Here is a 112,994-nt window from a genome sequence, read left to right on the forward strand (position 1 = left end):
CCTGAAGCCGTTCACCTTCGCCACGCTCCGGGACCGGCTCGCGCGCTACGCCGAGTTCCGCTCGGTCGCGGGCGAGGCCAGCGGGCAGGAGGAGGTGGACCGCGCGTTCGCCGCGCTGCGCGCCCCCCAGCCCGCCGCGCTGCCCAAGGGGCTGAGCCCCTCCACCCTCCGGTCGATCACCGACGCCCTGCGGTCCGCGGGGGACGATGGTCTGTCCTCGGGGACGGCGGCGGCGGCCGTGGGCATCTCCCGGATCACCGCACGCCGTTACCTCGAACACCTCGTGACGGCGGGCCGGGCGGCCCGTACGCCCCGCTACGGCCAGATCGGCCGCCCCGAACTGCGCTACCACTGGCAGAGCCGGCCCTGACCCGGCCGGGACGCCCCCCGCGGCGGCCGGAGCAGCCGGAGCAGCCGGAGTGACGCGAGCAGACGCCGCAGCGACGCGTGCAGGCAGCACGGAGCGGGAACGTACGACCTCAGGAAGGCGCAGCCCGCCGAGGCCCCGGCCCGGGCGCCGAGGCCCGCCCCCAGGAGGTCGCCCGTGCGCCCCACCGCTTCCGTGCTGCTCTGCGCCGCGGTCCTCGCCGCGGCTTCCCTCACCGCGTGCGGCGGGGGGTCCGGCGGCGATCCGGACACCGTGAAGATCGCCTACCAGCGCACCACCGACAACAACGTCCGGATCATGGACGACTACCTGGCCGGGATCAAGAGACAGTTCGAGCGCGCGCACGAGGGCAAGAAGCTCCGGCTGGTGCCCGTGCAGGCCTCGGCGACCGACTACTACGCCAAGCTGCAGCAGATGATGCGGTCGCCGAAGACCGCGCCGGACATCGTCCGCGAGGACACCTTCGTCATCAATTCCGACATCAAGGCGGGCTATCTGCGCCCGCTGGACGACAAGCTGGCCGGCTGGAAGGACTGGGGCCGGTTCGCCCCGGCGGCGAAGGCGGCGGCGAAGGGCGAGGACGGGAAGACGTACGGGGTGCCGGACGGCACGGACACCCGCGGCCTGTGGTTCAACAAGGAGGTCTTCGCGCGGGCCGGGCTGCCCGCCGACTGGCACCCGCGCACCTGGAAGGACGTGCTGGACGCGGCCCGCACCGTCAAGGAGAAGGTCCCCGGGGTCACTCCGCTCAACGTGTACACGGGCAAGGCGCCGGGCGAGGCCGCGACCATGCAGGGCTTCGAGATGCTCCTGTACGGGACGGGCAAGGACCCGCTGTACGACCCGGCGGTGCGCAAGTGGGTCTCCGGGAGCCGCGGGTTCCGCGACGCGCTGGAGTTCGTGCGGACCGTCTTCGCCGACAAGCTCGGCCCGGACCCGTCCGACGCTCTCGACCCCAACGTCGACAACCGCGTCGCCACCGACTGGCTGCCCTCCGGCAAGCTCGCGATCGCCCTCGACGGCTCCTGGCTCGGCAAGTACTGGCAGCCCGGCGGCTCCAGGCCGTGGCCCGAGTGGACCTCGGTGATGGGCCGGGCTCCCTTCCCCACGCAGAACGGGGCGGCGCCGGGGGCGGTCAGCCTGTCCGGCGGCTGGGCGTGGTCCGTGAGCGCCGAGTCCACCAAGGCGGACCTGGCCTGGCAGGTGATCGAGACCCTGCAGACGACGGACAACGCCACCGAGTGGGCGGTGCGCGACGCGCAGATCGCCGTACGGGACGACGTGGCGGCCTCCCGCACGTACGTGACGTCGATGCCCGGCGTGGACTTCTTCACCGCCCTGGTGAAGTTCACCCACTACAGGCCGGCACTGCCGGTCTACCCGCAGGTCTCCAGCGCCATCCGGGAGGCGATGGAGGCGGTGACGACGGGCGACGCCTCCGTACAGCAGGCCGCGGGGCGCTACGACGAAGAGCTGAAGTCGATCGCCGGCGGGGCGGGAGTGACGGCGCGGGAACGGGCGCGGTGAGCGGGACGGCCGGGGCGGGCGGCGCGGCCGAGGCACCCGCCGCGCGGGCCGGGGCGCGGGGCCGGCGGGCGCTGCGCTGGCTTCCGGTCGCGCCTGCCGGCGTCCTCCTGCTGCTCTTCCTCGCCGGGCCCGTCGCCTACTGCGTGGCCGTCGCCTTCACCGACACGCAGCTGACCGGTCAGGTCTCCGCCTCGTTCGTCGGCTTCGCCAACTTCCGCCGGGCCTTCGCCGACGAGGACTTCCGCCACGCGGTGGTGCTGACGCTCGTCTTCACCGTGCTGTCCTCGATCGTCGGCCAGAACAGCCTGGGCCTGGCCCTCGCGGGCCTCATGCGGCGCGCCTCCCGGCCCGTACGGACGCTCACGGGCGCGGTCGTGATCGCCGCGTGGGTGCTGCCGGAGATCGTGGCCGGCTTCCTGCTCTACACGTTCTTCAACCGGCGGGGCACGCTCAACGCGATGCTGGAGCAGCTCCATCTGCCCCCGCAGAACTGGCTGTTCACCCTGCCGGTCCTGGCGGTCTCCTTCGCCAACGTGTGGCGCGGCACGGCCTTCTCCATGCTGGTCTACTCCGCCGCGCTCGCGGAGATCCCCCAGGAGATCACCGAGGCGGCGGAGGTGGACGGCGCGAGCGGCGCGCGGCGCCTGTGGCACGTCACGCTGCCGATGATCCGCCGCTCGATCGCCACGAACCTCATGCTCAACACCCTCCAGACGCTGTCCGTCTTCGGCCTGATCTGGGCCATGACGCGCGGCGGCCCGGGGAACAGGAGCCAGACGCTCCCGGTCTTCATGTACGACCAGGCGTTCCAGAAGTCGCTGATCGGCTACGGGACGGCGGTGGCGCTGCTTCTGCTGCTGGTGGGGGCGTTGTTCTCGGTGGTGTACCTACGGCTGATGCGGGAGGAGATCTGAAGCTCCGGAGGGCTCCGTCGCCCTCCGGGGTCCGCCCCCTCCCGCATCTCCCTCATCGGGACCCGGCTCAGCCGAGCTTCTTGACCTGGCCCTCGACGACGGCCTTCGGCTGCTCGGCCTGGCCGGCGAGGCTCAGGGCGTAGAAGGTGGCGACCGTGCCGCCCTTGCGGACGGCGATCAGGTGGGTCGTGCCGGTCGTGCCCTCGGCGTCCAGGTTGAGCGTGAAGGAGACCGCCTCGTCGCCGCCGGCGGCGAAGTCGGCGGGCGCGACCTTCGTGAACTTCGTCTTGTCGGAGCCCGCGACGAGGTTGAAGCCGCCGGCGCAGTCCGCGCCGGACTTCTTCAGCGCCGCGATGACGTCGCCGGCCGCCTTGGCGTCGGCGTACGCACCCAGGGTGTCGGAGGTGATCGTGCCGCCCAGGGCGCTGAGGCCGGCCTTCATCTTGTCCTCGGGGGCGGCGTCCGGGGCGGGGGACTTCGGCATCGCCATGACCTTGCGGATGACGATCGCGGAGGGCGCACCGCCGGAGCGCAGGCTCATCGCGTCGACCAGCGGCTTGCACTCGGCCTTGTCGCTGGTGACGCTCTTGGCCGTGGCGAGGTCGGCCGCGGTGGCCTCGGTGACCTTGTGGCCCGGGACGTCACCCTCGGCCAGGATGAGCTTGGCCAGCTCCTCCGCCGAAGCGGCCTTGCCGGCGGCGGGGGCGCTGGCGGACGCCTTGCCCTTGGGCTCGTCCTTCTTCCCCTCGGACTTGTCCGAACCGCAGGCGCTCACGAGCAGGGCCAGCGACATCGCGGAGGCGGCGAGAGCAGTACGGCGGACGGTGGAGCGGCGCATGAATGGTTTTCCTCTGAACTGGTTTCGGGAGCGACCCCACATATAGTCATGCGCAGGTAAAAAGTTCAATATCTTTCCCGCCGCCGGACGCCCGGCGGGCATTACGATCAGATCTCGAACACTTGATCGACTACGGCTGGGGTCATGGACGGCACGTTCCTCGTACGCAACACCGGCAGCGGTCTGCTGCTGGAAGTCGAAGGCGGCCGCAAGGGCAGCGGCGCCAACGTCCGGCAGGGCCGGGACGACGGCAGCGCCGCGCAACTATGGCACGTGAGCCCCGTCCACGAGGGCAGCGGCCTGCACCACTTCGTGAACGCCGCCAGCGGCAAGCGGCTCGACGTCGCCAACGCGAGCGTGGAGAACGGCGCCAACGTCCAGCAGTGGAAGGCCAACAACTACGGCGCCCAGGAGTGGCTCATCGAACAGCACCTCGACGCCCCCGGCACCGTCACCCTCGTCGCCCACATCAGCGGCCTGCTCCTGGAGGTCGCCGACGCCTCCACGGAGCCCGGCGCCAACGTCCAGCAGGGCGAGGACACGGACAGCCCGGGCCAGTGGTGGCGACTGGAGCCGGCGCCGGGCGCCTAGGCGGCGGGGCCGCAGGGAATCCAGGACCTGAGAGGCCCGCACTCCCCGCCCCGCCCGGAGGTGCCATGCGCCCGCTCCCCACCACCCGCCGCACCCGTCAGCGCCTGGCCGCCGACGCGGCGCTGCTCGCCGTCGCCGCCGGGTTCTGCGTGCCCCTGGTCTGGCTGCTGCTCGCCTCCGTCGACGCCGGGGCCGGGCTCGCCGTCAAGGCGCCCGGGCGGCCGACGGCGCAGAACTTCTCCGCCGTGCTCACGGACGAGATCACCTTCACGCCCGTGCTCAACAGCCTGCTCCTGTGCGGCTCCGCCACCCTCGTCACGGTCGCCTGCGCGACCCTCGCCGCCTACCCGCTCTCGCGCTTCCGCTCCCGGCTGACCCGCCCCTACCTCCTGGGCGTGCTCTTCACGACCTGCCTGCCCATCACCGCGATCATGGTCCCGGTCTACGGGCTCTTCGTCCGCGTCGACCTGATCGACACGATCGCCGGCACCGCCCTCTTCATGGCCACCGCCCAGCTCCCCTTCGCCATCTGGCTGATGAAGAACTTCATGGACGGCGTACCGGCCGTCCTGGAGGAGGCGGCCTGGACGGACGGCGCGAGCCGGCTCCAGGCGCTGGTGCGGGTGGTCCTGCCGCTCATGGGGCCGGGGGTGGGCGTCGTGACGATCTACAGCTTCATCATGATGTGGGGCAACTTCTTCGTCCCGTTCATGCTGCTGCTCTCCCCCGAGCAGCTCCCGGCGTCCGTCAGCATCTTCACGTTCTTCGGGAACTTCGGGCAGGTCGCCTACGGGCAGCTCGCCGCGTTCTCGATCCTGTATTCGACGCCGGTGATCCTGCTGTACGCCCTGATCTCACGCCGCCTCGGCGGCGGCTTCGCCCTCGGCGGCGCGGTCAAGGGCTGACCCGCACCCGGCCTGCGTCAGGCACGGTTCCTGAGCAGCTCCACGACGCCCGTCAGGTCCTCCGCGCCGTGCCCCCCGGCCACGCGCTCCTGCATCAGGGAGTGCAGGGCCGTGAACAGATCGGGCCGGACGCCCTGCTCCTCGGACGCCCGCAGCAGATTGCCGAAGGCCGCGGCCTGCATGCCGATGTTCGACACGACGCCGTCGGCGTAGTCGCCCGTCTCGACCTGGTGCGCCATGTGCGGAACGGCCGTCGCCATGGCGCCGATCCACGAGCTCAGCAGCGGTACGAACTCCGCCGCCGGCACGTTCGCCGAGTCCGCCAGCGCCAGGGCGTGGAAGACGCCCGAGAACAACCCGTACATCCCGCTGAGCAGGGCGATGTCCAGCAGGGCGGCCAGGCCCGGCTCGGCGCCCGCGAAGTGCGCGGCGCCCAGGCGCTCCAGCACCTCGCGGTGGGCGTCGAAGACCTCCCGCTCGCCGCTGTAGAGGATGAACGCCTGCTCCGTGCCGATGCCCGGCGGCACGGCCATGATCCCGCCGTCGAGGTACGCGAACCCGTGCGAGGCGGCCCACTCCGCCGCCTCGCGGGCCTCGGCGGGGGTGCCGGTGGTGAGGTTGACCAGGGTGCGGCCCGCGAGCGCCCCGGTGGCCGGGGCCAGGGTCTCGTACACCGAGGCGTAGTCGAGGATGCAGGCGATCACCAGCGGGCTCGCGGCGACCGCGGCCGTGACGTCGCCGGCCCGGACGGCGCCCAGGGCCACGAGCGGGTCGGCCTTGTCCGGGGTGCGGTTCCACACGGTCGTGGGGTGGCCCGCCGTGAGGAAGGCGGTGGCCAGGGCCTGTCCCATGGCGCCCAGGCCGAGAACGGTGACGGGGGCGGCGGAGGCGGGTGCGGGGGCAGGGGCGGAGGTGTTGCTCATGTGCGGAGAGCTCCAGGTGTGCGGTGCGGAAACGGCTGTGGCGCGCCTCCATCAGAATTTCCGATGGGGCGCGCCACGCCAAGTACGCACTAATAAGTGGGCACTTACCCGGAGGTGAGGGCAGCGGCCGGGACCGCGGGGCCTACTGCGCCCCGATCGACTCCAGCATGTTCAGCTTCGCCGCCCTGCGGGCCGGCCAGACCGCGGCCAGCACGCCCACGGCGAGCGCGATGAGCAGGAACACCGCGATCCGCGCCCACGGCACGACCATCTCGTACTGCGGGAAGGAGGAGCGGACCAGGTGGCCGCCGGACCAGGCGAGGAAGATGCCGACCCCGACGCCCAGCACCGCGCCGAACATCGCGATCGTCACCGACTCCAGCCGCACCATCTGCTTGACGCCCGTGCGGGCCAGGCCGATCGCGCGCAGCATCCCGATCTCCCGGGTCCGCTCGAAGACCGACATGGCGAGGGTGTTGACGACGCCGACGACCGCGATCACGACGGCCATGCCCAGCAGCCCGTACATCAGGAAGAGGATGTCGTCGATGTCCCCGGCCTCCGAGCGGCGCAGGTCCTCCTGGCTCTGCACCTTGATGAGCGGGTTGCCGCCGAGGGTCTCCTTGATCTTGGCGCGGAGCTCGCCGGCCTTGCCGGGAGCCGCCTTCACCAGCACCTCGTCGTCGCGCACCTTCTCCAGGTGCGGGTCCACGAGGGAGGGGGTGGCGAGGACGGCGGAGACGACGTCGTTCTTGGCGTAGACCGCGGCGACCTTCGGGGCGGCCTTCTCTCCGTCGTAGAAGTCCATCGGCAGGGTGGAGCCGACCTTCAGGCCACGCTCCTTCGCGTACTGGTCGGACACCGCGACGGTGCCCTTCCGCACGTCGGCGGGCGAGCCGCTGACGAACCGGATATCCGCCACCTTGCCGAGCGAGGCGACGTCCGTGGCGTAGGCGAGGGCCGGCTGGTCCGACGACTGGAAGCCGGCCGAGCGCAGCGGGACCACGGCGGCGACGCCGGGTTCCTTGGCGAGGGTCTTGGCGATGTCCGTGGAAAGGCCGCCGAAGTTCGCCGACGTCACCTTGTAGTCGGCCGTCAGGTCCTGCTGGCCCATCTTCGCCACGCCCTGGTCGGCGGAGACGGCGACCACGGTCAGGCCGGTGATCAGGGAGAGGCCGATCATCAGCGCGGAGGCGGTCGCGGCGGTGCGGCGCGGGTTGCGCAGCGCGTTCTCCTTGGCGAGCTTGCCGCTGACGCCGGTCATCCGGCCCGTCGCCCTGGCGAAGAGGCGGACGAACGGGCGCGAGAGCAGCGGGGCCAGGACGATGACGCCGCCCATGGTCAGGGCCGCGCCCGCCATCGCGAGCTGCAGGCCGTCGCTGTCCTTGAGCGTGGTGATGTACAGCATGATCGCGACGCCCAGGCCGGTGAGCACGGCGCCGATGCCGTTGCGGACGACGAGGCTCTTGACGGCCGGCGGCTGCTCCGCGGCGGCCAGCGCCTCCACGGGGGCGATCTTCGCGGCCTTGCGGGAGGGCAGCCAGGCGGCGAGCACTGTCACCACGACGCCGACACCGAGGGCGAGCAGGACGGAGGCCGGCTCGATGACCAGCGGCCCGTCCGGCAGGCTCGCCCCGGCGGAGTTCAGCACCGCGCGCAGGCCGGTGGCGACGCCGAGGCCCAGGACGAAGCCGGCGGCGGAGGCGACCAGGCCGAGCAGCCCGGCCTCGATCAGCACCGAGCGCACCACCTGGCGGCGGGAGGCGCCCACGGCGCGGAGCAGGGCGATCTCCCGGCTGCGCTGGGCGATGAGCATGGTGAAGGTGTTGGCGATGATGAAGATGCCGACGAAGAGGGCGATGCCCGCGAACGCCAGGAAGGTGTTGCGGATCGAGCTGGTCTCCTTGTCGATCATCTTGGACTCCTCGGCCGCCAGCTCCTTCCCGCTCTGCGTCCGGAAGGCGTCCTTCGGGAGGGTCTCGCGGACCTTGGCGGTCAGCTTCTGCTGGTCGGCGCCGGGGGCCGCGGAGACGATGAGCTCGCTGAACCGCCCCGGGCTGCCGAGGAGTTTCTGCGCGGTCGCGGTGTCGAACAGGGCGAGGCTGCCGCCCGCGCTCACCTTGGGGTCGTCGGTCTCGGCGATGCCGACGAGCTTCTTGGTCATGACGGGCCCGTCGACGGCCAGCCGGACGGTGCCGCCCACCTCGGCGCCCGTCTTCGCGGCGGTCTTCGCGTCGAGGACGATCTCGCCCTCGGCGGCGGGGCCCCGGCCCTTGACGATCGGGTAGCGGCTGTCCTTGCCGTTCGTGCCGGGCACGAAGTTGGCGCCGAAGCTGCCCCACTCGCTGCCGGCGGGGTTGTTCTCCTTGTCGGCGACCATGACGGTGCCGCTCACGGACGGGCGTACGGAGGCCACGCCGGGCAGGGCGCGCACGGACTCGACCACGCGGGAGTCGAGGGCGTCCTTCTCCTTGAGGGAGGACCGGCCGGCGGTGACGGAGACGGCGACGTCGTCGAGGCTCTTGGCCATCTTGTTGCGGTAGGCGCTGTTGACGGAGTCGCTGAAGACGAGGGTGCCGGAGACGAAGGCCGTCCCGAGGAGGACCGCGAGTGCGGTCATCATCAGCCGGGTCTTGTGCGCGAGGAGGTTGCGCAAGGCGGTACGGAACATGGGTGGTCTTGTCCAGGGTTCGTGGGGGCGAGCCGGGCGGTGACGGGACGGTCGCGCGGGGCGTGTGCGGGGCGGGCGCGGGGCGGTGCGCACGAGGGCCCTGCGGCCGGCCGCCTCAGCTCGTACGGCCCTTGGCGTCGAAGGCGGGGGTCCGGGGGTTCCCCCCGGGAAGGAGGCGCATGCGGTCCAGGACCGCGTCGGCGGTGGGCGCGCGCATCTCGTCCACGATCCGGCCGTCGGCGAGGAAGACGACGCGGTCGGCGTACGAGGCGGCCACGGGGTCGTGGGTGACCATGACGATCGTCTGCTGCAGGGCCTGCACGGACTCGCGCAGGAAGCCCAGCAGTTCGGCGCCCGAGCGGGAGTCGAGGTTGCCGGTGGGCTCGTCCGCGAAGATGATCTCCGGCTTGGCGGTGAGCGCGCGGGCCACGGCCACGCGCTGCTGCTGGCCGCCCGAGAGCTGGCTGGGCCGGTGCGAGAGCCGCCCGGACAGGCCGACGGTGCCGACCACCATGTCCAGCCACGCCTGGTCGGGCTTGCGGCCCGCGATGTCCATGGGGAGGGTGATGTTCTCCAGGGCGGTCAGCGTCGGCAGCAGGTTGAACGCCTGGAAGATGAAGCCGATGCGGTCCCGGCGCAGCCGCGTCAGCTGCCGGTCGCCGAGCGAGCCGAGCTCCACGTCGCCGATCTGCGTCGAGCCGGACGAGATCGTGTCGAGGCCCGCCATGCAGTGCATCAGCGTGGACTTGCCGGAGCCGGAGGGGCCCATGATCGCGGTGAACTCGGCGCGGCGGAACTCCACGGAGACGGAGTCCAGCGCCGTCACGCGGGTGTCGCCCTGCCCGTAGACCTTGCTCAGACCGGTGGCTCGGGCGGCGACGGCGGTGCCGGCCGTGCCGACGGGGGTCGTGGGAAAGGCGGCCGCGTGGGACACGGGGTCTCCTCCGGGAGGTAGGGGAAGGGGGTCCGGCCACCGGTCCGCGCCGGGAATTCCCGGGGACACCATGGCCGGAATCAACTCCTCCAATTCTCGGGGCGCGGCCTGCGCGGGGCGTCAGCCGTACGGCCGGAAAGCCGTACGCCCAAAAGGCCGACGGGAGGGCCCGGGCGTAGTCCCCCAGACGGACGGCGTCATCCTCAGGACGCACGGGGGCCCCTGGCGGCTCGGTGCGCGCAGGGGCCCGGGGCGGTCTCCGCGGTGCGTCTACGCGCGCAGGGTGCGGGAGGGCGGGCGCCCGTAGCGCTGCTGGTAGTACGCGGCGAAGCGGCCCAGGTTGTTGAAACCCCAACGGTAAGCCACCTCGGCCACGGTGACGTCGCCGTCGCCCCGCGCCGCCACCAGCTCCTGGTGGGCCCGGCCCAGCCGGACCTCGCGCAGGTACCCCAGCGGCGTGGAGTCCACGTGCCGCCGGAAGGCCTCCTGCAGGGCGCGCGGGCTCACCCGCGCCGCCGCCGCGAGGTCGGCCAGCGTGAGCGGCTGGTCGGCGCGCTCCTCGGCCAGCGCCATCGCCCGCCGCACGGCGGGGTGCGCGACCTCGCCCGGGCGCTGCGCGTCCACGCCCTGGGTGATCAGCTCGTGCGTCTGCATGAGGATCGCGGCCGTCGACTGCGTCAGGTGGCCGGCCACGAGCGGGCTGCTGCGGGCCACGCCCTCCCCGAGCACCTCCCGGTGCACGGCCGCCGAGATCCCCGCCCAGCTCCTGGACGCCGCCGCCGAGGTGGTCCCGTTGAGCGAGAAGCGGGCCCGTACGGACCCGTCGATGCCGAGCGCGTCGGCCGCCGCCCGCTCCACCATCTCCCGGTCCAGCCGGACGGTCGTCATCCGCGCGCCGGGCGCCCAGTGCACCTGGAAGGAGCGGTACGGGTCGAGCACGTACGTCTGCCCGGGCCCGACGACGCGCTCCTCCCGCCCCGGCGACATCACGCGCACCCGGCCCCGGACCAGCTGGCAGACCAGCAGGTACGAGTCGAGCGGCTGCGGCGCGACCAGCGTCTCGGCGCCGTACTGCAGCCCCGACACCGTGATCCCCGGGAAGCCTCCCTCCGCGTACCACGCGGAGAACTCCTTCGGGTCGCCGAGCACGCTGAGTTGATAAGGACTGTAGGCAGAGCTGATGATCTCCCTGGTCTCGTCGAGATCATTACTGAGGACGAGCGTGCGCATGTTGCCGGGGGCCTCTGGCCCCACGCCTGGTTCAGTCATCAGGGGCTTCCCTCGGGTGTCCGCGTATCCGGGACAGGTGCCGCGTTTGGCGAGTAGCCGATGGATGGCCCCGTTAGTACCGTTCCCCTTGTCCGCAGTCAAGGCGCGGGCCGGTCCCCACGGCTGTTTCGGGACAGGGCCCCGCCGGGGGGAAGCGGGTCGCGGCCCTGGGTTCACGGGGGACATCCAGGGCCGGTCCCGCAAGCGGGGGCGCCCCGCCGTCAGCGGACAGACGGCGGGGTCTTCGCATGCGCGCTCCACGGCGGCCGCCGCCCCGGAGTGCCGCGGCTGGGGCATCCCCACGCGGGCACGGGCGCGCTGTCGGGCATCGGCATCCTCAGCGCGGCATATCCGGCGTGGCGCTCCGCACCGCACAGGAGACACCGCTCGAACCCGAGCGCGCGGGACCACCCCGCGGGGTGGGCGCAACGACGGAGCACGAGGCGCCCGACCGCCGTACGGGTCACGAGTGCACCAGCCGCTGATGCCGGACGAACTCCGCGTTCAGCGCTTCCGCCTCCGCGGTACGGCCGAGGCATGCGGCCCCATGGAAACGCACGCGGAGCTCGGCGCACCGCAGACACCACTTCGATAGGTCAAGGGGCCGCCGGCCCGCGGCCTCATCCGGCGCGAAACCGTGCTCTAGCTGCTGCTGTCCACCCACGCGACTTGCCTCCGTCACATTCACCCCTTGGTGGGGGGTGCTTGCTGTCTGTGGGTTCAGCGTCGCCCGCGCGTACGTACGCTCGCCAGAGATTCGGATCCCAACCTGAAGCTGGGAAAAAGGAGTTGTGGCCATGGCCCGCCGCGCACGCAAGCTGACCCCCGACCGCTCGGCCCGTCACCGCTTCGGCGCCGATCTCAGACGCCACCGAGAGGCGGCAGGCATGACGCTGGAGAAACTGGCAGAGGCCGTCTGCTACAGCCGCAGCCACCTGGCTCGCATCGAGACGGCCGAACATGTCCCACCGCCCGACCTCCCCACCAGGCTGGACAAAGCCTTCGGCACGGGTGAGCGCTTCGCCCGGCTGTACGTGATCGCGCGGCACGAGCGGGAGATCCACCCGGAGAAGTACCGCCGGCGCATGGATCTGGAGACACGGGCACGCGTGATCGACGAGTACGCCGGGCAGCTCGTGCCGGGGCTGGTGCAGACGGAGGCCTACGCGCGGGCGCTGTTCCGGGTGAGCAACCCGAGGGCCACGCCCGCCGAGATCGAACGGCTGGTGTCGGCCCGGATGAACCGCCAGGCGCTCCTGCAGGCGACGGCCCCTCCCTACATGTCCATGATCCTGGACGAGGCAGTGATCCGGCGACCTGTCGGCGGACCGGCAGTCATGCGAGCCCAGCTGAACCGCCTGATCGAACTCGTGGACACCGGCACGACCGTTGTCCAGGTCCTCCCTTTCACGCACGGGGAACACGCCCTCATGGGCGGAGTGACGACACTGATGAAGCTGGATGACGGCTCGTCCATCGCCTACGAAGAAAGCGCCGGGGCCGGCACGATCCTGGAAGACCCGCCAGCTGTTCAAGCCCGCGGGCGGGCCTATGCCCTCCTGACGGCGTACGCCCTGTCGCCGAAGCAAACGGCCGCGCTCATGAAGGAAGCCATGGAGGGGTTACCGGCGTGATGCCGCCTTGAGCCTCACGAGCGGAGCGGATGTAAGCGGTGCGAGGGCCATTTCCGGCCCTGCCGGACCACGCCGGGGGAATCTCCGAGCCTCAGGGGCGGGGTGCGGGGGTGGGCTGGGTTCCGTGGGTCGGGTGCGGGTCAGAACAGGCTGGCAGCGGGGGGAGAGGTGGGGGGCGCGGGTCCGGCTCGTTGGCTGTGCGGCCGGTGGGAGGTGGGCCGCCGTACTCGTGCCGTCGCGGATGCGGCTGCGTGAGGAGACCGGTCTGTCCGGTTGTGGCTGAGGGGGAGCTGGCAGCTGCCGCGATGTGGTTCCTGCCGTCGTGGGCGCTTCGCTCAGCTCGCCACCGTCGTGGCTGAGCGGGCGGGTGTCCCTGGGTGGGGGTTTCTGTGACGTAGGGCGTGTGGTGGGGCCGCAGGTGGCTTGCGGCCTGCGAGCGGGCCCGCTTATCCGCCGCGGCGGCGGCCAACTACCCCCGGATATGGACTCCTGTGACAGGAGAGGCCCGGCGGGACTGAAGGTGGGCTGCAGTCTGCAGCTCGGTCCATTTATCCGCCGCGGCGGGTGGCTGGCTGCCCCCGGATATGGGCCCCTGTGACGGGAGAGGGCCGGTGGGGCTGGAGGTGGCCTGCAGTCTGAGACTCGGCCCGGTTGTCCGCCGCTGCGGGCGGCTGGCCGTCCCCGAGGGGGCCCGTCTGTGACAGGAGCACCCTCGTGGGACCGCTGAGGTGCCCGGCCGCCGTCCCGGGCCCGCTTATCCGCCGCCCCGCACCCCACGCCGGGTGAACTCCGTACCCACATGCATCCCGCAGCCGGACGAGCAACCACAGCGGTGGCGAGCCGAGCGAAGCGCCCACGACGGGCCCAGCCACATCGCGGCAGCAGCCCGCTCCCCCTCAGCCCAGGCCGAAGGGACCGGTCTCCTCACGCTCGTGCATCCGTGACGGCACGAGTACGGCGGCCAACACCCCACCGGCCGCATAGCCAACACACCGAACCCGCGCCCCCCACCCCTCCCCCCGCTGCCAGCCTGTTCTAACCCGCACACGAACCACGGAACTCCACCCCCACCAACCCCCACCCCACCACCGACCGCCCGAGGAAAGGGGCGAGGCCTCCCCTCCCGGACCTCGCCCCGTTCCCCTCCCCGGCGGCGGCTCAGTAGCCGACGGTGAAGCGTCGGCGGCTGTGGCGCGGGGTCTCGATCTCGTCCAGGAGGGCGACCGCGTAGTCCTCGGCGGAGATGCGCGAGGTGCCGTCGGCCTCGGTCAGCAGGTCGTCGTCGCCGAGGCGGAAGGTGCCGGTGCGCTCGCCGGGCAGGAAGAGCGCGGAGGGGCTGAGGAAGGTCCAGTCGACGTCCTGCGGCAGGGCGCGCAGCGCGTCCAGGAGTTCGACGTGCGCGGACGCCTCGGGCTTCCACTCCTCGCGGAAGCCGGGCTGGTCGATGACGCGCTCGCCGGACGGCAGGCGCAGGCTGCCCGCGCCGCCGACGAAGAGCAGGCGGCGGCCCGCGGCGCGGGCGGTCAACTCGGGGAGCAGCGGCAGGGCGACGCGGGCGGGCAGCGCGCTGACGACGACGTCCGCGGCCTCAAGCGCCGGGACGGGACCGGTCACGTCGGCGGTGACGCGCTGCAGGCCGTCGCGGGCGGGGGCCTGCCCGTCGTGGCGGCGGGCGACGGCGGTGACGGCGTGGCCGCGGGTGAGCGCCTCGTCCACGATGCGGCTGCCGGCCATGCCGGTGGCGCCGAGGACGGTGATCTTGACGGGTGCGGCGGGGGTGTTCATGCGGGGTTCTCCCAGGGGGCGGGGTTGACGGGGCGAGTACGGCGGTCCCCGGCCGGGCGCGGGCGGCGAGCCCGCACCTCACGGCCGGGACGCGGTCACAGCTGGATGTCGAAGGTGACCTTCGCCCGCTCCACGGTCTCCTGCAGGACGCGCACCTGGCCGCGGGCGTTCTTGTACTTGCCGGTGCCGCCGGTGATGGCGAACTGCTCGTCGAAGACCGGGCCCTGGGCGTTGAGCCGGGCGGCGCCCGACGTGGTGATCTTGTTGCCGTCGCCGAGGTCGTAGACGAAGGTCAGCATCTCGGCGGTGCGCGGCTTGGCGTCGGTGGAGATGCCCTGGAAGCTGCTGGTGCCGATCTTGCGGCCGTCGGCGCCGACGAGGTCGCCGGTGCCGATCAGCTGGTCGCCGAGGGCCGAGTCGGACGGGGCGACGTCGACGAAGTTGACCGAGGTGCCCTTCTCGACGGCCTCGATGGTGACCGAGCGCGGGCCGGCCGGGGAGGCGGTGGCGGCGCCCGCCGTGGCGGGGCTCATGGCGAGGGCGGCGCCGATGACACCGGCCGCCGCGACGGTGAGGCCCAGGGCGGGAAGGGTGCGCTTGCGCATGGACGTACTCCAGCCTGTTGCGATCCGTGGTGGCAGAAATATCTGCCGCAGCAGACAATATGTCTGCCGATGCAGATACTGCAAGGGAAGGTTCTGCAGGTGGGGGCGGTCGTCTGGGACCCTGGTGAGGTGGAGGAGCACATGCTGCATGACGACGACGTGACGCTGTACGGACTGTTCGTGGAGGCGTTCAGCCGCCTGAAGCCACTGGTCCACGAGGACCTGGGGGTCCCGGACACCTGGTTCGAGGTGCTGCTGCGGCTGGGCCGCACGCCCGGGCACGCCCTGCGGATGAGCGACCTGGCGACCGCGGTCGCCTTCAGCTCCGGCGGCTTCACGCGGCTCGCGGACCGGATGGAGGAGGCGGGGCTGATCCGCCGGGACCCGGACCCGGACGACCGCCGGGCCGCGCTCGCGGTGCTCACGGAGGCCGGCGAGCAGGCCCTGGACCGCGCGCTGCAGCAGCACCTCGCGCACCTGCGCACGCACGTCAGCGGCCGCCTCTCGGCGGCGGACCGGCGCGCCCTGGAACGGATCCTGCGGAAGCTGCGGGACGCGGAATAGCGCCAGGGGCGGACCGGAAACCCGGCCCGCCCCCGCTCCCCCGCCCCCCGCTCCCCCATCCCCGGGCCGTCGCGCCCCCGGCCGTCGCCTACGCGCGCCGTCGCCTACGCGGCGTCGGTGTCGTACGCGTAGAACTTCCGGTGATCGATCATGTCGGCGGGCGTGACCCGCTGCCCCTTCTCGCTCCACGGCTTCATGGGCTCGTCGAGGGCCACGATGTCCTTGACCGGCTCGACCGGCAGGTAGGCGGGCGCCTTCGGGTGCCGGCGCTGCCAGTCGGACCACAGCTTGTCGATGAAGCAGTGCAGCAGCCAGAACACCGGGTCGTTGGGGGACATGCCGGTGTTCATGTGGCCGCCGACCCAGCGGTGCACGGTGTTGTGCGGGCCGGTGTTGCCGTTCGCCCAGCCCTCGACGAGGTTGCGGAACCCGGCCTTGGAGGTGGAGTTCCAGGGCGCCTCGTCGTAGTACGGGGCGGCCAGCGCGGCCTCGACCGTGGCGGCCGTGGGCAGCTGCGGCGTGGACGTGCTCCGGCCCATCTCCCGCATCAGGAAGGGGCGTTCGTCGGCCTTGAAGTAGATCGGCCAGCGGCCGCCGCTGTAGGCGAACGGGCCGTCCATGACCTGGGCGTCGCGCTCGCGCCCGTTGCCGCCGAGGAAGTCGGGGGCGAAGACCGGGTCGGACAGCGAGCGGTTGACCGTGAAGTCCCAGTACGGGAGCGTGACGGCCGGGTTGACGGACTGCAGGTCCCGCTCGAAGTCGAGCAGGAACTGCCGGTGCCAGGGCAGGAACGACGGCGAGACGTGGCCGGTGCGCTCCTGGTCGTCGAGGTCGCTCATCACGAAGCGATCGTGGATCTCGACGTACTTGTCGTAGCCGCCGCGGCGCTTGAGCTCCAGCAGCGCCTCGACGAAGTCGCGCCGCTCGGCCTTGGTGAGCTTTGCCTGGTTCTTGCGAACTGCCATGAGAATGTGGCCCTTTACGGAATCAGGGTCGGCCGGATCAACTCGATCGGCCGGATCGGCCGGATCAGACGAGGTTGACGCCGCGCAGTGCGCGCACGGCGGCGCGGGTCACCTCGTACGGCGACGCGAAGACCTCGTAGTGGTTCATGACGCTGATCCAGCCGTTGCCGCGCGGCATGATGTGCAGCGGGCGGCCGTCGACGAAGACGGCGATGCCGAAGTCGTGGTGGCCGCCGCTGCCGGAGGTGAGCCGGCCCTCGATGCGGCGGCCCTCGTAGATCTCGTCGAACGGCTGGTGGCCGGAGCCGTGGCCGTGGTGGTCGTGCCCGCCCTCGGCGGCGAGGGCCTGCGCGGCCGGTCCTGCGAGCACGATTCCGGCGGCAGCGGCGGCGGTACGGCCGAGCATGCGGCGGCGGGTGAGGTCGGACACCCGGGTCCCCCTTCAGAAGAAACGTTCCTTCCGACCAGGAGGTCCAGCTCGTCGAGCTCCCCCGACCCCCCGACCGGCGTAGATGATCATGAACGTAACAGATCTTCGGGAAGAGCCGGACATGTGGCGAGATACAGCCAATATGAGGCCGTATTAATAAAAGGGCCTTCCGGAAAGAGGCAGCGCGAACCCCGGCCGCCACGGGAGAACTTCGTGCACGCAGCACGTACCGCCGGAAGATTTCCGGCACAACAGCCAAAGCGTGGCATGCCTCACCAAAAGCCACGAGGCCCTCGCCGACCGGGTCGGCGAGGGCCTCGCAAGAAGAACCTCGTAAGGGACGAGGGAGGAGAGAGGGGCGGAAGGCCTAGAAGACCGACTCCGCCTCGTCCATCCGGTTCGCCGGCACGCGCTTGAGCTCGGTGACGGCGTCGGCGATCGGCACCATCTTGATGTCGGTGCCCTTCAGGGCCGTCATCTTGCCGAAGTCGCCGCGGTGGGCGGCCTCGACGGCGTGCCAGCCGAAGCGGGTGGCGAGGACGCGGTCGTACGCGGTGGGCGTGCCGCCGCGCTGGACGTGGCCGAGGATGACCGGGCGGGCCTCCTTGCCCAGGCGCTTCTCCAGCTCGGCGGCGAGCTTGGTGCCGATGCCGGCGAAGCGCTCGTGGCCGAACTGGTCTATGGCGCCCTTCGCGTAGTCCATCGAGCCCTCGGCGGGGTGCGCGCCCTCGGCGACGCAGATGACGGCGAACTTCTTGCCCCGGGCGAAGCGCTCCTCGACCATCTTCACGAGGTCGTCGACCTCGAAGGCCCGCTCGGGGAGGCAGATGCCGTGGGCGCCGCCGGCCATGCCGGACTCCAGGGCGATCCAGCCCGCGTGGCGGCCCATGACCTCGACGACCATCACCCGCTGGTGGGACTCGGCGGTGGTCTTGAGGCGGTCGATCGCCTCGGTGGCCACGCCGACGGCGGTGTCGAAGCCGAAGGTACGGTCCGTGGAGGAGATGTCGTTGTCGATGGTCTTGGGAACGCCGACGACCGGCAGGCCCGCGTCCGACAGCATCCGGGCCGCGGTCAGCGTGCCCTCGCCGCCGATCGGGATGAGCACGTCGATGCCGTACTCGCGGGCGAGCTCCTTGGAGCTCTCGCAGGCCTCGCGCAGCCGGGCCCGCTCCAGGCGGGAGGAGCCGAGGATGGTGCCGCCGCGGGCGAGGATGCCGCTGACCGCTTCCAGGTCGAGCTTGCGGTGGCGGCCGTCGAGCAGGCCCTTGAAGCCGTCCTCGAAGCCGATGACCTCGTCACCGTGGCCGACGACCGCGCGGTGCACCACCGAGCGGATAACAGCGTTCAGGCCGGGGCAGTCGCCGCCTGCGGTGAGAACTCCGATGCGCATCGCGTGCTGTGTCTCCTGCTCTGGGGTCCCCCCTACCGAAGGTAAGGGGATGGTACATGTGAGCCGGGCCGATTGTTTCACGGTCCGATGGGTACCGGCGCACCCCGGGGCCGCGCCGGTCCGGACCTCCGCCCCTGCGGGCCCTGACGCCTTGCTGACGCGCGCCTTAGCCAGGGGCGCAGGTATTGTCAAGAGGTCAAGCCCACCATAACGGGTAATTTTTAAGCCGAAGCACACGGCGAAGAAACACCGAAGAACCACCGAAGAACACGGCGATGGAGCAAGGAGAGCACGCGTGACGCGCAGCGTGTACGTGACCGGGACCGACCGGGGCGACGGGCGCCAGGTCATCGAGCTGGGAGTCATGGAGCTCCTCACCCGTCAGGTGGACCGGGTGGGCGTGTTCCGCCCGCTCGTCCACGGCGACGGGCCGGACCGCCTCTTCGACCTGCTGCGGTCCCGCTACCGCCTGGGGCAGTCCGCCGGGTCCGGGCACGGCATGAGCTACGAGGAGGCCTCCGCGCTGCAGGCCGAGCGCGGCACGGACGAGCTCGTCTCGCGGCTGGTCGAGCGCTTCCACGCGGTCGCCCGCGACTACGAGTACGTGCTGGTGCTCGGCACCGACTACGTCGGCTCCACGCTCCCCGACGAGCTCGCCCTCAACGCCCGCCTCGCCAACGAGTTCGGCGCCTCGGTGATCACGGTCGTCGGCGGCCAGGACCAGACGGCCGAGTCCGTGCGGGCCGAGGCGCGCAACGCCTACCGCGCCTACGAGGCCCTGGGCTGCGACGTCGTCGCCCTGGTCGTCAACCGGGTGGCCCCGGCCGACCGCGAGGCCGTCGCCGAGCGCCTGTCGGCAAGCCTGCCCGTCCCCTGCTACGCCCTCCCCGAGGAGGCCGGGCTCTCCGCGCCGACCGTGGCGCAGATCGTCCGCAAGCTCAACGCCGAGGTGCTGCTCGGCGACGACGCGGGCCTGGCCCGCGACGCCAAGGACTTCGTCTTCGGCGGCGCCATGCTGCCGGTCTTCCTGCCCGCCCTGACCGAGGGCTGCCTGGTCGTGACCCCCGGCGACCGGGTGGACCTGATCGTCGGCGCCCTCGCCGCGCACAGCGCCGGCGCCCCGCCGATAGCCGGCGTGCTGCTGACCCTGGACGAGAAGCCGGGCCCGGACATCCTGGCGCTGGCCGGCCGGCTGGCCCCGGGCACCCCGGTCGTCTCGGTGCCGGGCGGCTCCTTCCCGACCGCGGCCGAGCTGTTCGCGATCGAGGGCAAGCTGGACGCGTTCTCGCCGCGCAAGGCGGAGACGGCGCTCGGCCTGTTCGAGCGGCACGTGGACACCGCGGAGCTGACGAACCGCATCGCCGTGGCCCGCTCCAGCCGCGTCACCCCGATGATGTTCGAGCACGAGCTGATCGAGCGCTCCCGTTCGGCCCGCCGCCGCATCGTCCTGCCCGAGGGCACGGAGGAGCGCGTGCTGCGCGCCGCGGACGTGGTGCTGCGCCGCGACATCTGCGACCTCACGCTCCTGGGCGAGGAGGGCGCGATCCGCAAGCGCGCGGGCGAGCTGGGCATCGACCTGGCCGCGGCGCAGATCATCGACCCTCAGACCTCCCCGCTGCGCGAGCGCTTCGCGGAGATCTACGCCAAGGCCCGCGCCCACAAGGGCATGACCGTCGAGCTCGCGCACGACGTGGTCACGGACGTCTCCTACTTCGGCACCCTGATGGTCCAGGAGGGCCTGGCCGACGGCATGGTCTCCGGCGCGGTGCACTCCACCGCCGCCACCATCCGCCCGGCCTTCGAGATCATCAAGACCGCGCCGGGCGCGCAGATCGTCTCCTCGGTCTTCTTCATGTGCCTGGCCGACCGGGTGCTGGTCTACGGCGACTGCGCGGTCAACCCCGACCCGAACGCCGAGCAGCTCGCGGACATCGCGATCCAGTCCGCGGCGACCGCCGCCCAGTTCGGCGTAGAGCCGCGGATCGCGATGCTGTCGTACTCCACCGGCACCTCCGGCTCCGGCGCGGACGTCGACAAGGTGCGCAAGGCCACCGAGATCGTCCGCGAGCGCCGGCCGGACCTCAAGGTCGAGGGCCCGATCCAGTACGACGCCGCCGTGGACGCCGCGGTCGCCAAGACCAAGCTGCCCGGCTCGGAGGTCGCGGGCAAGGCCACCGTGCTGATCTTCCCCGACCTCAACACCGGCAACAACACCTACAAGGCCGTCCAGCGCTCGGCCGGCGCCGTGGCCGTCGGCCCGGTCCTGCAGGGCCTGCGCAAGCCCGTCAACGACCTCTCCCGCGGCGCGCTGGTGCAGGACATCGTGACCACGGTCGCGATCTCCGCGATCCAGGCCCAGGGCGAGGCCGGGAACGGAACCGCGCCGGACGCGCCCGCCGTCTGACGCCCGTAGGCCGTACGGGACCGCCGCCCGGTCCCGTACGGCCGGCCCACCGCCCCCCACCCCCGACGTCGAGACCCCCACAACCCGGAAAGCGTTCATGACTGCCAACCCCACCCGAGTCCTCGTCCTCAACTCCGGCTCCTCCTCGGTCAAGTACCAGCTGCTCGACATGGCTGACGGCGCCCGGCTGGCCGTGGGCCTGGTCGAGCGCATCGGCGAGGAGACCTCCCGCCTCGCGCACACCCCGCTCGCCACGGGCGGCGCCAAGCGCGAGCAGGAGGCGCCGATCGCCGACCACGAGGCCGCGCTGCAGGCGGTCGCCGCGGAGCTGGCCGCGGACGGGCTGGGCCTGGACTCGCCGGAGCTCGCCGCGATCGGCCACCGGGTGGTGCACGGCGGTCAGAAGTTCACCGCCCCCACCGTGATCACCGACGAGGTGCTGGCGGAGATCGAGCGGCTCGTGCCGGTCGCCCCGCTGCACAACCCGGCCAACGTCACGGGCATCCGCACGGCGCAGGCGCTGCGCCCCGACCTGCCGCAGGTCGCCGTCTTCGACACCGCCTTCCACACCACGATGCCGGAGGCCGCCGCCCGCTACGCCATCGACGTGGCCACGGCCGACGCCCACATGGTGCGCCGCTACGGCTTCCACGGCACCTCGCACGCCTACGTCTCGCGCGAGACCGCCAAGCTGCTGGGCAAGGACCCCTCCGAGGTCAACGTCATCGTCCTGCACCTGGGCAACGGCGCCTCGGCCTCGGCGGTCGAGCGCGGCAGGTGCGTCGACACCTCCATGGGCCTGACCCCGCTGGAGGGCCTGGTCATGGGCACCCGTTCGGGCGACCTGGACCCGGCGGTCATCCTGCACCTGTCCCGCAACGCCGGGATGTCCACCGACGAGATCGACGCGCTGCTCAACAAGAAGAGCGGCCTGATCGGCCTGTGCGGCGACAACGACATGCGCGAGATCCGCCGCCGCATCGACGAGGGCGACGAGCGGGCGGCGCTCGCGTTCGACATCTACGTGCACCGGCTCAAGAAGTACATCGGCGCCTACTACGCGGTCCTGGGCACGGTCGACGCCGTGGCCTTCACCGCCGGCGTCGGCGAGAACGCGGCGCCCGTGCGCGAGGCCGCCGTGGCCGGCCTGGAGGGGCTGGGCCTGGCCGTGGACGCCGACCGCAACGCCGTCCGGTCCGGCGAGCCGCGCCTGATCTCCCCCGACGGCGCCCGCGTCGCGGTCGCGGTCGTGCCCACCGACGAGGAGCTGGAGATCGCCACCCAGACGTACGACCTGGTCAGCGCTTGATCGCCGGCCATCCCTCGGTCGTTCCCACAGCTCGAATATTCCGCTCCGAAACAAACCGATAGGATCTGCCCCATGCGCCGTTCCAAAATCGTCTGCACCCTGGGCCCCGCCGTCGACTCCTTCGACCAGCTGAAGACGCTGATCGAGGCCGGCATGAACGTGGCCCGCTTCAACATGAGCCACGGGACCCACGCGGAGCACGAGGAGCGGTACCACCGCCTCCGCAAGGCCGCGCAGGAGACCGGCCGCGCGGTCGGCGTCCTCGCCGACCTCCAGGGCCCCAAGATCCGCCTGGAGACGTTCGCGGACGGCCCGGTGGAGCTGGTGCGCGGCGACGAGTTCACCATCACGACCGAGGACGTCCCGGGCGACCGCTCCATCTGCGGCACGACCTACAAGGGCCTGCCGGGCGACGTCTCCAAGGGCGACCAGATCCTCATCAACGACGGCAACGTCGAGCTGCGGGTCACCGAGGTCGAGGGCCCGCGCGTGCGGACCATCGTCATCGAGGGCGGCGTCATCTCCGACCACAAGGGCATCAACCTGCCCGGCGCGGCGGTGAACGTCCCGGCCCTGTCCGAGAAGGACGTCGAGGACCTGAAGTTCGCCCTCGCCATGGGCTGCGACATGGTCGCGCTGTCCTTCGTCCGCGACGCCAAGGACGTCCTCGACGTCCACCGCGTCATGGACGAGGTCGGCCGCCGGGTCCCGGTCATCGCCAAGGTCGAGAAGCCGCAGGCCGTCGCCAACATGCAGGACGTCGTCATGGCGTTCGACGGCGTGATGGTGGCCCGTGGCGACCTCGCGGTGGAGTACCCGCTGGAGAAGGTCCCGATGGTGCAGAAGCGCCTCATCGAGATGTGCCGCCGCAACGCCAAGCCGGTGATCGTCGCGACCCAGATGATGGAGTCGATGATCACCAACTCGCGGCCGACCCGCGCCGAGGCCTCCGACGTCGCCAACGCCATCCTCGACGGCGCCGACGCGGTCATGCTCTCCGCCGAGTCCAGCGTGGGCGCGTACCCGATCGAGACCGTCAAGACGATGTCCCGCATCGTCGAGGCGGCCGAGGAGGAGCTCCTCTCCAAGGGCCTGCAGCCGCTGGTCCCGGGCAAGAAGCCGCGCACCCAGGGCGGCTCGGTCGCCCGCGCGGCCTGCGAGATCGCCGACTTCCTCGGCGCCAAGTCGCTGGTCGCCTTCACCAAGTCCGGTGACACCGCCCGCCGCCTGTCCCGCTACCGCGCGGCGCAGCCGATCCTGGCCTTCACCACGGACGCCTCCACCTGCAACCAGCTCACGCTGAGCTGGGGCGTCGAGACCTTCGTCGTCCCGCACGTGGAGAACACCGACGCCATGGTCGACCTCGTCGACGCCGAGCTGCTGAAGCTCAAGCGCTACAACGACGGCGACACCATGATCATCACGGCGGGCTCCCCGCCCGGCGTCCCCGGCACCACCAACATGGTGCGGGTGCACCACCTCGGCGGCGGCGAGAGCCGCTAGGTCCGCCCCTGCTCACGGCCGTGGCCGCCGTCCCCTTCCGAGGGGACGGCGGCCACGGCCGTTTCAGCTGTGCGGTGCGCGGCGCGCTCCAGGGAGCCCGCGCGCTCTAGGGATACGTTCCGTCAGTCATGTACTGGTGCAGGTTCGGGATGTGCAGCGTGCCCCCGAACTGCCCGCCCTGACGGATCTTGACGTTGGTGTAGAAGACCGGGATCGGCAGCTTCAGCCCGGGTATCAGCGGCGGCGGAACGCTCGGCGAGTGCGTCGCCGGGATGATCCCGAGGAGACTGCCCTTCAGCTCCTCGGTGTACATGGTCACCTTGCCGCCGGTGATGGTGGACTCCGTGCCCATGCCGGCCACGTGGTACTGCTTGCCCCGGCTGTTGACGATCTGGTGCAGGTCCTTGATCGCCAGCGAGTCGGCGGTGAACTTGAGGACGTCTTTCTTCTCCCCGTTCACCATGGTGATCTTCTTGACGCCCTCGTACGTCAGCCCGGTGAGGGTGAGCTTGCTCGCCTCCAGGTACCAGGGCTGGTGGGGGAACGCGTGGTGCTCGTTCTCGTCCACGACGGTGCCCTTGGGGCAGGGCGGCAGCTCGCCGTCGCCCGCCTCCGGGGCGGCCGAGGGGGAAGTCGAGCCGGACGGGGCCGGGCCGGGGGACGTGGACGGACCCGCGGAGGGCCCGCTCTTCTCCTCGCCCTTGTCCTGCCCCTTTTCCTTGTCCTTTTCCTTGTCCTTTTCCTTGTCCTGCTCCCCGGGCTTCTCCGTGGGGCCCTTCCGGGCCGCCTCGCCCGACCGCGCCGAGGGCTTGGGCGCGGGGGCCGGGGACGCCGGGCCGGGGGAAGGCGGCGGGGCCGGCTCCGCACCGGCCTTCTCGCCCGGCTTCGCGCCGCCGGTCAGGATGTCGTGGAGCTTGTCGCCGAGGCCCAGCGGGTCGAGGGGGTTGGCGGGCTTGGCGGCGGAGGGCGAGGAGGAGGGGGAAGGGGACGGCTTCGGGGCCGCCGAGGACGGCGAGCCGGAGGGCGCGCCGGGCTTGGCGGACGCACCCTTCTCAGGAACCGCCGGCTTCTCCGGCTTCTCCGGCTTGTCCGGGCTCTCCGGCTTCTTCCGCTCCCCGGCAGGCGCGGACGACGCCCCCGCACCGGGCGCGGCGCTCGGACCGGCGCCGGGGCCGGCGCTCGGCTTGCCGCTGGGCTTGCCGCTCGGGGCGCCCGACGCGCCGGCGCCCGGGGTCTCCCCCTCGGCAGCCGCGTCCGGGGCCGTGGCGCACGCCCCGTCGAACAGCTTCTTGGGCGCGGGCTTGGCGGACGCCAGCGTGGGGGTCAGCCCCATGCCCATCAGGACGGCGCTCGGCATGGCCGCGAGGGCGACGGCTTTGCCCGCCGGCATGTGCAGCCGGGCGAGCAGCGGCTTTCTGGGCGCGGCGTGGCGCGGCCCCTCACTCGACACCGTGGCCTCCGTCCCGCTCCTTGCTGAGCGACACGGCGGCCGGCGGCTCCGCGGCGGCCGCGGCGGCGGGCCTGCCGGGCGCCCAGGAGACGCCGAGGGCGCCGCCGAGGAGGGCGAGCACGAAACCGATGAGGAACGCGCCGAAGTTGGAGACGACCAGGGAGACCAGCGCGAGCAGGATGGCCGCGACTCCGGCGAAGATCCGGGACTGCTGCTGGAACCAGAGCGTGAGGCCGAGGACGACCAGCAGCACCCCTATGATCAGCGACCCGGCGCCCGCCGTGGTGGCCATCCGGATGTGCAGGTCGCCCAACGTCATGGTCTGGTAAGGGATGTACATGATCGGGATCCCGGACAGCAGGGTCCACAGCCCGCCCCAGAACGGGCGTTGCCACCGCCACTCCCGGAACGAACGGCGGGCGCGGCCGAATGAACCGACCGGGTGGGGTCGCGTGTCGACGCTCATGTCGTACAGCTCCTAGGGAGGGGCATCTTCTTCGGTACGGAGCGGACGCGGTACGGGTACGGGAGCGCGCTTCCCGTCCCGCACCCGCCCGTTCAGCGTGTCAGCCCTGGGGCACCTTGCACTCGGCCTTGCCCCAGCTGATGCCCATGTGCAGACCGGGGAGGGTGAAGGTGCCCGCCGAGGTCGCCCAGGCCTTCTGGTCGACGCTGTCGAACCAGACCTCGTCCGCCTGCTGGGCGAACGAGCCGGGCACGTGCGCGCCTTCGCCGTTCTTGCCCGCTCCCGCGGGGCCCGGCCCCTTGGTGGTGTTGTCCACGGAGACGCCGATGTCGACGTTCTTGAAGGTGGCGTTGGCCTTCATGTCCTCGGCGTCGATGTAGAGCTTCGACGCCGTGACCTGCTTGTCGCCCCCGGCCTCCAGCTTCATCGACACCTCTTTGCCGATGCCGGGGATGGGGATGGTGACCGCCTGGCAGAGGTTGTTGATCTCCGCCGTGTCGATGCCGACCACCGCGACGGGCTTGTTGCCCGCCTTCGTCTGGTCCATGGCTCCGTACTGGACGAACCCCTTGCCGTGCAGCTTCCCGGCGGTCACCTGGAACTGCTGGCCCGACACGCTGAACGACGCCGCCAGCGCGCCCTGGGCGATCGCGACGCCTATCGCGGCCGTCGCCGCGACGCTGGGCACCATGACGACGACGAACCGCCGCCATCTGGTCCCGCCTCGAGTCTGGGACTCCATGACTTGCCTCCTTCTCGGACGTACATCTCCGGCGCGGGCCTCGCGTCGCGAGCCGCGCCCGGGGATGGGAGACGTGCTACGTCCTCGGAAAGGAGAGCGCCGCCGTCCGGCGACGCGAAACGCCTCCGGCAACACCGGCGATCACCCCCGAGCGACAACCACTTGGCCACGCCTTCGCGCAACCGCGGGGACAGGCCCTGCCGGAGTGCGGCGGGGACCCCCCTGTCCCTGAACCGGCCCGCGCGGGGCCGGTCCGCCCGGTGGGGACCCGCTCCCCCGACGCCGGCCGGCTGCCGGGTTGGAGGAATGGACCGAGCTTGGCCGATCGTGGTGCATTCGCGGCTGCCGCACAAGAGGTTCATTACTAGCGAGTAACGAGCCGATAACCGCGGGGCGTCCGGTGTGCATCGACGGGCGCGCGGACGTCGCCGCACCGTGCCCGAAGAGAAGCGGAGGTAACGGAAAAGCCCGGGCGAATGCCCGGGCTTTCCTTACTCGCAGTAACGGCGGGCCCGTTTACCAAGTTTTGGTAAAGCGATGCCGCTGTTTCGTTTGTGTCAGAACAGCGCGCGAGAGAGCGCGGTCCGCGCAGCGCTCACCCGCGGGTCGTCCGCCCCGATCACCTCGAAGAGCTCCAGCAGCCGCACGCGCGCCGCATTGCGGTCCTCGCCCGCGGTGCGCTTGACCGCGTCGATCAGACGGCCGAAAGCGTCCTCCACATGGCCGCCGACCAGGTCGAGATCGGCCGCGGCGATCTGCGCCTGCACATCGCCCGGCCTGTCCGCGGCGGCCTTGCGGACCGCCTGCGGGTCCACGCCCTGGACACGCTGGAGCAGCTCGGCCTGCGCGAGGCCCAGCTTCGCCTCGGGGTTGCCCGGGTCCTCGGCCAGCACGTTCTCGTAAGCCCGGACGGCACCGCCCAGGTCGCCCGCGTCCAGCGCCTGGTGGGCGAGGCTCAGCACGCCGTCGTGCGGACCGGCCGGCGCCTGGGGCTCCGCGGCCCCGGCCTCCTCGCCCGCGTCCGCGGCGAGCGGCGCGCCCACGATGCCGAAGCGCTGCTCGGCCACCTGCACGAGCTGGTCGAGCACCTGGCGGATCTGCGCCTCGGGCGCGGCGCCCTGGAACAGCGGCAGGGCCTGGCCGGCCACCACCGCGAAGACCGCGGGGATCGACTGCACGCCGAACTGCTGGAACAGCAGCTGATTGGCCTCGACGTCGACCTTGGCGAGCACGAAACGGCCCGCGTACTCGCCCGCCAGCCGCTCCAGCAGCGGGCCGAGCTGCTTGCACGGCTCGCACCAGTCGGCCCAGAAGTCGATGACGACGGGCACCTCGGCGGAGCGCTGCAGGACCTGGGCCTCGAAGCCGGCCTCGTCGACGTCGAAGACGAGACGGCCCGCGGCGGCGGGCGGCGTGCCCTTGCGGGCGGCCTCGGCCCGCGCCTGCTCCGCCTTCTGCTTGGCTTCCCCGGCCGCCTTCACCGCGGCGAGGTCGACCACTCCACTCATGGACATGTTCCGTGGCTGCATGGGCCCTATCCTCCCCCCTCGACCCGGTGAACCGGAAAAATAGCGGTGGCGTGCGACGCCGGGTCCCCACCCGGCGTCCGTGGTTGTCGCTCTTACGCTACGAGCCGTAGCGTAACTGCACCCCCCGCCCCCTCCGCAAGCCCCCCTGCCCCGGGGCCTACTCGGCGGTAGGGTCCGGTTCCATGAGCCCCGCCCCCTCCCCCGCGCGCCGCACCGGACGCCCGCGCAGCCCCGAGGCCGACCGCGCGATCCTGGAGGCGACGCGCGCCGCACTGGTCGAGCTGGGCTGGGGAAAGCTGACGATGGGCGACGTGGCCGCCCGCGCGGGGGTGGCGAAGACCACGCTCTACCGGCGCTGGGCGAGCAAGAACGAGCTCGTCGTGGACGCGGTCGCGGCACTCTTCGACGAGCAGCTGGAGCTGCCGGACCTCGGCAGCCTGCAGGCCGACATCGAGGGCGTGGTGCTGCGGTTCGCCGCGCTGCTGGAACGACCGGAGACGAAGACGGCGCTGATGGCGGTGGTCGCGGAGTCGACGCGGGACGATGCTCTGCGCGTACGTATCCGGGGCGCGATCGTGGACCGCCAGAAGCGGCTGGTACTGCTGGGCCGTGAGCGGGCCCAGGAACGCGGGGAACTCCCCTACGAGGAAGATCCGTCGGCCGCGGCCCGCACGGCCGACCTGATCTTCGATGTGATCGCCGGCGCGGTGGTGCACCGCACACTGGTCAGCGCGGAGCGGGTCGACTGCGAATGGGCCCGCGGCTTCGCCGCGCTCCTGATCGGGGGGTTGCGGGCGTAGCCGCGCTACTGCGCGGCGCCCGTATGCCGCCGGACCGGCCCGGACCGGGGTCCGGGGCGGACCGGGGCCCGGGGCGGACCGGGGCCCGGGGCGGACCGGGGCCCGGGGCGGACCCCGGGGGGTCAGAAGCCCGCCGGCTCCACGTAGACGCCCCACTCCTCCCGCAGGACGTCGCAGATCTCTCCCAGCGTGGCCTCGGCCCGCACCGCCTCCAGCATGGGGCCGATCATGTTCGAGCCGTCCCGGGCGGCGGCGAGCATCGCGTCGAGCGAGGCGCGGACCCGCGCGTCGTCCCGCGCGGCCTTGCGCCCGGCGAGGACGCGGACCTGCTCGCGCTCGACCTCGTGGCTGACGCGCAGGATCTCCAGGTCGCCCGTGACCGAGCCGTGGTGGCAGTTGACGCCGACGACGCGCTTGTCGCCCTTCTCCAGGGACTGCTGGTAGCGGAAGGCGCTCTCGGCGATCTCGCCGGTGAACCAGCCGTCCTCGATGCCGCGCAGGATGCCGGAGGTGACGGGCCCGATCGGGTGCTTGCCGTTCGGCACGGCGCGGGTGCCGCGCTCCTTGATCTGCTCGAAGATCTTCTCGGCGTCGGCCTCGATCCGGTCGGTGAGCTGCTCGACGTACCAGGAGCCGCCGAGCGGGTCGGCGACGTTGGCGACGCCGGTCTCCTCCATGAGCACCTGCTGGGTGCGCAGGGCGATCTCGGCGGCCTGCTCGCTGGGCAGGGCGAGGGTCTCGTCGAGGGCGTTGGTGTGCAGGGAGTTGGTGCCGCCCAGGACGGCGGCGAGGGCCTCCACGGCCGTGCGCACGACGTTGTTGTACGGCTGCTGCGCGGTGAGGGAGACGCCCGCGGTCTGGGTGTGGAAGCGCAGCCACTGCGCCTTCTCTGACCGCGCGCCGTAGACCTCCTTCATCCAGCGGGCCCAGATGCGGCGGGCGGCGCGGAACTTGGCGATCTCCTCGAAGAAGTCGACGTGGGCGTCGAAGAAGAAGGACAGGCCGGGCGCGAAGGTGTCGACGTCGAGCCCGCGGCTCAGGCCGAGCTCCACGTACCCGAAGCCGTCGGCGAGGGTGTAGGCGAGCTCCTGCGCGGCCGTGGCCCCGGCCTCGCGGATGTGGTAGCCGGAGACGGACAGGGGCTTGTAGGCGGGGATGGTGCGGGCGCAGTGCTCCATCAGGTCGCCGATCAGGCGCAGGTGGGGCTCGGGCGGGAAGAGCCACTCCTTCTGCGCGATGTACTCCTTGAAGATGTCGGTCTGGAGCGTGCCGTTCAGTACGGCGGGGTCGACACCCTGCCGCTCGGCGGCGACGAGGTACATGCAGAAGACGGGCACGGCGGGACCGCTGATGGTCATGGACGTCGTCACGTCGCCGAGGGGGATGTCCTTGAAGAGGACCTCCATGTCGGCGGCGGAGTCGATGGCGACGCCGCAGTGGCCGACCTCGCCGAGCGAGCGGGGGTCGTCGGAGTCGCGGCCCATGAGGGTGGGCATGTCGAAGGCGACCGAGAGCCCGCCGCCGCCGTTGGCGAGGATCATCTTGTAGCGCTCGTTGGTCTGCTCGGCGTTGCCGAAGCCGGCGAACTGGCGGATGGTCCAGGTGCGGCCGCGGTAGCCGGTGGCGTACAGGCCGCGGGTGAAGGGGTACTCCCCCGGCCAGCCGATGCGCTCGAAGCCCTCGTACGCGTCGCCGGGGCGGGGGCCGTAGACGGGAGCGACCTCGTCACCGGAGAGGGTGGTGAAGTCGGCGTCCCGCTTGCGGGCCGCGTCGAAGCGCTTCTGCCAGCGGCCGCGACCGGCCTCGATGGCTGCTGCATCCATGTGCTCTCGTCCACCTCTCCGCGTCCTGCCCGCTCCGGTCCGGCGCTGGCCCGGCGGGCAATTTACTAGGACGTCCTAGTAAATCGTCGCGCAAGAGCGCCCCGAACACAAGGGGTGTCCGGGGCGGGGTGTCGCGGGGCGACGAGGGGGTGCGGCGGCGGTGGCGTCAGGCGGTGGCCCGGACCGGAGCGTCCGTGATCAGCGGCTCGACCTCGCGGACGACCTTGCGCTCGACGAAGAACGCGGCCGTCGGGATGGTGCCGGAGACCAGCACCCACAGCAGCTTGCCGAACTTCCAGCGCGCCTTGGAGCCGAGGTCGAAGGCGAAGACCAGGTAGACGATGAAGAGCACGCCGTGGATCTGGGAGATCACCAGCGTCGCGTTCGCGCCTGTGTCGAAGCCGTACTTGAGGACCATGCTGGCGCAGAGGACCAGCAGCATCACGGCGGTCGCGTATGCCAGCACGCGGTATCGGGTCAGGACGCTTCGCTTCATGGCATCGAGCGTAACCGCCCGTTCCGGGGCGATCTTCGCCGCCCCGCCCGGCCGCGCTACTCCTGTTCGCCGGACTCCTCGAAATCACCCGCGGCCACCCGCAGCGGCCGCAGCATCGTGAAGATGTCGCCGCACTCGTCCGCCCCGTAGGCCCCGAGGCCGAAGTCCATCGCCATCAGGTCGCGCGTGGCGCCGTCCACCGCCTCGCGGCCCTTGTCGGTGATCGACGCGAGCGTGCCCCGCCCGTCCTTGGGGTTGGGGCGCTTGGCGACGAGGCCGGAGGCGACCAGCCGGTCCACGGTGTTGGTGACCGACGTGGGGTGCACCATCAGCCGCTCGCCGATCTTCGACATCGGCAGTTCCCCGGCCTTGCTGAACGTGAGCAGCACCAGGGCCTCGTAGCGCGCGAACGTCAGCCCGTACGGTTTGACGACCGCGTCGACCTGGCCCAGCAGGATCTGATGGGCGCGCATGATCGAAGTGATCGCGGCCATCGACGGCACGGAACCCCAGCGCTGCTTCCAGAGCTCGTCGGCTCGGGCGATGGGGTCGAAGGGGAGGCTGAGCGGCTTGGGCACGGTCACGAGCCTACAGTTCGGTCATATCCCGGTCGGGCGTATCTCAGATCCCGGACGAATCCGCCGGCACCGCCGCGGCCTCGCGCACCAGCCGCACCGCCGTCGCCAGGCTCAGGCCCCGCTCGGCCTTGCGCAGCGCCCTGATCGCGTGCAGCTCCTGGCTGCGCGCGTCGACGCCCGCCTCGGCGAGGATGCCGCGCACCCACTCGGCCCGCACCTCGCGCTCCGGGCGGGCCGCGTGCTCGGCGACCAGCGCGGCCGCGCGCTCCAGCCCGGGCCGCTCCTCGGCGCCGGCGACGGCCAGCGCCTCGCGTATCGCCTCGGCGACCGCCTGCGTGTCACGCAGCACCACCACCTCGAAGTCGGCTCCGGACTTCTTCGTCCCGCCGGTGAACACGTCGAGCATCACAACTCCCCCTGCAGATCTTGACCGTGGATCACGCCGAGCCTACGACAAGCCGCACGACGCCCCCGACCACCAGGGTGCCGATCGCCCCGGCGCCCACCACGACCCAGTGGACGGGCGCGTACTCGGCCGCCGCCCCGGCCAGCGCCATGCCCAGCCCCTGGATCGTCATCGTGCCCGCCGTCTGCAGGGTCATCGCCCGTCCGCGCAGCTCTTCGGGCACCGCGGCGACGAACCACTGGTCGAGTCCGAGCGTGTACGCCGCGCCCAGACCGGCCAGGGCCACGGCGCCCAGCGCCCAGCCGAGGGAGGGCTTCGCCGCGTAGAGCAGGAAGGGCAGCAGGAGCACGGACGCCGCGGGCAGCGTGATGCGTTCGCGGGCCCGCGGGCCCAGCAGGGATCCGGCCAGCACCTCTCCGGCGATCGTCCCCACCGGCATCCCGCACATCAGCAGCCCCACCCCGACCGTGCCGGCGCCTATCTCGTCGGCGTACGGCGCAGCGAGGGACTCCGGCGCGACGAGGAAGAACGGCGGCAGCCAGGACAGCAGGAGCAGGGCACGGGTGCGGCGGTCGGCGAGGAGCTGCCGGGCGCCGGAGAGCGAGGCCCGCAGCACGTCCGCTCCCCCGGACGCCCGGCCCGGGCGCCGCCGCGTCCCGAAGCGCAGGAGCAGCGCGGAGGCGAGGAAACCGGCCACTGTGGAGAGGAGGGCGGTGCGCGGGGAGACGGCGGTGAGCAGCACCCCGCCCGCGGCGAAGCCTGCGAGCTGCGCGCCCTGGGTGACGATGCGGATCAGGGAGCGGCCGAGGACGAACAGATCGCCTTCGCCGAGGACGTCGCCGAGCGTCGCCGATCTCGTCCCGGCGAGGACCGGCCCGATCAGGGCGCTGAAGGCGCGCAGCGCGAGCAGGGCGGGCACCGGGGTGCCCGGCAGCGCCGTCACCGCCGCGCCCGCGGCGCAGAGCAGGTTGCACACGACGAGCACGCGCCGGGCGGGGTGGCGGTCGGCGACGCCGGCGAGCAGCGTGCCGCCCAGCAGGTAGGGCAGGAACCCGAGCGCGAAGGTCAGGGCCCCGAGCAGTGGTGATCCGGTCACCCGGTACACGAGGACGGACAGGGCGATCTCGCCGACGACGATGCCGAGCAGGGACAGCAGGTGGGCCGCGAACACGGCGCGGAACTCGCGCACGGCGAGGGCGGCGCGGTAGCCGGCGGGGGCGGGCGCGGCGCCCGCGGAGTGGGGGTCTTGTGCCGTTGACATGCGCGGAAGGGTGCGCAGGTGCGGGGCGCGGGCCCTACTCTTTCGGCTCCAGCCGAAAGAGTAGGGCGCCGGCGGGGGCGGCCGGAAAGGTGGCGGGACATGCCGCTGCACATGCGTTTCGAAGCCGGCGACCTGCTGCGCTGCCGGTTCGGGATCTCCCCGCTGTGGGAGACCCACCAGTGCCTCTACACCCTGCTGCGCCCCGAGCGGCACGGCTACCACCTGCCCTGGCTGCGGCGCCGGCGGGAGGCACTCGCCGGGCTCGACCTGACGGCGCTGTCCCTGCTGATGCCGGGCGGGGGCTACCACCCGGACTTCCTGTGCCCGCCGCCGGAGGGGCCGCTCCAGTCCTTCGCGGACGAGCTGGCCCTCGTACGCGCCACGGACACGGCGGTGGCCCGCCGGGAGCTCGCGCGGTCGCTCGCCTGCACGCCCGGGGCGGCCGGATCGCCGGAGGGCAGGGCGATGCTGGCCGACCCGGCGGGCGCCGTGCGGGAGTTGACCGGGCTCCTGGAGCGCGCCTGGCACCTGCTGCTCGCCCCGGAGTGGCCGCGGCTGCGCGCCCTGCTGGAGGCGGACGTGGCCTTCCACGCGCGCCGCCTGGCGGACGGCGGCCTGGAGCGGCTCTTCGCGGGCCTGCACCCGTCGCTGGAGTGGGCGGACGACACCCTGACCGTCCGGCGCCGCAACGACCACACGCGGGCCCTGGGAGGACAGGGCCTGATGCTGGTGCCGAGCGTCTTCGCCTGGCCGGACGTGATCGGCGGCTTCGACGCCCCGTGGCAGGCGACGGTGGTCTACCCGGCGCGCGGGATAGGCGGCCTGTGGGCCGAGCCTGACACGGAGGGCGCGCACGCGCTCGTCCGCCTCCTCGGCCCCAACCGCGCGGCCCTCCTCGCCTCTCTGACGGAACCCGCCTCCACGACGGCCCTCGCCGCCCGCCACGGCCTGGCCCCGTCCTCGGTCTCCGCCCACCTCTCGGTCCTCCGCGCGGCCGGCCTCCTGACCTCCCGCCGCCGAAGCCACCAGGTCCTCTACGAACGCACCCCCCTGGGCATGGCCCTGACCAGCGCGCCCTCCGGCGCCGCGGACCTCGCGGACCCTCGGCCCCCCGCCTCCTCCCGCACGGGCCGCAGCCCGGCCCGGACGCCGCAGTCCGCCACGTCCCTGCACTGCGGCGGTGAACGAGGCGCGCCAGCCGAGCCTCTCGAAACGGCCTCACAGAAGGAGCGGGAAGTGTACAGTTCTGCACATGAGTGACACTCTGCCGATCACCGAAGCGCGCGCCCGCTTCGGAGCTCTGGTCCGACGGGCCTCGCACGCCCGCGAACGCATCACCATCACGGACCACGGCCAGCCCGCGGCCGTGCTCATCAACCCCCAGGAACTCGCGGACATCGAGGACGCCCTCGCGCTCGCCCTCTACCGGGAACGGCAAGCCGCCGACACGGCGGCCGGCATCCCGCACGAGGATGTGCGAACGCGACTCGGCCTGGAGAGTGAGTGACCTTTCAGATCATCTGGGATGAGCCCGCCATCGACGCGGCATCCCGGTTCCTCAAGGACGACCCCGAAGGGCTGCGCCGGCTCTTCGCCGCGGTGGACCTGCTGTCCGACGACCCCCGCCCCACCGGGTCGGCCGAGTACGGCTCGCCCGACCTGCGGAGGATGCACGTAGGCAGGTACCGCGTGCTGTACGAGATCTCCGGGGAGTCCGTCACCATCGTGGTGATCCACGTCGGCCGCATCGGCTGACGCCCCCCGCAACGGCGAACGGCCCGGTCCCGGGAGCGCGTGTGCGCTCGCCGGACCGGGCCGTTCGCCTTGGCCTGGGTCAGCCGTGAGCCGGGGTCGGCCGTTCGGCCGGGGTCAGCCCTCCGAGAGGTACCGCTCGACCGTTTCGACCTTCGACGTCAGGCCGTCCGTCACGCCCGGGCGGATGTCCGCCTTCAGGACGAGGGAGACCCGGCCCGCGCGGGCCTCGACCGCCGCGACGGCTCGTTTGACGACGTCCATGACCTCGTCCCACTCGCCCTCGACCGATGTGAACATCGCGTCCGTACGGTTCGGCAGGCCGGATTCGCGCACCACGCGCACCGCGTCCGCCACGTACTCGCCGACGTCCTCGCCGACGCCCAGCGGCGACACCGAGAAGGCGACGATCATGCGTTGACCACGCCCTCCTTGCGGGCGCGGGCGGCGATCAGGCTCGCCTCGGCCTCGCGGCGCAGCATGCGGTCGGCGAAGAAGCCGCCCGTCGGCAGGACGGAGAGGACGAAGTAGAGGGCGGCGGTCTTCAGGGACCACTTGGTCTTGTTCCAGGCGTCCAGCCAGAAGAGCACGTAGATGACGAAGAGCACGCCGTGCACGGCGCCCATCACCGGTACGGCGTTGAAGTCCGTCGTGCGCTTGAGCACGGAGCAGGCGAGCAGCAGCAGGAAGGAAACGGCCTCCGGGGCGGAGACCAGGCGGAGCCGGCGCAGGGCGGAGGCGGTCTTGATGTCCACGGGGGTACGCACCTTCGTGAGTCAGTGGCTGGACAGTGGCGGGACGACTACAGCTTGTGATGGTATTCACAAGCTGGTCCATTGTCGCAGCCTCGTCCCGGATGCCTGGATCCGGGGTCATTCCGGGACCAAGGCCCTGTCGACCGGCGAGTCCGCCCGCTAGCGTCGTCCCGTGGCACAGTTTCGGCTCCAGGGGAGCAAAGTCCTCGCCGTCGACCTGACGGGCGACGCGGTCAAGGCCAAGAACGGCTCGATGGTCGCGTACGAGGGCGACATGAACTTCAAGAAGATGACCGGCGGCGGGGACGGCCTGCGCGGCATGGTCACCCGCCGGCTCACCGGCGAGCAGATGGAAGTGATGGAGGTGAAAGGACACGGCACCTGCTACTTCGCCGACCGGGCGACCGAGATCAACCTGGTCTCCCTGCGCGGCGAGACGCTCCACGTCGAGGCGAGCAACCTCCTCGCCGCCGACGCGGGCCTGCGCACCGGCACCACCTTCACCGGCCTGCGCGGCGCCTCCCAGGGCAACGGCCTGTTCACCACGACCGTCGAGGGCACGGGCCAGGCGGCGATCATGTCCGACGGCACGGCCGTCGTGCTGCGCGTGACCCCGTCCACGCCGCTGCAGGTCGACCCGGGCGCGTACATCGCCCACACCGGCAGGCTCAAGCAGCACTTCCAGTCCGGGGTCAACTTCCGCACGTTCATCGGCGAGGGCTCCGGCGAGGCGTTCCAGATCCGCTTCGAGGGCGAGGGCCTGGTCTACGTGCAGCCGAGCGAGCGCACCACCTTCGGAGGCGACGTCTGATGCCGTTCCGGACTCTGAACTCCCGCATGGTCGAGGCGCAGATCGTGCCCGGCCGGCGCCTCTTCAGCCAGCGGGGCGCCATGCTCGCCTACAAGGGCGACGTCTCCTTCACTCCCAGCATCACCGGTGGCCAGGGCGGCGTGATGGGCATGATCGGCCGCCGCATCGCCAACGAGGCCACTCCGCTGATGACCGTGGAGGGCAGCGGCACGGTGATGTTCGGCCACGGCGGCCACCACGTGCAGGTGATCGAGCTCTCGGGCGAGACCCTCTACGTCGAGGCGGACCGGCTGCTCGCCTTCGACGGCACCCTGCAGCAGGGCACGATGTTCATGGGCTCGCAGGGCGGCGTCATGGGCATGGTCCGCGGCCAGGTCACCGGTCAGGGCCTGTTCACCACGACGCTCAAGGGCCAGGGCGCGGTCGCCGTGATGGCCCACGGCGGCGTCATCGAGCTGCCGATCCGGTCCGGGCGGCCCGTCCACGTCGACCCGCAGGCCTATGTCGCCCACCGCGGCGACGTCCGCAGCAAGCTCTCCACCGCCATCGGCTGGCGCGAGATGGTGGGGCGCGGCTCCGGGGAGGCGTTCCAGCTCGAACTGTCCGGCGAGGGCACGGTCTACGTACAGGCGTCGGAGGAGAAGCTGTGAGCACTGCCAACGGTCCGGTCGTCTTCGACGCGCACACCCTTCCGTCCGACGACAACGTCAACCCGTACGCCTTCAGCGTGGACCTCGACGGCCAGTGGTTCCTGCAGAAGGGGAAGATGATCGCCTACTACGGCAGCATCGACTTCCACGGCATCGGGCACGGCCGCCTCGACCGCCTCATCGCCCACAGCTTCCACTCGCCGCTGCACGCCGCGGACTGGGTGGTCGCCGAGGGCAAGGGCAAGATGGTCCTCGCGGACCGCAGCTTCGACGTCAACTCCTACGACCTGGAGGACGGCAATCTGACGGTGCGGTCGGGCAATCTGCTCGCCTTCCAGCCGTCGCTCTCGCTCAAGCAGTCGATCGTCCCCGGCTTCCTCACGCTCATCGGCACGGGCAAGTTCGTGGCGGCCTCCAATGGCCCCGTGGTCTTCGTGGAGCCACCCGTCCGGGTGGACCCCCAGGCCCTCGTCGGCTGGGCCGACTGCCCCTCCCCCTGTCACCACTACGACCACCAGTACCTGCGCGGGGTGCTCGGCGGCGTGCGCGCCTTCACGGGTCTGGGCGGCACCTCGGGCGAGGAGCACCAGTTCGAGTTCGTGGGCGCCGGTACGGTGCTGCTGCAGTCCACGGAGCAGCTGATGGCCGGGATCCCGACCGGTGAGACACCGCAGCAGGAGGGGGTCCCGCACGCAAGCCCGTCGAATCAGCCAACCACGCCCCGTATGCCGGGCCAGCTCGGAGACCTCCAGCGCCGCTTCGGGCTGTGAGCGGTACTCTGCAGAGTGTGACGTCGAACGTGTGACCTCACACTCCGCACCACAACTAGTTAATCTTTCAACTTTCTTAGGTAGAATTCCTCTATGTCTATGGACACCGAGAACGGCACCCGCTGGCTCAGCGAAGAGGAACAGCGCGCCTGGCGCGCCCACCTGGACGTCAGCCGTCTGCTGATGCACCAGCTCGAACGGGACCTGCAGCCGTTCGGCCTCACCAACAACGACTACGAGATCCTGGTCAACCTCTCGGAGTCCGAGGACCACCGCATGCGGATGAGCGACCTCGCGACCGCCACGCTGCAGTCCAAGAGCCGCCTCTCGCACCAGATCACCCGCATGGAGAACGCGGGCCTGGTCCGGCGCGAGAACTGCGAGTCGGACCGCCGGGGCCTGTACGCCGTCCTCACGGAGCACGGCTGGGACACCATGCGGCAGGTCGCCCCGCACCACGTGGCCTCCGTGCGCGAGCACTTCATCGACCTGCTGGGCGAGGCGGACCTCAAGGCCCTCTACGCCTCCCTGGCCCCGGTCGCCCAGCACCTGCGCTCCCTGCGGGGCCGCGCCTGAGTCCGGCCCGCGGCCGCACCCGGGCTGCGGCCCGCGCCGCACGCGCTCAGGGGCGGGCCGTGCCCGTGTAGTCCGCCCAGATGCGGGCCGGGAAGGCGTTGCCCCGCCGCCCCTCCTCGCCGCCCAGGTCCGCCAACGGCAGGAGCGGGCCGCCCTCGGGCTTCGTGCGGAACACCGTCACGGCCGTGGACAGGTTCCCGGACCAGCCGGTGAACCAGGCCGAGTTCAGGCGGTCCTGGTCGCCGGTCCGCCCGGCCGACCAGGAGCCGCCGTCGGCGTCGCGCAGGGCGCGCGCCACTTCGCCCGCCGTGTCCTTGTCCAGGGCCCGCCGCGCCTTGGCCCGGCTCTCGAAGCCGCCCACCGACGTGCCGCCCTTGACGACCTTGGTGACGGAGTAGGGGTCGTTCTGCAGGCCCTCGTTGGCGAAGGTGCCGTACGCCGCGGCCATGCGGATCGCGCTCGGCGTGGACGTGCCGATGGGGAAGGCCTGTTCCAGCTCGGCCATGCTGCTCTTCAGCAGGCCGGCCCGGACGGCCGTGTCCCGCACCTTCTTCAGGCCCACCTCCTTGCCCAGGCGCACGTACGTCGCGTTGCCGCCGCTCGTCAGGGCCTGGCGGAGGGTGGGGTGGTTCTCGTCGGGGCCGGAGTCCTCGGCCGGCTGGAGCTTGCCGTTGTCGTCGTAGTAGCTGCCGGGGTCCACGCCCTCCTGCAGGGCGGCGGCCAGGACGAAGGGCTTGAAGGCGGAGCCCGCCGGGACGCCTGACGTGTCGGCGTTGTTGGCGAAGTGCTTCGTGGCGTCGGGCCCGCCGTACAGGGCGAGGACGGCGCCGTCCGAGGGCCGTACGGAGGCGGCACCCACCTGGACGTCCGTGTCGGAGTCCGGCCGCTTGCCCGGGTCGGCGTCCTTGGCGAGGACGCCGTCGACGGCCTTCTTCAGCCGCTCCATGCGGCTCTTGTCGAAGGTGGTGTGGATCCGGTAGCCGCCGTGGGCCAGGTCCTGCTCGGTGAGCATGGCCCGCTGCCTGATGTCCTTGTTGGCGACGTCGACCAGATAGCCGGCCTGGCCGCCGAGACCCGTGGACACGGACTGCTTACGCGGTTCGGGGAAGGTGCGGTAAGTGTCGCGCTGCTCCTGGGACATGCGGCCGGTCTTCACCTCCCGGTCCAGGATCCACTTCCAGCGGTCCTCCGCCCGCGCGTGGTTGCTCCGGCCGACCGAGGGGTCGTAGAGCTCGGCCCCCTTCAACAGGGCGGCGAGCATGGCCCCTTGGCTCGGGTCGAGCTTCTTCGCGGGGATGCCGTAGTACGCCTGCGCGGCGGCCTCGATCCCGTACGCCCCGCGCCCGAACCAGCTGGTGTTGAGGTAACCCTGCAGGACCTCCTGCTTGCTCTTCGTCCGGTCCACCTTCAGCGAGATGACGAACTCCTTGACCTTCCGCGTGGCGGTCTGCTCCTGCGAGAGGTAGGTGTTCTTCACGTACTGCTGGGTGATGGTGGAGCCGCCCTGCGTCTCCTCGCCGCCCGCCGTGCTGGCGAAGGCCCGCAGGATGCCCTTGAACGACACTCCCCGGTCACGGTAGAAGCTCTCGTTCTCGGCGGCTATCACCGCGTTCTGCGTGGACTCCGGCACGTCGGACAGCCGGACGATGGTGCGGTTGACCTCGCCGACGCTCGCCAGCCGCGAACCGTCCGACCAGTAGTACGTGTTGGCCTCCTGGCGGGCCGCGGCGTTCTCGTCGGGGATGTCGACGCTCGCGTAGACGCAGGCGAACAGCCCGGCCGCGCCGCCCAGGCCGAGCAGGAAGGTGCCTCCCGTCAGCCGCCACGACGGCAGCCAGCGGCGCACGCCGCGCCTGCCCTGACGGGGGTAGTCGATGAAGCGCTTGCGGGCTGCCGACGCCTCTGTCCTGCGGCGGCGGGGACGCAGCTTGTGCCGGTTCTTACTCAAGGGCTGATCGCTCTCGACGGAAACGGGGGACGTCTGTGAAGACGCCCCCCGACCAAGATCCGTTTCGGCGATTCGTATGAGCGTTCCATGACGGCGCACGGCTGCCGGGCCGTGCGCCCGGCCGCTATCCCCGTTCCGTCAGGCCCGCGACCAGCTCGTCCGCGGCCGCGTACGGGTCCAGCGAGCCGCCGACGATGCGCTCCGCCAGGGCGGTCAGGCGGCGGTCGCCGTGGAGGTCGGCGATGCGTTCGCGCAGGGCCGTGACGGCGATGGTCTCGACCTCGCGGGCCGCCCGGGCGGTGCGGCGGTCCGCCAGGACGCCCCGCTCCTCCATCCAGGCCCGGTGCTTCTCCAGGGCCTCGACCAGCTCGTCCGTGCCCTCGCCGCGCGCGGCCACCGTCTTGACGATCGGGGGCCGCCAGTCGCCCGGGCCCCTGGCCTCGCCCAGCCCCAGCATGTGGTTGAGCTCGCGGGCCGTGGCGTCGGCGCCGTCGCGGTCGGCCTTGTTGACGACGTAGACGTCGCCGATCTCCAGGATGCCCGCCTTCGCGGCCTGGATGCCGTCGCCCATGCCCGGGGCGAGGAGCACCACGCTCGTGTCGGCCTGGGAGGCGATCTCCACCTCGGACTGGCCGACGCCGACGGTCTCGACGAGGATCACGTCGCAGCCGGCCGCGTCCAGGACGCGGATGGCCTGCGGGGCGGCCCAGGCCAGGCCGCCCAGATGGCCGCGCGTGGCCATGGAACGGATGTACACCCCCGGGTCGGAGGCGTGGTCGGACATCCGTACGCGGTCGCCGAGCAGGGCGCCGCCGGAGAACGGCGAGGACGGGTCGACGGCCAGCACCCCGACCCGCCTGCCCGCCCGCCGGTAGGCGCTGACCAGCGCCGACGTCGACGTCGACTTGCCGACGCCGGGCGAGCCCGTCAGGCCCACGACGTACGCGCCGCCGGTCAGCGGCGCCAGGGCGGCCATGACGTCGCGCAGTTGCGGGGACGCCCCCTCCACCAGGGAGATCAGCCGGGCCACGGCGCGCGGCCGGCCTTCGCGGGCCTGCTCCACCAGTGCGGGGACGTCCACCATCAGTGCTCCGTTCTGGGAAACCTCGGGGGGCGTGAGGTCACTTGCCGGGGACGCGGATGATCAGGGCGTCGCCCTGGCCGCCGCCGCCGCACAGGGCCGCCGCGCCGACGCCGCCGCCGCGCCGCTTGAGCTCCAGCGCGAGGTGCAGGACGGTGCGGGCGCCGGACATGCCGATCGGGTGACCGAGCGCGATGGCACCGCCGTTGACGTTCACCTTTTCCGGGGACACGCCGAGGTCCTTGATTGACTGCACGAGGACGGCGGCGAACGCCTCGTTGATCTCGATGAGATCGAGGTCCTCCACGGTCAGGCCCTCGCGGCGCAGCGCGTGCCGGATCGCGTTGGAGGGCTGGGAGTGCAGGGAGTTGTCGGGACCGGCGACGTTGCCGTGGGCGCCGATCTCGGCGATCCACTCCAGGCCCAGCTCCTCGGCCTTGGCCTTGCTCATCACCACGACGGCGGCGGCGCCGTCGGAGATCTGCGAGGAGGTGCCGGCGGTGATCGTGCCGTCCTTGCGGAAGGACGGGCGCAGCTTGCCGAGGACCTCGACGGTGGTGTCGCCGCGGACGCCCTCGTCGTGGGCGAAGACCACCGGGTCGCCCTTGCGCTGCGGGACCTCCACGGGGGTGATCTCGGCCTCGAAGATGCCGTTCTTCTGGGCGGCGGCGGCGCGCTGGTGGGAGCGGGCGCCGATCTCGTCCTGGGCGGCGCGGCCGATGCCGAGGCGGGTGTTGTGGTTCTCGGTGGAGGCGCCCATGGCGATGGACTCGAAGGAGTCGGTGAGGCCGTCGTGGTCCATCGAGTCGAGCATCTCGATCGCGCCGTACTTGTAGCCCTCACGGGACTTGGGCAGCAGGTGCGGGGCGTTGGTCATGGACTCCTGGCCGCCGGCCACCACGATGTCGAACTCGCCCGCGCGGATGAGCTGGTCGGCCAGCGCGATGGCGTCCAGGCCGGAGAGGCAGACCTTGTTGACGGTCAGCGCGGGGACGTGCATGGGGATGCCGCCCTTGACCGCCGCCTGGCGGGCCGGGATCTGCCCGGCGCCGGCCTGCAGCACCTGACCCATGATCACGTACTGCACCTGGTCCCCGCCGATGCCGGCCCGGTCGAGGGCCGCCTTGATGGCGAAGCCGCCCAGCTCGGCCGCGGAGAAGCTGCGCAGGGAGCCGAGCAGCTTGCCCATGGGCGTACGGGCGCCCGCGACGATCACGGAGGTGGTGCTGGTCGAACCGTTCGTACCAGACATGAGGCGCGGCCCCTTCGAGTCGACTTCGAGCGGAGGTTAACGATGGTTTCCGTCAATGTACTGAGCGGTACCCGCGGGGTCACCGGGCAGCGGGTGTGATCGCAAGCACGTTGCGTACACGTTGCGTGACCAAGCCGTACGGCGGTGCACTGGTTCCATGCTGACGCGCATCGACCACATCGGGATCGCCTGCTTCGACCTCGACCGGACTGTCGAGTTCTACCGTGCCACGTACGGCTTCGAGGTGTTCCACACCGAAGTCAACGAGGAGCAGGGCGTCCGCGAGGCCATGCTCAAAATCAATGAGACGTCCGACGGCGGGGCCTCCTACCTGCAGCTGCTGGAGCCGACGCGGGAGGACTCCGCGGTCGGCAAGTGGCTGGCGAAGAACGGCGAGGGGGTCCATCACATCGCCTTCGGCACGGCGGACGTGGACGGGGACGCGGCGGCCGTCCGCGACAAGGGCGTGCGGGTGCTCTACGACGAGCCGCGGATCGGCTCGATGGGCTCGCGGATCACCTTCCTGCACCCCAAGGACTGCCACGGCGTGCTGACCGAACTGGTCACCTCGGCGCCCCCGGCGGACCGGGAGCACTGACCCTCACCTCCCCCGGCCGGTAGAGTGCGGGTTCGGCCGGGGTCCTGGGGGTGGGGGCCCGGACCGGGCTGTACCGATGATCTGACACCATTTCTTCGGAAGGGCGGGCTCCGGATTCCAACCGATACACGCGGGAACGAGCCGGCCGCCAAGGCGACCAGGGGACGGATGGGACCGCGCAGTGCGGGGCAACGACCGCTACGAGGCTGACGACCACCTCTCGCAATTCGAAGCCGAGATGGAGCGGCTGAAGAAGGAGCGGGAGAAGGCGGTCCAGCACGCCGACGACCTCGGCTACCAGGTCGAGGTGCTGCGCGCCAAGCTCCACGAGGCGCGCCGCAATCTCGCCCACCGCCCGGCGTACGACACCGCCGACATGGGTTACCAGGCGGAGCAGTTGCTCCGCAATGCCCAGATTCAGGCGGATCAGATGCGTACGGACGCCGAGCGCGAGCTGCGCGAGGCCCGGGCGCAGACGCAGCGTCTGCTGCAGGAGCAGGCCGAGCGCCAGGCGCGGATGGAGGCCGAGCTCCACGCGGAGGCCGTCGCGCGCCGCCAGCGTCTGGACGAGGAGCTCAACGAGCGCCGCCAGACCGTCGAGTCGCACGTCAACGAGAACGTGGCCTGGGCCGAGCAGCTGCGTGCGCGCACGGAGTCCCAGGCCCGGCGGCTGCTGGAGGAGTCCCGGGCGGAGGCCGAGCAGGCACTGGCCACGGCCCGTGCCGAGGCCCAGCGCCTGGCCGAGCAGGCCCGCGCCCGCCTCAGCTCCGCGGCCGACGAGGCCCGCGCCGAGGCCGAGGCCCTGCTGCGCCGTGCCCGTACGGACGCCGAGCGGCTGCTGACCGCCGCGTCCGGGCAGGCCCAGGAGGCCACCGACCACGCCGAGCGGCTGCGCGCGTCCGCGAGCACGGAGAGCGACCAGGCCCGTACGGCCGCGGCCGAGCTCACCCGTACCGCCGAGGCCCGCCTGCAGGAGGCCGACGCGGCGCTGCGCGAGGCGCGCGCCGAGGCCGAGAAGCTGGTCGCCGAGGCGAAGGAGAGCGCCGAGCGCCGCCTGTCCGGCGCCGAGTCGGAGAACGAGCAGCGCACCCGCACCGCCCGGGCCGAGGTCGCCCGGCTGGTCAGCGAGGCCACCAAGGACGCCGAGGCGCTGAAGGCCGAGGCCGAGCAGCTGCGCGCGGACGCCGCCGCGGAGGCCGAGCGGCTCGTCGCCGAGGCCGCCGAGAAGGCCCGCAGCGCCGCCGCGGAGGACTCCGCGGCCCAGCTGTCCAAGGCCGCCCGGACGGCCGAGGAGGTCCTGACCAAGGCCTCCGAGGACGCCCGCGCCACCACGAAGGCCGCGGCCGCCGAGGCGGAGCGGATCCGCAAGGAGGCCGAGGCCGAGGCCGAGCGGCTGCGCGCGCAGGCCGCGGACACCGCCGAGCAGCTCAAGGGCGCGGCGAAGGACGACACCAAGGAGTACCGCGCCAAGACCGTCGAGCTCCAGGAGGAGGCGCGGCGGCTGCGCGGCGAGGCCGAGCAGCTGCGGGCCGACGCCGTCGCCGAGGGCGAGCGGATCCGCGGCGAGGCCCGGCGCGAGGCGCTGCAGCAGATCGAGGAGGCGGCCGGTACCGCCGAGGAGCTGCTGGCCAAGGCCAAGGCCGACGCGGAGGAGACGCGCAGCGGCGCGGCCGCCGAGAGCGAGCGGGTCCGGTCGGAGGCCGCCGAGCGGGCCGCCTCCCTGCGCAAGCAGGCCGAGGAGGCCCTGGAGCGGGCGCGCACCGAGGCCGAGGAGATGGCCGAGGAGGCCGAGGACCACGCCGAGCGCACCCGGAGCGAGGCCGACGAGGCCGCGCGCAAGCTGCGCGAGGAGGCCGAGAAGGCCGCGCAGGCGCGCCGCGAGGAGGCCGACGCCGAGCTGACCCGGCTGCACGCCGAGGCCGAGCAGCGCGTGGAGTCCGCCGAGGAGGCGCTGCGCGACGCCCGTACGGAGGCGGAGCGGCTGCGCCGCGAGGCCGCCGAGGAGACCGAGCGTCAGCGCACGGAGACCGCGGAGCGGGTGCGCGCGCTGCAGGCGCAGGCCGAGACCGAGGCGGAGCGGCTGCGCGCCGAGGCCGCCGAGGAGGCCGCCGCCGCCCGCAGCGAGGGCGAGTCGGCGGGCGCGCGGCTGCGCGCCGAGGCCAATGCCGAGGCGGAGCGGCTGCGCAGCGAGGCGCAGGAGACCGCCGACCGGGTGCGGGCCGAGGCGAACGCCGCGGCCGAGCGCACGGCCGCCGAGGCCGCCGAGGCCCTCGCGGCCGCGCAGGAGGAGGCCGCCCGCCGCCGGCGCGAGGCCGAGGAGCTGCTCGGCGACGCCCGTACGGAGGCGCAGGCCGAGCGCGAGGCGGCGCGCGAGCAGAGCGAGGAGCTGCTGGCTTCGGCGCGCAAGCGGGTCGCGGAGGCGCAGGAGGAGGCCCAGCGCCTGGTCGAGGAGGCCGAGGCGCGCGCCGCCGAGCTGGTGTCGGCCGCCGAGGCGACCGCCCAGCAGGTGCGCGACGCGGTCGCCGGGCTGCACGAGCAGGCCGAGGAGGAGATCGCCGGGCTGCGCTCGGCCGCCGAGCACAACGCGGAGCGCACGCTCACCGAGGCCCAGGAGGAGGCCGACCGGGTCCGGACCGACGCGTACGCCGAGCGCGAGCGCGCCGGTGAGGACGCGGCCCGGATCCGCGCCGAGGCGCAGGCCGCGGCGGAGGCCGCCGAGGCGCTCGCCGAGCGGAAGGTCGCCGAGGCGATCACGGAGGGTCAGCGCCTGGAGGCGGAGGCCGCCCGCACGCTGGAGGACGCCACCGACAGCGCCCACGCCAAGCTCGCCGAGGCGGGCGTGCAGGCCGACGAGCTGCTCTCCGAGGCCATGGCCGAGGCGGAGAAGCTGATCGCGGAGGCCGAGGAGACGGTCGAGAAGGCCCAGCAGGACGCCGCGGCCACGGCCGACGAGGCGCGGGCCGCGGCCGCGGCGCGCCGCTCCGAGGCCGCCGAGCAGGCCGACGCGCTGATGGCGGAGGCCACGTCGGAGGCAGAGCGGCTCGTCGCCGAGGCCACGTCCGTCCTGGAGGAGGCCCGCGAGTCGGCGGAGGCGCAGCAGGCGGAGGCGGCCGAGGAGGCCGCCCGGCTGCGCGCCGAGGCCGAGCGGACGGTCACGGAGGCCCGCGAGGAGGCCGAGAAGCACCGCGGCGAGGCCGAGGAGGCCGCCCGTGCGCTCCTCGCCAAGACGAAGGCCGACGCGGAGCGCACGGTCGCGGAGGCGTCCGCCCGCTCCAAGCAGATGCGCACCGACGCGTCCGACGCCCTGGCGTCGGCCGAGCAGGACGCGGCGCGGGCGCGCGCCGAGGCCCGCGAGGACGCGAACCGGATGCGCTCCGAGGGCCACGCCGAGGCCGAGCGGATCATCCGCGAGGCCGAGGAGCTCACCTCCGGGGCGCAGGCCGAGGCGGACCGCATCGTCGACGAGGCCCGCGAGGCCGCGGGCCGGCGCCGTACGGAGGCGGCCGCCCAGGCCGACGAGCTGATCGCCGAGGCCACGGCCGAGGCGGAGAAGCTGCGGGCCGAGGCCGCCGAGACGGTGGAGACCGCGCGCCGCGAGGCGGCCCGTACGGGCGAGGAGGCCCGCGAGGCCGCCGAGGCCGTCCGCACGGAGGCCGCCGGGAAGGCCGAGCGCACGCTCGCCGAGGCGGACGCCGAGTCCGAGCGGCTGCGCACCGACGCCGCCCGGGTCCTCGACGAGGCCCGGGAGGCGGCGAACGCCCGCCGCACGGAGGCCGCCGAGCAGGCCGACACCCTCGTGGCCGAGGCGACGGCGGAGGCCGAGCGGATGGCCCTGGAGGCCTCCGAGGCGCTGGCCGCCGCGCAGGAGAACGCCAACAGCACGCGCGCGGACTCCGCGCGCATCAAGGCCGACGCCGTCCAGGAGGCGGAGCGGCTGCGCGCCGAGGCGCGTGCCGAGGGCGAGCAGACCGTCGACGACGCCCGCGATGCCGCCGCCAAGCGGCTGGCCGACGCGGGCGAGCAGGCGGACGCCCTGATCGCCAAGGCGCAGGAGGAGGCGCTGCGCACGGCCGCGGCCGCCGAGGAGCAGGCCGACACGATGGTGGGCGTGGCCCGCCGCGAGGCCGAGCGGATCGTCACGGAGGCCACCGGCGAGGGCAACGCCCTGGTCGAGCAGGCCCGTACGGACGCGGACACGCTGCTCGCCGAGGCCCGCGGGGACGCCACCGCGATAAGGGAGCGGGCCGACGAGCTGCGCTCGCGCGTCGAGAGCGAGGTCGAGGAGCTGCACGGCCGGGCGCGCCGCGAGGCCGCCGAGGCGATGCAGTCGGCGGGCGAGCGCTGCGACAAGCTCGTCGCGGCCGCGACCGAGCAGCTCGAGGAGGCCGAGGAGAAGGCGAAGAAGCTGCTGTCCGACGCGAGCAGCGAGGCCAGCAAGGTGCGGATCGCCGCGGTGAAGAAGGTGGAGGGGCTGCTCAAGGAGGCCGAGCAGAAGAAGGCCGCCGCCGTACGGGAGTCGGAGCGCCTGCGCACCGAGGGTGCGAAGGAGGCCGAGCGCCTTGTCGAGGAGGGAAAGCGGGAGTTGGAGGTCCTGGTGCGCCGTCGCGAGGACATTCAGGCCGAGATTTCCCGTGTCCAGGACGTGTTGGAGGCGTTGGAATCTTTTGAGGCCCCGGGGGCCGGAAGCGCCAAGGATGGCGGGGTGAAGGCAGCGGCGGGTGCCGGTGCTACTCGTTCGGGTGGCAAGCAGTCACAGAAGTAGCCACTCAAACGGGGGGACATTCTCCAGATCTGCCAACCATTCACCTGATGACACGCCGCTCGCACCCCTAGGATTCCCTCTATCACCTCACCGGTCTCTTATGACAGGAACCCCATGAGTGACACTTCCTCCCCCTTCGGCTTCGAGCTTGTGCGGCGTGGATACGACCGCGGCCAGGTGGACGACCGCATTACCAAGCTCGTCGCCGACCGAGACAGCGCACTGGCACGCATCACCTCTCTGGAAAAGCGCATCGAGGAGCTGCACCTCGAGACGCAGAATGCTCAGGCCCAGGTCAATGACGCCGAGCCGTCCTATGCGGGTCTGGGGGCGAGGGTCGAGAAGATCCTTCGGCTGGCCGAGGAAGAGGCCAAGGATCTGCGTGAGGAGGCCCGGCGCGCCGCCGAGCAGCACCGCGAGCTTGCCGAGTCCGCCGCCCAGCAGGTGCGCAACGACGCCGAGTCGTTCGCCGCCGACCGCAAGGCGAAGGCGGAGGACGAGGGCGCGCGCATCGTCGAGAAGGCCAAGGGCGACTCCGCCCAGCTGCGGGCCGAGGCCCAGAAGGACGCCCAGTCCAAGCGCGAGGAGGCGGACGCCCTCTTCGAGGAGACCCGCGCCAAGGCGGCCCAGGCCGCCGCCGACTTCGAGACCAACCTGGCCAAGCGGCGCGAGCAGTCCGAGCGCGACCTGGCCTCCCGCCAGGCCAAGGCGGAGAAGCGGCTGGCGGAGATCGAGCACCGCGCGGAGCAGCTGCGCCTGGAGGCGGAGAAGCTGCGCACGGACGCCGAGCGCCGCGCCCGCCAGACGGTGGAGACCGCCCAGCGCCAGGCCGAGGACATCGTGGCCGACGCCAACGCCAAGGCGGACCGCATCCGCAGCGAGTCCGAGCGCGAGCTCGCCGCGCTCACCAACCGCCGCGACAGCATCAACGCCCAGCTGACCAACGTCCGCGAGATGCTGGCCACGCTGACCGGCGCCGCCGTCGCCGCGGCCGGCGTCCCCGGTGACGACGAGCCGATCTCCCGCGGCGTCCCGGCCCAGCAGAGCCGCTGAGCCCAGGGCCGCTGACCTTCCGGGACGCTCGTCCTGCCCTGTGCGCCGCTTGAGCGGGCGCACGGGGCAGCGGTCGCCCTCCCGGCGCCCCGGGCCGCTCCCCCGGACGGCCCGCTACCGCTGGCGGGGTGTGCGGGCCCCCCTTACCGTGGCTGAATGATCGAGCTGCAGGGCCTGACCAAGCGCTACGGCGAGAAGCTCGCCGTCGACGGCCTCACCTGCACCGTCCGCCCCGGGATCGTCACCGGCTTCCTGGGCCCCAACGGCGCGGGCAAGTCCACGACGATGCGGATGATGCTCGACCTGGACAGCCCCACCGCCGGCACGGTCCTCATCGACGGGCAGCACTACCGGCAGCTGAGGGATCCGCTGCGGACCGTCGGCGCCCTGCTGGACGCCAAGGCCATGCACGGCGGCCGCAGCGCCTACAACCACCTGCTGTGCCTGGCGCAGAGCAACGGCATCCCGCGCTCCCGCGTGCGCGAGGTTCTGGACACGGTCGGCCTGACCTCGGTGGCCGGAAAGCGCTCCAAGGGCTTCTCGCTCGGCATGGGGCAGCGCCTGGGCATCGCCGCCGCACTGCTCGGCGACCCGCAGATCCTGATGTTCGACGAACCCGTCAACGGGCTGGACCCCGAGGGCATCCACTGGATCCGCAATCTGATGAAGAACCTCGCCTCCCAGGGGCGTACGGTCTTCGTCTCCTCGCACCTGATGAGCGAGATGGCGCTGACCGCCGAGCACCTGATCGTCATCGGCCAGGGCAGGCTGCTCGCCGACACCTCGATGGCGGAGTTCATCGCCCGCAACTCGCGGTCGTACGTGCGGCTGCGCTCCCCCGAGACCGAGCGGCTGCTGGACGTGCTGGCCGGCGCCGGGGTCGCGGCGGTGACCACGCAGGACGGCCATCTGGAGGTCGACGGCACGGAGGCGGCCCGGCTGGGCGAGCTCGCCGCGCGGCACCGGCTCGTCCTGCACGAGCTGAGCCCCCAGCGGGCGTCCCTGGAGGAGGCCTTCATGCAGCTGACCGCGGAGTCGGTGGAGTACCACGCGCACAGCGCGCCGGTCGCGGACGCGGGCGAGGGCGCCGTGCCGGGCGGCGGCACGGGGCCGCCCGGCGGCGGGTGGGGAGCCGGCTGGCGGAAGAAGGGGTCCTGACGATGGCGGTGGTGGGGCAGGTCCTGCAATCGGAATGGACGAAGATCAAATCCGTCCGCTCCACGGTGTGGACGCTCGGTCTCGCGCTGGTGGTCACCGTTGCGCTCGGCGCGCTGATCAGCGCCTTCTCCAGCAGTAACTTCGAGCGCATGCCGGTGCAGGAGCGGGTGAATTTCGACCCGACCTTTACGAGTTTCGCGGGAATGGGACTCGGCCAGCTCGCCATGATCGTTTTCGGGGTGCTGGTGGTGTCCAATGAATACAGCACGGGAATGATCCGCACTTCGCTGGCGGCGGTTCCGCAGCGGGGCACGTTCCTCTTCTGCAAGATCGTGGTCGCCACACTGATCGCGTTCGTCATCGCGATGCTGACCAGCTTTGTCTCCTTCTTCGTCGGCCAGTCGATGCTCGGCAGTCACCGGACGTCGATCGGCGCTGCGGGAGTCCTGCGGGCGGTGATCGGCGGCGGCCTCTATATGACGCTGATCGCGGTGTTCTCCATGGGGATCGCGGCGATGCTGCGCAGCCCCATGCTCTCGCTCGGCATTCTGATGCCGTTCTTCTTCATCATCTCCAGCATTCTGGGCGCGGTGGAGGCGACGAAGAAGGTCGGGCAATACCTGCCCGACCAGGCCGGTCACAAGGTCATGCAGGTGGTGTCGTTCGACGACGCCCCGTACGGGCCGTGGGGCGGCTTCACGATCATGGTGCTGTGGGTGGTGGCGGCGCTGGCCGGCGGGTACGTCGTACTGAAGCGGCGGGACGCGTAGCGCCTCGCCGGCGGATCACGGCGGGGCCGCCGCCCCGGTGACCGTGTCGTCCGGGAGGAGCCGCCTTGGCCGATCGGAGTCTGCGGGCCCTCGGGCTCGACGGTGCCCCCGCCGAACTGCCGCTGACGTATCCCGGGCGCCCGGTCGGGGAGCCGGCCCTGCTGACGGGCGGCGAGCTGCTGCCGCTGCGGCCGCAGGCGGGGCCGCCCGGCGAGTGGCGGGTGGTGACGGGGATGGGAGGGGCGGAGCCGGTCCTCGACGTCTTCCTCGACCGGATGAGCGCGGCACGCGTCCGGTCGCGGCACCCCGTGCTCGCCGTGGGGTCCAACGCCTCCCCCGCCCAGCTGCACCACAAGCTCACCCGGAGCGGCCCGGGGGCCACGGTCCCGATGGCGCCCGTGGAGGTGCACGGCATCGGGGTCGGGTGCTCCGCGCACATCGGGCGGCACGGCTACGTGGCCGCGGCGCCCTACGCCGACCCGGCCGCCCGGCGCACCCTCGTGGCCGGCTGGCTGGACGACGCGCAGCTGGCCGTCGTCGACGAGACCGAATTCAACTACCGGCGGGTGTGGGTGCCGGGCGGGGACTTCCCGATGACGCTGCCCTCCGGACACCGGCTCGGCGGCGCGCATCTCTACGTGAGCCTGCACGGCGTCCTGGCCGACCCGGGCGGCGGCGGGCCCCGCGCGGGCGGGGGCGACCAGCGCGGGCTGCTGAGCGCGCTGCTGGCCGCCTCGCAGGCCCTGCGCGCGCTGCTCGGGCCGGGCCCGGAGGACTGGGTCACCCGGGCTCGGGCGGACGAGGCGGTGCGGGCCGAGGGGCGGGCGGTCTTCCGGAGGGAGGGCTGGGTGCTCCCCGAGGGCCTGCCGCCGGGCGAGGGCGGGAGCGGGGGCCGGACAGGCGACCGGCCCGGCGACCAGCCGGGCGATCGGACCGGCGACCGGGCCGGTGATCAGGCCGGTGATCAGCCCGGCGACCGCCCCCACCAGGCACTCCCCACCCCGCGCAGCTAATCGCGGGTAACGGGAACCGTCAGCTCCTCGTTATGCTCCTAACCCTTACGGGGCCTTACGCCCAAACGAGCTCGCGAGGGGCGGAGAATGATCGAGGCAGTCGGTCTGACAAAGCGCTACGGCGCCAAGACGGCCGTACACAATCTGTCGTTCCAGGTGCGGCCCGGGGCCGTCACCGGCTTCCTGGGTCCGAACGGATCAGGCAAGTCCACGACCATGCGCATGATCCTGGGACTGGACCAGCCCACGTCCGGGCGCGTGACCATCGGCGGCCACCCCTTCCGCAGCCTCCCCAACGCTCCGCGCCAGGTCGGCGCGCTGCTCGACGCGAAGGCCGTGCACGGCGGGCGCAGCGCCTACCACCATCTGCTCTCCCTCGCGCAGCTCGGCGGCATCCCGGCCCGCCGGGTGGACGAGGTCCTCGGCGTCGTCGGCCTGCAGGACGTCGCCAAGCGGCGCTCCAAGGGCTTCTCGCTCGGCATGGGCCAGCGCCTCGGCATCGCCGCCGCACTGCTCGGCGACCCGCAGGTGCTGCTCTTCGACGAGCCGGTCAACGGCCTCGACCCCGAGGGCATCCTCTGGGTCCGCAATCTGATGAAGCAGCTCGCGGCCGAGGGCCGGACGGTCTTCGTCTCCTCGCACCTGATGAGCGAGATGGCGCTGACCGCCGACCACCTGATCGTCATCGGGCGCGGCCAGCTCATGGCCGACATGAGCGTCAAGGACTTCATATCCGCGAACTCCGCGGACTTCGCGCGCGTGCGCACGCCGGAGACGGAGCCGGCGAGCCGCGAGAAGCTCACGGCCGCCCTCGTCGAGGCCGGCGGCCAGGTGCTGGCCGAGCCGGACGGCGGCCTGCGCGTCACCGGTCTGCCGCTGCCGCGGATCAGCGACGTCGCTCACGGGGCGGACGTCCGCCTCTGGGAGCTCTCGCCGCACCAGGCCTCGCTGGAGGAGGCGTACATGCGGATGACGCAGGGCGCCGTCGACTACCGCTCGACGGCCGACCAGCTCGCCGCCCTCGCCCCGCCGCCCCCGGGCCCCGGCTACGGCCACCCCGGCGCCCCCGCCCCGCATCAGGGCTGGGCCCCGCCGGAGGGCAACCCCTACCCCGTGCTCCCGGGCGAGCAGCCCAACCCGTACGCGCAGGCCCCGGCCGGCGCCCCGCAGCCGCCGCAGGCCGCCCACCCGGCGGCTCCGCAGGCCCCCGCGGGCCCGCCGCCCGCCGCCGCTCCCGCCCCTGCCCCCGCCGACCTCACCAAGCGCGACAGCGAGGACGCCCGATGACCACCCCCCAGCCCCAGGCGGCCCACCCGGCGACTCCGCAGGCCGCCCCGGCCCCGCAGGCCCCGCCGCACGCCGCGCCCGGCTACTGGCCCGGCACCGCGCCCGCGGGCGGTGTCTCCGGCTACGTGTCGCCGATCCCGGTCCGCAAGGCGACCCTCATGGACGCCGTCGCGGCCGAGTGGACCAAGATCCGCTCCGTGCGCTCCACGATCTGGACGCTGAGCATCATGGTGGGGATCATCGTCGGCATCGGGCTGCTGATCGCGGCGGCCGTCAACGCCGCCGGCAGCTCCATGAACGGCACGAACGCCCTGGCCGCCGGCTTCTTCAGCGTGATGCTGGGCATGATCTGCGTGCTCACGCTCGGCGTGCTGACGATCTCCTCGGAGTACGGCACGGGCATGATCCGCACGACGCTGACGGCCTGCCCCGACCGCGCCCGGGTGCTCACCGCGAAGGCGATCGTCTTCTTCGCCCTGACATTCGTGATCACCCTCGCCAGCACGGCGCTGGTCGGGATCATCGACGTCGGACTGCTGGAGGACCAGGCCGAGTTCGCCTCCACCGGCGGCGAGTGGCTCCGGGCGACGGTCGGCACCAGCCTCTTCATCGGCCTGCTCGGGCTGGTCTCGCTCGCCATGGGCACGCTGCTGCGGCACTCCGCGGGAGCGATCACGGTGATGCTGGGCGTGGTGCTGCTGCCGCTGGTCGTGGCGATGTTCATGTTCACGGAGAGCCTGTCGGACCTGCGCAAGGCGCTGTTCGAGTACTCGATCCCCATGCAGCTGTCGGTCTTCTACGGCGCCTCGGGCGAGGATTCGGCCACCAGCCTCAGCGGCTGGGACCCGCTGTGGGTCATGGCGATCGCCGCGGCCGTCGCGCTCGGCGGCGCCTACGCCTCGCTGCTCAAGCGCGACGCGTGACCGCACACCGCTGACAAACCCTCAGTAACGAGGGGCATGACGGGACCGCTGGAGCCGCGCGCTCCGGCGGTCCCTCGCGTTCCAGCAGGACTTGTGCCAGTGCCGCCGGTCGTCGACGCCGGCCCCGTACTGCGGCCAGGCCACCAAGTGCGGCACTCCCGGCGGGATCTCCTGGTCGCACCCGGGGCAGCGGTAGTGCTTCGTGGCCGCGCCGCCGCCGATCGTGCGCACCGCCCACTCCTCGCCCTGCCAGTCCTCGGTGCGCTCCAGGCCGTAGCGGTCGCCGCCCTCGCCGCGGGGAGCGTCGGACTGCTTGTCTGCGCCGCCTCGCGGGCGGTTTCGGCGCGGAGACACGGGGCACCTCGGTTGGTCTGGGGAGCTACGGGCCGTGACCAGATTACGCGCCAGAGTCACCGTGGTGGGCAGGCGTCCCCCCGGGCACCGCGGCGACACTCCCCCGATCATCATGAAAACTTAACGCCGAGCCGTGCCCATGGCACGTGTCAGCCGTTATTTCCGGTGGGGGGATGCCGCGTCGGTCGCTAGGAGGAGCAAGAGCGATGCGCGTTGGAGCATTCGTCCTGGCCGCCCAGTTCCCCGGGCAGGGGCATGCGGAGGCCCTGCACCGGGCCGTGCGGACGGCAGTGGTCGCCGAGGAGGCGGGGCTGGACGCGGTCTGGTTCGCCGAGCACCACTTCATGCCGTACGGGGTCTGCCCCTCGGCGGTGACGCTCGCGGCACTGGCCCTGGGGCGCACCCGCAGGATCCGCGTGGGCACGGCCGTCAGCGTCCTGCCCACCACCCACCCCGTGGCCCTCGGCGAGCAGGCCGCCATGCTGCACCTGGCCTCCGAGGGCCGCTTCACCCTCGGGGTGGGCCGCGGCGGCCCCTGGGTGGACCTGGAGGTCTTCAACTCCGGTCTGGCGGCGTACGAGGAGGGCTATCCCGAGTCCCTCGCGCTGCTGATGCGCTGGCTGCGCGAGCCCCGGGTGGGCGCCTCGGGGCCCCGCTTCCGCTTCCGCGAAGTGCCGGTCGTGCCGCGCCCGGACGATCTGGAGGATCGTTCCGGCCCGCCCGTCCTCATGGCGTGCACCTCGCCGTCGAGCGTCCGTCTCGCGGCCGGGCACGGCCTGCCCATGCTGCTGGGGATGCACAGCGGGGACGAGGAGAAGGCGGAGATGGTGGCCCTGTGGCGCAAGTGCTCGCTGGAGGCGGGGCGTTCGCCCGGGGAGGTCGCCGCGGCCGCCCACGTCTCCGCCGGGGTCGTCCAGGTCGGGGACCGCCGGCAGGAGGCCGCCGAGACCCTGACGAAGGCCATGCCGGGCTGGCTGCACCAGGGCCTCTCGGCGTACGTGACGGTCGACGGCCGGGCGCGCACGATGCGCGATCCGCTGGAGTACACCAAGCTGCTGTGCGAGCTCCATCCGGTCGGCCCGCCGCGGCTGTGCGCCGACCGCCTCGCGGCCACCGCGGAGCGCACGGGCATCACGCGCTTCGCGCTGCTGACCGAGGGCTCCGGCGACCTCGCCGCCACCGAGGACAACCTCCGCCGGCTCGGCGCCGAGGTGCTGCCGCTCCTCTCCTGACCTTCCCCTCCGCCCCTGCGGCCGCCCGCTCGCCCGCCGCCGGCCGCCCCCGGGGCCGCTGCCGCTCCCGCACTGATCGACACCTCCCGCGTGCGGAGCGGCAGCGCCAGCGCCTCAGCAGTCCCGCAGCTCCGGCGACTGGTTCAGCAGCTGGCCCCGGATCGACGTGAAACGGGCCAGGCGCTCGTCCGCCTGCGGGGCAAGCGGGAACACCGCCACCCGATGGCAGTTCTGGAAGGCCAGGCGCACTCCGAAGTGCCGCTCCAGGGCACCTCGGATGGCATCACTCGCCAGGGCGCGCAGCAGCTGTCCACGGGCCTGCTCGTCCGGCGGAGGCGTCTGGTTGTCGGCGAACTCGCCACCGTCGATCCTGAGCCGGGCCACCAGGGAGCCGATCATCTCCCACGCGTACGGCAGGGAGGTCCGGACGCAGTCGACGAATTCCGCTTCATCGACCTCGCCTCGCTCGGCCTGTTCGAGGAGGGCCGGTGAGACGTCGAGCGACATGGGGTTCTCCTCTCGCGACCCCGCGAGCAGGGTCTCAGGGGTGGGCGAGCGGACGACGACGCCCCGTGCCCGTACGACGACCGCCCGCTTCAACGGTAATTCGGCCACTGCGGGCGCACCAGGAGAACGCACCGACAACCAGCCACAGCCAAAGGGCCCATCGGGGGCGAATCGCGTCGGGGGGCAGGAGTCGAGTAGCGTTGCGCACCATGCGTCTCGTCATCGCCCGTTGCTCCGTGGACTACGCGGGCCGGCTCACCGCCCACCTCCCCTCCGCCCCGCGGCTGATCCTCGTCAAGGCGGACGGCAGCGTCTCGATCCATGCGGACGACCGCGCCTACAAACCGCTCAACTGGATGTCCCCGCCGTGCACCCTCAAGGAGGGCGACGGGGACGTATGGACCGTGGTCAACAAGGCGGGCGAGAAGCTGATCATCACGATGGAGGAAGTGCTGCACGACTCCTCCCACGAGCTCGGCGTGGACCCCGGCCTCATCAAGGACGGCGTGGAAGCACACCTTCAGGAGCTCCTCGCGGACCGCATCGAGACGCTCGGCGAGGGCTACTCCCTGATCCGCCGCGAGTACCCCACGGCGATCGGCCCGGTGGACATCCTGTGCCGTGACGCCGACGGCGCGACGGTGGCCGTGGAGATCAAGCGGCGTGGCGAGATCGATGGTGTGGAGCAGCTCACACGCTATCTGGAGCTCCTCAACCGCGACCCGCACCTGGCGCCCGTGCGCGGCGTCTTCGCGGCCCAGGAGATCAAGCCCCAGGCGCGCGTGCTCGCCACGGACCGCGGCATCGGCTGCGTCGTCCTGGACTACGACGCGATGCGCGGCATCGAGGACGACAAGCTGCGGCTCTTCTGACGCGCACCGCGTGCGGGAGCTTCACCACGCCGGACGGGCCGACCAGGCCCGTCCGGCGTTTACGTTCACGCCCCGGCGGACGAGGGGCTGCTGCTGCCGTCGGCCGGCTTGCTGCCCGACGTGCCGCTCGCGGCGGACTGGCTGCCGCCGCTGACGGGGCCGCTCGCCGAGCTCGACCCGCCGCCGGCCGGCGAGGACGGCTGGGAAGGCAAGGAGGGCTGGGAGGACGAGGGCTTCGACGATGGCTCGGTGCCGCCGCTGCTGCTCCTGCTCGGCGCCGGCGACTGCGACGACTGGCCGCCGCCCTGCGAGCGCGACGGGCTCGGCGACGTCCCGCCCGAGGAGGGGCGGCCCGACGGCTCGCCGCTGCCGCTGGGGGCGCCGCTCGGCGACGTGCTGCCGGAGGCGCCCGGCGAGGCCGAGCCCGAGCCGCCCGCGCCGGGCGAGTGGTTCGGCTTCCCCGGCTTGCCCGGCACCTGGGCGTGCCCGGCCTCACCGGGGCCCGGCTGGTCGGCGGTGAGGCTGTTGTCACCGTCCTGCTGGGACGCGGACTGCCCGGGCTTCACCCGTTCGGGCGACTTTCCGTCCTGACCGCCGGAGGTCACCCCCAGGGTGACGACCGTGCCGAGGACGGCGGCGAGCAGGGCGCCCGCACCGGCCGCGACGAGGTTGCGCCGGGCGCCGCCCATCATCATCTTCCGGGCCCACGGCTGCCGCGCGGGGCCCCGCTGCCGCTGGGCGCGCTCGGCCGCGAGGCGGGCGATGACCGTCGTGGCGACCTGGTCCGGGTCGGCGCCGGGGGCCGCCGGGGAGGCGGCGGAGGGCACGGAGGGCGGCACGGCGGACTGCTCGCTGCGGGCGGCCGGGATCTCCTCGCCGGCGGGCGTACGGCCCGCGGACCCGCCTGCGGGCCGGGACACGGGCGGCTGCGGCACGGGCGGCACCGGGGCGGCACCGCCGGCGCCGGGCGCGGCTGCGGGCGGGCCGCCCGCGGGGCCGCCCGCCGCGAACCCGGAGCGGTCGGCGACCAGCGCCAGCGCCCGCCGTCCCGCTATGGCGCCGCGCTTGTCCGCCATCACGCCGCGCATGCCGACGGACGCCTCTAGCTCGGCGCGGGCCCGCTGCAGATTGCCGGTGCACAGCGCCAGCACACCCAACTCGTGGTGGAAGTAGGCCTCTTCGCCCACCTCTCCGGCGCGCCGGGCGGCCTCCTGCCCGTAGCGCAGGACGCGCTCCCAGGCGCTCCAGTGCAGGGCGGCGGCGAAGGCGGGCGCGGCGGCGCGGGCGAGCTGGACGGCCGCGGCGCGGTGCCCGGGGTCGCCGTCGGCCGCGAGGGCCGCGAGCGCGGCGAGGATCGCGTCGGCCTCGGCGGCGGCCCGCTCGGGCGCGACGGAGGGGTGGCCCGCCCACCAGGCGTAGTGCTGGGCGGCGGAGTGGGCGCGCTCGGCGGCGCCCGCGGCGTAGCCCTCGGCGGTGAGCAGGGCGGCGACGCCCGCGGCGAGCCGGTAGTGCCCGGCGACGGCGGTGATCAGACCGGCGGCGAGCAGTTCGCCGACGGCCGCGTCGGCGTGGGTGTCGCCGACGAGCGCGGGCAGGTGGGCCTGGTGCGGGACCTCGCCGCCCAGGGCGACGGCGAAGCGCAGGGTCTCGCGGGCGGCCTCGTCGAGGCGGGAGGCGAGCGGCACGGCCGGGCGGGACGCCTCGGCGAGCGGGGGCAGCGGCGCGCCCTCGGCGGCGCCGGTGCCGGCCTCGGCCTCGGCCCCGGCGGCGGCCACGTAGGGCCGCTCGGCGAAGACGCCGAACTCGTCGGCGGCGGCGGGGTCGGCGCCGGCGGCGTCCCGCGCCCGGCCGTCCGCCCCGGCCGCGGCCGGGGGCGTCCCCAGCCGCAGCAGCGCCCCGGCCTGGACGAAGCGCAGCGGCAGGCCCTCGGACTCGAACCACAGGTCCGCCGCCCAGTCCGCCTCCTCGTCCGTCAGCGGACGGTCGACGCAGAGCTCCAGGAGCTCCAGGCAGGCGGTGCGGTCGAGGCCGCCGAGGAAGACCTCTTCGACGTGCGAGTCGGGAGAGGGCGCGGCGACGTCGGGGGTGGCCGCGAAGAGGAAGGCGCACTCGGGGGTGGCGTCGAGGAGCTCGTCCAGCGCGGCGCCGCCGAATTCGAGGTCGTCCAGGACGACGACGGCGCCGATGTCGCGCACGAGGGAGAGCAGCCCGGCCCGGTCGGGGCGGTGCAGCGGCGCGTGGTGAACGGCGGCGAAGAGGTCGTAGAGGACGTCGGTGACGGTGCGGTGGTGGCCGGTGAGGCGGACGACGCCGTCGGGGGCGAGGCGGGCGCAGTCGTCGGCGACGGCGTCCAGCAGGGCGCTGCGGCCGGAGCCCGAGGGGCCGGTCAGCCGGACGGAGCGGCCGCGCGAGAGCAGCCGGGAGAGGCGTTCGCGCTCCTCCTGGCGGTGCAGCAGGGGCAGCTCGGGGCCGGCCTGGCGGGCGGGCGGCGGGGGCGCGGCGGCGCGGAGCAGCTCGGCGCGCTCCTCGGGGGTGTGTCTGCCGGGGGGCGGGGGCACCTCGGCGGGCAGGCAGGGTTCGATCTCGCTGCCGTCGACGGGGTTGACGGTGAGGGCGTAGTCACCCGCGACGAGCCGGACGACGCGGGCGAGCCCGGGGGCCTGCTCCCCGGCCTCGGCGCCCGGGAGGTCGCGCGGGCCGCCGCCCTCGGCGGGCTCGTGTGCGCCCTCGCCGAATTCCTCGGGTCGGTTCGTCGGGTCCATGGTGAAAGCCCCCCAAATGCGTGGCGTGCCGTCCTGCCCTTCCGGCCTGCCGCACTCCTCAACCCACGGCCGGGCATACCGGCCGGCGCTTCATCGGTGCCCGCCGTGGGCTCTGTTATGCGGCCTTTCGCGGCGGGAAAACCGAACCTCAGACCTGGGCACAGTATCCATGAAGCGACGGGGGCCCCGCTGCCCGGGGCATGTCACAGTCTCATGAGAATCGGAAAGAAGGGGACGCATGCGGACGCGGGTGCCTCTATGGCAACTCCGTTCACACGCGGGGAAGGGACTCGCCCGCCTCGACGCCGATTCCGCCCTCGATGGCGAGGATGCGGTGCAGCCGGGTGGCGACGAGCAGCCGCTGCATCCGGTCGGGCACGCCGCGCAGGACGAGGCGGCGGCCGGAGCGGCCGGCGCGGCGGTGGGCGCCCATGATGACGCCGAGGCCGGTGGCGTCCCAGGAGTCCAGCTCGGTGAGGTCGAGGACGAGGTCGCCGCGGCCGGAGTCGAGGGCGGAGTGCAGGACCGTACGGGCGTCCGCCGCGCTGCGGACGTCGAGGCGGCCCCCGACGACCAGTTCGGCGTGGTCGCCCCTGATGTGCATATGCGCTCCCGGAGTGATGCCCGATGGTGCGTGATGACGGTGTGGCTCTGCAGCCCCGTGCGGTTCTCAAGGCTCTGTGGTTACAAAGAACTGACTGCCTCTCACACGACAAGGTTGCCGCCTGTTGGCGAACCGATACCTAATTCACCCTGGAGGGTGAATTAGGTATCGGTTACCCGGCCGGAGCCGATTCAGTGCTGGTAAAAGCCCTGACCGCTCTTACGGCCCAGGTCGCCCGCGTCGACCATGCGGCGCATGATCTCCGGCGGCGCGAACTTCTCGTCCTGGCACTCGGTGTAGATGTTCCCCGTGGCGTGCATCAGGATGTCGATGCCCGTCAGGTCGGCCGTGGCCAGCGGGCCCATCGCGTGGCCGAAGCCCAGCTTGCAGGCGATGTCGATGTCCTCGGCGGTGGCCACGCCCGACTCGTACAGCTTGGCGGCCTCGACGACGAGGGCCGAGATCAGCCGGGTGGTGACGAAGCCGGCGACGTCGCGGTTGACGACGATGCAGGTCTTGCCGACGCCCTCGGCGAACTCACGAGCCTTGGCCAGCGTCTCGTCGCTGGTCTTGTAGCCGCGGACCAGCTCGCACAGCTGCATCATCGGCACCGGCGAGAAGAAGTGGGCGCCGACGACGCGCTCGGGGCGCTGCGTGGCCGCCGCGATCTTGGTGATCGGGATGGCGGAGGTGTTGGAGGCGAGGACGGTCTCGTCCTTCACCAGACCGTCCAGGGTGCGGAAGATGTCCCGCTTGGTGTCGATGTCCTCGAAGACGGCCTCGACGACGATGTCCGCGTCGGCGGCCGCGTCCAGGTCCGTCGTGGTGGTGATGCGGGCGAGGGCCGCCTCGGCCGCGGCGGCCTCCAGCTTGCCCTTGGAGACGAACTTGTCGTACGAGGCCTTGATGCCGTCCGTGCCGCGCTGCAGCGCCGCGTCGGTGACGTCCCGCAGCACGACGTCCCACCCGGCCTGGGCGGAGACCTGCGCGATACCGGACCCCATCAGTCCGGCCCCGATGACGGCGAGCTTCTTGGCCACGGCTGTCCCCTTACTCCCTGTGCACATAGCTGTTCTCAACGCACTCTCCGCCGGACCTTAGCGCCCGTCGCGGCGCGGTTGGGCGGTTAGAGATGCGCGTCACGTCCCACATGACGGACATCACATCGAGACGCCCACTGGCCGGTTCCCACACTGCAGTTGGGCCCCTCCAGCCTCAGACGTCACAGGGGTGGCGCGGTGCGCGTCGGCCTCGGCAGGCCCCCGCCGCGTGGCTAGGCTCGTACCCATGGTCAACCTGACGCGCATTTACACCCGCACCGGTGATAAGGGCACCACCGCCCTCGGCGACATGAGCCGCACCGTGAAGACCGACACCCGCATCGCCGCCTACGCCGACGCCAACGAGGCCAACGCCGCGATCGGGGTGGCGATCGCGCTCGGGCAGCTGCCCGAGGAGATCGTGAAGGTGCTCGTCCGCATCCAGAACGACCTCTTCGACGTCGGTGCCGACCTGGCCACGCCCGTCGCCGAGAACCCCAAGTACCCGCCGCTGCGCGTGGAGCAGTCCTACGTCGACAAGCTGGAGGCGGACTGCGACCGCTTCCTGGAGGACCTGGAGAAGCTCCGCAGCTTCATCCTGCCGGGCGGCACGCCCGGGGCGGCGCTGCTGCACCAAGCCTGCACGGTCGTGCGCCGCGCGGAGCGCTCCACCTGGGCGGCGATGGAACTCCACGCGGACATCATGAACCCCCTGACAGCCACCTACCTCAACCGCCTCTCCGACCTCTTGTTCATTCTCGCGAGGACGGCGAACAAGGAGGTCGGGGACGTGCTGTGGGTCCCGGGCGAGAACCGCTGACACGCGGCGGGCCCGGGACCCGGGGAGGCGTCAGCGCTTCAGTTCCTCCGGGCTCGGGGTCTGCTTCGGCTCCTCCGCGGCCGGCGCCTGCTTCGGCCAGAGGGTGTAGCTCGCCGCGATGGCCAGGTTGATTCCGGCCACGATCAGCATCTTCGTCTGCCATGCCCGCAGCGAGCTGGTGTCGCCCGCGTCCCCGACGTACCAGACCGCCGCCTGCAGCAGGCCGAGCGCGACCGCGCAGGACAGGATCCAGCGGGCGGCGGTCTTCCACTCGTGGGCGGTGCGGGCGGCGCCGTACTTCGGCGGCTTCACCGGCGGCGGGCCGCCCGCGAAGCGGTGGGCGAAGCGGACGTCGACCCACTTGATCGTGGCGTGGCCGAGGCCGACGGAGTAGCCGATGTAGACGGCGGCCAGACCGTGCCTCATGCCCGCCTGCGCACCGTTCTTCAGGTCGACCGCGGTCGCGATGAGCAGGACCAGCTCCAGCACGGGCTCCAGCAGCAGCACGGCGATCCCCGCCCGCGGCATCTTCGCCAGGTACCGCAGGCTCAGGCCGCCGGCCAGCAGCACCCAGAAGCCGACCTCGCAGACGACGATCAGCGTGACGATCACGGTTCTCTCCCTTCCCTCCCTTCCAGACTCCCTGCCGTGACCAGCGGATTCGTCGTCACGCGTGACGATTCGGGACTGCATCCTTCGATGTAGTGCGCGGCCCGCCGCACCCTCCCGCAGCGCGTCCCGGCGGCTCCCGCCGCATGCTGTGATGTACACATGCCCGACCGCCCCCTGCGCCTGCCCCGCCGTCCCGACCGCGACGCCGTCCTGATCGCGGCCACCGGCCTGCTGGGCGGCCTGGCGCTGTGGCTGCTGGACCTGCACAACAACCCGCCGCTGGCCGCGCTGCCCGGCTGGCTGTCGCTGGTCGCGCTGGGCGTCATGTGCTGCGCCGAGCTGCTGCGGCGCAGCGCCCCGCTGACGGCGCTCACCGTGGGCACGCTCACGCTCGCCCTCGACATCTGTACGGGCTCGCTCGTCGCGACGATCGCGATGTACACGGACGTCGTCTACGCGGCGGTGCTCTACGGCCGCCCGTCCGTCGCCTGGCGCATCCCCCGCGTCACCGAGGTGCTGACGGTGCTGGGGACGCTGCTGGCCGTGGCGCTGATCCGCACACCGGAGGCGCTGCTGATCGGCTTCGGCTTCGGGGTGCTGATCATCGCGCCGGCGTGGACCGGCGCGGGCATCCGCCGGCACCGCGACGACGCTCGCGCGGCCCGCCTGGAGGCCGAGCGGACGGCGCTGCTGGCGGAGCTGGACCGCCGCGAGGCGGTGGGCGCCGAGCGCGCCCGGATGGCGCGCGAGCTGCACGACATGGTCGCGGGCCACTTGTCGGCGATCGCGATCCACTCCACGGCGGCGCTGTCGATCGGGGAGGCGAAGGCGTCGGAGGAGGCGCTCGCCGTGATCCGGGAGAACAGCGTGCAGGGCCTGGCCGAAATGCGCCGGCTCATCGGGCTGCTGCGGCAGGCGGGCGGCGAGGAGGAGCCGGCGGCCTCGCCCCGTCTCGACGGTGTGGACGCGCTCCTCGCCCACGCCCGCAAGGCCGTCCGCGACGACCGCTTCCGCTTCGTCCTGGACGACGGGCGGGGGCCGGTGCCGCTCCCGGCGCCGACGGAGCTCGCGGCGTACCGCATCGTCCAGGAGTCGCTGACCAACGCGGTCAAGCACGCGGCGCCGGGCGAGGTGACGGTGCGTCTGGCGCGCGAGGACCGCGGATGGCTGGCGGTGGAGGTGACGAGCGCCTACGGCGCGGGGCCGGGGCCGCGGGCGCCGGGTTCGGGGGCGGGGCTGGTCGGCATGGGCGAGCGGGTGGCCCTGCTGGACGGGGAGTTCGAGGCGGGCCCGGTGGCGGGCCCGGACGGCAAGTGCTGGCGCGTGCGGGCGGTGCTGCCCGTACCGGAGGAAGGAACACCGTGACCACCACATCCCCCGCGGACGCCCCCGGGATCCGCGTCCTGGTCGCCGAGGACCAGGCGTCCGTACGCTCCGGGCTGGTGCTGATCCTGCGTTCGGCGCCGGGCGTCGAGGTCGTCGGGGAGGCGGCCGACGGCGAGGAGGCCGTCCGGCTGGCCCGCGAGCTGCGCCCGGACCTGGTGCTGATGGACGTGCAGATGCCGCGCCTGGACGGTGTTTCGGCCACCCGGCAGGTGGTCGCCGAGCAGCTCGCCGACGTCCTGGTGCTGACCACGTTCGACCTGGACGAGTACGTCTTCGGGGCGCTGCGCGCGGGCGCGGCGGGCTTCCTGCTCAAGGACAGCGACGCCGCCGGTCTCATCGCGGCGGTGCGGACGGTGGCGGCCGGCGAGGGGCTGATCTCCCCGGCGGTGACGCGCCGCCTGATCGCGGAGTTCGCGCGCCCGGCGCAGGGCCGGATGCCGGGCGCCGAGGAGCCCGCGGCGCTGGAGACGCTGACCCGTCGTGAGCGCGAGGTGCTGGCGGCGCTGGGCGAGGGGCTGTCGAACGCGGAGATCGCGGGCCGTCTGGGCATGGCGGAGGCGACGGTGAAGACGCACGTCAGCAGGTTGCTGAACAAGCTGGAGCTGCGCAGCAGGGTGCAAGCGGCGGTGCTGGCCCGGGAGTTGGGATTGGTCCAGTCCTCTTGACCATTGGTACGGACCTTCTTACGCTCCCCGAGCAGCTGTGCACCCCCCACCTGTCCGCACCTCTCTGCGAGGAGCACCCCCTTGAGCACAGGAACCTCAGGAAGCATCGGCCGCACCTTACGAAGAGCGGTGGCCGCCCTGGCCACGCTCGCACTGCCCGCCACCGCGCTCGTCGGCCTGACGGCCGCCCCGGCCCACGCGGCACCCTCCGCGACGGCGACATTCGTCAAGACCTCCGACTGGGGAACGGGCTTCCAGGCGGAGTGGACGGTCAAGAACACCGGCACCACGGCCATCACCGCCTGGACCGTCGAGTGGGACTTCCCCTCCACCACCACGGTCGGGGCCTACTGGGACGCCCTGCTCACGAGCTCGGGCTCCCACCACACCGCCAAGAACCGCGAGTACAACGGCACCATCGCCCCCGGCGCGAGCGTCACCTTCGGCTTCGTCGGCTCCGGTGACGGCGCCCCCACGGGCTGCCGGCTCGACGGCGGTCCCTGCGACGGCTCCTCCGCCGACACCCCGCCCAGCGCCCCCGGGCAGCCCTCCTCCACCGGCGTCACGGCCGACAGCATCGCGCTGACGTGGGCCGCCGCCACGGACGACAAGGCCGTCAAGAACTACGACGTCTACCGCGGCGACAGCGTCGTCGGCACGGTCTCCGGCACCGCCTTCACCGACACCGGACTCAGCGCCGACACCGACTACACGTACAAGGTCGTCGCCCGCGACTCGGCCGGCCAGACCGGCCCGGCGAGCCCGCCCGCCACCCTGCGCACGGGCAGCGGCGGCGGCACCGACAAGCCGCCCTCCGCCCCCGGCACCCCGCAGGCGACCGCGGTCACCGACACCTCCGTCGCCCTGAAGTGGCCCGCCGCCACCGACGACAAGGGCATCAAGAACTACGACGTCTACCGCGGCACCGCGAAGGTCGCCACGGTCGGCAAGCTCGCCCACACCGACACCGGCCTCACCACGGGCACCGACTACACCTACACCGTGGTCGCCCGGGACTCCGCGGGCCAGACCGGCAAGGCCAGCGCGCCGCTGACCGTGCGCACCACGGGCGGCGGCGGGCCGCAGCCCGGCGCGGGCTACGCCAAGGTCGGCTACTTCGTGCAGTGGGGCATCTACGGCCGCGGCTACACCGTGAAGTCCCTGGAGACCACGGGCGCCGCCGCCAAGCTCACCCACATCAACTACTCCTTCTCCAATATCCACCCCACCGACCTCACGTGTCTCAATGGGGTCACCAAGGCCACCACGCCCAACCCCCAGGACCCCAGCCAGGGCGACGGCGCGGGCGACTCCTGGGCCGATTACGAGAAGGGCTTCGGCGCGGGCGAATCCGTCGACGGCGTCGGCGACACCTGGGACCAGAAGCTGGCCGGCAACTTCAACCAGCTGAAGAAGCTCAAGGCCAAGCACCCCAGCCTCAAGATCAATATGTCCATCGGCGGCTGGACCTACAGCAAGTACTTCTCGGACGTCGCCAAGACGGACGCCTCCCGGCAGAAGTTCGTCAAGTCCTGCATCGACATGTACATCAAGGGCGACCTGCCGGTCACCAACGGGCGCGGCGGCCCGGGCGTCGCCGCCGGGATCTTCGACGGCTTCGACATCGACTGGGAGTGGCCCGGCGCCGAGGGCCACGCCGGCAACCACGTCTCCAAGGACGACAAGGCCAACAACACCCTGCTCTTCGCCGAGTTCCGCCGCCAGCTCGACGCCCTGAGCTCGACGACCGGCAGGAAGTACCTGCTCACGGCCTTCACCCCGGCCGACCCGGCGAAGATCGACGCGGGCTGGGACATCACCACCAAGGACGGCACGCCCGGCGTCTTCGACTACATGGACTTCGCCAACGTCCAGGGCTACGACTTCCACGGCTCCGGCAGCGACAACAGCTGGGAACCCAAGCGCACCGGCCACCAGGGGAACCTCTACCAGGACGCCAAGGACCCGTACACGACGAAGTTCAGCGTCGAGAAGACCGTCCAGACCTACCTCGACGCCGGGGTCGACCCCAAGAAGGTCGTGCTCGGGCTGGCCTTCTACGGGCGCGGCTGGCAGCAGGTCGCCGACGGCGGCGAGCGCGGCGTCTGGCAGACGGCGAACGGGGCGGCACCCGGCCAGTTCCCGGAGGAGTCGGGGACGCGCGGCTACGACAACCTGATCGCGTCCGTCGCGGGCCTCACCGTCCACCACGACGAGCAGTCGGTCGCCACGTACGGCTACACCGGCAACAACGGGCAGTGGTGGACGTTCGACGACGTCTGGTCGATCAGCAAGAAGACGTCCTGGCTCAAGCCGAAGGGCCTGGGCGGCGTGATGATCTGGGAGATGTCGGGTGACAGCGGAACGCTGATGACGGCCGTGGACAACGGCTTGCGTTCCTGACGGGCAAAATCGCCGGCCGGGCTTGATATGTCAAGCCCGGCCGGCGATCGAGGCCACAGGAAGCTAAGCCACGTTCACCCGCTGGCCGGGAGGGGCGGCCTCCAGCCAGGCGAGAAAACCGGTGAGGGCGTCCTCGCTCATCGCCAGCTCCAGGCGCGTCCCCTGGTGCACACAGATCAGCACGACCGCGTCGGACAGCAGCGCGAGCTCCTCGTCGCCGAGGGGCGACCGCCGCTCCAGCACCTCGATGGAAGCGCGCTCCAGCAGCCTCCGGGGCCGCGGCGCGTACGAGAAGACCCGGAACCACTCGATCCGGTCACTGTTGTAGCGGGCGACGCCGTACACCCAGCCCTTGCCGTCCGGCGTGGGGTCCTTCTCCGGGACGTTCCAGCGCAGACTGCAGTCGAACGTACCGCCGGAGCGCTGGATCAGGCGCCTCCGCAGCCCGAAGACGAAGAGCCCCACCAGCACCAGCAGGACGACGACGCCGCTCACGAGCAGAGCGAGGACCATCTCCACCGACCTCCTCGCAACATCTAGAGCAACGGGCTTGTATTGCCTCAGCCGCGGACCGCCCTGGAGTGTTCCAGTGCGGTCCGCGGCTGAGGGACGAACTCAGTGGGCCGTGGGCTAGTGAACGCCCGCGACCGCACGCAGCCGGACGTCGGCGCGCCGCTCGGCGGCGGCGTCCGCCGCCGACTTGGCGCGCTCGAGCGCCCGCTCCGCACGCTTGACGTCGATCTCGTCGGCAAGCTCCGCGATCTCGGCGAGCAGCGAGAGCTTGTCGTCCGCGAACGAGATGAACCCACCGTGCACCGCGGCGACGACGTTGCCGTCGGCGGTCCTGATGGTCACCGGGCCGGACTCCAGCACACCGAGCAGCGGCTGGTGGCCGGGCATGACGCCGATGTCGCCCGATGTGGTACGCGCGATGACCAGAGTGGCCTCGCCGGACCAGACGCTTCGGTCCGCCGCGACCAGCTCGACGTGCAGCTCAGCAGCCAACGTGGCTCCTCGGGTCTTCACCTGCCGGGCACGGCAGGTGTTGGGTCAAAGAATAGGGGACGTGGCTGCCGGGGGCGGGAGCGCCCCGCCCCCGGCAGCTGGTGAGCACGAGGCTCAGGAGACGCCCAGCTCCTTGGCGTTCTTCTTCAGGTCCTCGAGACCACCGCACATGAAGAAGGCCTGCTCGGGGAAGTGGTCGTACTCACCGTCGCAGATGGCGTTGAACGCCGCGATGGACTCGTCCAGCGGGACGTCGGAGCCGTCGACACCGGTGAACTGCTTCGCCGCGTGGGTGTTCTGCGACAGGAAGCGCTCGACACGGCGGGCGCGGTGGACAACGAGCTTGTCCTCCTCGCCGAGCTCGTCGATACCGAGGATCGCGATGATGTCCTGGAGGTCCTTGTACTTCTGCAGGATCCCCTTGACCCGCGAGGCGGTGTCGTAGTGGTCCTGCGCGATGTAGCGCGGGTCCAGGATGCGGGACGTCGAGTCCAGCGGGTCCACCGCCGGGTAGATGCCCTTCTCCGAGATCGGACGCGACAGAACGGTCGTGGCGTCCAGGTGGGCGAAGGTCGTCGCCGGGGCCGGGTCGGTCAGGTCGTCCGCGGGGACGTAGATCGCCTGCATCGAGGTGATCGAGTGACCACGGGTCGAGGTGATGCGCTCCTGCAGGATGCCCATCTCGTCCGCGAGGTTCGGCTGGTAACCCACCGCGGAGGGCATGCGGCCCAGCAGGGTGGAGACCTCGGAACCGGCCTGGGTGAAGCGGAAGATGTTGTCGATGAAGAACAGCACGTCCTGCTTCTGCACATCGCGGAAGTACTCCGCCATGGTCAGACCGGCCAGGGCGACGCGCAGACGGGTGCCCGGGGGCTCGTCCATCTGACCGAAGACCAGCGCGGTCTTGTCGAGAACGCCGGCCTCCTCCATCTCGACCATGAGGTCGTTGCCCTCACGGGTGCGCTCACCGACACCGGCGAAGACGGAAACGCCCTCGTGCAGCTTGGCCACACGCATGATCATTTCCTGGATCAGCACGGTCTTGCCGACACCGGCACCACCGAACAGACCGATCTTGCCGCCCTTGACGTACGGGGTCAGCAGGTCGACGACCTTCAGGCCGGTCTCGAACATCTCGGTCTTGGACTCGAGCTGGTCGAAGGCCGGGGCCTTGCGGTGGATGGACCAGCGCTCGGCGTCGGCGACCGTGGACGGGTCCTCGTTGAGGACCTGGCCCAGGGTGTTGAACACCTTGCCCTTGGTCACGTCACCGACGGGGACGGTGATGCCCGTGCCGGTGTTGGTCACCGGGGCCTGGCGGACCAGACCGTCGGTGGGCTGCATCGAGATGGAGCGGACCAGGCCCTCGCCCAGGTGCTGGGCGACCTCGAGGGTCAGGGTCTTGCGACCGCCCTCCTCGGCCGGGTCGTCGACCTCGACGTGCAGAGCGTTGTAGATCTCCGGCATCGCGTCGACGGGGAACTCCACGTCGACGACGGGGCCGATGACCCGCGCGACGCGGCCCGTGGCGGCGGCCGTCTCAACAGTGGTCGTCATTAGTTGTCACTCCCCGCGGTCGCGTCGGCCAGGGCGCTGGCGCCACCGACGATCTCGCTGATTTCCTGGGTGATGTCGGCCTGTCGGGCCGCATTGGCAAGCCGCGTGAGCGACTTGATGAGCTCTTCTGCGTTGTCGGTGGCGGACTTCATCGCACGACGACGGGCGGCGTGCTCGGAAGCCGCTGCCTGCAGCAGCGCGTTGTAGATCCGGGACTCCACGTACCGCGGCAGCAGTGCGTCGAGGACCCCTTCGGCCGACGGCTCGAAGTCGAACAGCGGCAGGATCCGGCCCGGCGCGGCAGCCTCCTGCTCCGCCGGGGCCTTCTCCAGGCTCAGCGGCAGCAGGCGGTTGTCGACCGGCGTCTGCGTCATCATCGAGACGAACTCGGTGAAGACGATGTGCAGCTCGTCCACGCCGCCCTCGGCCGTGTCCTGCTGAACGGCCTCGATCAGCGGACCCGCGATGCGCTTGGCGTCGGCGTAGGTCGGGCTGTCGGTGAAGCCGGTCCAGGACTCCGCCACCGGGCGCTCGCGGAAGCCGTAGTACGCGACGCCCTTGCGGCCGACGATGTACGTGACGACGTCCTTGCCCTCGGCCTTGAGCCGCTCGGTGAGCCGCTCCGCCGCCTTGATGGCGTTGGAGGAGTAGCCGCCGGCCAGACCGCGGTCGCTCGTGACGAGCAGCACCGCGGCCCGGACCGGGTTCTCCGCCTCGGTGGTCAGGGCGTGCTTGGTGGTGGAGCCGGTGGCAACCGCGGTCACTGCCCGGGTGAGCTCACTGGCGTACGGAGTGGATGCGGCCACCTGGCGCTGTGCCTTGACGATGCGCGAGGCGGCGATCATCTCCATCGCCTTGGTGATCTTCTTGGTCGCGGAGACGGACTTGATCCGCCTCTTGTAGACCCGGAGCTGGGCACCCATGCTCAGCCCTCGCCCAGCAGCTTGCCGTCCGAGGTCTCGAACTGCTGCTTGAAGGACGCGATCGCGTCGCCCACGGCCTGCAGCGTGTCGTCGGACATCTTGCCGCCCTCGACGATGCTGGTCATCAGGCCCTTGTGCTCGCGGTGCAGGAAGTCCAGCAGCTCGCGCTCGAAGCGGCGGATGTCCTCGACCGGGACGTCGTCCATCTTGCCGGTGGTGCCGGCCCAGATGGAGACGACCTGGTCCTCGGTGGAGTACGGGGCGTACTGGGCCTGCTTCAGCAGCTCGACCATGCGCTTGCCGCGCTCCAGCGAGGCCTTCGACGCGGCGTCCAGGTCGGAGCCGAAGGCGGCGAACGCCTCCAGCTCACGGAACTGGGCGAGGTCCACGCGGAGGCGGCCGGAGACCTGCTTCATGGCCTTGTGCTGGGCGGAGCCACCGACACGGGAGACCGAGATACCGACGTTCAGGGCCGGGCGCTGGCCGGCGTTGAACAGGTCGGACTCCAGGAAGCACTGGCCGTCGGTGATGGAGATGACGTTGGTCGGGATGAACGCCGAGACGTCGTTGGCCTTGGTCTCGACGATCGGCAGACCGGTCATGGAACCGGAACCCATCTCGTCGGAGAGCTTGGCGCAGCGCTCCAGCAGACGCGAGTGCAGGTAGAAGACGTCACCCGGGTAGGCCTCACGGCCCGGCGGGCGGCGCAGCAGCAGGGACACGGCGCGGTAGGCGTCGGCCTGCTTCGACAGGTCGTCGAAGACGATCAGGACGTGCTTGCCCTGGTACATCCAGTGCTGACCGATGGCCGAGCCGGTGTAGGGGGCGAGGAACTTGAAGCCCGCCGGGTCGGACGCGGGGGCCGCGACGATCGTCGTGTACTCCAGCGCACCGGCCTCCTCCAGCGCCGCGCGCACGGAGGCGATGGTCGAGCCCTTCTGGCCGATGGCGACGTAGATGCAGCGGACCTGCTTCTTCGGGTCGCCGGTGCGCCAGTTGTCGCGCTGGTTGATGATCGTGTCGACGGCCAGCGCGGTCTTGCCGGTCTGGCGGTCACCGATGATCAGCTGACGCTGACCGCGGCCGACCGGGGTCATCGCGTCGACGGCCTTGTAGCCGGTCTCCATCGGCTCGTGGACCGACTTGCGCTGCATGACCGTGGGGGCCTGCAGCTCAAGGGCGCGCCGGCCCTCGGTCGCGATCTCGCCGAGGCCGTCGATCGGGTTGCCCAGCGGGTCGACGACGCGGCCGAGGTAGCCCTCGCCGACCGCGACGGAGAGCACCTCACCGGTGCGCTGCACCGGCTGGCCCTCCTCGATGCCGCTGAACTCGCCGAGGACGACCGCACCGATCTCGCGCTCCTCGAGGTTGAGGGCGAGACCGAGGGTTCCGTCCTCGAACCGCAGCAGCTCGTTCGCCATGGCCGAGGGAAGGCCCTCGACCTTAGCGATGCCGTCGCCGGCAACGCTGACCGTACCGACCTCCTCGCGCGAGGCCGCGTCCGGCTTGTACGCCTGGACAAAGTTCTCCAGCGCGTCCCGGATCTCCTCCGGCCGGATCGTGAGCTCCGCCATCTGGGTTCCCTGCTCTCCTTGTTGGGCCCGAAGTATTTCTTCTCCGGAGGCTGGGTTCCGCAGCGGTGCTGCGGGCCCCCGGAGGACACCGTCGGCCCAACTCGGGCCGTCAGTCATGCTCTTGAGTTGGTGGCTGTCAGCCGGCCGTCATCCGACGGTCCGCCTCGGCGAGACGGTCCGCGATGCTGCCGTTGATGACCTCGTCGCCGATCCGCACCTGCACACCGCCGATGATCTCGGGGTCGATGTCCAGGTTGAGGTGGACACGGCGCCCGTACAGCTTGGCGAGCGCGTCACCGAGGCGCTGCTTCTGGGCATCGCTCATCGGCACCGCGGAGGTGACCACTGCGACCACACGGTCCCGGCGGTCCGCGGCCAGCTTGGAGAGGGCGTTGAGCCCCGCCTCCAGGCTACGGCCCCGCGGCTGTGCCACAAGACGGACAACGAGACGCTCGGTGACCGGATTGGCCCGGCCCCCCAGCAGCTCGCTCACCAGGCCGGCCTTGGCCGAGCGGTTCGCGACCTTGTCCGTCAGCGCGGCCCGCAGCTCGGAGCTGGAGGCGACGATGCGGCCGAAGCGGAACAGCTCGTCCTCGACGTCGTCCAGGACACCGGCGCGGTCGGCGGCGATGAACTCGGCGCCGGAGGCCAGCTCCTCGATCGCGTCCACCAGGTCGCGCGAGCGCGACCAGCGGGACCGGACCATCCCGGAGACCAGGTCGGCGCACTCGCCGCCCACCTGGCCGCCGAGCAGACGCCCGGCCAGCTGGGACTTGGCCTCGCCCGCCTGGGCGGGGTCGGTCAGGACCCGGCGCAGCGAGACCTCGCGGTCCAGCAGCGCGGTGACCGCGGCGAGGTCGTCGGCGAGCTTCACCGCATCCACGGAGGTGTTGTCCGCCAGCGCGTCGAGGCGCTCACGTGCGGAGGCCTGCGCCTCCCGGCTCGCTCCACTCATCGGTTCGCCTCTGCCTTCGTCGCACCGGCCGCCGCCTTGGCCTCGAGGTCGTCGAGGAAGCGGTCGATGGTCCGGCTCTGCCGGGCCGCGTCCGCGAGGGACTCGCCGACGATCCGGCCGGCCAGGTCGCCGGCGAGCTTGCCCACGTCCTGGCGGAGCGAGGCCGAAGCGGCCTTGCGGTCGGCCTCGATCTGGGCGTGCCCGGCAGCGATGATCTCCTCGCGCTGACGCTCACCCTCGGACCGCATCTCTACGATCATCGACGCGCCCTGCTCCTGCGCCTCCTGGCGCATGCGGGCGGCCTCATGGCGGGCGTCGGCGAGCTGGGCCCGGTAGTCCTCGAGCACCTGCTGGGCCTCGGCCTGGGCGGCCTCGGCCTTCTCCATGCCGCCTTCGATGGCCTCGCGGCGCTCGTCCAGAGTCGAGTTGATCTTCGGGAGGAGCTTCTTGCCGAGGAAGATGAAGACGATGGCGAAGGCGATCAGGCCGATGACGAGCTCTGGGAGCGGGGGCAGGAGCGGGCTTTCCAGCTCCCCCTCACTCGCCAGGACTGCCAGGGGATTCACATCAATGCCTTCCGTCGAAAACAGTGGTCGTCAGACGGTGATCAGGAGGACGGGTAGACGAACGGCATGACCAGACCGATCAGGGCGAGCGCCTCACAGAAGGCGAAGCCGAGGATCTGGTTGGCGCGGATCAGGCCGGCGGCCTCGGGCTGGCGGGCCAGGGCCTGGGTGCCGTTACCGAAGACGATGCCGACGCCGACGCCGGGGCCGATCGCGGCGAGGCCGTAGCCGATCGAGCCGAGGTTGCCCTTGATCTCGACACCAGCGGCGATGGTCTGGAGAGCAGCAGACATGCTCGTTCTTCCTTCTCTTTCACGAACCGGTGGGGGTTGGCCACCGGACGACTGTTGGTCTGGGGAGCGGGGGTGCTCAGTGGTGCTCTGCGAGCGCGCCCTGGACGTAGTTGGTGGCCAGCAGCACGAAGACGTACGCCTGGACGGCCTGGATGAACAGCTCGAAGGCGGTCATCACGATGGTCATCACGAAGGAGACACCGGCGTAGGCGATGCCGATCCCGTTCAGCAGGTACCAGCTGGCGATGGTGAACATCAGGATCAGCAGGTGACCGGCGAACATGTTGGCGAAGAGCCGCACCGCGTGGGTGAAGGGCCGGATGATCACGTTCGAGAAGAACTCGAGGACCACGGCGAGCGGGAGGATCGGGCCGAGCGACTTGTCGTAGCCGACGATGTTCTTCAGGCCGCCGACGAAGCCGTGCTTCTTGAACGTCAGGTACATCCACAGGACGTAGACGATCAGGGCGAGCGCCGCCGGGAAGGCGATGATCGACGTCACCGGGAACTGGGCGACCGGAATGATCGACCAGAGGTTCATGATCCAGACGAAGAAGAACAGCGAGACCATGAAGGGGACGTACTTCTCGCCCTCCTTCTTGCCGAGCGAGTCGTAGACGATGCCGCGGCGCACGAAGTCGTAGCCCGCCTCACCGACCATCTGCAGCTTGCCGGGGACCACCTTGGCCCGGCCGAAGGCCGCCCAGAAGAAGCCGATGACGATGACCGTCGTCAGCACGGCCAGCAGCATGGGCTTGTTGAACTCGATGCCGCCGACGGTGAAGAGCGGCTCGAACAGGAACGAGTGGAGGCCCGGGGCTGGGAAGCCGCACCCATCGAAGATGTGGCAATCGGTCTCGAAGGCGAGCATCTGGTCAGCACTCACCGCGAGCTCCTTCAGCGTGGCGCATAGGTACGGCAACCTCGTTGTGTCGGCGCGGCGCACAGCCGCGGAACGGCACTGGACTGGTCTTGCGGATGGGGGGGCGGGTGATCGGCGCGGGGCCGGTCGCGGGCATCAGCTGCATGGACTGCCGATTCCGTCCCGGGAAACTCGGGTGTTCAGCTGCCTGCGCCCACTGTGCCTCAGATGGCACCGGACGATAGCAGGTGAGCGTCGGCACCTTTATCGCGGCCCTACCGGTCACGTCGGAGACCCGGCGGGCGCGGACTTCTTCGCCTCGACGGATTCCGGATCGACATAAAGGATCTTGGCCTTCAGATACGCCCGGGTCTGCGCGGCAGTCCACACGAGGACCGCGCCGAGCAGCGCGAAGGCGAACGCCCGGGTGTTGAACAGCGACGTGTCCCGGAAGGCCGCGAGAACGACCGCGGAGATCAGGAACTGTGTCACATAGAGCACCAGACCCATGGCCTGGAACAGGTGCGGGAAGGACTTCGCCGTGCGCTGGAGAACGAACAGGCCCATGGCCATCACGCCGCCCGCCACGAGGGTGCCGACGACGGCGCCGACCGCACCCTTGCCGCCGGCGAGCACACCGCTCACGGCGGCGGCGACGATGCCGGCCACGGCGGTCGGGACGGCGCACTGGAAGAGTGTTCGGGCGTCGTTGGACTGCATGAAGGGTTTCTCCGGCGATGAGGTCGGAAGCAACGATTCGTCGTGGACGAGCGTATCCCCGGAAATGCTCGCGACTTGCGACGGAGGACCGCCGCACTACGGTCCTTCGGCTCCAGCACCGGGTTTCGTGAACGGTATCACAAACTATTTGATGAGGTCTTTACCTACATCGTGTGCCCGACGTCACACGCAAGGGTCACGTCGCTGGTCATAGCGCTGACGAGGCGAAAGATCTCTGATAGAGACACCGACTCGCATTTTCGCCCGGATGCCTCCCCCGAACCCCGGAATGGATGCCTCCGGATGGTGTCAGCCGTTGCTGCTGATCCTCCGGGCGTGCGCGAAGCGCGAACGGTCGCCGATGGCCGTGGCCCCGTGCACCCCGGCCGGCACGGGCTCGCGCTCCTCCCCCGGCTCCGCGGGCTCCGCACCGGCCGGCACGGCCTCCGCCGCGGGCTCCGCGGCGGCCGCCTCCGGCTCCGCGGCGGTCACCTTGCGGCGGCGGTAGCGCGGCGGCACGAACGCCTCGGCCCAGCGGGGGGCGCGCGGCTTGAAGCGCGGCAGCAGCAGGAGGACGAGACCGGCCGCGCTGAGCGCGACGATCAGCAGCAGGATCCAGGTGCTCGCCGAGTGCACGGAATAGGCGACCGTGCCGAAGGCGATGAGCCCCGACCAGAAATACATGATCAGAACCGCACGGCTGTGCGAATGGCCGATTTCCAGCAGCCGGTGGTGCAGGTGACCGCGGTCCGCGGCGAACGGCGACTGCCCGTTCCAGGTGCGCCGCACGATGGCGAGCAGAAGATCCGCGACGGGCACCGCGATCACCGTCAGCGGCAGCAGCAGCGGGATGTAGACCGGCACCGTGGCGTGCACGACCGCGCGCTCCGAACCGCCCGTGAATGCATTGAGCACATCGGGGTCGACCTGGCCGGTGATGGAGATGGCGCCCGCCGCGAGCACGAGGCCGATGAGCATCGAGCCCGAATCGCCCATAAAGATACGTGCAGGGTGCATATTGTGCGGGAGGAATCCCAGGCACATGCCCATCAGGATCGCGGCGAACAGCGTCGCGGGCGCGGCCGCCTCCACGTTGTGGCCGAACCACAGGCGGTAGGCGTACAGGAAGAACGCGGCGGCGGCGATGCACACCATTCCGGAGGCCAGGCCGTCCAGGCCGTCGACGAAATTGACCGCGTTGATGGTGATGACCACGAGGGCGACCGTCAGCAGCGTGCCCTGCATGGGGGTGAGCCCGACCGTGCCCACGCCGGGCACCGGGATCCACAGGATCGTCAGGCCCTGGAGCACCATCACACCGGCGGCGATCATCTGGCCGCCCAGCTTGACCAGGGCGTCCACGCCCCACTTGTCGTCCAGCACGCCGAGGATCCAGATCAGCCCGGCGCCCGACAGCAGCGCCCGCGGCTCGCTGTGCAGCTCGAAGACCTTGCCCAGGTTCGACAGGTGGGCCGCCACCAGCAGGCCCGCGCACAGGCCGCCGAACATCGCGATACCGCCGAGCCGCGGCGTCGGTTCCCGGTGCACGTCGCGGGCGCGGATCTCCGGCATCGCGCCGGCCACGATCGCGAACTTCCGCACCGGTCCCGTCAGCAGATAGGTGACTGCCGCGGTGACGCACAGCGTCAGCAGGTATTCACGCACGGGCTGCCCCAGAGGTCGCGCTGGACATCACAGCCCCACACCATATTCGCGTCCGCCCCCGATCCGTGAATACAGCTGTAGACGTACGGCCACCCGCGATGGTTGCAGCCGTCAGATGTGCGCGGGATAAGGAGCGTAGAGCGGGAAGCCCGCCGCGAGCCGGGCGACCTCCCCGCGCAGGCCCCCGCCCTGCCCCGCGCCCCGCAGCGCCGCCCCGATCAGCGCGCCGATCCGGGCCATCTCCGGCTCCCGCATGCCCTGCGTCGTCACGGCGGCGGTGCCCAGCCGCAGGCCGTGCGCCGCGCCGTGGGGCAGTCCGCAGACGTCCAGGACGATGCCCGCGGCGGCGAGCCGGCCGCGGGCCGTGGCGGCCTCCTGGGCGAGCCCGGAGACGTCGGCGGTGATGATGTGCGTATCGGTGCCGCCCGTGGCCACAGCGAGGCCCTCAGAGGCCAGGACGGCGGCAAGGGCGCGAGCGTTGGCCACCACCTGATGGGCGTACGCGGTGAAGGCCGGCGTCGCCGCCTCCCCGAAGGCCACCGCCTTCGCCGCGACGGTGTGCATCTGCGCGCCGCCCTGGGAGAACGGGAAGACCGCGCGGTCGACCCGGCCCGCGAGCTCCGCACGGCAGAGGATCATGCCGCCGCGCGGGCCGCGCAGCACCTTGTGGGTGGTCGCGCACACCACGTCGGCGTACGGCACGGGGTTCGGCGCCGCTCCCCCGGCGACCAGCCCGATGGGGTGGGCTGCGTCCACGATCAGGTACGCGCCCGTCTCGTCGGCGATCTCCCGGAAGGCCGCGTAGTCGGGGTGGCGCGGGTAGGAGATCGAGCCGCAGACGATCGCCCGGGGCCGGTGCTCGCGGGCCAGCGCCCGGACCTCGTCGTAGTCGATCAGGCCGGTGTCGCGGCGCACGCCGTAGCCGGTGAAGTCGAACCAGCGGCCGGAGAAGTTCGCGGGCGAGCCGTGCGTGAGGTGCCCGCCGTGCCGCAGGCCCATGGCCAGCACCTTGTCGCCCGGGCGCAGCAGGGCGGCGTAGCCGGCGAGCACCGCGGCGGAGCCGGAGTGGGGCTGGACGTTGGCGTGCTCGGCGCCGAAGAGGGCCTTGGCGCGGTCGGCGGCGATGCGCTCGGCGAGGTCGACCAGCTCGCAGCCGCCGTGGTGGCGGGCGCCGGGATAGCCCTCGGCGTACTTGTTGGCGAGCGGGGAGCCGAGGGCCGCGAGGACGGCGGGCGAGGTGAAGTTCTCGGCGGCGATCAGCTGGAGGCCCGTGGACTGCCGCTCGATCTCGGCGAGCACCAGGCCCGCCAGCTCCGGGTCCTGGCGGCGCAGCGCGTCGAAGTCGGGACTCCAGTGGGTGTGGGGTGCTGCTGCGGTGACCGGCATGGCGCGCGCTCCGGACCTCGGTGGTGCACGGGGCATCGGAAGATGCGGTTGTGCCACCCAATGTAGGCCCGCGCCCGCGCCGGCGCAGGCGGTCAGGACCGGGCGGAGCGCCCGGTGAGTGCGGTGAGGACCGGGTCGAGGGCCTGGTTGATCTCGTCGCCGATGGAGCGGAAGAAGGTGATGGGGGCGCCGTAGGGGTCGTGGACCTCGTCGGCCTCCGCGTTCGGGGCGAGGAGCCAGCCGCGCAGGGCGGCGGCAGCCTGCACCAGGGCGCGGGCCCGCTCGACCACGCCGCCGGCCCGCTCGGGGTCCGGGAGGGTCGCGGGGTCTATGGCCCGCACCAGCCGGGTGAACTCCTTCAGCGTGAAGGTGCGCAGCCCGGCCGAGTGGCCCATGGAGATGACCTGGGCGCGGTGGTCGCGGGTGGCGGTCAGGACCAGGTCGGCGCGGATGACGTGCTCGTCGAGCAGCTCGCGGCCGGTGAATCCGTCCGGGTCGGCGCCGAGGTCGGCGAGGACCGTGGCGGCGTGCGCCTCCATCGGCGCCCCCTCGTGGCCCCAGGTGCCGGCGCTCTCCACGACCAGGCCGCCCGCGAAGGGGTCGCCGAGCCGGTCGGTGAGGGCATGGCGGGTCAGCCGCTCGGTGATGGGCGAGCGGCAGACGTTGCCGGTGCTGACGTGGAGGATGCGGAAGGTGTCGGCCTTGGCCGCCGTGTCCGGTCCCGCTATGCCACGCCCCTGCGGGGCGATCAATTCGCCACCTCGAGGTCGGGTACCACCTCGCGCAGCTGCTCGGCGCTGATCGCACCGGCGCGCAGCAGCACGGGGACCTTGCCGGTGACGTCCACGATGGAGGACGGCACGTCGGCGGGGGTGGGGCCGCCGTCGAGGTAGACGGAGACGGAGTCGCCGAGCATCTCCTGGGCGGCGTCGCAGTCCTGCGGCGCCGGGTGGCCGGTGAGGTTGGCGCTGGAGACGGCCATCGGGCCGAACTCGGTGAGCAGCTCGATGGCGACCGGGTGCAGCGGCATCCGGACGGCGACGGTGCCGCGGGTCTCGCCCAGGTCCCAGGTCAGGGACGGCTGGTGGTTGGCGACGAGGGTGAGCGCGCCGGGCCAGAAGGCGTCGACGAGCTCCCAGGCCTGCTCGGAGAAGTCCGTGACGAGGCCGTGCAGGGTGTTCGGGGAGCCGACGAGGACGGGCGAGGGCATGCCGCGGCCGCGGCCCTTGGCCTGCAGGAGATCGCCGACGGCCTCGCGGCTGAAGGCGTCCGCACCGATGCCGTACACGGTGTCGGTGGGCAGCACGACCAGCTCACCGCGGCGCACCGCGGCGACGGCCTCGCGCAGGCCGGTCTTGCGGTCGGTCGCGTCGCTGCAGTCGTATCGCCGTGCCATTAACGGACCTCCTCGTACGGGGTGAACAGGGCAGATGTCAGGGGTGCCGTCGTCACGGCATCGCCTTCCGCGCGGTGGCGAAGCGGGGGCGGTTGTTCAGGTCGGGGTGGTCGGCGGCGTCGGCCCAGCCGCGCTCCTCCGTGAAGATCCACGGGACCTGGCCGCCCTGGGTGTCGGCGTGCTCGATGACGACGACGCCGCCCGGGCGCAGCAGCCGGTGGGCGGTGCGCTCGATGCCGCGGATGGTGTCGAGGCCGTCCTCGCCGGAGAACAGGGCGAGCTGCGGGTCGTGGTCGCGGGCCTCGGGGGCGACGTACTCCCATTCGGTGAGCGGGATGTACGGCGGGTTGCTGACGACGAGGTCGACCTGGCCGTCGAGCTCGGGCAGCGCGGTGAGGGCGTCGCCGTGGTGGAGGGTCACGCGGGAGCCCTCGACGTTCTTGCGGGCCCAGCCGAGGGCGGTCTCGTCCAGCTCGACGGCGTGCACGCGCGAGCGGGGCACCTCCTGGGCGAGGGCGAGGGCGATGGCGCCCGAGCCCGTGCACAGGTCGACGATCAGGGGCTCGACGACGTCCATGGCCCGTACGGCGTCTATGGCCCAGCCGACGACCGACTCGGTCTCGGGGCGGGGGACGAAGACGCCGGGGCCGACCTGGAGCTCCAGGTAGCGGAAGAAGGCGCGGCCGGTGATGTGCTGGAGCGGCTCCCGGGCCTCGCGGCGGGCGACGGCCTCCCAGTAGCGGGCGTCGAAGTCGGCGTCCGCGACCTGGTGCAGCTCACCCCGCTTGACGCCGTGCACGAAGGCGGCGAGCTCCTCCGCGTCGAAGCGCGGAGAAGGTACGCCGGCGTCGGCCAGCCGCTGAGTGGCTTGCGCCACTTCGGCGAGCAGCAGATTCACAGTGGTCCTCTCGCGTCTTCGTATCGTCGTCCCCGGCCTGGGGACGGCCCCGGGGCGGGGCCGTTCCTGCGGTCGCGGACGGGCTTGCGGTCTGCGTCAGCCCGCGGCGGCGAGCTTGGCGGCGGAGTCGGCGTCCACGCACGCCTGGATCATCGGGTCCAGCTCGCCGTCGAGCACCTGGTCCAAGTTGTACGCCTTGAAGCCGACGCGGTGGTCCGAGATGCGGTTTTCCGGGAAGTTGTACGTCCGGATCTTCTCGGAGCGGTCGACGGTGCGCACCTGGCTGCGGCGGGCGTCGGCGGCCTCGGCCTCGGCCTTCTCCTGGGCCGCGGCGAGCAGCCGCGAGCGCAGGATGCGCAGGGCCTGCTCCTTGTTCTGGAGCTGGCTCTTCTCGTTCTGGCAGGAGGCGACGACGCCGGTCGGCAGGTGGGTGATGCGGACCGCGGAGTCGGTGGTGTTGACGGACTGGCCGCCGGGGCCGGAGGAGCGGTAGACGTCGATGCGCAGATCGTTCATGTTGATCTCGACGTCGACCTCCTCGGCCTCGGGCGTGACGAGCACGCCGGCGGCGGAGGTGTGGATGCGGCCCTGGGACTCGGTGGCCGGCACGCGCTGGACGCGGTGGACGCCGCCCTCGTACTTCAGCCGGGCCCACACGCCCTGGCCGGGCTCGGTGGCGCCGTTGCCGCCCTTGGTCTTCACCGCGACCTGGACGTCCTTGTAGCCGCCGAGCTCGGACTCGGTGGAGTCGATGATCTCGGTCTTCCAGCCGACGCGCTCGGCGTAGCGCAGGTACATGCGCAGCAGGTCGCCGGCGAACAGCGCGGACTCGTCGCCACCCGCACCGGCCTTGATCTCGAGGATGACGTCCTTGTCGTCGCTGGGGTCGCGCGGGACGAGGAGCAGGCGGAGCTTCTCGGTGAGCTCCTCGCGCTGCTTCTCCAGGTCCTTGACCTCGGCGGCGAAGTCGGGGTCGTCGGCGGCGAACTCGCGAGCGGTCTCGATGTCGTCCCCGGCCTGCTTCCAGGAGCGGTAGGTCCCGACGATCGGCGTCAGCTCGGCGTAGCGCTTGTTGAGCTTGCGGGCGTTGGCCTGGTCCGCGTGCACGGCGGGGTCGGCGAGCCGCTTCTCGAGGTCGGCGTGCTCGCCGATCAGTTCCTCGACTGCCTCGAACATGGGGTTTCCCTAGCTGCTGGAAGTGACGGGCCTGCTGGACGACAAAGCGCCGGTCCGGTCGCCCTCGCATACGGGAGGGCGGCCGAGGACCGGCGCCTGCGGGTCGCTACTTCTTGGCAGCGGCGGCCTTGCCGAAGCGGGCCTCGAAGCGGGCCACGCGGCCACCGGTGTCGAGGATCTTCTGCTTGCCCGTGTAGAACGGGTGGCACTCGGAGCACACGTCGGCACGGATGGTGCCGTCGTTGACGGTGCTACGCGTGGTGAACGAGGCGCCACAGGTGCAGCTGACCTGGGTCTCGACGTACTCCGGGTGGATGTCGCGCTTCAAGGGGTTCTCCTAGGTTCGGGAGGGCTCCGGGTCGTAGAGGCGGGATTGCCTTACGTGAACCGGGGCCGACGGACCAGTTTGCCAGTACTGGCCGCATCCCCCAAAACGGGAGGTCGCGGCCCGTTATTCCCAAGGGGTCCGGTGCCTGGTCAGCGGGGGTGCGGCGGCCGTCCGGCGGAGTGCCGTCCGGCGCCGAGGATCACTTGACGACGTCCTCGGCGCCCGTCTTGGCGCCCGCGCCGTCCTGGACGGCCGACTCCGGAATGGGCCGGTCCGCGCGGAGCGCGGTCCAGATCTGCTCGCTCGCCTCCGTCAGCGGGATCACCCGGTTGCGGTCGGCGGGGTCGTCGCCCACCGGCAGCGTCACCATGTGCATGTCGCCGGAGCCGATGCCCTTGAGGCCGTTGGCGAAGGAGTACAGCTTGTCGACCGAGGCCAGCTCGCGGTCGGTGGTGAGCGCCTTGGTGGCGGTGTCGGCGATCCCGTAGAGCTTGGTGGGGCTGGTGAACAGGCCGACCTGCTTGACCTGGTCCAGCAGCGCCTTGATGAACGCCTGCTGGAGCTTGATCCGGCCGAGGTCGCTGCCGTCGCCGACGGCCTTGCGGGTGCGGACGAGGCCCAGGGACTGCTCGCCGTTGAGCTTGTGGGTGCCGGCCTCGAGGTCGAGGTGGCTCGACTTGTCGTGGATGGCCTTGGTGGTGGTGACCTCCACGCCGCCCAGCTTGTCGATGAGCTTCCGGAAGCCGGCGAAGTCGACCTCCAGGTAGTGGTCCATGCGGATCCGCGTCATCGCCTCGACGGTCTTGACCGCGCAGACCGCGCCCCCGATGGAGTACGCCTCGTTGAACTGCCCGCGCTTGACCGCGGGGCTCGTCTTCCCCTCGGGGGTCCTGCACTCGGGGCGGGCGACGATGGTGTCGCGCGGGATCGAGACGATGCTGGCCTTCTTGTGACCCGCGTAGACGTGCACGATCATCGCCGTGTCGGAGCGGGAGCTGCCCTCGTCCCTGCCGTACTTGCCGTTGTCGCCGGCCCGGGAGTCGGAGCCGAGGACGAGGATGTCCTGCGAGCCGTTGTCGACGTCGTCCGGCCGGTTCTTGCCCAGGGCCGCGTTGATGTCGACGCTGCTGAGGTTCCCGTTGAACTTGTAGTAGAGGAACCCCGCCCCGGCGCCGCCCGCGAGGACCACACCGGCGGTCGTCCAGGCGGCTATTCGCCAGCCCTTGCGGCGGGGACGGGCCTTGCGGCGCCGGCCACGGGTCCCGCCGGCACGGCGGCGGTGCGAACCCGCTGCCGTGCCCATGCTCTCGTCGGCCATGCGCTCCTCAGTCCTCCACGGTCCCCGGGCGTCGCCCCGGCTTGTCCCCCCTGCGCTGATTGACGGGGAAGTCTGCGACAGGGTTGCACAGCGTTTTCTGAGGACTGTCTTAGAAATGCTCCTCCGGGCGGAGCGGCCGGCGATCACTACTACCCCTCGCCACCTGCGATTTCGGACAAATATGAGGCAATGATTCCGGCCGGCGGGAAGCCGCGCGCCTGTGGCGCAGATCTCAGAATGTCACGGGAAGATCACGACGGAGGCCCCCCGCCACCGAGGTGACGAGGGGCCTCCGGGAGCCGCGGACGCGGATCAGTCGTTGCCGTTGCCCGAGGAGGGCGTGGTCTTCGCGATCTGCATCAGGAACTCGGCGTTCGACTTGGTCTGCTTCATCTTGTCGAGGAGCAGCTCGATGGCCTGCTGCGAGTCGAGCGCGTGCAGCACCCGGCGCAGCTTCCAGACGATCGCCAGCTCCTCGCCGCCGAGGAGGATCTCCTCCTTGCGCGTACCCGAGGGGTCCACGTCGACGGCGGGGAAGATGCGCTTGTCGGCGAGCTTCCGGTCGAGCTTGAGCTCCATGTTGCCGGTGCCCTTGAACTCCTCGAAGATCACCTCGTCCATGCGCGAGCCGGTCTCGACCAGCGCGGTGGCCAGGATGGTCAGCGAGCCGCCGTCCTCGATGTTGCGCGCGGCACCGAAGAACTTCTTCGGCGGGTAGAGCGCGGTCGAGTCGACACCACCGGACAGGATGCGGCCCGAGGCCGGGGCGGCCAGGTTGTAGGCGCGGCCCAGACGGGTGATCGAGTCCAGCAGGACGACCACGTCGTGACCCAGCTCCACGAGGCGCTTGGCGCGCTCGATGGCCAGCTCGGCGACGGTGGTGTGGTCCTCGGCCGGGCGGTCGAAGGTCGAGGAGATGACCTCGCCCTTGACCGACCGCTGCATGTCGGTGACCTCTTCCGGACGCTCGTCGACCAGGACGACCATCAGGTGGCACTCGGGGTTGTTGGTGGTGATCGCGTTGGCGATCGCCTGCATGATCATGGTCTTACCGGTCTTCGGCGGGGCCACGATCAGACCGCGCTGGCCCTTGCCGATGGGGGCGACCAGATCGATGATCCGGGTCGTCAGCACGCCCGGGTCGGTCTCCAACCGCAGGCGGTCCTGCGGGTAGAGGGGGGTGAGCTTGTTGAACTCGGGGCGCCCGCGGCCGGATTCGGCCGACATGCCGTTGGCCGAGTCAAGGCGGACAAGGGCGTTGAACTTCTCGCGCCGCTCGCCGTCCTTCGGCTGCCGCACCGCACCGGTGACGTGGTCACCCTTGCGCAGGCCGTTCTTGCGGACCTGGGCGAGGGAGACGTAGACGTCGTTCGGGCCCGGCAGGTAACCGGAGGTACGGATGAACGCGTAGTTGTCGAGGATGTCGAGGATGCCCGCGACGGGGATCAGGACGTCGTCCTCGGAGACCTGCGGCTCGTTGCCGAAGTCGTCGCGGCCACGGCGGCCACGGCGGTCGCGGTAGCGGCCGCGGCGGCCGCGGCGGCCACCCTCGAAGTCGTCCTCGTCCTGCGGGCCGCCCTGGGCGCCCTGGGGCGCGCCGCGGCCGTCGCGCTGCTGGCGGCCGGCGCCCTGCTGGGCGTCGTCGCCGCGGTTGCCGCGCTCACGGCGGTCGCGCTGGCCGCGCTCGCCGCGGTCCTGGCGGTCGCCGCGCTCGCCGCGCTCACGGCGGTCGCCCTTCTGGCCGCGCTCGCCGCGGTCCTGGCGGTCGCCCTTGGCGGCCTTGCCCTCGACAGTGTCCAGCGCGGTCTCGGCCTTGGCCTCGGTGCGCTCCTCGGCGCGGGCCTCGGTCTTGACCTCGGTGCCCTCGGGGCTGCCGGCGGGCGCGGTGGCCCGGCGGCGGCGGCGCTCGGCGGCCGGCTGCTCGTCGCTGCCCGGCTGGCCCGGGATCTCGATCTGCTGCTGCGCGGCGACCGCCTTCTCGGCGGGCTTGGCCTCGGCCTTCTCGGCCGCCTCACCCGTACGGGCCTTGGAGGTGGCGCGGCGCTTCGGCTTGGTCTCGGCGGCCTCGGCCGCCTCGGCCTTGGCGGGCGCGGCGGAGGAGCCGGCCTGCCTCTCCTTGATGACCTCGATCAGCTGGCCTTTACGCATCCGCGCGGTGCCCTTGATGCCGAGGCTCGAGGCGAGCTGCTGGAGCTCGGCCAGGACCATGGCGTCGAGGCCCGTGCCCGAGCGGCGCCGCTTGGGGGCGGTGGCAGCACCGGTGGCAGGCGCGGCGGGAGCGTCCGTGGCGGGCGCGGAGGCATTGCCGGTGGCGCCGGCGTTCACGCCCATCAGATCGGTGGTGTCGCTCACGAAGGGGTCCTTCCCTGGAGCGGGCGTCGGCCTGTCTGGCTCGGCGACCGGTTGTGCTGTCCGGCTACGGTCTGGCGGTTTGCGGACCGGGCCGGGGCGGTGGTCCGCCGGTACGGCTGGTACGGCGGAAGAATCAGTTCATTGGTCCGGCGTGAAGAATGAGGTGAAGACATGGAGTATCGGCTTCACTCATGTCACCCACGCCGATTCCGGAGCGTGCTCGAAGCTGCTCAGGCAGGCTGCTCAGGCAGTTTGGGAGGCTCCCGGAAGAAAAGCGGCCCCTGATCGGGACACAGAGCACCGAGCCGATGTGGCGTCGAGTGCAGACTTGAGGTTAACACTACCGGATCCCACAAACATTCCCCCTCTCCAAGACCGGCAACCGCTATTTTTCGCGGGGCCGGATTTCGCCCGGATTTCCGCTGTCAGGCGAGCGGCAGCACGCTCGTCCCCCCGGCGTCGAGAGCCAGCCGGTTGGCCGCCCACCCCTCGCCCGCCAGTCGTGCGACCTTGTCGGCCGCACTGCTCTCGACCAGCGCGAGGACCGTGGGTCCCGCGCCGGAGATGACCGCGGGGACGCCGTCCGCGCGCAGTCGGTTGACCAGGGCCACGCTCTCCGGCATCGCCGGGGCGCGGTACTCCTGGTGGAGCCGGTCCTCCGTGGCCGCCAGCAGCAGCTCGGGGCGCCTGGTCAGCGCCTCGACCAGCAGGGCGGCCCGGCCGGCGTTGGCCGCTGCGTCCACATGGGGGACGCTGCGCGGCAGCAGCCCGCGTGCGGTCTCGGTCAGCACCGGCCGGGACGGCACGAAGACCACCGGAACGATGGAATCCGCAGGGTCCATCCGAATGGCCCGCGCCACTCCGGCGTCCATCCACGCCAGGGTGAAACCGCCCATCAGGCACGCGGCGACGTTGTCGGGGTGTCCCTCGATCTCGGTGGCCAGCTCGAGCAGCGCCGCGTCGTCGAGCTTCTCGGCCCCGCCTATGGTCACGGCGCGGGCCGCGACTATCCCCGCGCAGATGGCGGCCGAGGAGGAGCCCAGGCCGCGGCCGTGCGGGATGCGGTTGGCGCAGACGACCTCCAGGCCGCGCGGCTGGCCGCCGAGCAGGTCGAAGGCCGTGCGCAGGGCCCTTACGAGGAGATGGCTCTCGTCGCGCGGGAGGGTGTCGGCGCCCTCCCCGGCGATGTCGATGTGCAGCCCGGATTCGGCCACCCGGACCACGACGTCGTCGTAGAGCCCCAGCGCAAGACCCAGGGCGTCGAAGCCGGGGCCGAGGTTTGCGCTGGTGGCAGGGGTGCGCACGCGGACAGCGGCGGCGCGGAACGCGGGACCGGCCATCGCTCGATGACTCTCCTTGGTCTGGCCTTGGTGGGGCGTGCAACGTCCGCAAGGGCCGCGACGGCGATGCCGTGGGTCACGGCGGCGGTCTGCGACGGGGCGGAGTGAGTACAGCCTATCGAAGGAAGGTTCTGCGGCGACATAGGGCGCACGGGAGGCGCACGATGCGTGTCGCCTGCGGCGGGCTTGCCATCGTCCCGCACACGGTTGTGGGCAATCGTCCCGCGGGGCGGGACAGGTGGGCACGACCTGACGGTGTGCCCCCACCCGTCCCGCCCCACTGGCGGGCATCCGGAACGGTCAGGCGAGCCCGAGCTGCTGCGCGGCCGCGACAGCGTCCACCGGAACGGTGACCGGCTGGGGCGCACCCGCCACCGCCCAGTCCGGGTCCTTGAGGCCGTTGCCGGTGACCGTGCAGACGATGCGCTGCCCGGGGTCGACCAGGCCGAGTTCGGTGGCCTTGAGGAGGCCGGCCACGCTCGCGGCCGAGGCGGGCTCGACGAAGACGCCCTCCTGCGAGGCCAACAGGCGGTACGCGGCGAGGATCTGGCGGTCGGTCACCTCGTCGATGAGGCCGCCCGATTCGTCGCGCGCCTGCTCGGCGAACTGCCACGAGGCGGGGTTGCCGATGCGGATGGCGGTGGCGATGGTGTGCGGGTCCTTGACCGGCTCGCCGCGCACGATCGGCGCCGAACCGGAAGCCTGGAAGCCCCACATGCGGGGGGTGCGGGAGGCGATCCCGTCACCGGCGTACTCCCGGTAGCCGCGCCAGTAGGCGGTGATGTTGCCGGCGTTGCCGACGGGGAGGACGTGGATGTCGGGCGCGTCGCCGAGCGCGTCGACGATCTCGAACGCGGCGGTCTTCTGGCCCTCGATGCGCACCGGGTTGACCGAGTTGACCAGCGCCACGGGGTACTGCTCGGACAGGCCGCGGGCCAGCGTCAGGCAGTCGTCGAAGTTGCCGTCGACCTGCAGGATGCGGGCGCCGTGGACCAGGGCCTGGCCCATCTTGCCGAGTGCGATCTTGCCCTGCGGGACCAGCACGGCGCAGACCATGCCGGCGCGCACGGCGTAGGCCGCGGCGGAGGCGGAGGTGTTGCCGGTGGAGGCGCAGATGACGGCCTTGGCGCCCTCCTCCTTCGCCCGGGTGATGGCCATGGTCATGCCACGGTCCTTGAAGGAGCCGGTGGGGTTCGCGCCCTCGACCTTGAGGTGGACCTCACAGCCCGTGCGCTCGGAGAGCACCTGTGCGGGGACGAGCGGCGTACCGCCCTCGCGAAGGGTGACCACCGGGGTGTCCGCGGTGACCGGGAGCCGGTCGCGGTACTCCTCGATGATGCCGCGCCACTGGTGGGTACGGGAGGCCGGACGGCCGTTGTTGTCGGACATTGCTTTTGTTACTCCCCTTCAACCCGCATGATGCTCGCGACACCGCGGACCGTATCCAGCTTGCGCAGCGCCTCGACCGTCGCCGTGAGGGCGGCGTCGGGGGCGCGGTGGGTGACCACGACGAGGGAGGCCTCGCCGTCCTTGCCCGTCTGGCGGACGGTGTCGATCGACACCCCGTGCGCGGCGAAGACGGTGGCGACCTGGGCGAGGACACCCGGCTTGTCGGCCACGTCGAGGCTGATGTGGTAGCGCGTGACCACCTCGCCCATGGGGCTCACGGGCAGCCGCGTGTAGGCGGACTCACCGGGGCCGGTGGACCCGGCGAGCTTGTTGCGGCAGACGGCGACGAGGTCGCCGAGGACCGCCGAGGCGGTGGGCGAGCCGCCCGCGCCGGGCCCGTAGAACATCAGCTGGCCGGCCGCCTCGGCCTCCACGAAGACCGCGTTGTACGCCTCGCGCACCGAGGCCAGCGGGTGGCTGAGCGGGATCATCGCCGGGTGCACCCGGGCGGTGACCGACCGCCCGTCGGCGGCCCGCTCGCAGATGGCCAGCAGCTTGATCGTGCAGCCCATCTGTTTTGCGGAAGCAAAGTCCGCGGCGGTGACCTCCGTCATGCCCTCGCGATAGACGTCGTCGAGGCGTACGCGGGTGTGGAAGGCGATGCCGGCGAGGATCGCGGCCTTCGCCGCGGCGTCGAAGCCCTCGACGTCGGCCGTCGGGTCCGCCTCGGCGTAGCCCAGCGCGGTGGCCTCGTCCAGCGCCTCGGAGTAGCCGGCGCCGCTGGTGTCCATCTTGTCGAGGATGAAGTTGGTCGTGCCGTTGACGATGCCGAGCACCCGGTTGACCTTGTCGCCGGCGAGCGACTCGCGCAGCGGCCGGACCAGCGGGATGGCACCGGCGACGGCGGCCTCGTAGTAGAGGTCCGCGCCGTACTTCTCGGCGGCGGCGTGCAGGGCCGCGCCGTCGTCCGCGAGCAGCGCCTTGTTGGCCGACACGACGCTCGCGCCGTTCTCGAAGGCCTTGGTGATCAGGGAGCGGGCGGGCTCGATGCCGCCGATGACCTCGATGACCACGTCGATGTCGCCGCGCTCGACCAGGGCCGTGGCGTCGGTGGTGATGAGCTCCTCGGGCACCCCCGCGCGGACCCGGCCGGGCCGGCGGACGGCGATGCCGGCGATCTCGACGGGCGCACCGATGCGGGCCGTGAGGTCGTCGGCGTGCGTCGTCATGATGCGCGTCACCTCAGAGCCGACGACTCCACAGCCCAGCAGCGCCACCTTCAGCGGACGCGTACGCATCATCCGACCTCGTTTCCTATACATCTTGGGTAGTGCACCAGTCTCACTCACCGGACGGGGGTTTCCTGCCCCCGTCCAGTATCCGAGATCTTTGTTTCCGTCAGCCGACGTCGAGACGAAGAAGGTCCTCTTCGGTCTCGCGCCGGACGATCACACGGGCCGCGCCGTCGGCCACCGCCACCACCGGCGGCCGCAGCGCGTGGTTGTAGTTGCTGGCCATCGAGCGGCAGTAGGCGCCGGTGGCGGGGACCGCGAGCAGGTCGCCCGGCGCCACGTCGGCGGGGAGGAAGGCGTCCCGGACGACGATGTCGCCGGACTCGCAGTGCTTGCCGACCACGCGCGAGAGCATCGGCGCGGCGGTGGACGTCCGGGAGACCAGCGCGACGGTGTACTCGGCGTCGTAGAGGGCGGTGCGGATGTTGTCCGACATGCCGCCGTCGACGCTGACGTACGTGCGCAGGCCCGGCAGCTCCTTGACCGTGCCCACCTCGTAGAGGGTGAAGGCGGTCGGGCCGACGATGGCGCGCCCCGGCTCCACGGAGATGCGCGGCACGGCGAGACCGGCGGAGGCGCACTCGCGCGTGACGATCTCGCGCAGGGCCGTGGCGATCTCCTGCGGCTCGCGCGGGTCGTCGTCGGCGGTGTAGGCGATGCCGAGGCCGCCGCCGAGGTCGATCTCGGGCAGTTCCACGCCGTGCTCGTCGCGGACCTCCTTGAGCAGGCCGACCACGCGGTGGGCGGCGACCTCGAAGCCGGAGGTGTCGAAGATCTGCGAACCGATGTGGGAGTGGATGCCGACCAGCTCCAGGCCGTCGAGCTTCAGCGCCCGGCGGACGGCCTCGGCGGCCTGCCCGCCGGCGAGCGCGAGGCCGAACTTCTGGTCCTCGTGCGCGGTGGCGATGAACTCGTGGGTGTGGGCCTCGACGCCGACGGTGACCCGGATCTGGACGCGCTGGCGCTTGCCGAGCCGCTCGGCGACGTGCGCGACGCGCACGATCTCCTGGAAGGAGTCGAGGACGATGCGCCCGACGCCGGCCTCGACGGCGCGGGTGATCTCCTCGGTGGACTTGTTGTTGCCGTGCAGGGCGATGCGCTCGGCGGGCATCCCGGCGGCCAGCGCGGTGGTGAGCTCGCCGGCGGAGCAGACGTCGAGGTTCAGCCCCTCTTCGTGGAGCCAGCGCACGACGGCCCGCGAGAGGAACGCCTTCCCCGCGTAGAAGACGTCGGCGTCGGACCCGAAGGCGTCGCGCCAGGCGCGGCAGCGGGCCCGGAAGTCGCTCTCGTCGAGGAAGTAGGCGGGGGTGCCGAACTCCTCGGCGAGGCGGGTGACGGGGATGCCGCCGACGGTGACGACCCCGTCCTCGCCGCGGCCGACCGTGCGCGACCACACCTTCGGTTCGAGGGCGTTGAGGTCGGACGGCGGCGGGGTGTAGTGCCCCTCGGGAAGGACGTCGGCGTAGCGGGGCCCGGCGGGGTGGGCGGAACGGCTCATGGTCTCTGATCCCCTCAGAGGTGTGCGGGTGCGGTGATGCCGAGCTGGTGAAGGCCGTCGGCCAGCACGTTGCCCGTGGCCTCGGCGAGGGCCAGGCGGGCGCCGTGGACGGCCGAGGGTTTCTCGTCACCGCGGGGCAGGACGGCGCAGCCGGTCTGCCACGTCAGGAAGGCGCCGGCGATCCGGTCGAGGTGCCGGGCGAGGCGCTCGGGGTCGCGGGCGGCGGTGATGCGGGCGTGGTCGGCGAGGGCGGCGAGGAGCGGCGCGGCGGAGTCGCCGTCGCCCTCAGCGGGCGCGGACGCGAACCCGAGGTCCCGGGCATTGCGGAGCAGCCCCTGCGTACGGGCGTGGGCGTAGCGCACGCGGAAGAGGGGGTTGCTGTCGCGCTGGACGAGGAGCCCGGCCCGGTCGAAGCCGGCGGGCCACAGCAGGCTCCAGCGGGCGGCGTCGGAGCCGAGGCGGGCGACGAGCCCGGGTGCGGGGGCGGGCAGCGGGAGCGGCTCGGCGGCGGGCGGCGCGTGCAGCAGGTCCCGCACGAGCTGTGTGTAAGAGGTTCCCTCAAGGGTGATGTTGAGGAACCCCGGCCCGGCGATGTCGACCCGGGCGACCCCCGGCTCCGCGGCCAGCCGCTTGCGCAGCACCTCGGCGACCTCGCGGGCGGGCCGGCCGGTGTCCTGGGCCACGCGCAGGGCGACGTTGGTGGCGTAGTCACCGCACCCCGGGCGGGGCGGGACCCGCACGGTGACCCGCGTGGGCACGGCGGCGGGCAGCTCGTCGGCCTCGACGGCGCAGTGCACGGCGTGCAGCACGGTGCGGGAGAGATCGGCCGGGGTCACGGGGCCAAGCCTAGGGGAGAGAGGTGGGGCAGGGGCGAATGGGTTTCGCCGACCGAGACGGCGCGGCGCGACCGGAACCCCGATGCGGCCCGGGTGAAGAGGCTCCGTGCCTCACGAAAACGAGACGGGGGAGGCGGATCGGGAGAAGCGGCTGGGGGGCGGACTACTCACGCCCCCGGAACGCCTCCGCCCCGCAGACGGACTGGACCCCGCGCACGGCTCCCGCATCCCCGGGGGCCGACGCCCCCGGAACCCCGTCGCCCCGCTCCCCCGTGCGGCGCCGCAGGAGCCTGCGCACGAGCCGCACCATCTCGACCGGCTCGAACGGCTTCGCCAGAAAGGCGTCGACCCCGGCGGTACGACCGCCCTCGACCTCCAGCTGGGTGCAGGCGCTGATGATCGCGATCGGTATGTCGTGCGTACGGGCGTCGGCGCGGAGCCGGGCGGCCGTGTTCAGCCCGTCGAGCCGGGGCATGACGACATCCAGCGTCACCACATCAGGACGCACGCGGTGCACGATCTCCAGACACTCGGCACCATCGGCCGCGGTCACGACCTCGAAGCCTTCGAGCTCGAGGTTGACCCTGATCAACTGCCGGATGACCTTGTTGTCGTCGACGACAAGGACCCGGCCGGACAAGCCAGGCACACCCCGAGAGTAAGCGCGCCCCCCGCGCTGCGTCCGGGTTTTCCCCACTTCCACCCCGTGCGGGCGAGCTTTCCCCGACCGCCCCGCACTCCCCCACCCCGTCCGCTACCCCTCACCCGGCCCCGGCCCCCGAACCCCGCCGAACGACGTTGCGGATCACCCTCCGGAAGCTGGTAATGTTCTACCCGTCACCGCACCACGCGGACGACACGCCCCCGTAGCTCAGGGGATAGAGCAACGGCCTCCGGAGCCGTGTGCGCAGGTTCGAATCCTGCCGGGGGCACTCGCCTGGTTCGTCGGAAGACGGTGCAGGTGGATGCCTTGGAAGAAGGCCCGGACTCAGCGACGCTGAGTCCGGGCCTTCTTCGTTGTGGGCACCATTGGCCTCAACCGTTACGGCCTCATGCGGCGGCGCCCCGGGGTAGTGTGCGCCCCCGGGGACCGGGGTGGTGGTCCTGGCCCCGTTCCAAGTTTTCCTGTAACACGCCTACTTGACGCATCTTCAGGGAAGCGGGGCGGATGAGATTTCGCCGGGGTGCCGGGCAGGGGCTGGATCTGCATCAGGCCCGGGACGACCTGCCGTTACGGGCCGTGCTGGAGGACGCCGCCATGGGGCGGTGGGAAGGGCCGCGGGATCTGCTCGCGGCCACCGGGGCGGACTGGGACCGGCGGATCTTCCGGCTGCAGGTGCTGGCGCGGGCCGGGGCGCGGCTGCGGTTCGCCGATACGTGGGCGCGGGCGGAGCCGCGGTCGGGTGACGCCCTGGCGCTGCTCGCGCACGTGCAGGCCGTGCGGTCGATGATCAGCGGGGCCGGGGCGGGGCGGGCCGAGATGGAGGCCTCCTGGGCGACCTGTCTGGCGGCCGCCGAGGCCACGCCGGCCGACCCCTCGCCGTGGGTGGTGATGCTCGCGCTCCTGCGGGTCCACGCACCCGGCCGGGACGTGCTGGAGCAGGTGTGGGCCGAGGTCGTGCGGCGCGATCCGTACAACCGCGAGGCCCACCACGAACTGCTCACCTATCTCTTCCCCCGCAACCACGGCTCGGGGGCGGAGATGTTCCACTGGGCCCAGGAGCAGGCCGACACCGCTCCCCGGGGGCTGCCGATCGCCGTGCTGCCGCTGGTGGCGCTCGCCGAGTCGCACCGGCACCGGATGGAGACCGACGCCGGCAGCTACGGCAGTTACGGGCTGAGCATCCACCCCTGGATCGACTGCCCGCACATCGACCCCGTGCTGGACGGCTGGTGGCGGCACCGTTCCCCGCGGCCCCACGCCCAGTTCCTGGACGACGCCAATTACCTGGCCCACGCGCTCGCCTTCGCCGGGCGGCACGCCGAGGCGTACGAGGTGTTCCGGGCCGTCGGGCCGTACGCCTCCGAGGTGCCCTGGTCCTACTGCGGCGACGCCCGGGAGCTCTTCCTCCGGCACCGGGAGTGGGCCGTGCGGGCCGTCCGGGACGGGCGGCGACCGCCCCGCGCCCGTAGGCGGTGACGACGACCGATTACTTCCACCACCGAGCCCGCACCAGCACCAGCACCAGCACCCAGAAACACGCACATTTCTTGACCGTTCCCCACGAGAGAGAGAATCGCGTGCCACTCGATGTCCCCGGCTCCCCCGGCGTCTCCGGCGTCTCCGACGAGGAGCGCCTCCGCCAGCTCGGCTACACCCAGGTCCTCGCCCGTCACATGTCGGGGTTCGCCAACTTCGCCGTCTCGTTCACGATCATCTCCGTCCTCTCCGGCTGCATGACGCTCTACGGCTTCGGCATGCACACCGGCGGGCCCGCCATGCTCACCTGGGGCTGGATCGGCGTCGGGGCGATGTCGCTGGTCGTGGGGCTGGCGATGGCCGAGGTGTGTTCCTCGTACCCGACGTCGGCCGGGCTGTACTTCTGGGCGCACCGGATGGCCCCGGAGAAGTCGCGGGCGGCGTGGGCCTGGTTCACCGGCTGGTTCAACGTGCTGGGGCAGGTCGCGGCGACGGCGGGCATCGACTTCGGTGCGGCGTCGTTCCTGAACGCCTACCTTGATCTGCAGTTCGGGTTCGCGGCCACGCCGGGGCACACGATCCTGCTGTTCGGCGCGGTGCTCCTGCTGCACGCGGTGCTGAACACCTTCGGCGTGCGGCTGGTGGCCTTCCTCAATTCGGTGAGCGTGTGGTGGCACCTGCTGGGCGTGCTGCTGATCGTGGGCGCGCTCGCCGTCGTGCCGGACCACCACCGGCCGGCGTCGTTCGTCTTCACGCACTTCGTCAACGACACCGGCTGGGGCTCGGGCCTCTACGTGGGGTTGCTCTCGCTCCTCGTCGCGCAGTACACGTTCACCGGCTACGACGCCTCCGCCCATATGACCGAGGAGACGAACGACGCGGCGGTGGCCGGGCCACGCGGCATCGTCCGGTCGATCTGGGCGTCCTGGATCGCCGGGTTCGTGCTGCTGGCGGGCCTGACGTACGCGATCCAGGACTGGGACGGCGCGGCGGGCACCGCGACGGGGGTCCCGCCCGCGCAGATCTTCATGGACGCGCTCGGCGCGGCCGCCGGGAAGCTGCTGCTGCTCGTCGTGATCGTCGCGCAGCTGTTCTGCGGCATGGCCTCCGTGACGGCCAACTCGCGGATGATCTACGCCTTCTCGCGCGACGGCGCGCTGCCCTTCTCCCGCGTCTGGCACCGGATCAACCCGCAGACGCGCACGCCCACCAACGCCGTGTGGCTGGCCGCCGCGGGGGCGTTCGCGCTGGGGCTGCCGTATCTGATCAACTCCACGGCCTACGCGGCCGTGACCTCGATCGCCACCATCGGCCTGTACCTCGCCTACGCCGCGCCGACCCTGCTGCGGCTGCGCAAGGGCGACGCCTTCGAGCGCGGGCCCTGGCACCTGGGCCGCTGGTCGAAGCCGGTCGGGGTGGTGGCGATCGGCTGGGTCGCCGTGATCACCGTGCTGTTCATGCTGCCGCAGGCGAGCCCCGTCACCGTCGACACGTTCAACTACGCGCCCATCGCGGTCGCCGCCGTCCTGGGTTTCGCCGGTGTCTGGTGGCTCGCCTCGGCCCGCAGGTGGTTCCTCGATCCGCACCACCCGCGCAACGCCGCCTCCGTCCGTGAGCCGGCCGCCCCGCCTCAGGAGACCGACGTCTTCCGCTGGTAGTCAGGACCGTCCACCGGCAGTCCCGACCGTCCACCGGTAGTCCGGACCGTCCGCCGGAGCGCGGCCGGCGGCTCAGACCTTCGGGTACGCGAACGCGTACCCCTGCTCCTTGAACCACGGCAGGAGCTGTTCCAGGGCGGCGACCGTCTGGCCGCGGTTGCCGCCGCCGTCGTGGAAGAGGACCACGGGCCCCTCCTTCATGCCCTTCTTGACCGCGTCGACGATGTGGCCGACGCCGGGGTTGCGCCAGTCGTGGGTGTCGACGCTCCAGCCGAGGGGGCGCATGCCGTGCGAGGCGGCGACCTCCCGGCTGTACGGGGTGAACGCGCCGCCGGGGGCCCGGTAGTAGTACACCCGGACGCCGGGGCCGGCGGCCTTCTCGATCATCGTGCGGGCGTCCAGGACCTGGCGCTCCTGGTAGGACTCGGGGCGCTTGTCCATGGCGGTGTTGTGGTCGACGGAGTGGTTGCAGAGCCGGTGGCCGGCCTCGACGACCTTCTTCACGAGGTCGGGGTACTCCTGGGCCCGCGACCCGATGATGCAGAAGGTCGCCTTGGCGTCGTACTTCTTGAGCAGGTCGAGGACCTTGACCGTCCAGCCCGGCTCGGGTCCGTCGTCGATCGTCAGGTTGACCGTTTTTCCTGGGTCCTCGCTCTCGTGCGAGATCTCGGCCGGGACCCGGGCCGGCGGCGTGCTCGTGCCGCTGCCGGGCCCGCCCGGGGACGAGGCCCCGCCCCGCCCCTTGCCGTCGTCACTGCCCCGGCCCGTGCCCGGTGTGCCCGTCGTTCCCGGGTCCTCCGTGGCCATGGCCACGCAACCGGATATCGTGGCGAAGAACGTCAGTGCCGACGCCGTCGCGATCAGGAGATGCCGGCTCCTCCGAGCGGTCGTTCGTGCCATGAGCGTCCCCTCCCTCGGTGTGTGCTCCCGGTGCCCCACCCGCCCACGGGTCCGCCGGGCCCGGCGGCCCGGGCCGCCGGCCCACCCGTAGGTGCACCCGAAGACGCCCATACCGAAAGGAAGGTTCCAGCAGGGCGCAAGTCACTCAAGCCACTCAAGTGCCCCTGTCGGCCCTACGTTTCAGGTGTCCCGGAATCCCCTCCCGCACCCCGCGCGATCGCCTCCGCGACCTCGGCCCGGCGCTCCTTCTCCTCCTCCGCGAAGCGCTCCGCGTCCAGCTGCTCGGCGATCTCCTCGTCCTGGGCCATGAGCAGGTCCAGGCTCGCGTCGCCCAGCTCCAGCACGCCCATGTCGACGTACGCGCGCTGCAGCCGCTCGCCCCACAGGCCGATGTCCTTGACGCACGGCACGATGCGCGAGAAAAGCAACTTCCGGAAGACGCGCATGTATTCGGACTGGTCGCTGAGTTCGAGGGCCTCGGCCTCCGGAATGCCGAAGTCCGTGAGCACCACCTCGCCGCGCAGCCGGTCGCGCATCAAATAGCAGCCCTCGATGACGAATTCCTCGCGCTCGCGCAGTTCGGCGTGCGACAACTGGCGGTAGTAGTCGCGCAGGGCCATGCGGCCGAAGGCGACGTGCCGGGCCTCGTCCTGCATGACGTAGGCGAGGATCTGTTTGGGCAGCGGTTTGTCGGTGACGTCGCGGAGCATGCCGAAGGCGGCGAGGGCCAGGCCTTCGATGAGCACCTGCATGCCGAGGTAGGGCATGTCCCAGCGGGAGTCGCGCAGGGTGTCCCCCAGCAGGGACTGGAGGTTGTCGTCGATGGGATAGACCAGGCCAATCTTCTCCTGGAGGAAGCGGCCGTAGAGCTCGGCGTGGCGGGCCTCGTCCATGGTCTGGGTGGCGGAGTAGAACTTCGCGTCGAGGTCCGGGACGGATTCCACGATGCGTGCCGCGCAGACCATGGCGCCCTGCTCGCCGTGCAGGAACTGACTGAATTGCCAGGCGGCGTAATTGCGCCGCAGCTCGCTCTTGTCCTTCCCGCTCATCTTTCCCCAGTAAGGGGTGTCGTACACGGGCATGTTGTCGTCGGGCAGGCCCAGCGGATCGTACGGATCGACGGGAAGGGACCAGTCGATGCGCTTCTCGGCGTCCCACTGCTTGTCCTTGCCCTTTTGGTAAAGGGCAAGCAGCCGGTCGCGGCCGTCATCGTATTCCCAGCTGAAGCGGGCCGCTCCGGTCGCGGGCACCGTCCATCCGGGGTCGCCGGAGTCGTGTGCGTAGAGGTTGCGCGTCGTCATCGACGTCTCCTGTCCTCTCCCGTTCTCGTTGGCAGGCTCACACGCCGGTTACCGCCGGGTCAACGACCCTTCATCAACTCACCCCGAAGGATTGACGCCCTTGCTGACAGGCAGTCTCATAAGGGTGTGACCCCAAGTAACCCTGTAGCAAGCCCCCTCCGGGACGCCCTCGGGCCGCTCAAGGACCGCGAACAGGTCGCGCTGCGGCTGCTGGAGTCCTCCGCCAGACACTCCTTCGACCCGGACACGGAACTCGACTGGGAGGCGCCCCTCGAGGACGGCAAGTGGTTCTGGCCGCCCGAGCTGCTCTCCCTCTACGACACCCCGCTGTGGCGCACGATGTCCGAGGAGCAGCGCCTCGAACTCTCCCGGCACGAGGCCGCCTCGCTCGCCTCGCTCGGCATCTGGTTCGAGCTCATCCTGATGCAGCTGCTGGTCCGGCACGTCTACGACAAGCCCCTGACCAGCTCCCACGTCCGCTACGCGCTCACCGAGATCGCCGACGAATGCCGGCACTCGAAGATGTTCGCCCGGCTGATCGAGCGCGGCGGCGCCCCCGCCTACCCCGTGACGCCCTTGCACCACAACCTGGCCCGCATCCTCAAGACGGTGTCCACCACGCCCGGTTCCTTCGCCTGCACGCTGCTGGGCGAGGAGATCCTCGACCACATGCAGCGCCTGACCTTCCCCGACGAGCGGGTGCAGACGCTCGTGCGCGGCGTCACGCGCATCCACGTCGTGGAGGAGGCGCGCCACGTGCGGTACGCCCGCGAGGAGCTGCGCCGCCAGATGGTGGGCTGCCCGCGCTGGGAGGCCGGTCTGACCCGGCTCAGCTGCGGCGAGGCGGCCCGCGTCTTCTCGGTCGCCTTCGTCAACCCGGCCGTCTACACGAACGTGGGCCTGGACCGGCGCGAGGCCGTCGCCCAGGTGCGGGCCAGCGGCCACCGGCGCGAGGTGATGCAGGCGGGCGCAAAGCGGCTCACCGACTTCCTGGACGACATCGGCGTGATGCGGGGCGTGGGCCGCCGGCTGTGGCGCGCCTCCGGGCTCCTGGCCTGACCCCGCCGGAGGCCGCCCGCGCTCCCGGCCCGACCCTTCGCGGACAGGCCCGGCCCGGCCGGCGGGGGCGGAGCACCCGCGGCCGCACCGTTACGCTGCCCTGCATGAACGGCAGCGGAACCGCCCCGGCAGCACCGACTCCGTCCGCCCGCCCCGCCTACCGCAGACTCAGCGTCGAGGAACGCCGCACCCAGCTGATCGCCGCCGCCCTCGTGCTCTTCGCCCACCGCGCCCCGGAGGACGTCTCCCTGGACGACGTGGCGGCGGCCGCCAAGGTGTCGAGGCCCCTGGTGTACCGCTACTTCCCCGGCGGCAAGCCCCAGCTGTACGAGACGGCGCTGCGCAGCGCCGCCGACGACCTGGAGCTGTGCTTCGCCGAGCCGCAGACCGGCCCCCTCACCGGCCGCCTGGCCGCCGTCCTCGACCGCTACCTGGCGTTCGTGGACGAGCACGACGCCGGGTTCGGCGCGCTGCTGCAGGGCGGCAGCGTCGCCGAGACCTCCCGCACGGGCGCGATCGTGGACGGGGTGCGCCGGGCCGCCGCCGCGCAGATCCTCAAGCACCTGCAGGTGCCGGAGCCCGGCCCCCGGCTGCGCATGATGGTCCGCACCTGGATCACGGCCGTGGAGGCGGCCTCCCTGATCTGGCTGGACGAGGGCAAGCAGCCGCCCGTCGAGGAGCTGCGCGACTGGCTCGTCGACCACTTCGTGGCGCTGCTGACGGCCACCTCGGCGAACGACCCGCAGACGGCGGAGGTCACCCGTGCGGCGCTGGCGCTGGAGCGCGCGGAAGGGCCCGTGGGGCGCCTGGCCCGCCAGGTCATTCCGGTGGTGTCGGATGCGGCGCACCTGCTCTGATGCGCTACGCCGGCGGGCCGGCGCCGCGGCCTGACGGACACTGGACCCGTGAGAAGCGAAGATACGCCCTTCGTGGGCGGCCCCCTGGACGGGCGCGTACTGCCGGTACTGCTGGGACACACCGGGCACCCGCCCAAGGTCTACGAGGTCCCGGTGCCGGACGAGCGCGGCGGGGCCCCGACGGTCCTCGTCTACCACCGGGTCCAGGCCGGTACGACGCGCCGCCTGGGGCTGCACAAGGGCTGGAAGTACGTCTACGACCCGGAGGGGCGCCGCCCGGAGCGCGGCCTGAAGTGGCCGTGGACGAAGCGCCCGCGCCCCGGAGCGGACGCCTGAGCCGTCCGCAAGGGCGCCCGCGGGCGGCATCCGGGGCACGCGGGCGGGCGCGGGGCCGCCGGCCGGGTGACGCCCGGCAACCCAGGGGTGAGCAGGTTAGGCGGATTCGCCCACATCGCCCACATAAATAGGACCGCACGTGGAACGATCCTCACCTGTTGACGATCACGCCCCATACCGGAGGTGAGCTCGTGTCAGGACGGTTCGCGCGTTCTGTCTGCACGGCGGCGCTGATGGCCGGCGCCGCGTCGCTCGCACTGCCCGCGCCCCTGTCCGCGGCCGCACCCGGCGAGCCGCCCGAGCGGTCCCGCCCGTCCCGCCAGTCCGTCGGCAGCCTGCTCTCCCGGCTGCAGTCCCTCTACCGGAAGGCCGAGGAGGCCACCGAGGCCTACAACGCGACCGAGGAGAAGCTCAAGGTCCAGCAGCAGCGGGTCGACGAGCTCAACGACGAGCTCGCCACCGCCCGCGTGGCCCTCACCGGCAGCCGGGACGCCGCCGGCCGGCTCGCCCGGGAGCAGTACCAGGGCATGAGCGGCACCCTCGCCCCGTACGTCTCCGTCTTCCTCAGCTCCGACCCGCAGCAGGCGCTCGACAGCGGCCACCGCATCCAGCGCGCCGCCGGGCAGCGTGCGGCCACCGTCGGCCGCCTCACGAAGGGCGAGAAGTACGCGTCGGACGTGGCCGCCCGGGCCCGGGCCGCCCTCAACGAGCAGCAGGTGCTCGCGGCGCGGCAGAAGCGGCAGCGCGACGCCGTCAGGAAGCGCCTCGGCGAGGTCGAGAAGATGCTCGCCTCGCTGACCGGCACGCAGCTCGCCGAGGTCCAGGCCCTGGAGCAGAAGAACATCGGCGAGGCCCAGCGCATGCTGCTCTCCTCGGGCCGGCTCAGCGGCTCCTCCAGGCCGTCCGCCTCGGGCGGCAGGGCCATCGCCTACGCCTTCCGGCAGTTCGGCAAGCCGTACGTGTGGGGCGCGGAGGGGCCGGACTCCTTCGACTGCTCCGGGCTCACCTCGCAGGCCTGGGCCCACGCGGGCGACGTCATCCCCCGCACCAGCCAGGAGCAGTGGAGGACCCTGCCGAGGGTCCCGCTGAACGAGCTGCGCCCCGGCGACCTGGTGATCTACTTCGAAGGGGCGACGCACGTCGCGCTCTACATCGGCCACGGCCTGGTGATGCAGGCGCCGCGCCCGGGCAGCACCGTGAAGGTCTCGCCGATCGCCGCCAACCCGCTGCTGGGGGCCGTCCGGCCGGACGCGGACGAGGAGCCGCTGCGGCGGTACGTGCCGCCGCCGATGCCGGAGGGCGCCCTGTCCGGCTCCGACACCGGCTACGGATCGGCGCAGGCGCCGTCGAGGGCGTGACGGCTCAGCAGCACCGCGGGGCGGACGGGGCGACCGCTCAGCCGGCCGCTCCCGCCACAGGGGCCTCCACCTCCGTCCCACCCGACGACGCCGCCTTCTCCGCCTCCGCCACGTAGGCGGCCGCCCGCTCCGGCTCGTAGAAGTAGTCCGCGAAGTCCGCGGGGTCGTCGAAGCCGTTGGCGATGCGGTCGGCGACCGGCTGGAGGCCGGCCGCCGCCGCCAGCAGCTCCCGTACGTGCGGCGGCTGCCGCGGCGCGAGCATGGCGTGTGTCCAGGCGGTGGCGTGCCGGGCCGTGGCCCAGTGCCGGTCGAACGCCGTGCGCATCCACGCGGCGTCGAAGGGCCGCTCGCCGTGCTGCACGATCGCCGCGAGGTAGGCGGCGGCGCACTTGGCGGCGGAGTTGGCGCCCTGCCCGGTGACGGGGTCGTCGGCGACGACCGCGTCGCCGACGCCGAGGACCACGCCGCCCGACGGCAGCCGGCCGACGGGGTCGCGCACGGCCGGGGTGTAGCGGCCGGCCAGGGTGGCGTGGGCGTCGGTGAGCTCGACGCGGGTGGCGCGGGCGTACTCCCACGGGGCGTAGAGCTCCATCAGCTCCAGGGTGCGCGCCAGGTGCTCGTCCGGGCCGGGCTGGTCCTGGAAGACGTCCAGCGGGCCGTCCGGGACGGCTTCCCAGAACAGGACGTCGGCGCGGCCGGAGACGGTCAGCGTCGGCAGGACGAACAGCTCCCCCGCGCCCGGGACCAGGTTGCAGCGCACCGCCTCGGTGCCCGCGTGCTCGGGCCGGGGACCGAGCCCGTGCACGTAGGCGACGGCGAGGGCCCGCTGCGGGACGGTGTGCGGGGAGCGGGCGGGGTCGCGGTCGAAGAGCTCCGCGAGCTCGCCCTTGCCGGTGGCGACGAGCACCAGGTCGTAGTGGCCGGCGAGGGCGTCCAGGTCGGAGACGGCGGCGGCGTGGACGACCAGCCGGCCGCCGCGCTCGGCGAAGGTGTCCAGCCAGCCGGACATCTTCAGCCGCTGGTCCACGGACTGGGCGCAGCCGTCGAGCCGGCCGAGCCAGTCGACGGCGCGCCGGTGCCCGCCCGGGACCGGCTCGGCGACGGAGACGCCGACGCCCTCGATGCGCGGGGCGGAGGCCGCCCAGAAGCCGAGCCCGAGCTCGTGCTCGTGACGCAGGGCCGTGGCGAACATGCACTGGGTGGACGTCACCCGGCCGGAACGTATCTCTTCGGAGGTGCGGTTGGACATCAGCGTGACGTCGTAGCCGTGGAACTGCAGGCCGAGGGCCAGTTGGAGGCCGGACTGGCCGGCCCCGGCGATGAGGATCCGTCGCACGGGTCGCTCCTCACTCGGGCAGGGTCGCGAGCGCGCGGCCGACCAGGGCCAGCAGGGTGTCGACGACCGTGATCCGCTTCCGGGCGTCCATGGTCACCACCGGCACGGGCGGCGGCAGCGCGAGCGCCTCGTGCACGGCCTCGGGAGGGTAGCGGTCGGCGCCCTCGAAGTGGTTGACCGCGACGATGTAGGGCAGGCCGGCGGTCTCGAAGTAGTCGAGGGCGGCGAAGGACTCGGCCAGGCGGCGGGTGTCGGCCAGGACGACGGCGCCGATCGCGCCGCGCACCAGGTCGTCCCACATGAACCAGAATCGTTTCTGGCCGGGTGCGCCGAAGAGGTAGAGCACGAGGTCGGCGTCGAGCGTGAGGCGCCCGAAGTCCATGGCGACTGTGGTGGTCCGCTTGGCGGGGGTGGCGCCGGCGTCGTCGACGCCGGCCGCCGCGGCCGTCATCACCGCCTCGGTGCGCAGCGGTGTGATCTCGGAGACGGAGCCGACGAAGGTGGTCTTGCCGACGCCGAAGCCGCCCGCCACGACGATCTTCGTGGCGAGGGGGGCGCGGGTGCGGTCGGTCTGCCAGGCGCGCGGCGCGTCGTCGGCGGCGACGGCGCCGAGGGTGGCCGTGCGGGGTTCCGGGCGTTCTTCACAGTCGGTGGAGTGCATCCCGCACCCTCTCCAGCAGCACGCGGTCGGGCCGGTCCGTGCCGTGCGCGGTGTCGAAGACGCGCACCCGGCCCTGCTCGGCCAGTTCGAGCAGGAGGACCCGGACCGCGCCGAGCGGCATCCGCAGCAGGGCGGCGATCTCCGCGACCGACCGCAGCCGGTGGCACAGGTCCAGGATGGCGCGGGCCTCGGGCGGCACGCGGGCGCCGGGCCCGGCGTCGCCGTGCGGCCCGGTGCCCGCGGGGAGCCCGGGGGCGTCGAGCGCCGCCACGAACGTCTCCACGAGCAGCAGCCGGCACCGGCGGGGGCGCCCGCCGGTGAGCGAGTAGGGGCGGACGCGCGCAGGCTTGCCGCAGGCGGCGGAGCCCGTCATCCGACCGCCTCCACCGACTGCCGCAGCTCCCTGCGGAGTTCGGGGGTGAGGACGTGTCCGGCCCGGCCGACGAACAGGGCCATGTGGTAGGCGACGACGCCCATGTCGCAGTCGGGTTCGGCGTGGACGCCCAGCAGCGAGCCGTCGCTGATGGTCATCACGAACAGGCTGCCCTCGTCCATCGCGACCATCGTCTGCTTGACGAAGCCGCCGTCCATCAGGCACGCCGCACCGGTCGTCAGGCTGCCCAGGCCCGCGACGATGGTGGCGAGGTCGGCGGTGGAGCCGCGCGGGCCCTCCGGTCTCTCGCCGCGGTGGGCCATGCGCGGGTCGGAGGAGAGCAGGAGCAGCCCGTCCGAGGACACGACGGCGACGGACCGCACTCCGGGCACCTCCTCCACCAGGTTGGTCAGCAGCCAGTGCAGGTTGCGGGCTTCGTGGCTCAGTCCGTAGGAGACGGGGCCGACGGGGGATACGGGGGTCGCCCCCCGGGGGAATGCAGTCAACCGCGTGCCTCCTCGGGGGTGCCGCCGGCGTCCGGCGGGCCCGCTTGATTCCGTTGTGTCTCGCGCCCGGCCAGCTCGGCCCGGGCGTCCCGCCGCCCGTCGGCCGCGCCGCGCTGGAAACCTGCCAGCTTGCGCCGCAGCGCCTCCGCGTCCACGCCCTGGCGCACCCGCTGGGGGGCGGGGCGCTGGGCGACGACCTTGGGGGTGCGCTTGGGCAGGGCGGTGCCGTTGGGAAGTCCGGTGCCGGGGCCGTCGGCGGAGGGGGCCGCGGGCCCGGGGGCCGCGGACCCGGGGGGCGCGGCCGGGCGTGCGTGGCGCCCCGTCGACGCGGGCGGCGGCACGGGCGGCTGCGTCTCCGTGAAGCCCGTCAGCCGCATCGTCGACTCGGCGGACGGCGCGGGCTCGGCGAGGCCGCCGGGCGCGGCGGGCGGGTCGGCCGGGTGGACGGGCGCGGGGGCCGCGTGGGCGCCGGGCTGCCGCCGGCCGTCCTGCGGGCGGCCGCGCAGCGTATGGGAGTTGGCCTCGGCGATGGAGCCGGGGAGGTGGACCTGCGGGACGGCCGCGGCGCCCGGGACGGGCGGGGTGTCCCCCAGGCCGGTGACGGCCGGGGGGCCGGCGGGCAGCAGGCTCACGGGCAGCACCACGACCGCGGCGACCCCGCCGGTGGTCTGCTCGCGCAGCTGGACGCGCACCCCGTGCCGGAGGCCGAGCCGGGCGACGACGTAGAGGCCGAGGCCGAGCGGCGACTGCGCCGCACGCCCGGAGCGGACCGTACCGTCGGCCCGGCCGGCGTGGTCGGCGGCCGGCAGCGGGGGGCAGGCCGGGTCGGGGTCGGCCAGCAGGGCGTTGACCTCGGCGAGCCGCTCGGGGGCCATGCCGATGCCCTCGTCCTGGACGCAGAGCACGATCTCGCCGCCCTCCAGGTGCCAGGCGGAGACCTGCACCTGGGCGTCCGGCGGGGAGAACGCGGTGGCGTTCTCCAGCAGTTCGGCGACGAGGTGGCTCACGTCCTCGGAGGCGAAGCCGGCGAGGCGGGCGTGCGGCGGCAGGGACTGGATGCGCACGCGCTGGTAGCGCTCGGTCTCGCCGACGGCGGCCCGCAGGACGTCGAGCAGGGGGACGGGGCCCGCACGGCCGGTGCCGCTCTCGGCTCCGGCGAGGACGAGCAGGTTCTCGCTGTTGCGGCGCATGCGGGTGGCGAGGTGGTCGAGCTTGAAGAGGGTCTCCAGGCGCTCGGGGTCCGCCTCGTGGGCCTCCATGCCCTCGATGACGGCCAGTTGGCGCTCGACCAGGCCGAGGGTGCGCAGGGAGAGGCCGACGAGGATGCCCGTCTCGCCGGCGCGGCCGCCGGGCTGCTCGGCGGGCAGGGCGGCGAGCCGCTCGGTCAGCCGCTGCTGCTCGGCGCGCAGGGAGTCGCGCTCGTCGGCGGCGTCCTGGCGGGCGGTGATCAGGCGGGTGCGCTCGCCTTCGAGGGCGGCGATGCGGCCCTGCTGGCGGCGGAACTTGCCCTGGAGGTGATTGACGGCCCGGATGGTCTCGGCGAACTCGTCGTCGCGGCCCTTGAAGGCGATGGGCTCCTCGGTCACCGGGTCGGCGCTCACGCGCCGGGTGCCCAGCCGCACGGCGCCGAGCGGGCGGGTGACCGAGCGGGTGGACCAGATGCCGGTGAACAGGGCGGTGAAGAGGCACAGCGCGGCGGTCATCACCCGCCGCTCCAGCTCGGTCATGGCCTCGTGGCGCAGGGCTTCCAGGCGGGGCGCCTCGCTCTCGGCGAGGGCGGTCTCGACGCCGCGCATGCGCTGGAGGCGGGTGGTGAGGGCCGTGCGGACGGGGTCGGCCGGCTGGGTGGCGAGCTCTCCGGCCGCCTGGCTCCTGGTGAGACGGACGAGGTGGCCCTGGGCCGCACTGATGTCGGGGCCGGTGACGGCTTCGGCGTAGGCGTCGCGGGCGGCGGCGGGGGCGAGGCGGTGGAAGTCGGCCAGGGCGTCCTGGGTGCGGGTGTCGGCGCGCTGGGCCGCGGCGGCCAGCTCGGGCTTGCGGCCCTGGGCGGCCAGGGCGCCCAGGAGCAGGCCGCGCCCGGCCGAGGCGGCTTCGGTGGCGCGGGCGAGCGGCGGCAGCGCGGCGGAGTCGCCGCCGCCGGCCTGCCGGTCGAGGGTGTCCGCGAGGCCGTGGAGGGCCTGCACGGCGGGGGTGTAGGCGGTGAAGGCGGCCAGGGCGTCGCCCTTGCCGGAGTAGGCCTCGCGGCGGATGTGCGGGAGGGCGTCGAGGAGCTCGCGGACGGGCGCGGGCGCATCGGGCCGGAACTGCTCGATCTGCCGGTCCAGGGCGACCCGTTGGCGGTCGGAGAGGCCCGCGCCGGTGGAGTCGGCGCGCCCGCCCGCCACGTACTGCACCATGGCGTCGCGCTCGTCGGCCAGGGAGTGCGCGAGGGCGAGGGCCGACTCGTCGGCGGTGGCGAGGGCGACGAGGCCGCGGGCCTCCGTGAGGTCGCGCCAGGCCTCGCGGACGCCGGAGGCGCTCGCGCCGAGCACGGCGAGGGCGATGACCGCGACGGAGGCGGTCAGTCGGTTCCGTACGCGGGCGGTGCGCTCCGGCACCGCCGTGGCCCGCGGCTTCCGTCCGCCGCCGCCCCCAAGCCGCTTCTTCCGCACCGGTGCTCACCATCTTTTCTCGTCCCACCCCTGGTACTGATTTGACCCTTTCAGCACCTCTGCGGGGCGGGAGTGCCCATCGACCGCCCGGCCACTCGAAGGAGTGAATCTCTCTTTGAGATTGACAATCGGCCTGCTTCACTCATCGCACACGTGCCAGGTCAGCACGTCACCTGAAGCAACGCGGAGGGCGCCGACAGGATGCGCACGTGCCTCCGTCGATTTCCGGCATCCGGCACACTGGCCCCATGCGCATCGAACTCGCCACCCGGCCGGGGGATGTCCGACACCCGAACGAGGACTTCGTATCCGTCGCCCTGCCCGCCTCGGGTAAGGGGGGCGCGCTGGTCCTGCTCGACGGGGTGACGCCGCCGCCCTCCGGAGAGACCGGATGCGTGCACGGGGTGCCCTGGTTCACGGCACGGCTGGGCGGTGCGCTCCTCGAACTGGCCGTGGCACAGCGGGAGCTGACGCTGGATCGCTGTCTGTCGGCGGCCGTCTCCCGTACGGCGGACGCCCACCGGGACTCCTGCGACCTCGCGCACCGGCGCACGCCGCAGGCCACGGTGGTCGCCGCCCGGTGGGACGACGCGCGCGTGGAGTACCTCGTGCTCTCCGACTCCGCGCTGCTCGTCGAGTCACCCGGCCGCACGGTGACGGCCGTCCTGGACGACCGCATCGAACGCCTGCGGGCGCTGGGCCCGGTGACGGACGCCGCGCGCAACGCGGAGGGCGGCTTCTTCACGGCCGCGGCGGATCCGGACGTGGCCGCGCGGGCGGTGACGGGCTCGCTCGCGCGGGCGGAGGTACGGGCGCTGGCCGCGCTCACGGACGGCGCGGGGCGGTGGGTCGAAGTCTTCCGGGAAGGGGACTGGACCGACTGCCTGGCGGTCCTGGCGAAGGAGGGTCCGCAGGCGCTGATCGACCGCGTACGCACCGCGGAAAGCGGCCCGCGGGGCGAGCGGCCGGGCAAGCGGCACGACGACGCCGCGGCCGTGTACGTGGAACTCTGACGGGCCCCGGGCCCGGCACCGGCCGGAGCCGGTGGGCTACTGCTCCGCGCTCGCGTTCAGCTGGTGCAGCAGCCGGGCCAGTTCCGCCACCTCGCCGCGGTCCCAGTCGTTCAGCTTGCGCACGTACTGCGCGCGGCGGGCGTCGCGGACGCGCGTGAAGCGGGCGCGGCCCTCCTCGGTGATGCGGACCAGGGAGGCGCGGCCGTCGGCCGGGTCCGGCTCGCGGGTGACGAGGCCGAGCTCGCACAGGGCGCGCAGCTGCCGGCTCATCGTGGCCTTGCCGACGCCGAAGTACGCGGCGAGGTCCGTGGCGCGCTGCTGTCCCGCGTCCTCCAGGCGGACGAGGAGGCCGTAGGCGGCCGCCTCCAGCTCGGGGTGGACGGCGCGGGCCATCTCACCGGAGGACGCCCGGGCCCGGCGCAGGAAGACGGCCAGCTCGCGTTCCAGGGAGAGGTAGGCCTGGTCCATACCTCTGCTGTCCGCGGCGCCCGGCCCGCCCTCCTCGGGGGGCGGGGTAGTCGTCTGGTGCACGTCAGGGCCCTCTCCGGGTTTCCGGTTGTTGAAAGTTTTTCCCGTTCGCGGTCTTCACCGCAGCTCCGCCAGTATTTCGCAGGATTAGACCAACGGCAGCACCGCGTCCCCCTATGCCTGGCGCGTCCGTCCCCATAACGTCATTTATGACATGGCCATACCAATGTCCCGCGTCGCCGACGCGTCATTGGTACTCCCCCCCACGGACCCTTCTGGAAGGCACGCCATGGTCGCGTTCAGATACAGATCCGGCCGCACGGGCCGCAGATCCCCCGCGGCGTTACGCACCCTCTCCCCGCTCTCCCCCCTCTCGCTCCTCTCCCTCCTCCTGTCCTCCCTGCTGTCCGCCCTCTGCCTCCTCGCCCTGCCCGCCGCCGCGCAGGACGCGAGACCCCCCGCCCACCCCGAGCGGGACTGGCTCGGTTCCACCCTGCGGGCCCACGAGGACCCCGGCCCCGGCACCCCTCCCCCGCCCCGGACCGCCGCCTCCGTCGAAGGCGTCGACGTCTCCAGCCACAACGGCAACGTCCCCTGGGCCGTCCTCTGGAACGCCGGGAACCGCTTCGCCTACGTCAAGGCGACCGAGGGCACGAGCTACACCAACCCGTACTTCGCGCAGCAGTACAACGGCTCGTACGCCGCCGGCATGATCCGCGGCGCGTATCACTTCGCCCTGCCGGACAACTCCGGCGGCGCCGCCCAGGCCGTCTACTTCGCCACGCACGGCGGCGGCTGGTCCAAGGACGGCAGGACGCTGCCGGGCGTCCTGGACATCGAGTACAACCCCTACGGCCCCACCTGTTACGGGATGAGCGCGAGCGCGCTCGTCGGCTGGATCCGGGACTTCTTCTCCGCGTACAAGGCGCGCACGGGACGCGACGCGGTCGTCTACACCTCGGCCAACTGGTGGAAGCAGTGCACCGGCAACTACGGCGGCTTCGCCTCCACCCACCCCCTGTGGGTGCCCCGCTACGGCGCCTCCGCCGGTGAACTCCCCGCCGGCTGGGGCTATCACACCATCTGGCAGTACACCGACACCGGACCGACCGTCGGTGACCACAACCGCTTCAACGGCACGTACAGCCGGCTCCAGGCGCTCGCCAACGGCTGACCAGGGCCCGCCGGACCGCCCCACCGGCCCGCGAGGAAACACGCCGGGCCCCCGGCACATCGGCGCCGGGGGCCCGGTACTGCTGTCACGCGGGGATGGAGCAGGAGGTGCGGGTCAGCCGCAGGTGCCCGCCGGGCGGGTGCGGGTGACCAGGTCGGTGGTGCCGGTGGTGCCGTCGATCCAGACCACCTGCTTGCCACCGGCCGCGGCGGCCGAGGTCTGCTCGCCGCGGTTGCAGGAGACGCGCGCCCGGGACGAGCCGTCGGCCGCGAACTGCCAGAGCTTGGCCAGCGTCTCGTTGCGGTACGTCATGTCCGGCACCTCGGCGGTCACCGTCACCGCGCTCTCGGAGACCGTGAGGTCGGAGGCGTGCAGCGCGTCCGCGCCCGTCTCCTTGCTGAGGTCCTTGACGCCGGTGCCGTCGAACGCGGCGCGGCGCACGGCCACCTGCCCCTGGTCCCCGGTCGTCTCGTCCGCCAGCCAGAAGACGCCGGTCGCGTTGATGCCGGTCTGCCCGATCGACTCGGGCTTGCCCAGCTGTCCCATGAGGGTCCTGGTGCCGGTCTTCAGGTCCAGCACCTCGGTGCCGACGCCGTAGTCGTCGCCCTCGGGGTAGAGCTTGGCGTAGGCGACCTTCCCGCCGCTCAGCGACGGCAGGGCCGTGGCCAGCTCGGCGCGGCCGCCGTCCACCCAGGTGGGCTGCTTGTCGCCGGTGCGGACGTAGCCGACGTGCCGGCCGCCGACGGGGTCGGCGGTGTCGATGACGACCGTGCCGCCCTCGACGCGCACGCCGTTGACCGCACCGGTCGCGGTGCCGTACACCTTCTTGACCGGTCCGCCCGCCAGGGGCCGGGTCAGGACGTCGGAACCGGCCGCGCTGTAGGCGACCCAGGCGACGGTCTTGCCGTCGGTGGCCGGGTAGACGTGGTAGCGCCCGTCGTTGGGGCTCATCAGCTTCGGCGAGCCGCTGCCGTCCGTGCGGCCGGCCCAGACGGAGTACGCCTCGGAGCCGTCGTCGTTCGACCGCGAGGCGGCCCACCAGCCGCCGCCCGCGCCCGTGCCCGTGTTGGCGGTGTTGAGCCTGGACGAGAGCAGGTCGGTGTCGACGCCGAGGGCCTGCTCCCAGTTGGCCACGATGCCGTGGGCGTTGAAGGAGCGCTGGACGACGCCCAGCTCCTTGGCCGAGGCGCCGAGCGCCTTGGCGGCGGCGATCACCGCGTCACGGCCCTCGGTGAAGCCGTCGAGCGGCGTCATGTACTCGGTCAGCGCCTTGTAGACGATCTTGTCGGCGAGGGTGCGGCCCACGTCCTCGCGGATGTCCCACAGGGCGCCCGAGAAGATGGTGGAGTTCAGGTGCACGCCGCCGCCGTCGGAGCCGAAGCCGACGCCGATGAAGTTCTTGGACGTGGTGTGACCGTCGTTGAGGTCGCGGAAGGCGCACTCGCGCGGGGACTTCGTCCGGCACAGGTCCTCGCCGAGCAGGCCGGCGGTCGGGTCGTCCATGGCCTTGCCGGCGGCGTCCGCGTCGATGGCGTTGCCGAAGTAGTCGGCGACGGCCTCGTTGAGGGCGCCGGACTGGCCCGCGTAGACGAGGTTGGCGCTGTTCTCGACGACGCCGTGCGTCATCTCGTGGCCGACGACGTCGAGGTCGGCGGAGAGCGTCCTGTACTCCTCGTCGCCGCCGCCGTACACCATCTTGGTGCCGTCCCAGAAGGCGTTGATCAGCGGCGCGCCGAACTCGGTGACGCCCACGAGGGAGTTGACGGCCATGCCGCGGCCGTCGAGGCTGTCGCGGCCGTGGACCTTCTTGTAGTAGTCGTAGACCTTGCCCGCGGCCCAGTGGGCGTCGACGGCTCCGGCCTCCGTGGCCTCCTTGCCGAAGGAGGGCTCCGGGGAGCCGAACTCCTTGATCCCCTCGGGCCAGCGGCCGCTGGTCTCGCCGACGTCCTTGCCGCGCGCGTCCCAGGTGGAGATCAGGTTCTTGCTGGAGTCCCACATCCGCGCGTAGTCCGTCATGACGTACTCGTTGCGGGCGGTGTCCTTGTACAGGCCGAGCTCGACGGTCGTGCCGTCGTACTTCACGCCGGAGCCGGTGATGCCCGGGCTGAGCGGGCCGGCGGCGGTGCGGGCGGCGGCCCCGGACGGGCCGGCGGCGGCGCCCCGGGCGCGCTCGCGCAGCGCGGCCGCGTCGCCGGTGCCGAACGACTTGAGGCCGCTGTACTGCAGCACCGGGTAGCCGGCCTTGGCGTCGATGTAGACCTCGCGCAGCACGGGGCGGCCGGTGGCCGGGTCGGTGCCGCGCACGGTGACGTGCTGGGTGAGGACGCCTGGGCCCTTGGGGACGACGACGAGGCC

104 protein-coding genes, 1 tRNA gene and 1 pseudogene (2 of these 106 only partly in view) are annotated in these 112,994 nt (G+C 72.2%); 41 read left to right on the forward strand and 65 right to left on the reverse strand.

The window, feature by feature from the left end; all coding sequences use genetic code 11:
* The 3 genes from NQU55_RS03285 to NQU55_RS03295 form a co-directional block, all read left to right on the forward strand.
* On the forward strand, positions 1-370 hold the 3' portion of the coding sequence (locus NQU55_RS03285; protein ID WP_168093150.1) for a response regulator. 329 nt of this gene lie to the left of the window's left edge; the window shows 370 of its 699 coding nt (coding positions 330-699); its start codon lies beyond the left edge, outside the window; its stop codon occupies positions 368-370.
* A 174-nt stretch (positions 371-544) separates the two neighbouring features.
* On the forward strand, positions 545-1,915 hold the full coding sequence (locus NQU55_RS03290) for an extracellular solute-binding protein (RefSeq protein WP_168093149.1): 1,371 nt from the start codon (positions 545-547) through the stop codon (positions 1,913-1,915).
* Positions 1,912-2,829 (forward strand): carbohydrate ABC transporter permease, encoded by a 918-nt coding sequence (locus NQU55_RS03295; protein WP_168093148.1) that lies wholly within the window; start codon positions 1,912-1,914, stop codon positions 2,827-2,829. Before NQU55_RS03290 ends, NQU55_RS03295 begins: the two co-directional genes overlap by 4 nt.
* 67 nt (positions 2,830-2,896) lie before the next feature.
* Here the strand turns inward: NQU55_RS03295 and NQU55_RS03300 are convergent, their stop codons facing one another.
* On the reverse strand, positions 2,897-3,667 hold the full coding sequence (locus NQU55_RS03300) for a hypothetical protein (RefSeq protein WP_168093147.1): 771 nt from the start codon (positions 3,665-3,667) through the stop codon (positions 2,897-2,899).
* Positions 3,668-3,811: 144 nt separating this feature from the next.
* Here NQU55_RS03300 and NQU55_RS03305 point away from each other — a divergent pair, with 144 nt between their 5' ends.
* The gene (locus tag NQU55_RS03305) at positions 3,812-4,258 is read left to right on the forward strand and encodes an RICIN domain-containing protein (protein ID WP_168093146.1); all 447 of its coding nucleotides are present in this window, start codon (positions 3,812-3,814) and stop codon (positions 4,256-4,258) included.
* A gap of 65 nt (positions 4,259-4,323) precedes the next feature.
* The gene (locus NQU55_RS03310; protein WP_168093145.1) at positions 4,324-5,163 is read left to right on the forward strand and encodes a carbohydrate ABC transporter permease; all 840 of its coding nucleotides are present in this window, start codon (positions 4,324-4,326) and stop codon (positions 5,161-5,163) included.
* A gap of 17 nt (positions 5,164-5,180) precedes the next feature.
* On the opposite strand, the gene NQU55_RS03315 is transcribed toward NQU55_RS03310, so the two are convergent.
* From NQU55_RS03315 to NQU55_RS37035, 5 genes are all read right to left on the reverse strand, one after another.
* Positions 5,181-6,086 carry an NAD(P)-dependent oxidoreductase gene (locus NQU55_RS03315; RefSeq protein ID WP_168093144.1) on the reverse strand — a complete coding sequence of 302 codons (906 nt, stop codon included), beginning with the start codon at positions 6,084-6,086 and terminating at the stop codon, positions 5,181-5,183.
* A gap of 142 nt (positions 6,087-6,228) precedes the next feature.
* The gene (locus tag NQU55_RS03320) at positions 6,229-8,757 is read right to left on the reverse strand and encodes an ABC transporter permease (protein WP_168093143.1); all 2,529 of its coding nucleotides are present in this window, start codon (positions 8,755-8,757) and stop codon (positions 6,229-6,231) included.
* Between the two features lie 115 nt (positions 8,758-8,872).
* Entirely contained in the window at positions 8,873-9,691 is an 819-nt protein-coding gene (locus tag NQU55_RS03325) for an ABC transporter ATP-binding protein (RefSeq protein WP_256789648.1), read from the reverse strand.
* A 270-nt stretch (positions 9,692-9,961) separates the two neighbouring features.
* The gene (locus NQU55_RS03330; protein WP_240976390.1) at positions 9,962-10,960 is read right to left on the reverse strand and encodes an AraC family transcriptional regulator; all 999 of its coding nucleotides are present in this window, start codon (positions 10,958-10,960) and stop codon (positions 9,962-9,964) included.
* Positions 10,961-11,181: 221 nt separating this feature from the next.
* Entirely contained in the window at positions 11,182-11,499 is a 318-nt protein-coding gene (locus NQU55_RS37035) for a DUF6255 family natural product biosynthesis protein (protein WP_372504617.1), read from the reverse strand.
* A 258-nt stretch (positions 11,500-11,757) separates the two neighbouring features.
* Here NQU55_RS37035 and NQU55_RS03335 point away from each other — a divergent pair, with 258 nt between their 5' ends.
* Entirely contained in the window at positions 11,758-12,594 is an 837-nt protein-coding gene (locus NQU55_RS03335; protein WP_168093141.1) for a helix-turn-helix domain-containing protein, read from the forward strand.
* A gap of 1,158 nt (positions 12,595-13,752) precedes the next feature.
* On the opposite strand, the gene NQU55_RS03340 is transcribed toward NQU55_RS03335, so the two are convergent.
* Positions 13,753-14,379: an NAD(P)-dependent oxidoreductase gene (locus NQU55_RS03340; protein ID WP_256789651.1), complete on the reverse strand. Its 627-nt coding sequence runs from the start codon at positions 14,377-14,379 to the stop codon at positions 13,753-13,755.
* 95 nt (positions 14,380-14,474) lie between these two features.
* On the reverse strand, positions 14,475-14,984 hold the full coding sequence (locus NQU55_RS03345; RefSeq protein ID WP_168094849.1) for an allene oxide cyclase barrel-like domain-containing protein: 510 nt from the start codon (positions 14,982-14,984) through the stop codon (positions 14,475-14,477).
* A gap of 69 nt (positions 14,985-15,053) precedes the next feature.
* On the opposite strand from NQU55_RS03345, the gene NQU55_RS03350 reads away from it, so the two are divergent.
* On the forward strand, positions 15,054-15,548 hold the full coding sequence (locus tag NQU55_RS03350; RefSeq protein ID WP_240976749.1) for a MarR family winged helix-turn-helix transcriptional regulator: 495 nt from the start codon (positions 15,054-15,056) through the stop codon (positions 15,546-15,548).
* A gap of 104 nt (positions 15,549-15,652) precedes the next feature.
* On the opposite strand, the gene NQU55_RS03355 is transcribed toward NQU55_RS03350, so the two are convergent.
* The 3 genes from NQU55_RS03355 to NQU55_RS03365 form a co-directional block, all read right to left on the reverse strand.
* Positions 15,653-16,513, reverse strand: coding sequence for a tyrosinase family protein (locus NQU55_RS03355; RefSeq protein ID WP_168094850.1), 861 nt, complete (start codon positions 16,511-16,513; stop codon positions 15,653-15,655).
* Positions 16,514-16,577: 64 nt separating this feature from the next.
* A complete protein-coding gene (gene melC1 / locus NQU55_RS03360; protein WP_168094851.1) occupies positions 16,578-16,943 on the reverse strand; it encodes an apotyrosinase chaperone MelC1 in 366 nt (121 codons plus the stop codon).
* Positions 16,944-17,310: 367 nt separating this feature from the next.
* On the reverse strand, positions 17,311-18,336 hold the full coding sequence (locus NQU55_RS03365; RefSeq protein ID WP_168094852.1) for an ATP-dependent 6-phosphofructokinase: 1,026 nt from the start codon (positions 18,334-18,336) through the stop codon (positions 17,311-17,313).
* Positions 18,337-18,631: 295 nt separating this feature from the next.
* Between NQU55_RS03365 and pta the strand changes: the two genes are divergently transcribed.
* From pta to pyk, 3 genes are all read left to right on the forward strand, one after another.
* Positions 18,632-20,740, forward strand: coding sequence for a phosphate acetyltransferase (gene pta / locus NQU55_RS03370; protein ID WP_168094853.1), 2,109 nt, complete (start codon positions 18,632-18,634; stop codon positions 20,738-20,740).
* A 97-nt stretch (positions 20,741-20,837) separates the two neighbouring features.
* Entirely contained in the window at positions 20,838-22,049 is a 1,212-nt protein-coding gene (locus tag NQU55_RS03375; RefSeq protein ID WP_168094854.1) for an acetate kinase, read from the forward strand.
* 72 nt (positions 22,050-22,121) lie between these two features.
* A complete protein-coding gene (gene pyk / locus NQU55_RS03380; protein ID WP_256789652.1) occupies positions 22,122-23,552 on the forward strand; it encodes a pyruvate kinase in 1,431 nt (476 codons plus the stop codon).
* Positions 23,553-23,658: 106 nt separating this feature from the next.
* Here pyk and NQU55_RS03385 read toward each other — a convergent pair whose 3' ends face one another.
* From NQU55_RS03385 to NQU55_RS03400, 4 genes are all read right to left on the reverse strand, one after another.
* A complete protein-coding gene (locus NQU55_RS03385) occupies positions 23,659-25,002 on the reverse strand; it encodes a hypothetical protein (protein ID WP_256789654.1) in 1,344 nt (447 codons plus the stop codon).
* Positions 24,992-25,468, reverse strand: coding sequence for a DUF6114 domain-containing protein (locus NQU55_RS03390; protein ID WP_240976963.1), 477 nt, complete (start codon positions 25,466-25,468; stop codon positions 24,992-24,994). The genes NQU55_RS03385 and NQU55_RS03390 overlap by 11 nt, the downstream gene beginning before the upstream one ends.
* A 100-nt stretch (positions 25,469-25,568) precedes the next feature.
* Positions 25,569-26,210, reverse strand: coding sequence for a DUF6230 family protein (locus NQU55_RS03395; protein WP_168096195.1), 642 nt, complete (start codon positions 26,208-26,210; stop codon positions 25,569-25,571).
* Positions 26,211-26,767: 557 nt separating this feature from the next.
* Positions 26,768-27,739, reverse strand: a complete 972-nt coding sequence (locus NQU55_RS03400; protein ID WP_168096196.1) for a tetratricopeptide repeat protein — start codon at positions 27,737-27,739, stop codon at positions 26,768-26,770.
* A gap of 182 nt (positions 27,740-27,921) precedes the next feature.
* On the opposite strand from NQU55_RS03400, the gene NQU55_RS03405 reads away from it, so the two are divergent.
* On the forward strand, positions 27,922-28,539 hold the full coding sequence (locus NQU55_RS03405; RefSeq protein ID WP_168096197.1) for a TetR/AcrR family transcriptional regulator: 618 nt from the start codon (positions 27,922-27,924) through the stop codon (positions 28,537-28,539).
* Between the two features lie 122 nt (positions 28,540-28,661).
* Here NQU55_RS03405 and icmA read toward each other — a convergent pair whose 3' ends face one another.
* From icmA to NQU55_RS03430, 5 genes are all read right to left on the reverse strand, one after another.
* The gene (gene icmA / locus NQU55_RS03410) at positions 28,662-30,362 is read right to left on the reverse strand and encodes a coenzyme B12-dependent isobutyryl-CoA mutase large subunit (RefSeq protein ID WP_256789657.1); all 1,701 of its coding nucleotides are present in this window, start codon (positions 30,360-30,362) and stop codon (positions 28,662-28,664) included.
* 166 nt (positions 30,363-30,528) lie between these two features.
* Positions 30,529-30,858, reverse strand: a complete 330-nt coding sequence (locus NQU55_RS03415; RefSeq protein ID WP_168094066.1) for a DUF3817 domain-containing protein — start codon at positions 30,856-30,858, stop codon at positions 30,529-30,531.
* Between the two features lie 56 nt (positions 30,859-30,914).
* On the reverse strand, positions 30,915-31,436 hold the full coding sequence (locus NQU55_RS03420; protein ID WP_168094067.1) for a MarR family winged helix-turn-helix transcriptional regulator: 522 nt from the start codon (positions 31,434-31,436) through the stop codon (positions 30,915-30,917).
* Positions 31,437-31,479: 43 nt separating this feature from the next.
* Positions 31,480-31,842: a hypothetical protein gene (locus tag NQU55_RS03425; protein ID WP_168094068.1), complete on the reverse strand. Its 363-nt coding sequence runs from the start codon at positions 31,840-31,842 to the stop codon at positions 31,480-31,482.
* 31 nt (positions 31,843-31,873) lie between these two features.
* A complete protein-coding gene (locus tag NQU55_RS03430; RefSeq protein WP_168094069.1) occupies positions 31,874-33,103 on the reverse strand; it encodes an MFS transporter in 1,230 nt (409 codons plus the stop codon).
* A 99-nt stretch (positions 33,104-33,202) separates the two neighbouring features.
* On the opposite strand from NQU55_RS03430, the pseudogene NQU55_RS03435 reads away from it, so the two are divergent.
* The 3 genes and pseudogenes from NQU55_RS03435 to NQU55_RS03445 all read left to right on the forward strand — a co-directional run.
* Positions 33,203-34,168: pseudogene (locus NQU55_RS03435) on the forward strand (ArsR/SmtB family transcription factor); the annotation flags it as partial.
* Between the two features lie 187 nt (positions 34,169-34,355).
* Entirely contained in the window at positions 34,356-34,610 is a 255-nt protein-coding gene (locus NQU55_RS03440) for a type II toxin-antitoxin system Phd/YefM family antitoxin (RefSeq protein WP_168094071.1), read from the forward strand.
* Complete coding sequence (locus NQU55_RS03445; protein WP_168094072.1) at positions 34,607-34,858, forward strand: type II toxin-antitoxin system RelE family toxin; 252 nt, start codon at positions 34,607-34,609, stop codon at positions 34,856-34,858. The genes NQU55_RS03440 and NQU55_RS03445 overlap by 4 nt, the downstream gene beginning before the upstream one ends.
* A gap of 114 nt (positions 34,859-34,972) precedes the next feature.
* On the opposite strand, the gene NQU55_RS03450 is transcribed toward NQU55_RS03445, so the two are convergent.
* A complete protein-coding gene (locus tag NQU55_RS03450) occupies positions 34,973-35,269 on the reverse strand; it encodes an MTH1187 family thiamine-binding protein (protein WP_073792111.1) in 297 nt (98 codons plus the stop codon).
* Positions 35,266-35,610, reverse strand: coding sequence for a DUF3817 domain-containing protein (locus NQU55_RS03455; RefSeq protein ID WP_168094073.1), 345 nt, complete (start codon positions 35,608-35,610; stop codon positions 35,266-35,268). Before NQU55_RS03455 ends, NQU55_RS03450 begins: the two co-directional genes overlap by 4 nt.
* A 172-nt stretch (positions 35,611-35,782) precedes the next feature.
* Between NQU55_RS03455 and NQU55_RS03460 the strand changes: the two genes are divergently transcribed.
* The 4 genes from NQU55_RS03460 (at position 35,783) to NQU55_RS03475 (ending at position 38,417) form a co-directional block, all read left to right on the forward strand.
* The gene (locus NQU55_RS03460; protein ID WP_168094074.1) at positions 35,783-36,421 is read left to right on the forward strand and encodes an AIM24 family protein; all 639 of its coding nucleotides are present in this window, start codon (positions 35,783-35,785) and stop codon (positions 36,419-36,421) included.
* Entirely contained in the window at positions 36,421-37,071 is a 651-nt protein-coding gene (locus tag NQU55_RS03465; protein ID WP_168094075.1) for an AIM24 family protein, read from the forward strand. The genes NQU55_RS03460 and NQU55_RS03465 overlap by 1 nt, the downstream gene beginning before the upstream one ends.
* A complete protein-coding gene (locus NQU55_RS03470) occupies positions 37,068-37,841 on the forward strand; it encodes an AIM24 family protein (RefSeq protein WP_168094076.1) in 774 nt (257 codons plus the stop codon). Before NQU55_RS03465 ends, NQU55_RS03470 begins: the two co-directional genes overlap by 4 nt.
* A 99-nt stretch (positions 37,842-37,940) precedes the next feature.
* Positions 37,941-38,417: a MarR family winged helix-turn-helix transcriptional regulator gene (locus tag NQU55_RS03475; RefSeq protein ID WP_168094077.1), complete on the forward strand. Its 477-nt coding sequence runs from the start codon at positions 37,941-37,943 to the stop codon at positions 38,415-38,417.
* 46 nt (positions 38,418-38,463) lie between these two features.
* On the opposite strand, the gene NQU55_RS03480 is transcribed toward NQU55_RS03475, so the two are convergent.
* The 3 genes from NQU55_RS03480 to NQU55_RS03490 all read right to left on the reverse strand — a co-directional run bounded on the left by NQU55_RS03480 (position 38,464) and on the right by NQU55_RS03490 (position 42,698).
* Positions 38,464-40,365 carry a transglycosylase domain-containing protein gene (locus NQU55_RS03480; RefSeq protein ID WP_240976531.1) on the reverse strand — a complete coding sequence of 634 codons (1,902 nt, stop codon included), beginning with the start codon at positions 40,363-40,365 and terminating at the stop codon, positions 38,464-38,466.
* A 124-nt stretch (positions 40,366-40,489) separates the two neighbouring features.
* Complete coding sequence (gene meaB / locus NQU55_RS03485) at positions 40,490-41,449, reverse strand: methylmalonyl Co-A mutase-associated GTPase MeaB (RefSeq protein ID WP_206329582.1); 960 nt, start codon at positions 41,447-41,449, stop codon at positions 40,490-40,492.
* Between the two features lie 37 nt (positions 41,450-41,486).
* Positions 41,487-42,698, reverse strand: a complete 1,212-nt coding sequence (locus tag NQU55_RS03490; protein WP_168094040.1) for an acetyl-CoA C-acetyltransferase — start codon at positions 42,696-42,698, stop codon at positions 41,487-41,489.
* A gap of 157 nt (positions 42,699-42,855) precedes the next feature.
* Here NQU55_RS03490 and mce point away from each other — a divergent pair, with 157 nt between their 5' ends.
* From mce to NQU55_RS03530, 8 genes are all read left to right on the forward strand, one after another.
* Complete coding sequence (gene mce, locus NQU55_RS03495; protein ID WP_168094041.1) at positions 42,856-43,296, forward strand: methylmalonyl-CoA epimerase; 441 nt, start codon at positions 42,856-42,858, stop codon at positions 43,294-43,296.
* Positions 43,297-43,477: 181 nt separating this feature from the next.
* The gene (scy, locus tag NQU55_RS03500) at positions 43,478-48,058 is read left to right on the forward strand and encodes a polarized growth protein Scy (RefSeq protein WP_168094042.1); all 4,581 of its coding nucleotides are present in this window, start codon (positions 43,478-43,480) and stop codon (positions 48,056-48,058) included.
* A 114-nt stretch (positions 48,059-48,172) separates the two neighbouring features.
* Positions 48,173-49,111, forward strand: a complete 939-nt coding sequence (locus NQU55_RS03505) for a coiled-coil domain-containing protein (protein WP_058046316.1) — start codon at positions 48,173-48,175, stop codon at positions 49,109-49,111.
* 156 nt (positions 49,112-49,267) lie between these two features.
* Positions 49,268-50,269, forward strand: coding sequence for an ATP-binding cassette domain-containing protein (locus tag NQU55_RS03510; RefSeq protein ID WP_168094043.1), 1,002 nt, complete (start codon positions 49,268-49,270; stop codon positions 50,267-50,269).
* A gap of 2 nt (positions 50,270-50,271) precedes the next feature.
* Entirely contained in the window at positions 50,272-51,039 is a 768-nt protein-coding gene (locus tag NQU55_RS03515) for an ABC transporter permease (RefSeq protein ID WP_168094044.1), read from the forward strand.
* Positions 51,040-51,104: 65 nt separating this feature from the next.
* On the forward strand, positions 51,105-52,052 hold the full coding sequence (locus NQU55_RS03520; protein ID WP_256789668.1) for a hypothetical protein: 948 nt from the start codon (positions 51,105-51,107) through the stop codon (positions 52,050-52,052).
* Between the two features lie 87 nt (positions 52,053-52,139).
* Positions 52,140-53,339: an ABC transporter ATP-binding protein gene (locus tag NQU55_RS03525; protein WP_168096653.1), complete on the forward strand. Its 1,200-nt coding sequence runs from the start codon at positions 52,140-52,142 to the stop codon at positions 53,337-53,339.
* Positions 53,336-54,262 carry an ABC transporter permease gene (locus NQU55_RS03530; RefSeq protein ID WP_168096652.1) on the forward strand — a complete coding sequence of 309 codons (927 nt, stop codon included), beginning with the start codon at positions 53,336-53,338 and terminating at the stop codon, positions 54,260-54,262. Before NQU55_RS03525 ends, NQU55_RS03530 begins: the two co-directional genes overlap by 4 nt.
* Positions 54,263-54,283: 21 nt before the next feature.
* Here the strand turns inward: NQU55_RS03530 and NQU55_RS03535 are convergent, their stop codons facing one another.
* Positions 54,284-54,616: an Rv1322 family protein gene (locus NQU55_RS03535; RefSeq protein WP_168096651.1), complete on the reverse strand. Its 333-nt coding sequence runs from the start codon at positions 54,614-54,616 to the stop codon at positions 54,284-54,286.
* A 206-nt stretch (positions 54,617-54,822) separates the two neighbouring features.
* Between NQU55_RS03535 and NQU55_RS03540 the strand changes: the two genes are divergently transcribed.
* Complete coding sequence (locus NQU55_RS03540) at positions 54,823-55,848, forward strand: LLM class flavin-dependent oxidoreductase (protein WP_256789669.1); 1,026 nt, start codon at positions 54,823-54,825, stop codon at positions 55,846-55,848.
* 114 nt (positions 55,849-55,962) lie between these two features.
* Here NQU55_RS03540 and NQU55_RS03545 read toward each other — a convergent pair whose 3' ends face one another.
* On the reverse strand, positions 55,963-56,355 hold the full coding sequence (locus tag NQU55_RS03545; protein ID WP_256789670.1) for an SCO5389 family protein: 393 nt from the start codon (positions 56,353-56,355) through the stop codon (positions 55,963-55,965).
* Positions 56,356-56,564: 209 nt separating this feature from the next.
* Here NQU55_RS03545 and nucS point away from each other — a divergent pair, with 209 nt between their 5' ends.
* The gene (gene nucS, locus NQU55_RS03550) at positions 56,565-57,227 is read left to right on the forward strand and encodes an endonuclease NucS (RefSeq protein ID WP_256789671.1); all 663 of its coding nucleotides are present in this window, start codon (positions 56,565-56,567) and stop codon (positions 57,225-57,227) included.
* 65 nt (positions 57,228-57,292) lie between these two features.
* Here nucS and NQU55_RS03555 read toward each other — a convergent pair whose 3' ends face one another.
* The 3 genes from NQU55_RS03555 to NQU55_RS03565 all read right to left on the reverse strand — a co-directional run bounded on the left by NQU55_RS03555 (position 57,293) and on the right by NQU55_RS03565 (position 61,633).
* Entirely contained in the window at positions 57,293-59,989 is a 2,697-nt protein-coding gene (locus NQU55_RS03555; protein ID WP_168095903.1) for an ATP-binding protein, read from the reverse strand.
* Between the two features lie 271 nt (positions 59,990-60,260).
* Entirely contained in the window at positions 60,261-60,593 is a 333-nt protein-coding gene (locus NQU55_RS03560; RefSeq protein WP_168095902.1) for an STAS domain-containing protein, read from the reverse strand.
* 191 nt (positions 60,594-60,784) lie between these two features.
* Positions 60,785-61,633, reverse strand: coding sequence for a 3-hydroxyacyl-CoA dehydrogenase family protein (locus NQU55_RS03565; RefSeq protein WP_168095901.1), 849 nt, complete (start codon positions 61,631-61,633; stop codon positions 60,785-60,787).
* 247 nt (positions 61,634-61,880) lie between these two features.
* Here NQU55_RS03565 and NQU55_RS03570 point away from each other — a divergent pair, with 247 nt between their 5' ends.
* Positions 61,881-62,453, forward strand: a complete 573-nt coding sequence (locus NQU55_RS03570) for a cob(I)yrinic acid a,c-diamide adenosyltransferase (protein ID WP_256789674.1) — start codon at positions 61,881-61,883, stop codon at positions 62,451-62,453.
* Positions 62,454-62,483: 30 nt separating this feature from the next.
* On the opposite strand, the gene NQU55_RS03575 is transcribed toward NQU55_RS03570, so the two are convergent.
* Complete coding sequence (locus NQU55_RS03575; RefSeq protein WP_256789675.1) at positions 62,484-63,065, reverse strand: hypothetical protein; 582 nt, start codon at positions 63,063-63,065, stop codon at positions 62,484-62,486.
* A 159-nt stretch (positions 63,066-63,224) separates the two neighbouring features.
* On the opposite strand from NQU55_RS03575, the gene NQU55_RS03580 reads away from it, so the two are divergent.
* The 3 genes from NQU55_RS03580 to NQU55_RS03590 all read left to right on the forward strand — a co-directional run bounded on the left by NQU55_RS03580 (position 63,225) and on the right by NQU55_RS03590 (position 67,519).
* Positions 63,225-64,430: a sensor histidine kinase gene (locus NQU55_RS03580; RefSeq protein WP_168094836.1), complete on the forward strand. Its 1,206-nt coding sequence runs from the start codon at positions 63,225-63,227 to the stop codon at positions 64,428-64,430.
* The gene (locus tag NQU55_RS03585; RefSeq protein WP_256789678.1) at positions 64,427-65,116 is read left to right on the forward strand and encodes a response regulator; all 690 of its coding nucleotides are present in this window, start codon (positions 64,427-64,429) and stop codon (positions 65,114-65,116) included. The genes NQU55_RS03580 and NQU55_RS03585 overlap by 4 nt, the downstream gene beginning before the upstream one ends.
* A gap of 81 nt (positions 65,117-65,197) precedes the next feature.
* On the forward strand, positions 65,198-67,519 hold the full coding sequence (locus NQU55_RS03590) for a glycosyl hydrolase family 18 protein (protein WP_168094837.1): 2,322 nt from the start codon (positions 65,198-65,200) through the stop codon (positions 67,517-67,519).
* A gap of 63 nt (positions 67,520-67,582) precedes the next feature.
* On the opposite strand, the gene NQU55_RS03595 is transcribed toward NQU55_RS03590, so the two are convergent.
* The 25 genes from NQU55_RS03595 to NQU55_RS03715 form a co-directional block, all read right to left on the reverse strand.
* Entirely contained in the window at positions 67,583-68,032 is a 450-nt protein-coding gene (locus NQU55_RS03595; RefSeq protein ID WP_168094838.1) for a DUF2550 domain-containing protein, read from the reverse strand.
* Between the two features lie 117 nt (positions 68,033-68,149).
* Positions 68,150-68,524, reverse strand: coding sequence for a F0F1 ATP synthase subunit epsilon (locus tag NQU55_RS03600; protein WP_058046298.1), 375 nt, complete (start codon positions 68,522-68,524; stop codon positions 68,150-68,152).
* 114 nt (positions 68,525-68,638) lie between these two features.
* Entirely contained in the window at positions 68,639-70,081 is a 1,443-nt protein-coding gene (atpD, locus tag NQU55_RS03605) for a F0F1 ATP synthase subunit beta (RefSeq protein WP_168094839.1), read from the reverse strand.
* On the reverse strand, positions 70,081-71,004 hold the full coding sequence (locus tag NQU55_RS03610; protein WP_256789680.1) for a F0F1 ATP synthase subunit gamma: 924 nt from the start codon (positions 71,002-71,004) through the stop codon (positions 70,081-70,083). The genes atpD and NQU55_RS03610 overlap by 1 nt, the downstream gene beginning before the upstream one ends.
* A 2-nt stretch (positions 71,005-71,006) precedes the next feature.
* The gene (atpA, locus tag NQU55_RS03615; protein WP_168096505.1) at positions 71,007-72,578 is read right to left on the reverse strand and encodes a F0F1 ATP synthase subunit alpha; all 1,572 of its coding nucleotides are present in this window, start codon (positions 72,576-72,578) and stop codon (positions 71,007-71,009) included.
* A 136-nt stretch (positions 72,579-72,714) separates the two neighbouring features.
* The gene (locus NQU55_RS03620) at positions 72,715-73,533 is read right to left on the reverse strand and encodes a F0F1 ATP synthase subunit delta (RefSeq protein ID WP_168096504.1); all 819 of its coding nucleotides are present in this window, start codon (positions 73,531-73,533) and stop codon (positions 72,715-72,717) included.
* A complete protein-coding gene (locus tag NQU55_RS03625) occupies positions 73,530-74,099 on the reverse strand; it encodes a F0F1 ATP synthase subunit B (protein WP_256789681.1) in 570 nt (189 codons plus the stop codon). The genes NQU55_RS03620 and NQU55_RS03625 overlap by 4 nt, the downstream gene beginning before the upstream one ends.
* Positions 74,100-74,140: 41 nt before the next feature.
* Entirely contained in the window at positions 74,141-74,392 is a 252-nt protein-coding gene (gene atpE / locus NQU55_RS03630) for an ATP synthase F0 subunit C (protein WP_030367998.1), read from the reverse strand.
* A 76-nt stretch (positions 74,393-74,468) separates the two neighbouring features.
* Positions 74,469-75,278, reverse strand: coding sequence for a F0F1 ATP synthase subunit A (gene atpB, locus NQU55_RS03635; protein WP_063278443.1), 810 nt, complete (start codon positions 75,276-75,278; stop codon positions 74,469-74,471).
* A gap of 258 nt (positions 75,279-75,536) precedes the next feature.
* Positions 75,537-75,974 (reverse strand): Cg1360 family ATP-synthase-associated protein, encoded by a 438-nt coding sequence (locus tag NQU55_RS03640; protein ID WP_168096859.1) that lies wholly within the window; start codon positions 75,972-75,974, stop codon positions 75,537-75,539.
* Between the two features lie 309 nt (positions 75,975-76,283).
* Positions 76,284-77,639 (reverse strand): MraY family glycosyltransferase, encoded by a 1,356-nt coding sequence (locus tag NQU55_RS03645; RefSeq protein WP_168096081.1) that lies wholly within the window; start codon positions 77,637-77,639, stop codon positions 76,284-76,286.
* A gap of 111 nt (positions 77,640-77,750) precedes the next feature.
* Complete coding sequence (glyA, locus tag NQU55_RS03650) at positions 77,751-79,025, reverse strand: serine hydroxymethyltransferase (RefSeq protein WP_168096082.1); 1,275 nt, start codon at positions 79,023-79,025, stop codon at positions 77,751-77,753.
* Positions 79,026-79,117: 92 nt separating this feature from the next.
* Positions 79,118-79,777 carry an arsenate reductase/protein-tyrosine-phosphatase family protein gene (locus tag NQU55_RS03655; RefSeq protein WP_168096083.1) on the reverse strand — a complete coding sequence of 220 codons (660 nt, stop codon included), beginning with the start codon at positions 79,775-79,777 and terminating at the stop codon, positions 79,118-79,120.
* Positions 79,774-80,421 (reverse strand): L-threonylcarbamoyladenylate synthase, encoded by a 648-nt coding sequence (locus NQU55_RS03660; protein ID WP_058046287.1) that lies wholly within the window; start codon positions 80,419-80,421, stop codon positions 79,774-79,776. Before NQU55_RS03660 ends, NQU55_RS03655 begins: the two co-directional genes overlap by 4 nt.
* Positions 80,422-80,473: 52 nt before the next feature.
* Entirely contained in the window at positions 80,474-81,319 is an 846-nt protein-coding gene (gene prmC / locus NQU55_RS03665; RefSeq protein WP_058046286.1) for a peptide chain release factor N(5)-glutamine methyltransferase, read from the reverse strand.
* A gap of 96 nt (positions 81,320-81,415) precedes the next feature.
* Entirely contained in the window at positions 81,416-82,495 is a 1,080-nt protein-coding gene (gene prfA, locus NQU55_RS03670) for a peptide chain release factor 1 (RefSeq protein ID WP_190022139.1), read from the reverse strand.
* 106 nt (positions 82,496-82,601) lie between these two features.
* Positions 82,602-82,823 (reverse strand): 50S ribosomal protein L31, encoded by a 222-nt coding sequence (gene rpmE / locus NQU55_RS03675; protein WP_168091417.1) that lies wholly within the window; start codon positions 82,821-82,823, stop codon positions 82,602-82,604.
* A gap of 199 nt (positions 82,824-83,022) precedes the next feature.
* A complete protein-coding gene (locus tag NQU55_RS03680; protein WP_168091418.1) occupies positions 83,023-84,141 on the reverse strand; it encodes an LCP family protein in 1,119 nt (372 codons plus the stop codon).
* A 312-nt stretch (positions 84,142-84,453) separates the two neighbouring features.
* Positions 84,454-86,493, reverse strand: a complete 2,040-nt coding sequence (gene rho / locus NQU55_RS03685) for a transcription termination factor Rho (RefSeq protein ID WP_168091419.1) — start codon at positions 86,491-86,493, stop codon at positions 84,454-84,456.
* A gap of 425 nt (positions 86,494-86,918) precedes the next feature.
* Positions 86,919-87,833 (reverse strand): homoserine kinase, encoded by a 915-nt coding sequence (gene thrB, locus NQU55_RS03690; RefSeq protein WP_168091420.1) that lies wholly within the window; start codon positions 87,831-87,833, stop codon positions 86,919-86,921.
* Between the two features lie 300 nt (positions 87,834-88,133).
* Positions 88,134-89,222 carry a threonine synthase gene (thrC, locus tag NQU55_RS03695; RefSeq protein WP_168091421.1) on the reverse strand — a complete coding sequence of 363 codons (1,089 nt, stop codon included), beginning with the start codon at positions 89,220-89,222 and terminating at the stop codon, positions 88,134-88,136.
* Positions 89,223-89,230: 8 nt separating this feature from the next.
* Positions 89,231-90,523, reverse strand: a complete 1,293-nt coding sequence (locus NQU55_RS03700) for a homoserine dehydrogenase (protein ID WP_168091422.1) — start codon at positions 90,521-90,523, stop codon at positions 89,231-89,233.
* Positions 90,524-90,620: 97 nt separating this feature from the next.
* Positions 90,621-92,012: a diaminopimelate decarboxylase gene (gene lysA, locus NQU55_RS03705; RefSeq protein WP_168091423.1), complete on the reverse strand. Its 1,392-nt coding sequence runs from the start codon at positions 92,010-92,012 to the stop codon at positions 90,621-90,623.
* Positions 92,013-92,026: 14 nt separating this feature from the next.
* Positions 92,027-92,848: an ArgS-related anticodon-binding protein NrtL gene (gene nrtL / locus NQU55_RS03710; RefSeq protein WP_168091424.1), complete on the reverse strand. Its 822-nt coding sequence runs from the start codon at positions 92,846-92,848 to the stop codon at positions 92,027-92,029.
* Positions 92,849-93,011: 163 nt separating this feature from the next.
* The gene (locus tag NQU55_RS03715) at positions 93,012-93,545 is read right to left on the reverse strand and encodes a response regulator (RefSeq protein ID WP_168091425.1); all 534 of its coding nucleotides are present in this window, start codon (positions 93,543-93,545) and stop codon (positions 93,012-93,014) included.
* A gap of 163 nt (positions 93,546-93,708) precedes the next feature.
* On the opposite strand from NQU55_RS03715, the gene NQU55_RS03720 reads away from it, so the two are divergent.
* The 3 genes from NQU55_RS03720 to NQU55_RS03730 all read left to right on the forward strand — a co-directional run bounded on the left by NQU55_RS03720 (position 93,709) and on the right by NQU55_RS03730 (position 96,646).
* Positions 93,709-93,780 (forward strand) — tRNA-Arg (locus NQU55_RS03720).
* Between the two features lie 236 nt (positions 93,781-94,016).
* A complete protein-coding gene (locus NQU55_RS03725) occupies positions 94,017-94,988 on the forward strand; it encodes a hypothetical protein (RefSeq protein WP_240976146.1) in 972 nt (323 codons plus the stop codon).
* A gap of 101 nt (positions 94,989-95,089) precedes the next feature.
* Positions 95,090-96,646, forward strand: coding sequence for an amino acid permease (locus NQU55_RS03730; RefSeq protein ID WP_256789689.1), 1,557 nt, complete (start codon positions 95,090-95,092; stop codon positions 96,644-96,646).
* Positions 96,647-96,718: 72 nt separating this feature from the next.
* Here NQU55_RS03730 and NQU55_RS03735 read toward each other — a convergent pair whose 3' ends face one another.
* Positions 96,719-97,546: a polysaccharide deacetylase family protein gene (locus NQU55_RS03735; protein ID WP_240976147.1), complete on the reverse strand. Its 828-nt coding sequence runs from the start codon at positions 97,544-97,546 to the stop codon at positions 96,719-96,721.
* A 173-nt stretch (positions 97,547-97,719) separates the two neighbouring features.
* Entirely contained in the window at positions 97,720-98,847 is a 1,128-nt protein-coding gene (locus NQU55_RS03740) for a ferritin-like domain-containing protein (protein WP_168091426.1), read from the reverse strand.
* 126 nt (positions 98,848-98,973) lie between these two features.
* Between NQU55_RS03740 and NQU55_RS03745 the strand changes: the two genes are divergently transcribed.
* The 4 genes from NQU55_RS03745 (at position 98,974) to NQU55_RS03760 (ending at position 102,457) form a co-directional block, all read left to right on the forward strand.
* Positions 98,974-99,906 (forward strand): AurF N-oxygenase family protein, encoded by a 933-nt coding sequence (locus tag NQU55_RS03745; RefSeq protein WP_168091427.1) that lies wholly within the window; start codon positions 98,974-98,976, stop codon positions 99,904-99,906.
* Positions 99,907-100,010: 104 nt separating this feature from the next.
* The gene (locus NQU55_RS03750) at positions 100,011-100,763 is read left to right on the forward strand and encodes a TetR/AcrR family transcriptional regulator (protein ID WP_168091428.1); all 753 of its coding nucleotides are present in this window, start codon (positions 100,011-100,013) and stop codon (positions 100,761-100,763) included.
* Positions 100,764-100,811: 48 nt separating this feature from the next.
* A complete protein-coding gene (locus NQU55_RS03755) occupies positions 100,812-101,099 on the forward strand; it encodes a DUF8847 domain-containing protein (protein ID WP_256789691.1) in 288 nt (95 codons plus the stop codon).
* A 191-nt stretch (positions 101,100-101,290) separates the two neighbouring features.
* Positions 101,291-102,457, forward strand: coding sequence for a C40 family peptidase (locus NQU55_RS03760; RefSeq protein ID WP_168091429.1), 1,167 nt, complete (start codon positions 101,291-101,293; stop codon positions 102,455-102,457).
* Between the two features lie 37 nt (positions 102,458-102,494).
* Here NQU55_RS03760 and NQU55_RS03765 read toward each other — a convergent pair whose 3' ends face one another.
* From NQU55_RS03765 to NQU55_RS03785, 5 genes are read right to left on the reverse strand one after another with little or no spacing between them, the layout of a single operon-like run.
* The gene (locus NQU55_RS03765; RefSeq protein ID WP_168091430.1) at positions 102,495-103,793 is read right to left on the reverse strand and encodes a styrene monooxygenase/indole monooxygenase family protein; all 1,299 of its coding nucleotides are present in this window, start codon (positions 103,791-103,793) and stop codon (positions 102,495-102,497) included.
* A gap of 10 nt (positions 103,794-103,803) precedes the next feature.
* On the reverse strand, positions 103,804-104,454 hold the full coding sequence (locus NQU55_RS03770; RefSeq protein ID WP_168091431.1) for a GTP-binding protein: 651 nt from the start codon (positions 104,452-104,454) through the stop codon (positions 103,804-103,806).
* Positions 104,435-104,827 carry a DUF742 domain-containing protein gene (locus NQU55_RS03775; RefSeq protein ID WP_168091432.1) on the reverse strand — a complete coding sequence of 131 codons (393 nt, stop codon included), beginning with the start codon at positions 104,825-104,827 and terminating at the stop codon, positions 104,435-104,437. Before NQU55_RS03775 ends, NQU55_RS03770 begins: the two co-directional genes overlap by 20 nt.
* Complete coding sequence (locus NQU55_RS03780; protein WP_168091433.1) at positions 104,824-105,333, reverse strand: roadblock/LC7 domain-containing protein; 510 nt, start codon at positions 105,331-105,333, stop codon at positions 104,824-104,826. The genes NQU55_RS03775 and NQU55_RS03780 overlap by 4 nt, the downstream gene beginning before the upstream one ends.
* Positions 105,330-107,984, reverse strand: coding sequence for a sensor histidine kinase (locus NQU55_RS03785; protein ID WP_256789693.1), 2,655 nt, complete (start codon positions 107,982-107,984; stop codon positions 105,330-105,332). Before NQU55_RS03785 ends, NQU55_RS03780 begins: the two co-directional genes overlap by 4 nt.
* A gap of 248 nt (positions 107,985-108,232) precedes the next feature.
* Between NQU55_RS03785 and NQU55_RS03790 the strand changes: the two genes are divergently transcribed.
* Positions 108,233-108,997 (forward strand): protein phosphatase 2C domain-containing protein, encoded by a 765-nt coding sequence (locus NQU55_RS03790; protein WP_168091434.1) that lies wholly within the window; start codon positions 108,233-108,235, stop codon positions 108,995-108,997.
* Between the two features lie 36 nt (positions 108,998-109,033).
* Here NQU55_RS03790 and NQU55_RS03795 read toward each other — a convergent pair whose 3' ends face one another.
* The gene (locus tag NQU55_RS03795; RefSeq protein ID WP_168091441.1) at positions 109,034-109,465 is read right to left on the reverse strand and encodes a MarR family winged helix-turn-helix transcriptional regulator; all 432 of its coding nucleotides are present in this window, start codon (positions 109,463-109,465) and stop codon (positions 109,034-109,036) included.
* 289 nt (positions 109,466-109,754) lie between these two features.
* Between NQU55_RS03795 and NQU55_RS03800 the strand changes: the two genes are divergently transcribed.
* Positions 109,755-110,639 (forward strand): lysozyme, encoded by an 885-nt coding sequence (locus NQU55_RS03800; RefSeq protein ID WP_168091435.1) that lies wholly within the window; start codon positions 109,755-109,757, stop codon positions 110,637-110,639.
* Between the two features lie 114 nt (positions 110,640-110,753).
* Here NQU55_RS03800 and NQU55_RS03805 read toward each other — a convergent pair whose 3' ends face one another.
* Positions 110,754-112,994, reverse strand: the 3' portion of a protein-coding gene (locus NQU55_RS03805) for a M4 family metallopeptidase (RefSeq protein ID WP_206328973.1). Its footprint extends 627 nt past the window's final position; only the last 2,241 of its 2,868 coding nucleotides appear in the window; its start codon lies off the right edge, out of view; its stop codon occupies positions 110,754-110,756.

The sequence above is a fragment of the Streptomyces telluris genome (assembly GCF_024519335.1).
GTDB lineage: Bacteria > Actinomycetota > Actinomycetes > Streptomycetales > Streptomycetaceae > Streptomyces > Streptomyces telluris.

Excerpts from the sequence above, each read along its gene's own strand:
- NQU55_RS03300 (WP_168093147.1), bottom strand. The coding sequence starts at position 3,667 with ATGCGCCGCTCCACCGTCCGCCGTACTGCTCTCGCCGCCTCCGCGATG.
- NQU55_RS03305 (WP_168093146.1), top strand. The coding sequence starts at position 3,812 with ATGGACGGCACGTTCCTCGTACGCAACACCGGCAGCGGTCTGCTGCTG.
- NQU55_RS03310 (WP_168093145.1), top strand. The coding sequence starts at position 4,324 with ATGCGCCCGCTCCCCACCACCCGCCGCACCCGTCAGCGCCTGGCCGCC.
- NQU55_RS03315 (WP_168093144.1), bottom strand. The coding sequence starts at position 6,086 with ATGAGCAACACCTCCGCCCCTGCCCCCGCACCCGCCTCCGCCGCCCCC.
- NQU55_RS03320 (WP_168093143.1), bottom strand. The coding sequence starts at position 8,757 with ATGTTCCGTACCGCCTTGCGCAACCTCCTCGCGCACAAGACCCGGCTG.
- NQU55_RS03330 (WP_240976390.1), bottom strand. The coding sequence starts at position 10,960 with ATGACTGAACCAGGCGTGGGGCCAGAGGCCCCCGGCAACATGCGCACG.
- NQU55_RS37035 (WP_372504617.1), bottom strand. The coding sequence starts at position 11,499 with ATGCCTCGGCCGTACCGCGGAGGCGGAAGCGCTGAACGCGGAGTTCGT.
- NQU55_RS03335 (WP_168093141.1), top strand. The coding sequence starts at position 11,758 with ATGGCCCGCCGCGCACGCAAGCTGACCCCCGACCGCTCGGCCCGTCAC.
- NQU55_RS03340 (WP_256789651.1), bottom strand. The coding sequence starts at position 14,379 with ATGAACACCCCCGCCGCACCCGTCAAGATCACCGTCCTCGGCGCCACC.
- NQU55_RS03345 (WP_168094849.1), bottom strand. The coding sequence starts at position 14,984 with ATGCGCAAGCGCACCCTTCCCGCCCTGGGCCTCACCGTCGCGGCGGCC.
- NQU55_RS03350 (WP_240976749.1), top strand. The coding sequence starts at position 15,054 with ATGCAGATACTGCAAGGGAAGGTTCTGCAGGTGGGGGCGGTCGTCTGG.
- NQU55_RS03355 (WP_168094850.1), bottom strand. The coding sequence starts at position 16,513 with ATGGCAGTTCGCAAGAACCAGGCAAAGCTCACCAAGGCCGAGCGGCGC.
- NQU55_RS03365 (WP_168094852.1), bottom strand. The coding sequence starts at position 18,336 with ATGCGCATCGGAGTTCTCACCGCAGGCGGCGACTGCCCCGGCCTGAAC.
- NQU55_RS03375 (WP_168094854.1), top strand. The coding sequence starts at position 20,838 with ATGACTGCCAACCCCACCCGAGTCCTCGTCCTCAACTCCGGCTCCTCC.
- pyk (WP_256789652.1), top strand. The coding sequence starts at position 22,122 with ATGCGCCGTTCCAAAATCGTCTGCACCCTGGGCCCCGCCGTCGACTCC.
- NQU55_RS03390 (WP_240976963.1), bottom strand. The coding sequence starts at position 25,468 with ATGAGCGTCGACACGCGACCCCACCCGGTCGGTTCATTCGGCCGCGCC.
- NQU55_RS03395 (WP_168096195.1), bottom strand. The coding sequence starts at position 26,210 with ATGGAGTCCCAGACTCGAGGCGGGACCAGATGGCGGCGGTTCGTCGTC.
- NQU55_RS03400 (WP_168096196.1), bottom strand. The coding sequence starts at position 27,739 with ATGCAGCCACGGAACATGTCCATGAGTGGAGTGGTCGACCTCGCCGCG.
- NQU55_RS03405 (WP_168096197.1), top strand. The coding sequence starts at position 27,922 with ATGAGCCCCGCCCCCTCCCCCGCGCGCCGCACCGGACGCCCGCGCAGC.
- icmA (WP_256789657.1), bottom strand. The coding sequence starts at position 30,362 with ATGGATGCAGCAGCCATCGAGGCCGGTCGCGGCCGCTGGCAGAAGCGC.
- NQU55_RS03415 (WP_168094066.1), bottom strand. The coding sequence starts at position 30,858 with ATGAAGCGAAGCGTCCTGACCCGATACCGCGTGCTGGCATACGCGACC.
- NQU55_RS03425 (WP_168094068.1), bottom strand. The coding sequence starts at position 31,842 with ATGCTCGACGTGTTCACCGGCGGGACGAAGAAGTCCGGAGCCGACTTC.
- NQU55_RS03430 (WP_168094069.1), bottom strand. The coding sequence starts at position 33,103 with ATGTCAACGGCACAAGACCCCCACTCCGCGGGCGCCGCGCCCGCCCCC.
- NQU55_RS03440 (WP_168094071.1), top strand. The coding sequence starts at position 34,356 with ATGAGTGACACTCTGCCGATCACCGAAGCGCGCGCCCGCTTCGGAGCT.
- NQU55_RS03450 (WP_073792111.1), bottom strand. The coding sequence starts at position 35,269 with ATGATCGTCGCCTTCTCGGTGTCGCCGCTGGGCGTCGGCGAGGACGTC.
- NQU55_RS03465 (WP_168094075.1), top strand. The coding sequence starts at position 36,421 with ATGCCGTTCCGGACTCTGAACTCCCGCATGGTCGAGGCGCAGATCGTG.
- NQU55_RS03475 (WP_168094077.1), top strand. The coding sequence starts at position 37,941 with ATGGACACCGAGAACGGCACCCGCTGGCTCAGCGAAGAGGAACAGCGC.
- meaB (WP_206329582.1), bottom strand. The coding sequence starts at position 41,449 with ATGGTGGACGTCCCCGCACTGGTGGAGCAGGCCCGCGAAGGCCGGCCG.
- NQU55_RS03490 (WP_168094040.1), bottom strand. The coding sequence starts at position 42,698 with ATGTCTGGTACGAACGGTTCGACCAGCACCACCTCCGTGATCGTCGCG.
- mce (WP_168094041.1), top strand. The coding sequence starts at position 42,856 with ATGCTGACGCGCATCGACCACATCGGGATCGCCTGCTTCGACCTCGAC.
- NQU55_RS03505 (WP_058046316.1), top strand. The coding sequence starts at position 48,173 with ATGAGTGACACTTCCTCCCCCTTCGGCTTCGAGCTTGTGCGGCGTGGA.
- NQU55_RS03510 (WP_168094043.1), top strand. The coding sequence starts at position 49,268 with ATGATCGAGCTGCAGGGCCTGACCAAGCGCTACGGCGAGAAGCTCGCC.
- NQU55_RS03515 (WP_168094044.1), top strand. The coding sequence starts at position 50,272 with ATGGCGGTGGTGGGGCAGGTCCTGCAATCGGAATGGACGAAGATCAAA.
- NQU55_RS03525 (WP_168096653.1), top strand. The coding sequence starts at position 52,140 with ATGATCGAGGCAGTCGGTCTGACAAAGCGCTACGGCGCCAAGACGGCC.
- NQU55_RS03530 (WP_168096652.1), top strand. The coding sequence starts at position 53,336 with ATGACCACCCCCCAGCCCCAGGCGGCCCACCCGGCGACTCCGCAGGCC.
- NQU55_RS03540 (WP_256789669.1), top strand. The coding sequence starts at position 54,823 with ATGCGCGTTGGAGCATTCGTCCTGGCCGCCCAGTTCCCCGGGCAGGGG.
- NQU55_RS03545 (WP_256789670.1), bottom strand. The coding sequence starts at position 56,355 with ATGTCGCTCGACGTCTCACCGGCCCTCCTCGAACAGGCCGAGCGAGGC.
- nucS (WP_256789671.1), top strand. The coding sequence starts at position 56,565 with ATGCGTCTCGTCATCGCCCGTTGCTCCGTGGACTACGCGGGCCGGCTC.
- NQU55_RS03555 (WP_168095903.1), bottom strand. The coding sequence starts at position 59,989 with ATGGACCCGACGAACCGACCCGAGGAATTCGGCGAGGGCGCACACGAG.
- NQU55_RS03560 (WP_168095902.1), bottom strand. The coding sequence starts at position 60,593 with ATGCACATCAGGGGCGACCACGCCGAACTGGTCGTCGGGGGCCGCCTC.
- NQU55_RS03570 (WP_256789674.1), top strand. The coding sequence starts at position 61,881 with ATGGTCAACCTGACGCGCATTTACACCCGCACCGGTGATAAGGGCACC.
- NQU55_RS03580 (WP_168094836.1), top strand. The coding sequence starts at position 63,225 with ATGCCCGACCGCCCCCTGCGCCTGCCCCGCCGTCCCGACCGCGACGCC.
- NQU55_RS03595 (WP_168094838.1), bottom strand. The coding sequence starts at position 68,032 with ATGGTCCTCGCTCTGCTCGTGAGCGGCGTCGTCGTCCTGCTGGTGCTG.
- atpD (WP_168094839.1), bottom strand. The coding sequence starts at position 70,081 with ATGACGACCACTGTTGAGACGGCCGCCGCCACGGGCCGCGTCGCGCGG.
- NQU55_RS03610 (WP_256789680.1), bottom strand. The coding sequence starts at position 71,004 with ATGGGTGCCCAGCTCCGGGTCTACAAGAGGCGGATCAAGTCCGTCTCC.
- atpA (WP_168096505.1), bottom strand. The coding sequence starts at position 72,578 with ATGGCGGAGCTCACGATCCGGCCGGAGGAGATCCGGGACGCGCTGGAG.
- NQU55_RS03620 (WP_168096504.1), bottom strand. The coding sequence starts at position 73,533 with ATGAGTGGAGCGAGCCGGGAGGCGCAGGCCTCCGCACGTGAGCGCCTC.
- atpE (WP_030367998.1), bottom strand. The coding sequence starts at position 74,392 with ATGTCTGCTGCTCTCCAGACCATCGCCGCTGGTGTCGAGATCAAGGGC.
- NQU55_RS03640 (WP_168096859.1), bottom strand. The coding sequence starts at position 75,974 with ATGCAGTCCAACGACGCCCGAACACTCTTCCAGTGCGCCGTCCCGACC.
- glyA (WP_168096082.1), bottom strand. The coding sequence starts at position 79,025 with ATGCCGGTCACCGCAGCAGCACCCCACACCCACTGGAGTCCCGACTTC.
- NQU55_RS03660 (WP_058046287.1), bottom strand. The coding sequence starts at position 80,421 with ATGGCACGGCGATACGACTGCAGCGACGCGACCGACCGCAAGACCGGC.
- prfA (WP_190022139.1), bottom strand. The coding sequence starts at position 82,495 with ATGTTCGAGGCAGTCGAGGAACTGATCGGCGAGCACGCCGACCTCGAG.
- NQU55_RS03680 (WP_168091418.1), bottom strand. The coding sequence starts at position 84,141 with ATGGCCGACGAGAGCATGGGCACGGCAGCGGGTTCGCACCGCCGCCGT.
- thrB (WP_168091420.1), bottom strand. The coding sequence starts at position 87,833 with ATGGCCGGTCCCGCGTTCCGCGCCGCCGCTGTCCGCGTGCGCACCCCT.
- thrC (WP_168091421.1), bottom strand. The coding sequence starts at position 89,222 with ATGTCCGACAACAACGGCCGTCCGGCCTCCCGTACCCACCAGTGGCGC.
- NQU55_RS03700 (WP_168091422.1), bottom strand. The coding sequence starts at position 90,523 with ATGATGCGTACGCGTCCGCTGAAGGTGGCGCTGCTGGGCTGTGGAGTC.
- lysA (WP_168091423.1), bottom strand. The coding sequence starts at position 92,012 with ATGAGCCGTTCCGCCCACCCCGCCGGGCCCCGCTACGCCGACGTCCTT.
- NQU55_RS03725 (WP_240976146.1), top strand. The coding sequence starts at position 94,017 with ATGAGATTTCGCCGGGGTGCCGGGCAGGGGCTGGATCTGCATCAGGCC.
- NQU55_RS03735 (WP_240976147.1), bottom strand. The coding sequence starts at position 97,546 with ATGGCACGAACGACCGCTCGGAGGAGCCGGCATCTCCTGATCGCGACG.
- NQU55_RS03740 (WP_168091426.1), bottom strand. The coding sequence starts at position 98,847 with ATGACGACGCGCAACCTCTACGCACACGACTCCGGCGACCCCGGATGG.
- NQU55_RS03750 (WP_168091428.1), top strand. The coding sequence starts at position 100,011 with ATGAACGGCAGCGGAACCGCCCCGGCAGCACCGACTCCGTCCGCCCGC.
- NQU55_RS03770 (WP_168091431.1), bottom strand. The coding sequence starts at position 104,454 with ATGCACTCCACCGACTGTGAAGAACGCCCGGAACCCCGCACGGCCACC.
- NQU55_RS03775 (WP_168091432.1), bottom strand. The coding sequence starts at position 104,827 with ATGACGGGCTCCGCCGCCTGCGGCAAGCCTGCGCGCGTCCGCCCCTAC.
- NQU55_RS03790 (WP_168091434.1), top strand. The coding sequence starts at position 108,233 with ATGCGCATCGAACTCGCCACCCGGCCGGGGGATGTCCGACACCCGAAC.
- NQU55_RS03795 (WP_168091441.1), bottom strand. The coding sequence starts at position 109,465 with ATGGACCAGGCCTACCTCTCCCTGGAACGCGAGCTGGCCGTCTTCCTG.
- NQU55_RS03800 (WP_168091435.1), top strand. The coding sequence starts at position 109,755 with ATGGTCGCGTTCAGATACAGATCCGGCCGCACGGGCCGCAGATCCCCC.